This is a genomic window from Bradyrhizobium sp. Ken51, from assembly GCF_055807435.1.
Genome location: NZ_JBVVPB010000023.1, coordinates 1 through 113023 on the forward strand (window position 1 = coordinate 1; position 113023 = coordinate 113023).

General features: G+C 64.4%; 104 protein-coding genes, 1 tRNA gene, 3 pseudogenes and 1 riboswitch (1 of these 109 cut by a window edge). Of the genes and pseudogenes, 46 read left to right on the plus strand and 62 right to left on the minus strand.

The window, feature by feature from the left end; translation table 11 throughout:
• Positions 1–356, minus strand: a 356-nt coding sequence (locus AC0L27_RS29800) for a 2-dehydropantoate 2-reductase N-terminal domain-containing protein (RefSeq protein ID WP_473321353.1), incomplete at its 3' end; no start/stop codon positions are given.
• 193 nt (positions 357–549) lie between these two features.
• On the opposite strand from AC0L27_RS29800, the gene AC0L27_RS29805 reads away from it, so the two are divergent.
• From AC0L27_RS29805 to AC0L27_RS29815, 3 genes are all read left to right on the plus strand, one after another.
• Complete coding sequence (locus AC0L27_RS29805; RefSeq protein WP_354206240.1) at positions 550–1617, plus strand: acyltransferase family protein; 1068 nt, start codon at positions 550–552, stop codon at positions 1615–1617.
• A 206-nt stretch (positions 1618–1823) separates the two neighbouring features.
• Positions 1824–4874, plus strand: a complete 3051-nt coding sequence (polA, locus tag AC0L27_RS29810) for a DNA polymerase I (RefSeq protein ID WP_354064078.1) — start codon at positions 1824–1826, stop codon at positions 4872–4874.
• Positions 4875–5134: 260 nt separating this feature from the next.
• Positions 5135–5770 carry a LysE family translocator gene (locus tag AC0L27_RS29815; RefSeq protein WP_354206237.1) on the plus strand — a complete coding sequence of 212 codons (636 nt, stop codon included), beginning with the start codon at positions 5135–5137 and terminating at the stop codon, positions 5768–5770.
• A 115-nt stretch (positions 5771–5885) separates the two neighbouring features.
• Here the strand turns inward: AC0L27_RS29815 and AC0L27_RS29820 are convergent, their stop codons facing one another.
• Positions 5886–6512, minus strand: coding sequence for a glutathione S-transferase family protein (locus AC0L27_RS29820; protein ID WP_354206235.1), 627 nt, complete (start codon positions 6510–6512; stop codon positions 5886–5888).
• Positions 6513–6699: 187 nt separating this feature from the next.
• Between AC0L27_RS29820 and pyrE the strand changes: the two genes are divergently transcribed.
• Together pyrE and AC0L27_RS29830 are read left to right on the plus strand one after the other, a co-directional pair.
• On the plus strand, positions 6700–7263 hold the full coding sequence (gene pyrE / locus AC0L27_RS29825) for an orotate phosphoribosyltransferase (protein ID WP_018460046.1): 564 nt from the start codon (positions 6700–6702) through the stop codon (positions 7261–7263).
• Between the two features lie 179 nt (positions 7264–7442).
• A complete protein-coding gene (locus AC0L27_RS29830; protein ID WP_354206233.1) occupies positions 7443–8216 on the plus strand; it encodes a DUF2865 domain-containing protein in 774 nt (257 codons plus the stop codon).
• A 155-nt stretch (positions 8217–8371) separates the two neighbouring features.
• Here the strand turns inward: AC0L27_RS29830 and AC0L27_RS29835 are convergent, their stop codons facing one another.
• Positions 8372–8803, minus strand: a complete 432-nt coding sequence (locus AC0L27_RS29835) for a hypothetical protein (RefSeq protein WP_007605013.1) — start codon at positions 8801–8803, stop codon at positions 8372–8374.
• 210 nt (positions 8804–9013) lie between these two features.
• On the opposite strand from AC0L27_RS29835, the pseudogene AC0L27_RS29840 reads away from it, so the two are divergent.
• Positions 9014–9276: pseudogene (locus AC0L27_RS29840) on the plus strand (GIY-YIG nuclease family protein).
• A 64-nt stretch (positions 9277–9340) separates the two neighbouring features.
• Here the strand turns inward: AC0L27_RS29840 and AC0L27_RS29845 are convergent.
• Positions 9341–9598, minus strand: coding sequence for a hypothetical protein (locus tag AC0L27_RS29845; RefSeq protein ID WP_354206440.1), 258 nt, complete (start codon positions 9596–9598; stop codon positions 9341–9343).
• A gap of 217 nt (positions 9599–9815) precedes the next feature.
• On the opposite strand from AC0L27_RS29845, the gene AC0L27_RS29850 reads away from it, so the two are divergent.
• The gene (locus tag AC0L27_RS29850) at positions 9816–12332 is read left to right on the plus strand and encodes a glycogen/starch/alpha-glucan phosphorylase (RefSeq protein WP_473321403.1); all 2517 of its coding nucleotides are present in this window, start codon (positions 9816–9818) and stop codon (positions 12330–12332) included.
• Positions 12333–12426: 94 nt separating this feature from the next.
• On the plus strand, positions 12427–13242 hold the full coding sequence (locus AC0L27_RS29855) for an acyl-CoA thioesterase (RefSeq protein ID WP_354064065.1): 816 nt from the start codon (positions 12427–12429) through the stop codon (positions 13240–13242).
• A 165-nt stretch (positions 13243–13407) separates the two neighbouring features.
• Here the strand turns inward: AC0L27_RS29855 and AC0L27_RS29860 are convergent, their stop codons facing one another.
• The 3 genes from AC0L27_RS29860 to AC0L27_RS29870 all read right to left on the minus strand — a co-directional run bounded on the left by AC0L27_RS29860 (position 13408) and on the right by AC0L27_RS29870 (position 18738).
• Positions 13408–15024 (minus strand): phosphoenolpyruvate carboxykinase, encoded by a 1617-nt coding sequence (locus tag AC0L27_RS29860; RefSeq protein WP_354206230.1) that lies wholly within the window; start codon positions 15022–15024, stop codon positions 13408–13410.
• 278 nt (positions 15025–15302) lie between these two features.
• A complete protein-coding gene (locus AC0L27_RS29865) occupies positions 15303–17912 on the minus strand; it encodes a CHAT domain-containing protein (protein WP_354206228.1) in 2610 nt (869 codons plus the stop codon).
• Between the two features lie 76 nt (positions 17913–17988).
• Positions 17989–18738, minus strand: coding sequence for a HugZ family pyridoxamine 5'-phosphate oxidase (locus AC0L27_RS29870; RefSeq protein WP_354206226.1), 750 nt, complete (start codon positions 18736–18738; stop codon positions 17989–17991).
• A gap of 241 nt (positions 18739–18979) precedes the next feature.
• Between AC0L27_RS29870 and AC0L27_RS29875 the strand changes: the two genes are divergently transcribed.
• The 5 genes from AC0L27_RS29875 to AC0L27_RS29895 all read left to right on the plus strand — a co-directional run bounded on the left by AC0L27_RS29875 (position 18980) and on the right by AC0L27_RS29895 (position 22973).
• A complete protein-coding gene (locus AC0L27_RS29875) occupies positions 18980–19681 on the plus strand; it encodes a response regulator transcription factor (RefSeq protein WP_007597749.1) in 702 nt (233 codons plus the stop codon).
• A gap of 116 nt (positions 19682–19797) precedes the next feature.
• Positions 19798–21603 carry a sensor histidine kinase gene (locus AC0L27_RS29880; protein WP_275172899.1) on the plus strand — a complete coding sequence of 602 codons (1806 nt, stop codon included), beginning with the start codon at positions 19798–19800 and terminating at the stop codon, positions 21601–21603.
• Complete coding sequence (locus AC0L27_RS29885) at positions 21600–22124, plus strand: HPr kinase/phosphorylase (RefSeq protein WP_275172900.1); 525 nt, start codon at positions 21600–21602, stop codon at positions 22122–22124. Before AC0L27_RS29880 ends, AC0L27_RS29885 begins: the two co-directional genes overlap by 4 nt.
• 133 nt (positions 22125–22257) lie before the next feature.
• Positions 22258–22659: a PTS sugar transporter subunit IIA gene (locus AC0L27_RS29890; RefSeq protein ID WP_007597752.1), complete on the plus strand. Its 402-nt coding sequence runs from the start codon at positions 22258–22260 to the stop codon at positions 22657–22659.
• Positions 22656–22973 carry an HPr family phosphocarrier protein gene (locus AC0L27_RS29895; RefSeq protein WP_007604995.1) on the plus strand — a complete coding sequence of 106 codons (318 nt, stop codon included), beginning with the start codon at positions 22656–22658 and terminating at the stop codon, positions 22971–22973. Before AC0L27_RS29890 ends, AC0L27_RS29895 begins: the two co-directional genes overlap by 4 nt.
• A 15-nt stretch (positions 22974–22988) precedes the next feature.
• On the opposite strand, the gene AC0L27_RS29900 is transcribed toward AC0L27_RS29895, so the two are convergent.
• A complete protein-coding gene (locus AC0L27_RS29900) occupies positions 22989–24611 on the minus strand; it encodes a glycosyltransferase family 39 protein (protein WP_354206436.1) in 1623 nt (540 codons plus the stop codon).
• A 126-nt stretch (positions 24612–24737) separates the two neighbouring features.
• Here AC0L27_RS29900 and lepA point away from each other — a divergent pair, with 126 nt between their 5' ends.
• Positions 24738–26549 carry a translation elongation factor 4 gene (gene lepA / locus AC0L27_RS29905; RefSeq protein WP_354206223.1) on the plus strand — a complete coding sequence of 604 codons (1812 nt, stop codon included), beginning with the start codon at positions 24738–24740 and terminating at the stop codon, positions 26547–26549.
• Between the two features lie 461 nt (positions 26550–27010).
• Here the strand turns inward: lepA and AC0L27_RS29910 are convergent, their stop codons facing one another.
• Positions 27011–27745: an SDR family oxidoreductase gene (locus tag AC0L27_RS29910; protein WP_354206221.1), complete on the minus strand. Its 735-nt coding sequence runs from the start codon at positions 27743–27745 to the stop codon at positions 27011–27013.
• 109 nt (positions 27746–27854) lie between these two features.
• On the opposite strand from AC0L27_RS29910, the gene AC0L27_RS29915 reads away from it, so the two are divergent.
• Both AC0L27_RS29915 and AC0L27_RS29920 read left to right on the plus strand, forming a co-directional pair.
• Entirely contained in the window at positions 27855–28811 is a 957-nt protein-coding gene (locus tag AC0L27_RS29915) for a LysR substrate-binding domain-containing protein (RefSeq protein ID WP_275172945.1), read from the plus strand.
• Between the two features lie 77 nt (positions 28812–28888).
• Positions 28889–29038, plus strand: a pseudogene (locus tag AC0L27_RS29920) (TetR family transcriptional regulator); the annotation flags it as partial.
• 117 nt (positions 29039–29155) lie between these two features.
• Here the strand turns inward: AC0L27_RS29920 and AC0L27_RS29925 are convergent.
• The gene (locus AC0L27_RS29925; protein ID WP_354206219.1) at positions 29156–29929 is read right to left on the minus strand and encodes an SDR family NAD(P)-dependent oxidoreductase; all 774 of its coding nucleotides are present in this window, start codon (positions 29927–29929) and stop codon (positions 29156–29158) included.
• A 167-nt stretch (positions 29930–30096) separates the two neighbouring features.
• Between AC0L27_RS29925 and AC0L27_RS29930 the strand changes: the two genes are divergently transcribed.
• A complete protein-coding gene (locus tag AC0L27_RS29930; protein WP_275172904.1) occupies positions 30097–30435 on the plus strand; it encodes a response regulator in 339 nt (112 codons plus the stop codon).
• Between the two features lie 20 nt (positions 30436–30455).
• Here the strand turns inward: AC0L27_RS29930 and AC0L27_RS29935 are convergent, their stop codons facing one another.
• Positions 30456–30665: a hypothetical protein gene (locus tag AC0L27_RS29935; protein ID WP_027514367.1), complete on the minus strand. Its 210-nt coding sequence runs from the start codon at positions 30663–30665 to the stop codon at positions 30456–30458.
• Between the two features lie 14 nt (positions 30666–30679).
• Complete coding sequence (locus AC0L27_RS29940) at positions 30680–30853, minus strand: hypothetical protein (RefSeq protein WP_275172905.1); 174 nt, start codon at positions 30851–30853, stop codon at positions 30680–30682.
• 519 nt (positions 30854–31372) lie between these two features.
• Between AC0L27_RS29940 and AC0L27_RS29945 the strand changes: the two are divergent.
• Positions 31373–31832, plus strand: a pseudogene (locus AC0L27_RS29945) (GNAT family N-acetyltransferase).
• A 53-nt stretch (positions 31833–31885) separates the two neighbouring features.
• Here AC0L27_RS29945 and AC0L27_RS29950 read toward each other — a convergent pair.
• On the minus strand, positions 31886–33286 hold the full coding sequence (locus tag AC0L27_RS29950; RefSeq protein ID WP_354206215.1) for a TAXI family TRAP transporter solute-binding subunit: 1401 nt from the start codon (positions 33284–33286) through the stop codon (positions 31886–31888).
• A 233-nt stretch (positions 33287–33519) separates the two neighbouring features.
• On the opposite strand from AC0L27_RS29950, the gene AC0L27_RS29955 reads away from it, so the two are divergent.
• Entirely contained in the window at positions 33520–34674 is a 1155-nt protein-coding gene (locus AC0L27_RS29955; RefSeq protein ID WP_354064042.1) for an acyl-CoA dehydrogenase family protein, read from the plus strand.
• A gap of 205 nt (positions 34675–34879) precedes the next feature.
• Positions 34880–35632: a hypothetical protein gene (locus tag AC0L27_RS29960; protein ID WP_354206213.1), complete on the plus strand. Its 753-nt coding sequence runs from the start codon at positions 34880–34882 to the stop codon at positions 35630–35632.
• A 557-nt stretch (positions 35633–36189) separates the two neighbouring features.
• Here the strand turns inward: AC0L27_RS29960 and AC0L27_RS29965 are convergent.
• A complete protein-coding gene (locus AC0L27_RS29965) occupies positions 36190–38358 on the minus strand; it encodes a putative bifunctional diguanylate cyclase/phosphodiesterase (RefSeq protein ID WP_354064036.1) in 2169 nt (722 codons plus the stop codon).
• Between the two features lie 113 nt (positions 38359–38471).
• Between AC0L27_RS29965 and AC0L27_RS29970 the strand changes: the two genes are divergently transcribed.
• The 5 genes from AC0L27_RS29970 to modC all read left to right on the plus strand — a co-directional run bounded on the left by AC0L27_RS29970 (position 38472) and on the right by modC (position 42149).
• Positions 38472–38666, plus strand: a complete 195-nt coding sequence (locus AC0L27_RS29970; RefSeq protein ID WP_354064034.1) for a hypothetical protein — start codon at positions 38472–38474, stop codon at positions 38664–38666.
• Between the two features lie 161 nt (positions 38667–38827).
• Positions 38828–39772 carry a penicillin-insensitive murein endopeptidase gene (gene mepA / locus AC0L27_RS29975; protein WP_275172910.1) on the plus strand — a complete coding sequence of 315 codons (945 nt, stop codon included), beginning with the start codon at positions 38828–38830 and terminating at the stop codon, positions 39770–39772.
• Positions 39773–39994: 222 nt separating this feature from the next.
• Positions 39995–40777: a molybdate ABC transporter substrate-binding protein gene (modA, locus tag AC0L27_RS29980; protein ID WP_354206208.1), complete on the plus strand. Its 783-nt coding sequence runs from the start codon at positions 39995–39997 to the stop codon at positions 40775–40777.
• 11 nt (positions 40778–40788) lie between these two features.
• On the plus strand, positions 40789–41484 hold the full coding sequence (gene modB, locus AC0L27_RS29985; RefSeq protein WP_354064030.1) for a molybdate ABC transporter permease subunit: 696 nt from the start codon (positions 40789–40791) through the stop codon (positions 41482–41484).
• Between the two features lie 2 nt (positions 41485–41486).
• A complete protein-coding gene (gene modC, locus AC0L27_RS29990; RefSeq protein ID WP_354206205.1) occupies positions 41487–42149 on the plus strand; it encodes a molybdenum ABC transporter ATP-binding protein in 663 nt (220 codons plus the stop codon).
• Positions 42150–42297: 148 nt separating this feature from the next.
• Here modC and AC0L27_RS29995 read toward each other — a convergent pair whose 3' ends face one another.
• Positions 42298–44091, minus strand: a complete 1794-nt coding sequence (locus tag AC0L27_RS29995) for a potassium/proton antiporter (protein ID WP_354206203.1) — start codon at positions 44089–44091, stop codon at positions 42298–42300.
• Between the two features lie 210 nt (positions 44092–44301).
• On the opposite strand from AC0L27_RS29995, the gene AC0L27_RS30000 reads away from it, so the two are divergent.
• From AC0L27_RS30000 to radC, 3 genes are all read left to right on the plus strand, one after another.
• The gene (locus tag AC0L27_RS30000) at positions 44302–45618 is read left to right on the plus strand and encodes a mechanosensitive ion channel family protein (RefSeq protein ID WP_354206201.1); all 1317 of its coding nucleotides are present in this window, start codon (positions 44302–44304) and stop codon (positions 45616–45618) included.
• A gap of 128 nt (positions 45619–45746) precedes the next feature.
• The gene (map, locus tag AC0L27_RS30005) at positions 45747–46565 is read left to right on the plus strand and encodes a type I methionyl aminopeptidase (protein ID WP_354064025.1); all 819 of its coding nucleotides are present in this window, start codon (positions 45747–45749) and stop codon (positions 46563–46565) included.
• A gap of 99 nt (positions 46566–46664) precedes the next feature.
• The gene (radC, locus tag AC0L27_RS30010; RefSeq protein ID WP_354254371.1) at positions 46665–47378 is read left to right on the plus strand and encodes a RadC family protein; all 714 of its coding nucleotides are present in this window, start codon (positions 46665–46667) and stop codon (positions 47376–47378) included.
• Here the strand turns inward: radC and AC0L27_RS30015 are convergent.
• Positions 47375–47695, minus strand: a complete 321-nt coding sequence (locus tag AC0L27_RS30015; protein ID WP_354254372.1) for a glycine zipper domain-containing protein — start codon at positions 47693–47695, stop codon at positions 47375–47377. The genes radC and AC0L27_RS30015 overlap by 4 nt on opposite strands.
• A 164-nt stretch (positions 47696–47859) precedes the next feature.
• The gene (locus AC0L27_RS30020; RefSeq protein ID WP_354254374.1) at positions 47860–48234 is read right to left on the minus strand and encodes a hypothetical protein; all 375 of its coding nucleotides are present in this window, start codon (positions 48232–48234) and stop codon (positions 47860–47862) included.
• Between the two features lie 253 nt (positions 48235–48487).
• Between AC0L27_RS30020 and AC0L27_RS30025 the strand changes: the two genes are divergently transcribed.
• Positions 48488–49876 carry a peptidoglycan-binding protein gene (locus AC0L27_RS30025; protein WP_354254376.1) on the plus strand — a complete coding sequence of 463 codons (1389 nt, stop codon included), beginning with the start codon at positions 48488–48490 and terminating at the stop codon, positions 49874–49876.
• A gap of 59 nt (positions 49877–49935) precedes the next feature.
• Here AC0L27_RS30025 and AC0L27_RS30030 read toward each other — a convergent pair whose 3' ends face one another.
• The 5 genes from AC0L27_RS30030 to AC0L27_RS30050 are packed head-to-tail and all read right to left on the minus strand — an operon-like array spanning position 49936 to position 54280.
• On the minus strand, positions 49936–50628 hold the full coding sequence (locus tag AC0L27_RS30030; protein WP_354206197.1) for an AprI/Inh family metalloprotease inhibitor: 693 nt from the start codon (positions 50626–50628) through the stop codon (positions 49936–49938).
• A complete protein-coding gene (locus AC0L27_RS30035; protein WP_275172926.1) occupies positions 50628–51617 on the minus strand; it encodes a 2-hydroxyacid dehydrogenase in 990 nt (329 codons plus the stop codon). Before AC0L27_RS30035 ends, AC0L27_RS30030 begins: the two co-directional genes overlap by 1 nt.
• On the minus strand, positions 51617–52435 hold the full coding sequence (locus AC0L27_RS30040) for an ABC transporter permease (protein WP_354206194.1): 819 nt from the start codon (positions 52433–52435) through the stop codon (positions 51617–51619). The genes AC0L27_RS30035 and AC0L27_RS30040 overlap by 1 nt, the downstream gene beginning before the upstream one ends.
• Positions 52432–53247, minus strand: a complete 816-nt coding sequence (locus AC0L27_RS30045; RefSeq protein WP_275172929.1) for an ABC transporter ATP-binding protein — start codon at positions 53245–53247, stop codon at positions 52432–52434. Before AC0L27_RS30045 ends, AC0L27_RS30040 begins: the two co-directional genes overlap by 4 nt.
• A gap of 10 nt (positions 53248–53257) precedes the next feature.
• Entirely contained in the window at positions 53258–54280 is a 1023-nt protein-coding gene (locus AC0L27_RS30050) for an ABC transporter substrate-binding protein (RefSeq protein WP_473321371.1), read from the minus strand.
• 138 nt (positions 54281–54418) lie between these two features.
• Here AC0L27_RS30050 and AC0L27_RS30055 point away from each other — a divergent pair, with 138 nt between their 5' ends.
• The 3 genes from AC0L27_RS30055 to AC0L27_RS30065 all read left to right on the plus strand — a co-directional run bounded on the left by AC0L27_RS30055 (position 54419) and on the right by AC0L27_RS30065 (position 58006).
• The gene (locus AC0L27_RS30055; RefSeq protein WP_354206189.1) at positions 54419–55225 is read left to right on the plus strand and encodes a creatininase family protein; all 807 of its coding nucleotides are present in this window, start codon (positions 54419–54421) and stop codon (positions 55223–55225) included.
• 138 nt (positions 55226–55363) lie between these two features.
• Positions 55364–55627 (plus strand): hypothetical protein, encoded by a 264-nt coding sequence (locus AC0L27_RS30060; RefSeq protein ID WP_007597808.1) that lies wholly within the window; start codon positions 55364–55366, stop codon positions 55625–55627.
• A gap of 396 nt (positions 55628–56023) precedes the next feature.
• A complete protein-coding gene (locus AC0L27_RS30065; protein WP_354206186.1) occupies positions 56024–58006 on the plus strand; it encodes a carbohydrate porin in 1983 nt (660 codons plus the stop codon).
• A gap of 7 nt (positions 58007–58013) precedes the next feature.
• On the opposite strand, the gene AC0L27_RS30070 is transcribed toward AC0L27_RS30065, so the two are convergent.
• Positions 58014–58745, minus strand: coding sequence for a sulfite exporter TauE/SafE family protein (locus AC0L27_RS30070; protein WP_473321375.1), 732 nt, complete (start codon positions 58743–58745; stop codon positions 58014–58016).
• Positions 58746–58862: 117 nt separating this feature from the next.
• Positions 58863–60938, minus strand: coding sequence for a methyl-accepting chemotaxis protein (locus AC0L27_RS30075; RefSeq protein ID WP_473321379.1), 2076 nt, complete (start codon positions 60936–60938; stop codon positions 58863–58865).
• A gap of 242 nt (positions 60939–61180) precedes the next feature.
• On the opposite strand from AC0L27_RS30075, the gene AC0L27_RS30080 reads away from it, so the two are divergent.
• Complete coding sequence (locus AC0L27_RS30080) at positions 61181–62476, plus strand: hemolysin family protein (RefSeq protein ID WP_275168419.1); 1296 nt, start codon at positions 61181–61183, stop codon at positions 62474–62476.
• 221 nt (positions 62477–62697) lie between these two features.
• Here AC0L27_RS30080 and AC0L27_RS30085 read toward each other — a convergent pair whose 3' ends face one another.
• From AC0L27_RS30085 to AC0L27_RS30095, 3 genes are all read right to left on the minus strand, one after another.
• Positions 62698–62940, minus strand: a complete 243-nt coding sequence (locus AC0L27_RS30085) for a PilZ domain-containing protein (RefSeq protein ID WP_027565868.1) — start codon at positions 62938–62940, stop codon at positions 62698–62700.
• 100 nt (positions 62941–63040) lie between these two features.
• Positions 63041–64750 (minus strand): FMN-binding glutamate synthase family protein, encoded by a 1710-nt coding sequence (locus AC0L27_RS30090; RefSeq protein WP_354064007.1) that lies wholly within the window; start codon positions 64748–64750, stop codon positions 63041–63043.
• 222 nt (positions 64751–64972) lie between these two features.
• A complete protein-coding gene (locus AC0L27_RS30095) occupies positions 64973–65746 on the minus strand; it encodes a ferredoxin--NADP reductase (RefSeq protein WP_354064005.1) in 774 nt (257 codons plus the stop codon).
• Between the two features lie 400 nt (positions 65747–66146).
• On the opposite strand from AC0L27_RS30095, the gene AC0L27_RS30100 reads away from it, so the two are divergent.
• Entirely contained in the window at positions 66147–66950 is an 804-nt protein-coding gene (locus tag AC0L27_RS30100; protein ID WP_354206177.1) for an ATP-grasp domain-containing protein, read from the plus strand.
• Between the two features lie 21 nt (positions 66951–66971).
• Here AC0L27_RS30100 and AC0L27_RS30105 read toward each other — a convergent pair whose 3' ends face one another.
• From AC0L27_RS30105 to AC0L27_RS30140, 8 genes are all read right to left on the minus strand, one after another.
• Entirely contained in the window at positions 66972–67820 is an 849-nt protein-coding gene (locus AC0L27_RS30105) for an amidohydrolase family protein (protein ID WP_354206175.1), read from the minus strand.
• Positions 67821–67823: 3 nt separating this feature from the next.
• Entirely contained in the window at positions 67824–68801 is a 978-nt protein-coding gene (locus tag AC0L27_RS30110) for an aldo/keto reductase (RefSeq protein ID WP_354206173.1), read from the minus strand.
• Positions 68802–68905: 104 nt separating this feature from the next.
• Complete coding sequence (locus tag AC0L27_RS30115; protein ID WP_275168425.1) at positions 68906–69838, minus strand: sugar-binding protein; 933 nt, start codon at positions 69836–69838, stop codon at positions 68906–68908.
• Positions 69839–69932: 94 nt separating this feature from the next.
• Entirely contained in the window at positions 69933–71015 is a 1083-nt protein-coding gene (locus AC0L27_RS30120; protein ID WP_354206170.1) for an ABC transporter permease, read from the minus strand.
• Positions 71015–71773 carry an ATP-binding cassette domain-containing protein gene (locus tag AC0L27_RS30125; protein ID WP_007597833.1) on the minus strand — a complete coding sequence of 253 codons (759 nt, stop codon included), beginning with the start codon at positions 71771–71773 and terminating at the stop codon, positions 71015–71017. Before AC0L27_RS30125 ends, AC0L27_RS30120 begins: the two co-directional genes overlap by 1 nt.
• Before the next feature lie 12 nt (positions 71774–71785).
• Entirely contained in the window at positions 71786–73108 is a 1323-nt protein-coding gene (xylA, locus tag AC0L27_RS30130) for a xylose isomerase (protein ID WP_354206168.1), read from the minus strand.
• Positions 73109–74563: a xylulokinase gene (xylB, locus tag AC0L27_RS30135; RefSeq protein ID WP_354206166.1), complete on the minus strand. Its 1455-nt coding sequence runs from the start codon at positions 74561–74563 to the stop codon at positions 73109–73111. It lies immediately after the preceding gene.
• 81 nt (positions 74564–74644) lie between these two features.
• On the minus strand, positions 74645–75703 hold the full coding sequence (locus tag AC0L27_RS30140) for a LacI family DNA-binding transcriptional regulator (protein WP_354206164.1): 1059 nt from the start codon (positions 75701–75703) through the stop codon (positions 74645–74647).
• Between the two features lie 112 nt (positions 75704–75815).
• Here AC0L27_RS30140 and AC0L27_RS30145 point away from each other — a divergent pair, with 112 nt between their 5' ends.
• Positions 75816–76343, plus strand: a complete 528-nt coding sequence (locus AC0L27_RS30145) for a DUF1003 domain-containing protein (protein WP_354206162.1) — start codon at positions 75816–75818, stop codon at positions 76341–76343.
• 1 nt (position 76344) lies between these two features.
• Here the strand turns inward: AC0L27_RS30145 and AC0L27_RS30150 are convergent, their stop codons facing one another.
• Positions 76345–76812 (minus strand): GNAT family N-acetyltransferase, encoded by a 468-nt coding sequence (locus tag AC0L27_RS30150; protein ID WP_354206160.1) that lies wholly within the window; start codon positions 76810–76812, stop codon positions 76345–76347.
• 9 nt (positions 76813–76821) lie between these two features.
• On the minus strand, positions 76822–77403 hold the full coding sequence (locus AC0L27_RS30155) for a helix-turn-helix domain-containing protein (protein WP_275168432.1): 582 nt from the start codon (positions 77401–77403) through the stop codon (positions 76822–76824).
• Between the two features lie 190 nt (positions 77404–77593).
• On the opposite strand from AC0L27_RS30155, the gene AC0L27_RS30160 reads away from it, so the two are divergent.
• Positions 77594–78586, plus strand: a complete 993-nt coding sequence (locus AC0L27_RS30160) for an alpha/beta fold hydrolase (protein ID WP_354206157.1) — start codon at positions 77594–77596, stop codon at positions 78584–78586.
• Between the two features lie 4 nt (positions 78587–78590).
• On the opposite strand, the gene AC0L27_RS30165 is transcribed toward AC0L27_RS30160, so the two are convergent.
• Positions 78591–78664, minus strand: a tRNA-Gly gene (locus AC0L27_RS30165).
• Positions 78665–78837: 173 nt separating this feature from the next.
• Here AC0L27_RS30165 and AC0L27_RS30170 point away from each other — a divergent pair.
• From AC0L27_RS30170 to AC0L27_RS30190, 5 genes are all read left to right on the plus strand, one after another.
• A complete protein-coding gene (locus AC0L27_RS30170) occupies positions 78838–79416 on the plus strand; it encodes a methylated-DNA--[protein]-cysteine S-methyltransferase (protein WP_354254580.1) in 579 nt (192 codons plus the stop codon).
• A gap of 9 nt (positions 79417–79425) precedes the next feature.
• Positions 79426–80265, plus strand: coding sequence for a helix-turn-helix transcriptional regulator (locus tag AC0L27_RS30175; RefSeq protein WP_354206153.1), 840 nt, complete (start codon positions 79426–79428; stop codon positions 80263–80265).
• Between the two features lie 56 nt (positions 80266–80321).
• The gene (locus AC0L27_RS30180) at positions 80322–80681 is read left to right on the plus strand and encodes a VOC family protein (protein ID WP_354206151.1); all 360 of its coding nucleotides are present in this window, start codon (positions 80322–80324) and stop codon (positions 80679–80681) included.
• A gap of 188 nt (positions 80682–80869) precedes the next feature.
• Positions 80870–81271, plus strand: a complete 402-nt coding sequence (locus AC0L27_RS30185) for an SRPBCC family protein (RefSeq protein ID WP_354063975.1) — start codon at positions 80870–80872, stop codon at positions 81269–81271.
• 100 nt (positions 81272–81371) lie between these two features.
• Positions 81372–81848 (plus strand): hypothetical protein, encoded by a 477-nt coding sequence (locus AC0L27_RS30190; RefSeq protein ID WP_354063973.1) that lies wholly within the window; start codon positions 81372–81374, stop codon positions 81846–81848.
• On the opposite strand, the gene AC0L27_RS30195 is transcribed toward AC0L27_RS30190, so the two are convergent.
• From AC0L27_RS30195 to AC0L27_RS30210, 4 genes are all read right to left on the minus strand, one after another.
• Positions 81845–83290: an MATE family efflux transporter gene (locus AC0L27_RS30195; RefSeq protein WP_354063971.1), complete on the minus strand. Its 1446-nt coding sequence runs from the start codon at positions 83288–83290 to the stop codon at positions 81845–81847. The genes AC0L27_RS30190 and AC0L27_RS30195 overlap by 4 nt on opposite strands.
• 163 nt (positions 83291–83453) lie before the next feature.
• Positions 83454–84506, minus strand: coding sequence for a hypothetical protein (locus tag AC0L27_RS30200; RefSeq protein ID WP_354063969.1), 1053 nt, complete (start codon positions 84504–84506; stop codon positions 83454–83456).
• Between the two features lie 122 nt (positions 84507–84628).
• Positions 84629–85039: a PAS domain-containing protein gene (locus tag AC0L27_RS30205; RefSeq protein WP_275168440.1), complete on the minus strand. Its 411-nt coding sequence runs from the start codon at positions 85037–85039 to the stop codon at positions 84629–84631.
• 177 nt (positions 85040–85216) lie between these two features.
• Positions 85217–86323, minus strand: coding sequence for a 2'-deoxycytidine 5'-triphosphate deaminase (locus tag AC0L27_RS30210; protein ID WP_275168441.1), 1107 nt, complete (start codon positions 86321–86323; stop codon positions 85217–85219).
• Between the two features lie 110 nt (positions 86324–86433).
• A riboswitch (SAM riboswitch) is annotated at positions 86434–86513 on the plus strand.
• 70 nt (positions 86514–86583) lie between these two features.
• On the opposite strand from AC0L27_RS30210, the gene AC0L27_RS30215 reads away from it, so the two are divergent.
• Positions 86584–87780, plus strand: coding sequence for an O-succinylhomoserine sulfhydrylase (locus AC0L27_RS30215; RefSeq protein ID WP_275168442.1), 1197 nt, complete (start codon positions 86584–86586; stop codon positions 87778–87780).
• Between the two features lie 144 nt (positions 87781–87924).
• Here AC0L27_RS30215 and AC0L27_RS30220 read toward each other — a convergent pair whose 3' ends face one another.
• From AC0L27_RS30220 to AC0L27_RS30230, 3 genes are read right to left on the minus strand one after another with little or no spacing between them, the layout of a single operon-like run.
• The gene (locus tag AC0L27_RS30220; RefSeq protein ID WP_275168443.1) at positions 87925–88917 is read right to left on the minus strand and encodes an SGNH/GDSL hydrolase family protein; all 993 of its coding nucleotides are present in this window, start codon (positions 88915–88917) and stop codon (positions 87925–87927) included.
• A 12-nt stretch (positions 88918–88929) separates the two neighbouring features.
• Positions 88930–89709: an SGNH/GDSL hydrolase family protein gene (locus AC0L27_RS30225; RefSeq protein ID WP_275168444.1), complete on the minus strand. Its 780-nt coding sequence runs from the start codon at positions 89707–89709 to the stop codon at positions 88930–88932.
• A complete protein-coding gene (locus AC0L27_RS30230) occupies positions 89709–90974 on the minus strand; it encodes an OpgC domain-containing protein (RefSeq protein ID WP_354206145.1) in 1266 nt (421 codons plus the stop codon). Before AC0L27_RS30230 ends, AC0L27_RS30225 begins: the two co-directional genes overlap by 1 nt.
• A gap of 205 nt (positions 90975–91179) precedes the next feature.
• Here AC0L27_RS30230 and apaG point away from each other — a divergent pair, with 205 nt between their 5' ends.
• Complete coding sequence (gene apaG, locus AC0L27_RS30235) at positions 91180–91572, plus strand: Co2+/Mg2+ efflux protein ApaG (protein WP_027514422.1); 393 nt, start codon at positions 91180–91182, stop codon at positions 91570–91572.
• 140 nt (positions 91573–91712) lie between these two features.
• Here the strand turns inward: apaG and AC0L27_RS30240 are convergent, their stop codons facing one another.
• From AC0L27_RS30240 to AC0L27_RS30250, 3 genes are all read right to left on the minus strand, one after another.
• Complete coding sequence (locus tag AC0L27_RS30240) at positions 91713–92720, minus strand: Hsp33 family molecular chaperone (protein WP_354206141.1); 1008 nt, start codon at positions 92718–92720, stop codon at positions 91713–91715.
• Between the two features lie 148 nt (positions 92721–92868).
• The gene (argF, locus tag AC0L27_RS30245) at positions 92869–93816 is read right to left on the minus strand and encodes an ornithine carbamoyltransferase (protein ID WP_473321396.1); all 948 of its coding nucleotides are present in this window, start codon (positions 93814–93816) and stop codon (positions 92869–92871) included.
• A complete protein-coding gene (locus AC0L27_RS30250; RefSeq protein WP_275168448.1) occupies positions 93816–95018 on the minus strand; it encodes an aspartate aminotransferase family protein in 1203 nt (400 codons plus the stop codon). The genes argF and AC0L27_RS30250 overlap by 1 nt, the downstream gene beginning before the upstream one ends.
• A 453-nt stretch (positions 95019–95471) precedes the next feature.
• On the opposite strand from AC0L27_RS30250, the gene AC0L27_RS30255 reads away from it, so the two are divergent.
• Positions 95472–95984 carry a GcrA family cell cycle regulator gene (locus tag AC0L27_RS30255; protein ID WP_007597869.1) on the plus strand — a complete coding sequence of 171 codons (513 nt, stop codon included), beginning with the start codon at positions 95472–95474 and terminating at the stop codon, positions 95982–95984.
• A 235-nt stretch (positions 95985–96219) separates the two neighbouring features.
• Here the strand turns inward: AC0L27_RS30255 and phoB are convergent, their stop codons facing one another.
• From phoB to AC0L27_RS30315, 12 genes are all read right to left on the minus strand, one after another.
• Positions 96220–96927: a phosphate regulon transcriptional regulator PhoB gene (gene phoB / locus AC0L27_RS30260; RefSeq protein ID WP_007597871.1), complete on the minus strand. Its 708-nt coding sequence runs from the start codon at positions 96925–96927 to the stop codon at positions 96220–96222.
• A gap of 22 nt (positions 96928–96949) precedes the next feature.
• Complete coding sequence (phoU, locus tag AC0L27_RS30265; RefSeq protein WP_018456067.1) at positions 96950–97666, minus strand: phosphate signaling complex protein PhoU; 717 nt, start codon at positions 97664–97666, stop codon at positions 96950–96952.
• A gap of 10 nt (positions 97667–97676) precedes the next feature.
• Positions 97677–98498, minus strand: coding sequence for a phosphate ABC transporter ATP-binding protein PstB (pstB, locus tag AC0L27_RS30270; RefSeq protein WP_007597875.1), 822 nt, complete (start codon positions 98496–98498; stop codon positions 97677–97679).
• Entirely contained in the window at positions 98495–99340 is an 846-nt protein-coding gene (gene pstA / locus AC0L27_RS30275) for a phosphate ABC transporter permease PstA (RefSeq protein ID WP_275168449.1), read from the minus strand. Before pstA ends, pstB begins: the two co-directional genes overlap by 4 nt.
• A 4-nt stretch (positions 99341–99344) precedes the next feature.
• On the minus strand, positions 99345–100334 hold the full coding sequence (pstC, locus tag AC0L27_RS30280) for a phosphate ABC transporter permease subunit PstC (RefSeq protein WP_007615692.1): 990 nt from the start codon (positions 100332–100334) through the stop codon (positions 99345–99347).
• A 98-nt stretch (positions 100335–100432) separates the two neighbouring features.
• A complete protein-coding gene (gene pstS / locus AC0L27_RS30285) occupies positions 100433–101446 on the minus strand; it encodes a phosphate ABC transporter substrate-binding protein PstS (protein WP_354254593.1) in 1014 nt (337 codons plus the stop codon).
• A gap of 143 nt (positions 101447–101589) precedes the next feature.
• Positions 101590–102888 (minus strand): ATP-binding protein, encoded by a 1299-nt coding sequence (locus AC0L27_RS30290; RefSeq protein WP_275168451.1) that lies wholly within the window; start codon positions 102886–102888, stop codon positions 101590–101592.
• Positions 102889–102922: 34 nt separating this feature from the next.
• Complete coding sequence (locus AC0L27_RS30295) at positions 102923–103978, minus strand: lysylphosphatidylglycerol synthase domain-containing protein (protein ID WP_275168452.1); 1056 nt, start codon at positions 103976–103978, stop codon at positions 102923–102925.
• Positions 103979–104490: 512 nt separating this feature from the next.
• Positions 104491–105423: a haloalkane dehalogenase gene (locus tag AC0L27_RS30300; RefSeq protein ID WP_354206134.1), complete on the minus strand. Its 933-nt coding sequence runs from the start codon at positions 105421–105423 to the stop codon at positions 104491–104493.
• Positions 105420–106010 carry a TetR/AcrR family transcriptional regulator gene (locus AC0L27_RS30305; RefSeq protein WP_354063949.1) on the minus strand — a complete coding sequence of 197 codons (591 nt, stop codon included), beginning with the start codon at positions 106008–106010 and terminating at the stop codon, positions 105420–105422. Before AC0L27_RS30305 ends, AC0L27_RS30300 begins: the two co-directional genes overlap by 4 nt.
• A 97-nt stretch (positions 106011–106107) precedes the next feature.
• Positions 106108–106407, minus strand: coding sequence for a hypothetical protein (locus tag AC0L27_RS30310; protein WP_473321400.1), 300 nt, complete (start codon positions 106405–106407; stop codon positions 106108–106110).
• A 2-nt stretch (positions 106408–106409) separates the two neighbouring features.
• A complete protein-coding gene (locus AC0L27_RS30315; RefSeq protein ID WP_354254596.1) occupies positions 106410–107804 on the minus strand; it encodes an OmpA family protein in 1395 nt (464 codons plus the stop codon).
• A gap of 164 nt (positions 107805–107968) precedes the next feature.
• Here AC0L27_RS30315 and AC0L27_RS30320 point away from each other — a divergent pair, with 164 nt between their 5' ends.
• Both AC0L27_RS30320 and AC0L27_RS30325 read left to right on the plus strand, forming a co-directional pair.
• Positions 107969–109027: a polysaccharide deacetylase family protein gene (locus tag AC0L27_RS30320; RefSeq protein ID WP_354206129.1), complete on the plus strand. Its 1059-nt coding sequence runs from the start codon at positions 107969–107971 to the stop codon at positions 109025–109027.
• Between the two features lie 219 nt (positions 109028–109246).
• Entirely contained in the window at positions 109247–110056 is an 810-nt protein-coding gene (locus AC0L27_RS30325; protein WP_354063943.1) for an SDR family oxidoreductase, read from the plus strand.
• Positions 110057–110264: 208 nt separating this feature from the next.
• Here the strand turns inward: AC0L27_RS30325 and boxB are convergent, their stop codons facing one another.
• Together boxB and boxC are read right to left on the minus strand one after the other, a co-directional pair.
• On the minus strand, positions 110265–111716 hold the full coding sequence (gene boxB / locus AC0L27_RS30330; protein ID WP_354206126.1) for a benzoyl-CoA 2,3-epoxidase subunit BoxB: 1452 nt from the start codon (positions 111714–111716) through the stop codon (positions 110265–110267).
• 121 nt (positions 111717–111837) lie between these two features.
• Positions 111838–113023 carry the 3' portion of a 2,3-epoxybenzoyl-CoA dihydrolase gene (gene boxC, locus AC0L27_RS30335; RefSeq protein WP_354206124.1) on the minus strand. 503 nt of this gene lie beyond the right edge of the window, so only the last 1186 of its 1689 coding nucleotides appear in the window; its start codon lies beyond the right edge, outside the window; its stop codon occupies positions 111838–111840.

Consider the following 113023-nt stretch of genomic DNA (forward strand, 5'->3'; position numbering starts at 1 on the left):
GTCACGACGACGGTGAAGCCGGACAGCGACTGCGCGATCTCTTTCGCGGCCGCATAGACGTAGGACAGATCGGCGTGACCGTCGCCGCGGCGCGAGGGCGTGCCGACCGCGATGAAGACAGCATCGGCATCCGCGACCGGCTTGGACAAATCGGTGGTGAACTCCAGCCGCTTGGCCTTGACGTTGGTCGCGACCAGTTCGTCGAGCCCGGGCTCGTAGATCGGTATCTCGCCGCGATGAAGGGCCGCGATCTTCTTCTCGTCCTTGTCGACGCAGATGACGTCGTGACCGAAATCCGCAAAGCAGGCCCCGGACACCAGTCCCACATAGCCCGTGCCGATCATAGCAATGCGCATGAAAAACCCTGTTTGGCTTGGTTAACGAAACCGCAATTCTAGGGCGGTTTAGCATTTTCCCGGGGGGAGGGAACAGCCCGCGTGCAAAAAACGGCACGGCAATTGTACCGGTTAAGAAATCGTAAGTCGCAAGGCGCCAAACTGCTCCGCGTTTACACAGATCCCGTCGGAACACGCCTCGAAAAGAGACATCATGGCACTATCAGGCACAATCGCCGCGAGCGGGGGACTCAAGGCCCCTTCCGCTACGCGTGTCGATTGGGTCGACTACGCCAAGGGCATCTGCATCGTCATGGTCGTGATGATGCATTCGGTGCTGGGGGTCGAGCTTGCCGCCGGCGAGACCGGTTTCATGCATGTCTTGGTGGCCTTCGCAAAGCCGTTCCGGATGCCGGATTTCTTCCTGATTTCGGGTCTGTTCCTGCCACTGGTGATCGACCGGGACTGGCGAACCTATCTCGACCGCAAGGTGGTGCATTTCGCCTATTTCTATGTCGTCTGGGTGACAATCCAGTTCGGCTTCAAGGCCCCCGCATTTGCAGCGGAAACGAGCTGGCGCGACGCCGGCTTGCTCTATCTGGAATCCTTCGTCGAGCCGTTCGGCACGCTGTGGTTCATCTACCTCCTGCCGATCTTCTTCGTCGTCACAAAACTGACACGGCGAATCCCGCCGCCCGCGATCTGGCTCATCGCGGCCGCACTGGAGACGGCGCGTGTCGCAACCGGCTGGACCGCGATTGACGAGTTCTGCTCGCGCTTCGTCTATTTCTATTCGGGCTATCTGTTCGCGCCCTACGTGTTCGCGCTGTCGGACCGCGCGCGCAATCATCCCGCATGGGCGCTGACAGCGCTCGCGACATGGGCGTTGGTCAATGCCGGCCTCGTTGCGCTCGGGGCCGGCGAATGGAAAATCGTATCGCTCGTGCTCGGCTTCGCCGGCGCCTGCGCCATCATCACGATGGGCACGCTGCTCGCGCGCGCGCAATGGCTGAACGTCTTCCGTTTCTGCGGCGAGCATTCGATCGTGATCTATCTCGCCTTCTTCCTGCCGATGGCGGCGACACGGACGCTGCTATTGCGCACGGGCATCATTCCCGACATCGGTGCGGTGTCGCTGATCGTGACCATCGCCGGCGTGATCGGAGCGCTCGCAATCTGGCAGATCGCTCTGCGCCTTGGCGGCAGTTTTCTGTTCGATCGGCCCGATGCGTTCTGGATCGCGCCGAAGAAGACAAGCGCGGTGCTGCAGGCGGCGGAATAGCACGCTGTCGTCGCCTGGCTTGACCGGGCGACCCAGTACGCCGAGAGTCTGTGGTTCAGCCGATAAGCCGCAGTGTACTGGATTCCCCGCCTTCGCGGGGAATGACAGTGGGATGCGGGGAATGACAGTGGGGATAGCGGCATCCGCAAGCCAAAAATCCCCCTCCCAAGGCTGTCAAAGCCCGCAAAAATTCATACATTGCGGCCATGCCCAAGAGCTCCCCAAAGACCGCCGCCAAAGCTGAAACCAAACCCGCTGCAGCGACAGCTGCTGCCAAGCCCGTCGCTGCGAAGGCGGCCGGCAAGGGCGACCATGTCTTCCTGGTCGACGGTTCCGGCTACATCTTCCGCGCCTATCACGCGCTGCCGCCGATGAACCGCAAGTCCGACGGCTTGCAGGTGAATGCCGTGCTCGGCTTCTGCAACATGCTGTGGAAGCTGTTGCGCGAGATGCCCGAGGACAACCGGCCGACGCATCTGGCGATCATCTTCGACAAGTCGGAAATCACCTTCCGCAACAAGATCTATCCTGAGTACAAGGCGCACCGGGCGCCAGCCCCGGACGATCTGATCCCGCAATTTTCACTGATCCGCGAAGCGGTACGCGCCTTCGACCTGCCTTGCCTGGAGCAGGTCGGCTTCGAGGCCGACGATCTGATTGCGACCTATGTGCGGCAAGCCTGCGAGCGCGGCGCGAGCGCGACGATCGTGTCCTCCGACAAGGACCTGATGCAGCTCGTCACCGATTGCGTCACCATGTACGACACCATGAAGGACCGCCGCATCGGCATCCCCGAGGTGATCGAGAAGTTTGGCGTGCCGCCGGAGAAGGTGGTGGAAGTGCAGGCCCTGGCCGGCGATTCCACTGACAACGTGCCTGGCGTGCCCGGCATCGGCATCAAGACCGCGGCGCAGCTGATCGTCGAATATGGCGATCTCGAGCAACTGCTGTTCCGCGCCACCGAAATCAAACAGCCGAAGCGGCGCGAGGCGCTGATCGAGAACGCCGAGAAGGCGCGCATCTCGCGACAGCTCGTATTGCTCGACGACAAGGTCGACCTCGAAGTCCCGCTGGACGATCTCGCCGTCCACGAGCCCGATGCACGCAAGCTGATCGCGTTCCTGAAGGCGATGGAATTTTCCACGCTGACGCGCCGCGTCGCCGAGTTCTCGCAGATCGATCCGGCCAACGTCGATGCCGATCCGGGCTATTCCAGCGGCGCCAGCGTCTTCTCGCCGCTGCCGCCTTCGGACGTCGTGCCCGCCCCGGGAACCGGCGCGCCGGCGCAAGTTTCGGCGGGCCAGCGCAACGCATCGGCGAGCAAGGAGGACAAGGCCGCGAGTCCGAAGGGCGCGCCGATCTCTCTCGCCGCCGCGCGCGAAGAGGCTTTGCGCAAGCTTCCGGTCGACCGCAGCAAGTACCAGGCCGTCAAGACGCTCGCGGAATTGAACGCCTTCATCGCGCGCATCCATGATGCCGGCCATGTCGCGGTCGAGATCCGGGCAAACTCGATCGATCCGATGCAGGCCGATCTCTGCGGCATCGCGCTGGCGCTGGCGCCGAACGAGGCCTGTTACGTGCCGCTGGCGCACAAGCAGTCCGGCGGCGGCGCCGGCCTGTTCGACGCCGGCCTCGCGCCCGATCAGGTCAGGCATGCCGAGGCGATCGAGGCGCTGCGACCGGTGCTGGAATCACCGGGCATTCTCAAGATCGGCTTCGACGTCAAATTCACCGCGGTGATGCTGGCGCAGCACGGCATCACATTGCGCAACACCGATGATGCACAGCTGATCTCCTACGTGCTCGACGCCGGCCGCGGCTCGCATGCGTTGGAGCAGCTATCCGAGCGCTGGTTCGGCCACGCCATGCTCAAAGAGAACGAGCTGCTCGGCAGCGGCAAGGGCAAGATCACGTTCGACCAGGTGCCGATCGACAAGGCCGCGCCGCTGTCGGGGGAAGGCGCCGACATGACCTTGCGCGTCTGGCGCGTGCTGAAACCGCGCCTTGTCGCCGAGCACATGACCACAGTCTACGAGACGCTGGAACGACCCCTGGTATCGGTGCTCGCACGCATGGAGCGGCGCGGCATCTCGATCGACCGCCAGGTGTTGTCGCGTCTCTCCGGCGACTTCGCCCAGACCGCGGCGCGCGTCGAAGCCGAAATCCAGCAGATCGCGGGCGAGCCCGTCAATGTCGGCAGCCCGAAGCAGATCGGCGACATCCTGTTCGGCAAGATGGGGCTGTCCGGCGGCACCAAGACCAAGACCGGCGCGTGGTCCACCACCGCTCAGGTGCTCGACGAACTTGCCGAGCAGGGCCACGACCTCCCGAAGAAGATTCTGGAGTGGCGCCAGGTCTCGAAGCTGAAATCGACCTACACCGACGCGCTGCCGACCTACGTCAATCCGCAGACCCACCGCGTCCACACGACCTACGCGCTGGCCGCGACCACGACGGGCCGGCTGTCGTCGAACGAGCCGAATCTGCAGAACATTCCGGTGCGCACCGAGGACGGCAGAAAAATCCGCCGTGCCTTCATCGCAACGCCGGGGCACAAGCTCGTCTCCGCCGACTATTCGCAGATCGAGCTGCGGCTGCTCGCCGAGATCGCCGACATTCCCGTGCTGCAGCAGGCGTTCCGCGACGGTCTCGACATTCACGCCATGACGGCATCGGAAATGTTCGGGGTGCCGATCAAGGGCATGCCGAGCGAAATCCGGCGCCGCGCCAAGGCGATCAATTTCGGCATCATCTACGGCATTTCGGCGTTCGGCCTCGCCAACCAGCTCGGCATCGCGCGCGAAGAGGCCTCCGCTTACATCAAGAAGTACTTCGAGCGCTTCCCCGGCATCCGCGCCTATATGGACGAGACGCGCGATTTCTGCCGGAGCCACGGCTACGTCACCACGCTGTTCGGACGGAAGATGTACTATCCCGACATCAAGGCTTCGAACGCCTCGGTGCGCGCCTTCAACGAGCGCGCCGCGATCAACGCCCGGCTCCAGGGCACCGCCGCCGACATCATCCGCCGCGCCATGACGCGGATGGAGGATGCCCTGGTCCAGAAGAAGCTGTCTGCGCAGATGCTGCTGCAGGTGCATGACGAACTGATCTTCGAGGTGCCGGACGCGGAGGTCGAGGCCACGCTCCCCGTCGTGCAGCACGTGATGCAGGACGCACCGTTCCCGGCCGTGCTGCTCTCGGTGCCGCTGCATGTCGATGCACGCGCGGCGAACAATTGGGACGAGGCGCATTGAAGCTAGGTCTTCACTACGCTCCTTCCAAACTTACAGTGTCGTCCCGGCGAAGGCCGGGACCCATACGCCGAGGATCGAGTTGGGCGAAGATTGCCAACTACAATCTCACTTCAAACTTCTTCTTGGGGGTATGGGTCCCGGCCTTCGCCGGGACGACCTATAGAGAGAGACACGGATCGAATTGTCCTCCGTGCAATTGCGCGATGGCCCCACTGGGCCACGCATATTAGAACCATGCTGTCTCGCGCACCGGTTCAGCCATGCCCCACACCCCCGCCCTGCTCGGCTTCGCCCTCGTCTGCCTCGGCCTCGTGCTCACGCCCGGGCCGAACATGATCTACCTGATCTCGCGTTCGATCACGCAAGGGCCGGCGGCGGGCATCGTCTCGCTCGGCGGCGTGGCGCTCGGCTTCGTGTTCTACATGCTGTGCGCGGCGTTCGGCATCACGGCGCTGCTGCTCGCCGTTCCCTTCGCCTATGACGCGCTGCGCTTTGCCGGCGCGGGTTATCTGTTGTGGCTGGCCTGGCAGGCGGTGAAGCCGGGCGGTCGCTCGCCATTCCAGGTGAAGCAGCTTGCGATCGACAGCCCGCGCAAATTGTTCGCAATGGGGTTCGTCACCAATCTGCTCAACCCGAAGATCGCGATGCTTTATCTCGCGCTGCTGCCGCAGTTCATCGATCCCACCGCCGGCAGCGTGCTGACTCAGTCAGTCGTGCTCGGCGCGATCCAGATCGCGATCAGTGTCAGCGTGAATGCCATGATCGCGCTCGCGGCCGGATCGATCGCGCTGTTTCTCGCAAGCCGGCCAAGCTGGATGTTGGTCCAGCGCTGGCTGATGGGCACGGTGCTGGCCGGGCTTGCAGTGCGGATGGCAGTCGAGGCGCGGAAGGTGTGAGGCACACTTTCATGCCCCGCGCAGGCGCGGCATCCAGTACGCCGCGGCCTCTCGGTTAATCACCACCGCCTCTGGAATACTGGATCGCCCGCCTTCGCGGGCGATGACACCACCCTCAATCCAGCTTCGCCTCCATGCCCCGCTGCACCGCCGGGCGCGCCATCAGGGCCTCGTACCAGCGCTTCACGTGGGGGAAGTCGGCCAGGTCAACCTTATGGCGAGGGTGACGCCAGGCCCAGCCCAGGATGGCGAAATCGGCTACCGAGAGCTCGCCGGCGACGAAGTCGCGGTCCGCTAGCCGGCGGTCGAGGACGCCGTAGAGCCGTCGCGTCTCCGCCATGTAGCGCTTGAGGCCGTAGGCGCGGTCCTGCTCGTTCTCGAGCGCGATGAAATGGTGCACCTGGCCCGGCATCGGCCCGAAACCGCCCATCTGCCACATCAGCCATTCATAGACGGGGATGCGGCCCGAAAGCGATTTCGGCAGGAATTTGCCGGTCTTTTCACCGAGATAAAGCAGGATCGCACCCGACTCGAAGATGCTGACGGGCTTGCCGTCGGGGCCATCGGGATCGAGGATCGCGGGAATCTTGTTGTTGGGCGAGAGCTTCAGGAACTCCGGCGCCATCTGTTCGCCCTTGCTGATATTCACCGGGATCACCTTGTAGGGCAGCCCCATTTCCTCCAGCGCGACCGATATCTTGCGGCCGTTCGGCGTGTTCCAGGTGTGCAGCTCGATAGTCATCTGTCGCGTTTCCTTGCCCAGTCTTCTTGGCCCAGATATCCGGCATCCACCTACTCCAGAACGTTGCACCCCCACAACCGGCGGGCCGGGATGGCCGATCCCTGTTGACGGGGGAAGCCCCCTCTGGAATGTCGGGGCCGTCGCGGATAAATTCCGCCACCTCCAAAAACGCTCCCGAGGGCCCGCCGTGTCTAAATCAGCCTCCCGCGCCCGCCTGTTCGAGATCATCCGCCGGCGCTCCTTCGGCCGCGGCGAGGTGACGCTCGCGTCGGGCCGCAAGAGCGACTTCTACTTCAACCTCAAGCCGACCATGCTCGACCCGGAGGGCGCGACCCTGCTCGCCGAGCTGACCTATGAAGCGCTGAAGGACGACCAGCTCGATTTCATCGGCGGGCTCGAGATGGGCGCGGTGCCGCTGGCCGGGGCGCTGGCGCAGATCTCCTGGATCAAGGGCCATCCCATCGCGGCCTTCTTCGTGCGCAAGAAGCCGAAGGAGCATGGCGCCAAGCTCGCGATCGAGGGGCTGCCCAGGGGCGAGACGCTGGAGGGCAAGCGCGTCGTGATCGTCGAGGATGTCACCACCACCGGCGGCTCGGCGATGAAGGCGGTGGAAGCGGTGCGCGAGACCGGCGCTGAGGTGGTGCTGGTGCTGACCATGGTCGACCGCGAGGAAGGCGCCGACGACACCTTTGGCGCAGCCGGGCTGCCATTCCGCTCGCTGTACAAGGCGTCGGAGTTCTTGAAGGCTTGAGCGGCTAGACTTTCTCCGCCGTCGTGCCCGTCGGCGACACCGCTCCACCCTCAACCGCTCATTTACCATCCCGCCTTATGGTGAATCATGTGCTGAGACCTGATGGTCCCGGCCGGTTGGGTAGCGTCGGGTGGAGTAAGCGTTTGCGTACAATCATGTCCCATGCGCGGCGTCGCGCGATGCTCGTAGCCGCCACATTGGCAGCCCCGCTGCTTGCGGCTCCGGCCCCGGTTTCAGCCGAAGGCCTGTTCGACTTCTTCTTCGGCGGAATGCAGCAGCAGCGGCCACAGCGTGAGGTACCGCAGCAGGCGAGCTCCTACGCCGATCCCTTCACCGGCCAGCAGAACGCCGCATCCCCGCAATACGTGCCGCCGACACGTTCGGCCGCGGCCGGCGGCTCGGGACCGGCGTTCTGCGTGCGCAGCTGCGACGGCAAATATTTTCCGCTGATGCGCGGCCTCACCTCGCCCGCGCAGATGTGTCAGGCCTTCTGTCCTGCGAGCGCGACAAAAATCTATTTCGGCTCCTCGATCGACGGCGCCGCGTCGCAGACCGGCGAGCGCTATGCCGATAGCGAGAATGCGTTCGCCTATCGCAAGGCGCTACGCGCCGACTGCACCTGCAACGGCCGCGAGCCGGTCGGCCTTGCTCCGGTCGATCTGGCGCTGGACTCGTCGCTGAAACCCGGCGACGTGATCGCCACCAGCGACGGCCTCGTCGCCTATACCGGCATCCGCGTCGGCAACGACCAGGCCGCGGACTTCACCCCGGTCGCCTCCTATCCCGGTCTCACCGCGCAGGTCCGCGCGAGGCTCGGCGAGATGAAGGTGGCGCCGGTGCGCGCCGAGACGGTGGCGGCGGATGGCCCGGCCGCGGAGATCGTGCGCGAGACGCTACCCGACGTGACGGTGCCGAAGACGCAGAAGCCGGCGAAGCGGGCGGGGCTGGATTAGCTCGGGCTCGTCTGTAGCCAAGCCGTCATTGCGAGCGACTTGTCCGCCGAAGCTCGAAGAGCGAAGGCGGAAGCGAGGCAATCCAGTCTGCCTTCGTGGAGGCACTCTGGATTGCTTCGTCGCAAGAGCTCCTCGCAATGACAGAGGATGGTGGATTACCTCCCGATGATCACGCCGATCACATTCGGCGCCGCCAGATATTTCTCCTCGATCGCCGCGCGCGCGGCGGCGCGGTTGTCTGCCGTGAGCAGGCCGCGCTTCTCGGCCAGGATCATCCAGCAAAAACCCCACCAGTCGGTGAGCATGCCTTGATCGTCGACAAGGTCATAACCCTGCTCGGCGGCGAAGATGCGCGCATGGGCTTCGTCCAGCGTGTCGAGAAACAAATGGTCCTCGGACGAAAACAGATCGTCGCTGACGTCGTCGATGGTGTAGCCCCAGATCGACTGGCACACCGCGTTGAACTCGCGGTCGAACTGGTCGTCATCGACCGCGTAGCGCCGCGCCGCCTGATGCAGCCGCGACAGCGACCGCGCGAAATCGGCGATCCTGGTGAGGGCAAATTGATCGAAGGCAATGGTGGACATGTAGTCCTCGCGAAGTCTGGCGGACGCTAGATATTGTGTCGGCAACGCGCCGAATCACAATGATATATCAAATACTTGCTAAAGTGTTCTTAATTTGTTCTGATCTCCACATCGTCGTCCCGGCGAAGGCCGGGACCCATAGCCACCGCTATGAGACATGTCGGAAACGGGTGCCGCACAATGAATGCACCGGCCGCGTAATACGTCTACATTCTGGCCAGTCGACGATATGGCACGCTTTACATTGGCGTCTGCCGTGACCTCGTGAATCGACTTACATTGCATTGCTCCGGACGCGGTTCGAAGTTCGTCGCGAAGTACGGTGTAACGCGACTTGTCTACGTTGAGACGTACGCGACACCATCCGAAGCGATCGCACGTGAGAAAGCGCTGAAAGAATGGCAACGTGACTGGAAGATACGCCTGATCGAAAAGGAAATCCAGATTGGCGCGATCTATCGCAACTTCTCTGACATCAGTGGTTATGGGTCCCGGCCTTCGCCGGGACGACACCAACTTTTTAGCGAGCCACTCTCCTCAATTTGCCGCCGACATCAACTTATCCCCACACGCGCTCGCATAAAACTTGCCGCCGCATTGGCGCTTGATGGCGGCGCAGCGGGCGGCGGGCGTTGCGTTTTGCGGAAGAGTGACGGCACAGCTCAGGCCGTCGGCGCTGCGGCCGATCTTGCCGGCGGCGAAGGCGGCGCTGGACGCGGTGATGCAGACGACGAGGAAGGTGGCGGCGGCGATTTCGATCAGTCGTCGCATCACGGGTCTCATCAGAGAGTTCATCAGAGCTTTCATGGGCGTCTCCTCCACACTGATGGCTGAATTGGCCGCCATTCTAGCACCAAAGCCACGTTTCCCCGTATGCGTCCGGGTTCCCAAATCGGCCCGTTCCTTGCATAATTTTACGCCAGCGCAGTGCACGGTCGCACCAGCGACGGTTCCGGTGCACAGGCAAGATGCGTAGGGTCAGTAGTGTTCTCGCGACCAGGAAGTGACGACTTTGCAAGATTCATCGTTCCAGCCCAATTTTCCCGCTCCCAACCAGCCCATCGACGAGCTCGCGCTGGCTGAGATCAAGGGCGCGATCCTGGCGAAGCTGCGCCTTGCCATCGGCAAGGATGCGGGCATGGCCACCAAGCACGACTGGTACCAGGCCGCGGCGCTGGCGCTGCGCGACCGCATCGTGCATCGCTGGCTCACGGCCGAGAAGCACAGCTACGATGCAGGGCGCAAGCGCGTCTACTATCTCTCGCTCGAATTCCTGATCGGCCGCCTCTTCAGCGACGCGCTGAACAATATGGGGCTGCTGAAGATCTTTGAGGTCGCGCTCGGCGATCTCGGCGTCTCCTTGCCTGAGCTGCGCAAATGCGAACCGGACGCAGCGCTCGGCAATGGCGGGCTCGGACGACTTGCCGCCTGCTTCATGGAGAGCATGGCGACGCTGTCGATCCCCGCGATCGGCTACGGCATCCGTTATGATTACGGCCTGTTCCGCCAGATCATCAATCAGGGCTGGCAGCAGGAATATCCGGACGAATGGCTCGGCTTCGGCAACCCCTGGGAATTGCAGCGGCCCGAAGTGATCTACGACATTCGCTTCGGCGGCGGTGTCGAGCATGTCGACGACAAGGGCCGCGATCGCGCGATCTGGCATCCGTCCGAGACCGTGCAGGCGATGGCCTATGACACGCCGATCGTCGGCTGGCGCGGCCAGCACGTCAACGCGCTGCGGCTGTGGTCGGCCCGCTCGCCCGATCCGTTGAAGCTCGACGCCTTCAACACCGGCGACTATGTCAGCGCCAGCGCCGAGCAGTCGCGCGCGGAAGCGATCTGTAAATTCCTCTACCCGAACGACGAGAGCCCGGCGGGTCGCGAGCTGCGCCTGCGCCAGGAATATTTCTTCGTCTCGGCTTCGCTGCAGGACCTGATCAAGCGGCATCTTGCCTCCGACGGCCAGCTCCGCAGCCTGTCCAGCAAGGTCGCGGTGCAGCTCAACGACACCCATCCGAGCTTGGCCGTCACCGAGCTGATGCGGATCCTGATCGACGACCACAATTTCCGCTGGGACGAGGCCTGGAAGATCACGGTCGCCACGCTGTCCTACACCAACCACACCCTGCTGCCCGAGGCGCTGGAGACCTGGCCGGTCGAGCTGTTCGAACGGCTGTTGCCGCGGCATCTCGAGATCATCTACCGCATCAACGTGCAGCATCTCGCGCTCGCAGAGGCGCGCGCTCCCGGCGACATCGACTTCCGCGCCTCGGTCTCGCTGATCGACGAGAGGAGCGGGCGGCGCGTGCGCATGGGCCAACTCGCCTTCGTCGGCTCGCACCGTATCAACGGCGTCTCGGCGATGCATTCGGACCTGATGCGAGAGACCGTATTCCACGATCTCAACCATCTCTACCCCGGCCGCATCACTAACAAGACCAACGGCATCACCTTCCGCCGCTGGCTGATGCTGGCGAACCCGAAGCTGACCGATCTGTTGCGTGAGGCCTGCGGCGATGCCGTGCTCGACGACCCGACGCAGCTCAGCCTGATCGAAGCCCGCGCCAGCGACGTCGAATTCCAGAAGAAGTTCCGCGCAGTCAAGCTTCACAACAAGACCGCGCTGGCGCGCCTGATCGGCGAGCGGCTCGGTATCAAGGTCGATCCGACCGCGCTGTTCGACGTGCAGATCAAGCGCATCCACGAATACAAGCGCCAGCTTCTCAACGTCATCGAGACCGTCGCGCTGTACCAGGCGATCAAGGACGATCCCAACGGCAATTGGGTGCCACGGGTGAAGATCTTTGCGGGTAAGGCTGCGGCGAGCTACCGCTACGCCAAGCTGATCATCAAGCTGATCAACGACGTTGCGGAAGTCGTCAACAACGATCCCGCGATCGGTGGCAAGCTCAAGGTCATCTTCCTGCCCGACTACAATGTCAGCCTTGCCGAAGTCATCATTCCTGCGGCCGACCTCTCCGAGCAGATCTCGACGGCCGGCATGGAAGCCTCCGGCACCGGCAACATGAAGCTGTCGCTGAACGGCGCCCTCACCATCGGCACGCTCGACGGCGCCAACATCGAGATCCGCGACCATGTCGGCGCCGAGAACATCGCGATCTTCGGCATGGAAGCCGGCGACGTGATGATCCGGCGCAAGCAGGGGCTGGACGCCTCCGACGTGATCCGCAATTCGCCGAAGCTCCAGCGCGCCATCAATGCCATCGGCGTGGGCGAGTTTTCGCCCGGCGATCCCGGCCGCTTCGAATCCATCGCGCACGCGCTGCGTTATCTCGACCATTACATGGTCAGCGCCGATTTCGATTCCTATTACGAGGCGCAGCGCAGCGTCGATGCGCGCTGGCAGGTGGCGCCGGCCTGGACGCGCGCCTCGATCCTCAACGTGGCGCGCATGGCGTGGTTCTCCTCCGACCGCACCATCCGCGAATACGCCGAGGAGATCTGGAACGTGCCGGTCAACCCGACCACGCCGTTGCTGCCGACCTTGCGCGACGTCGCGGGCTGAATTTCCGCGGCGTGAAATCGGTTACCCACGAGGTAATTGCACAAGCCGGCGGCGGACGTGATATGACGTCCGTCATTGAACGCCGGATCAAACAATGCACGCCAAGCTCCCGCACCCCTTCGACGATGCCACTCGCGTCACCGCCGGTGACTCCAGCTGGCAGGGACACACCAGCGACGACTATTGGGCCTTTGTCGGCCCGTTCGGCGGCGTCACGGCTGCGACTGTCCTCCGTGCGCTGATCGAGCATCCGCAACGCGCCGGCGATCCGCTGGCGCTCACCGTCAATTACTGCGCACCGATCGCGAAGGGGCCGTTCGATCTGGACGTGCGGCTGGTGAAGGCCAACCGCTCCAGCCAGCACTGGAGCGTCGAACTGTCGCAAGGCGGCGGCGAGGTCGCAACGCTCGCCACCGCCGTTTTTGCTGAACGCCGGCCGTCCTGGGAGCACAGGGTGGCGCAATATCCTGATGCAAGGCCGTTCGAACAGACGATGCCGTTCCCGAAGATCGCGGCGTCCTGGGCCAACCAATATGAATTCCGCTTCGTCGAGGGCGAGATGCGGATCGGCCCGCCCAAGTCCGAGCTCGCCAGCACTTACTCAAAGCTTTGGATCAGTGATCGCGAGCCGCGCAAGCTCGACATGCCGGCGCTGATATCGATGTCGGACGCCTTCTTCGGCCGCATCTTCCACGCGCGGCGCGAGCTGGTGCCGTTCGGCACGGTGTCGCTGACGACGTATTTCCACACGGACAGCGAAGAGCTCGCCGCCGAGGACATCACCCGCGTGCTGGCGACGGCCGATTCGAAGATCATGCACAAGAGCTACGCCGACCAGAACGCCGAACTGTGGTCGCCGAACGGAAGATTGCTCGCGACCACGACGCAGATCGCCTATTTCAAGGCGTAGCTGCTTCCGCAAGTTCGTCATTGCGAGCGCAGCGAAGCAATCCAGACTGTTTCCGCGGAGGGATTCTGGATTGCTTCGCTACGCTCGCAATGACGAGTGGAGAGATATCGCACAAACAAAAAGGGCGGCCTCACGGCCGCCCTTTGCGATAAAGACAGAACAAACTTACTCCGCCGCGAGCTTCACGTCCGGCGCGGCGGCGCGGACCTCGGCGTCGACCTGGGCTTCGAACTTGGCAAAGTTCTTCTGGAACATGCCGACCAGCGCGCGGGCGGTCTTGTCGAACTCGTCCTTGTCCTTCCAGGTGTTGACCGGGTTGAGGATCTCGCTCGGCACGCCCGGCAGCGCGGTCGGGACCGCGAAACCGAAATATTTGTCGGTACGGAATTCGACGTTGCGAAGCGAGCCGTCGAGCGCCGCGGTCAGCAGCGCGCGCGTCACCTTGATCGGCATGCGCGATCCGGTGCCGTACTTGCCGCCGGTCCAGCCGGTGTTGACCAGCCAGCAGTCGACATTGTGCTGGGCGATCAGGTCGCGCAGCATGTTGCCGTAAACGCTGGGGTCGAGCGGCAGGAAGGGCGAACCGAAGCAGGTCGAGAATTCCGGCTGCGGCTCGTTGCCAAGACCGCGCTCGGTGCCCGCGACCTTCGCGGTGTAGCCCGAGAGGAAGTGATACATCGCCTGCGCCGGCGAGAGCTTGGCGATCGGCGGCAGCACGCCGAAGGCGTCGGCGGCGAGCATCACCACGTTCTTCGGCTGCGGCGCGCGGCCGGTGCGCGAGGCGTTCGGGATGAATTCGAGCGGATAGGCCGAGCGCGTGTTCTCGGTCTTGGAGCCGTCGTCGAAATCGACCACGCGAGTGTCTTCGTCGAGCACGCAGTTCTCGAGCACCGCGCCGAAGCGGGTCGAGGCGGCATAGATCTCGGGCTCGGCTTCCTGCGACAGCTTGATGCATTTGGCGTAGCAGCCGCCTTCGAAGTTGAAGACGCCGTTCGGGCCCCAGCCGTGCTCGTCATCGCCGATCAGCGTGCGGTTCGGATCGGCCGACAGCGTGGTCTTGCCGGTGCCGGACAGGCCGAAGAAGATCGCGGCATCGCCCTTGGCGCCGACATTGGCCGAGCAATGCATCGGCATCACGCCGCGCTCGGGGAGATAGTAGTTCAGCGTGGTGAAGACCGACTTCTTCATCTCGCCGGCATAATAAGACCCGCCGATCAGCACGATCTTGCGGGCGAAATCGATCGCGACGACGTTCTCCGACTTGCAGCCATGGCGCTTCGGATCGGCGCGGAAGCTCGGCATGTCGATGATGGTGAGCTCCGGCGTGAAGCTCGACAACTCGACGGCCTCGGGGCGGATCAGCAGCGTGCGAATGAACAGCGAGTGCCAGGCGAGCTCGGTGAAGACGCGGGTCTTGATGCGATAAGCCGGATCGGCGCCGCCATAGAGGTCCTGTGCGAACAGCGACTTGCCTTCAGCGTGCTTGAGGAAGTCCTGGTAGAGCGTCTCGAACTGCTCTGCGGTGATCGACTGGTTGCCGGCCCACCACATCTTCTTGTCGGTGGTGGCGTCACGCACCGTGAATTTGTCCTTGGGGCTGCGGCCGGTGAACTCGCCGGTATCGGCGCAGAGCGCGCCATCGGCCGACAGCACCGCCTCGCCCGCGGAGAGCGCGTATTGATAGAGTTGCGGCGCACCGAGGTTCCAGTGAACCTGCTTGAGATTCTTTAAGCCGAATTTGTCGGCGCCGAAGGCACCGTTGCGCACGCCCGTCTCTTGCACGAAAAATCCTCCTAGAACCCACTCAGCGCGATCATGCTTGGCGCCGCCGCGGTCACCGTGATTACAGGCCGTCCGGCCTCGGTTGGAACGACCTAATACTGATGAACGCTGGCGTTGCCAAGCTGATCCCTTAGGATTTGGTTTATTCAAAGACCGCGCCAAACGTCGCGCATGTCAGCTCTGAGCAGGTGCATCAAAAAATCAACAATGATCGCGCAACCAAATGCGCGTTTCGGCGTTCTACGAGGTTGCTGCGCCGCACAATCTTCCGCGCCATCCTATCGTACCGCGCCTTCGCCGATCAGCGCGAACGGGCCCCACATCGCGGGGTATGCGTTGCGCGGTGACGAGGTGTCGTCAACATAGGTTAACATTGCGCGGCGCAAAGCTTCGGCACGGCCGATCTTTGGTTCGTTTTTGAGCAGCTCGAAAGTCGATGTGGTCAAGCGGGTGGCAGCTTCCGAATCCACGGCCCAATGCGAGACCAGCAGCGCGCGCGCACCGGCGTAGAAGAACGAGCGCGCCAGTCCCGACAGGGCCTCGGCGCCGGGCTGGTCGCCTGCGATGGTGTTGCAGGCCGAGAGCACAACCCAATCCGCGTTGAGCTTGAGCTGGGCGACTTCACTCGCAGTGAGCAGACCGTCGTCGAGCTCCGTGGGCTGATCAGGAATCGAGAGCGCGAGCGAGGGCTCACCCAGTCCCTTGATGTCGCCGGCAACCAGGCCGTGGGTGGCAAAGTAGATGATGCCGTATTGAGCAAGCGCTGCACGCTTCAGCGTCGTTTCGCTGGCGTCGCGGCCGAGATGGATATCGGCCTCGGCAGCCCCGACATCCCTGGCCACCGCGTTCAACTCATCGGCGGTGTCGGGCAGCTGCGGCAGCGCCTGCGCAAGCCGCGCGCGATCGACGCCGGCACCGCGCCAGAAGTCGCTATAGGCAATGGTCGCGATGCTGCGCGCGACGACCTTGCCGCTCGCGGCGCGCCGCTCGGCGGGCGCTTCCAGCGCGGGATTGAACACGGGATCGCCAAAGCCGGTCATCGGCTTCACGCTTTGGTCCCGACGGGCGAAGGCCCGCAGCGATTTCAGGCTGACCACCGACGGCAGCACCGAGACGGCCTGGCGCCGCAGCAGCCAGGCGGCGCCGCGATAGCCTTCGAGCGTGTCGGGGATCGCAGCCTGCGGCTTCTCGGTGACGAGCAGATGAAACGGCAAGGCGGTCAGCGCAGCCGACGGCACCACCAGCAGGCTGCGCTTGTCCTTTGTCAACGCCTCGACCGGACCGAGCAGCGCGACATTGAGCTCGTTGGCGAGTGCGAGATCGAACAATCCGGATTTGCCGGAGGCATCGCGCGCTTTGCCGACGTCGAGTCCCTTGCGGAATGCCGTCACCTTCTGCGTCAGCGCATCCGCGCCGAGTGGAATCGCCCTCCAGCCGACGCCCTCGCGCGTGATCGCGATGACATAGCTTTGCTTGTCGACGACGGAGTAGAGCACCATCGCCTCGTCCGCCGACAGCAGCAGCTGAATGTCCTTTGCCGTCAACGGCAGGGGATTGGAGAGCGACGCATAGTCGGGAAACTCGACCGCGAGAGTCTTCTGCAAGCCCGCACGCTCGTTGGCAATCGTTGCAATCCGCACGCGGCTGCGCTGCTCGGCTGCGAGATCGCGCTGCGCAGATGGCTTCGACACCGCGGTGACGATCGCCTTGTCGAGTGCCTCGGACTCAGCCGCGAGGTCCTGGTCCCGGCGCACCAGCTCGGCGAGCCGGTCGCTGCCGGCAGCAAGCCGAACCGCGAGCTTGTTTACGGCGGATGCGGCGGAGGATTGCGTACCGCGCTGGATCGCGGCGAGGGCCTGGTCCAGCGCCTTGTCGCCGGGCAGCAGATCTTGCTGGCGTGCGGCGAACAGGACCGGCAACACGACGCGCAACTGCGCGCGATCGCCCCGAAGCGTCCTTTCCGCGAACGGCAATGCGTCCGCGGTGCGCCCGGCCACGTAGAGGAAATAAGCGAGATTGCTGGTCGAGGTCATGACGTCGGGATGATCGGGCCCGAGCGCACGTTCGCGAATAGCCAGCGCGCGGCGATAAAGCGGCTCGGCGCCGCCGTAGCGCTGCTGGTGCTCATAGAGGCCGGCGAGGTTGTTGAGGGAGCGGGCAACGTCGGGATGATCCGGTCCCAGCACCTTCTCGCGGATCGCGAGCGAGCGCTTGATCGGCGCTTCCGCGTCCGCATCGCGGTTGAGATCGCGATAGACCTGGCCGAGATTGTTCAGGACGGTGGCCACCGCCGGATGCTCGGGGCCGCCGGCCTTCTGGTAGATCGCGAGCGCCCGCTGAAACAGCGGCTCGGCATTCGCATAGTGCTGCTGCTTCACATGGAGCGTGGCGAGATTGTTGAGGGACTGGCCGACATCGGGATGCTCGCGCGACAGCCCCTTCTCGCGAACGGCGAGCGCGCGCCTGAACAGCGGTTCGGCCTCGGCATAGCGGCTCTGCCGCTGGTAGAGCGCGGCGAGATTGCTCAGTTCGGCTCCAAGCAGCGGGGTTTCGAGACCGAGCGACTTTTCCATCAACATGATGGCGCGCTTGTAGAGCGGTTCGGCCAGATCGTCGTGGCCCTGACCGGCATGAACCTGGCCGAGGTTGTTCAGCGCGGCGGAGAGTTCGCGACCGGTGTCGCTCTTCTCCAGGCTCGCGACCATGCCTTGCGCCAAAGGCAGTGCTTCCGAATATCTGCCGGCGCTCATCAATGCGTTGATGCGCGCGCTCTCCGCGGCGAGACCTTTCGGAGCAGAGCTTGTCTGGGCAACGCTAAGCGTGACAAGCGATGCGGTGATCGCGAGCGTCAAACCCGCTACCAGCGTCAGTCTCTTCCATTCTGTCATTGACGCTCTCGCCGCCGCCTTCCGACCGGTTACGGTACCGATTACGGAGTTGGGTCGCGGCGACGGGCGGCAGCGTTCAATGTGTTGCGCTCTGGTCCATCCTGGCGCGCGCTTCTCCGGCGAGGCGAACCAGCATCTTGCGCAGCGCCGTGCCATCAGCCACGCGCTCCGGGAAGTCCAGCCTCAAGGCGGTCTGGCCGTCCTGCATGTCGAGGCCCTCCGGATCGCAACCGGTGCAGCGCCAGTCGCCCGCGGCCGCGCCCAGCAGCTTTGTTGCATAGAGGCCCATGGCCTCGCGGTGGTCGGCATTCATGTGCTCCACCGCGCCCTCCTCCGCCGCCAGCAAGTCCTCGGCGCCCGTGAGGTCCGTGAGGAATTGCTCCGGCTTGAGGTCGACGATCCGGCCGAAGCCCGCGACCAGATGGGTTCTCGTGGGCCGGATCCGAAAGAAAGAGAAATCCTTAAAAGAAACAAAGGCTTCCGCTGAGGGATGGGCATTGAGATACCGTCGCTGGAGCAGATCCTGGTCGGCATCGGCCGACTCGGCATGACCGGACAGCATGATCCGGGCGCCTTCCAGCGGATCGCCCGCCGCCCGCTCGTCCAGCATCATGGACACCCGGCTGTCGGCCAGGATGTTCCTGGTGTGCACCGCCAATCCCGAGATCAGCAGGATCGGAGAGCCATCCGGATGGCTGGCCAGATTGACCAGGGAGCAATAGGGATCGCCGCTGCCGGCCATCAACGTCGCCAAGGCACCCTGCCGTGACCGCCGCAGCAGCGATTTGGCGAGCTTTCCGGGATCGAAATCGGGGGTCGGTTGCATCGGCTTTCTCGGGTCAGGTGGTTGCATGGAGGGCCTTTTTTCGGGTAAACCGGGGCCCGGTTATGGGTCGAGATGCGGCGAATCTGCCGTGTTTCGTGGAACTTGGTCACACTTCAGCCTAGCTTGCATTGCTCGGTGACAAGGTTCGACTGCCAACATCGGCACCCATGTATGCGGCGCATCAGTGGATTGCTCGCCGTTTCAAGCCACGACCCAAACGGAAAGCAGAAAGCAGAGGCTCATGCCCACAATCGCTTTGGTCGACGACGACCGCAACATTCTCACATCCGTCTCGATCGCGCTGGAGGCCGAAGGCTATCGCATCATGACCTATACTGACGGCGCCTCCGCGCTCGACGGTTTCCGTACCACCCAGCCCGATCTTGCCATCCTCGACATCAAGATGCCGCGCATGGACGGCATGGAGACGTTGCGCCGGCTGCGGCAGAAATCCGACCTGCCCGTGATCTTCCTGACCTCCAAGGACGAAGAGATCGACGAGTTGTTCGGCCTCAAGATGGGCGCCGACGACTTCATCCGCAAACCATTCTCGCAGCGCCTGCTGGTCGAGCGCGTCAAGGCGGTGCTGCGCCGTTCGGCGCCGAAGGACCCGACCGTCACGCCGAAGGAGAACGACGCCAAGGCGCTCGACCGCGGCCTGCTGCGCATGGATCCTGAACGGCACACCTGCACCTGGAAGAACGAGCCGGTGACGCTGACCGTCACCGAATTCCTGATCCTGCAGGCACTCGCGACCCGGCCCGGCGTGGTGAAGAGCCGCAACGCGCTGATGGACGCCGCCTATGACGACCAGGTCTATGTCGACGACCGCACCATCGACAGTCACATCAAGCGGCTGCGCAAGAAGTTCAAGGTGGTCGACAACGAGTTCGAGATGATCGAGACGCTCTACGGCGTCGGCTACCGCTTCAAGGAAGCCTGAGGCGCACGCGCCTCCACGAAAGACCGAGAGCATCGCCGGTTCTGATTCCATCGGGACCGGGATGGCTCTAGGATGCGGGGACCTTCGCACGAGCTGTCCTAACGCGGGCGTGAGCATTGCTTGACCGAACGCAGCCTGACGAGAACCAGAACGCCGAGGACGTCACCGCCCACGGCGCTTCGGATCAATTGGCCGAGGACAAGCCGGCCGTGCGGGGCTGGCGTCCGCTGAACTGGCTGAAGCGCGCCGGGCAGTTCTTCTTCGCGCTTTCCTTTTCGAGCCTGACCCGCCGCATCGTCTCGCTCAACCTCGCCGGCCTCGTCGCGCTGGTGGCGAGCATCCTCTACCTGTCGCAATTCCGCGCCGGCTTGATCGACGCCCGCGCGCAGAGCCTGCTGGTACAGGCGGAGATCATCGCCGGCGCCATCGCGGCCTCCGCGACGGTGCAGACCAATGCCATCACCATCGACCCCGACCGGTTGCTCGACCTCAAGCCGGGCGAGACCTATGGCGGCTCGGACGAGTATTCCCCGCTGGATTTTCCGATCAATCCGGAGCGCGTGGCGCCGGTGCTGCGCACGCTGATCTCGCCGACCAAGACGCGCGCCCGCATCTACGACCCGAACGGCAGCCTGCTGGTCGACAGCCGCAGCCTCGAGACCGTGGTGCGCTTCCCCCTGCCGTCAGTCTCCGCCGAGAAGCCGGGCATCGTCGAACGCGGCATGGTCGCGGCCCGCACCTGGCTCAATCGCGGCGACCTGCCGCTCTATCGCGAGCTCGGGCCCGAGAACGGCAACGGCTATGCGGAGGTCGGCGACGCGCTCCAGGGCCAGAAGCGCTCGATGGTGCGGGTCAATGCGCGCGGCGAGGTGATCGTCTCGGTCGCGGTCCCCGTGCTGCGCTCGCGCGCCATCCACGGCGCGCTGATGCTGTCGACGCAGGGCGACGACATCGACCAGATGGTCACCGCCGAGCGCCTCGCCATCCTCAAGGTGGGCGGCGTCGCCGCAGCGGTCATGATCATGCTGTCGCTGCTGCTGGCCAGCACGATCGCAGGTCCGGTCCGCCGGCTCGCCGACAGCGCCGAGCTGATCCGCCGCCGGATCAGGACCCGGGTCGAGATTCCCGACTTCACCCGCCGTCGCGACGAGATCGGCCATCTCTCCGGTGCGCTGCGCGACATGACCAGTGCACTCTACAGCCGCATCGAAGCGATCGAGATGTTCGCCGCCGACGTCGCGCACGAATTGAAGAACCCGCTGACCTCTTTGCGCTCCGCGGTCGAGACGTTGCCGCTGGCGCGCAACGAGAACAGCCGCGCGCGCCTGCTCGAGGTAATCGAGCATGACGTCAAGCGGCTCGACCGGCTGATCTCGGACATCTCCGATGCCAGCCGTCTCGATGCCGAACTGCAGCGCCAGGATGCGATCCCGGTCGACCTGCGCCGCCTGCTGACGACGCTCGTCTCCGTCGCCAATGAAACCAAGCTCGGCCATGACGTCGCGGTCGAAATGCGTTTCGAGGGCCGCGGCCCGACTGATAATTTCGCCGTGACGGGCCACGATTCTCGGCTCGGACAGATAGTCTCCAACCTGCTCTCGAATGCACAGTCCTTCTCCGAGCCCGGCAACAAGGTGCGCCTCACCTGCCGCCGCGTGCGCGGAGAGATCGAGATCGTGGTCGACGACGACGGCCCCGGAATCCGGGATGACGCGCTGGAGCGCATCTTCGAGCGCTTCTACACCGACCGCCCTCATCAGGGCTTTGGCCAGAACTCCGGCCTCGGCCTTTCGATCTCCAAGCAGATCGTCGACGCGCATGGCGGACGCATCTGGGCGGAGAACCGTCCCGGCCCGGCGGACGAGGACGGAGCGCCGAGTGTCGTCGGCGCGCGCTTCGTGGTGAGGCTGCCGGCGCTATGAGCGACGGCGGCCCCAGCATTCACGCCTCGGCGGTCAAGGTTGGAGATCTGGCGGTGCTGATCCGCGGGCCCTCGGGCTCCGGCAAGTCGCGCCTTGCCTTCGATTTGATCATGGCGGGACGTAGCGGCGTGCTCGAAAGGGCCGTTCTGGTCGGTGATGACCGTGTCCATCTGGCGACAGTCGGCCGGGAAATTGAGGTCCGCCCCGCTCCGGTCCTGGCCGGGCTGATCGAGATTCGGGGGCTGGGAATCCGCCGCTGCGACTTCGTGGAGCATGCGACCGTCGGTCTCGTGGTCGATCTGGACGCTGCGGATGCGGAGCGGCTGCCGCCGGACGAATCCCTAAAAACAGCCATTTTAGGTGTTGAAATACCGCGAATCCCGATCGGCCGCGACTATTCGCCCCTCCCACTGGTTGTCGCGGCCTTGACCACTACCAAGAGTTCATCTTCCGTTAACCCTTCAGGCGATTGTTTGAAGGGAAATGGTAACCATATGAACCCCACACTCGCGACCGAATAGACCGGCGCAGCTCCCCTTATCCATCCGTCTAGATTCAGGGAGATACGCAACATCCCCTCTTGCGCGGGGGCTCTGGATGGTCAAAGTGGCGCGTTCGTGCGGTGCACCAAAAGCGCCCGCGAGGAGTTTTCCGATGATTGGTCTAGTACTTGTGACCCACGGGCGCCTTGCCGACGAATTCAAGGCAGCGCTTGAACATGTCATGGGCCCACAAAAGCAAATCGAAGCGATCACGATCGGCGCCGAAGATGATTCCGATCTCTGTCGAAGCGACATCATCGAGGCGGTTAACCGCGTCGATTCCGGCGACGGCGTCGCGATCCTCACCGACATGTTCGGCGGCACGCCGTCGAACCTGGCAATATCCTGCATGAGCCGGCCGAAGGTCGAAGTGCTCGCGGGCATCAACCTTCCCATGCTGGTGAAGCTCGCCAAGGTGCGCGAGGAGCGTCCGCTCCCCGACGCGATCGCGATGGCCCAGGAAGCCGGCCGCAAATACGTCACCATCGCCAGCCGCGTCCTCGCCGGCAAATGAGCGACGAGGCGCCGCAAGCCGGGACGGGCGTGCCCGCGGGCGCGATCTCCAAGGACCTTCTGATCATCAACAAGCGCGGCCTGCATGCGCGGGCCTCCGCAAAGTTCGTCCAGGCCGTCGAGCGCTTCAGCGCGCAGGTCTGGGTAACGCGCGGCGGCGAAACCGTCGGCGGCACCTCGATCATGGGCCTGATGATGCTCGCCGCCGGTCCCGGCACCACCATCACGGTCGCCGCTGCCGGCGATGATGCCGAAGCCGCGCTCGCGGCGATCACCGAACTCGTTGAAAGCAAATTCAACGAGGAAGGGATTTAGGCGGCGTCGCCTCGATCACTTCGGCGGCGCGATGTAGATGTTCCAGCTCATCGACGGACCGGCTTTGCCGTGGGTGAAACGGCGCGTCGTCATCACGATGCGCTCGGCGTTCGGCGCAACCTCGGACACCCATTTCTCGAACGCTGGCAGGCGACCGTCGGCCGGATCGAACACGCCGATGAAGCCGTATCGCTTAACGTCATCGGGCGAAATCAACCCGGACCCCCAGGCTTCGAGCGGCGTGAACGCAGCAGGATGGTCCGGGCTGTAGAACACCATCGGCTGGATCGACTCCATGGTGCCGGCAACGACCGCCCAGCGCGAGGCGAAGCGCGCGTGCCAGGCCTGCGTCAGCTCGCGCGCGAGATCCGAGCGCGCGCCATAGGTCGCCGTGTTGCCGGCATTAGCCGCCATCTCGCGCGCGGCGATCCAGGGCGAGGCAATGAGCGTGGCGACGCTGAGCACGAGCCAGATCGCGACAATGTTGAATAGCGCAGCACTTTGCACCCGCAAGGCCGGGATCGCGACCAGCGCGAGCGGCACCAGAAAGAACAGCGAGATGCCCCAATCGGTCTTCATGTAGATACTGAAGGCCAGCGCGCCGAGCGCGGGGCCGACCGCGACGATGATCTGAATGAGCCAGACGTTGCGCGCCTGCGAAAGGTTCACGCTCGCATTCGCGCCGCGCGCCCAGGCCCGCGTGACGATGCGCAAGGGCGCATGCAGGAGCAGCCTGAACCAAGGCGGCACCAGCGCCATCGCCAGCGCGGCCAGCGCCACCGGCAATGCCAGCAGCGCGACATTGTGCAGGGCATAGCCGGCCACCAGCTGATGCACCTGGCCGCTGTCCTCGAGGCTGTAGGTGTCGCCGGCATAGGCCAGCGGCAAGAAATGCGCGTCCGCCAGCCAGACGATGTGCGGGATCATCGCCATCACCATCGTCGCGATCGCAACCCATGGCGCCGGTGACGACAGGAAACTCAATCGCTCCGGATGGATCAGCGCGGCAAGCCCGATGGCGCCGATCATGGTCAGCACCCAGTATTTGGTCATTAGCGCCAGCGCGCCGGCAAGCCCGAGCAAGACTCCGGATTGCCAGCTCCGCTTCTCGAACGCATTGAGATAAGCGAGCACGAGGAGCGGCAAGGTGACGAGCTGGAGCAGGTCGGGATTGTACTTGAAGCCCTTGAAATTGAAGATCGGGTAGAGCGCGACCATCACCACGACCAGGAACGCGCGCCGCGCATCCACGACGCGCAGCGCGATCAGCCAGCAGATCACCATGCCGGTGCTGACGGTCGCCATCGCCAGCGCATAGGTCGCCCAGTCCGTCGGCGGGAACATCGTGAACCAGAGGCCGGCGACCCAGCCCGACAGCGGCGGGTGCTTGCCATAGCCCCAGAGGAATTTCTGGCCCCAGCCCCAGGCTTCCGCGACGTCCATGTGAACGTCCTGCGCGGCCTTGAGATTGATCAGGATGAAGGTCCAGAGCACCGCATGCAGGATGGCGAGCTGGATCACCAGCCACAGGCGCGCCTCCGGCCGGGTCGCGCTGGCAACCAGCCAGGCCCGAAAGCGGGCATAGCTCACCCGGGTCTTCGCGCGCGCTCGGGCAGACGGGATCGAGGTCGTCGACATGGGCCTGGACATCAGGCGTTGCGTAGCGCGTTTCGGGCCTTCGTGGAATCAGCTTGGCGTGAACAAAGGCCCTGAAATTACAGCAATATGGTTGCCGCACGGGGATGTGAGTGGTATCCCGCGCCCATGACGACCGTCCCCATTTCCAACATCCGCAATTTCTCCATCGTCGCCCATATCGACCATGGCAAATCGACGCTGGCCGATCGCCTGATCCAGATGACCGGCGGTCTCACCGACCGGGAAATGGCGGGGAAGGAGCAGGTGCTCGATTCCATGGACATCGAGCGCGAGCGCGGCATCACCATCAAGGCGCAGACGGTGCGTCTTGCGTACAAAGCCAAGGACGGCAAGGATTACATCTTCAACCTGATGGACACGCCCGGCCATGTCGACTTCGCCTACGAAGTCTCGCGGTCGCTGGCGGCCTGCGAGGGTTCCCTGCTGGTGGTCGATGCCAGCCAGGGCGTGGAGGCACAGACGCTCGCCAACGTCTACCAGGCGCTCGACAACAATCACGAGATCGTCCCGGTGCTGAACAAGGTCGACCTTCCCGCCGCAGAGCCCGAGAAGGTCAAACAGCAGATCGAGGACGTCATCGGCATTGACGCGTCCGACGCGGTGATGATCTCGGCCAAGACCGGCCTCGGCGTGCCCGATGTGTTGGAGGCCATCGTCACGCGCCTGCCGCCGCCGAAGGGCGATCGCGATGCGACGCTGAAGGCGTTGCTGGTCGACAGCTGGTACGACGTCTATCTCGGCGTGGTCGTGCTGATCCGCGTCGTCGACGGCGTCATGAAGAAGGGCAGCCGCGTCCGCATGATGGGCACGGGCGCTGCCTATGACATCGAGCGCGTCGGCTTCTTCACGCCGAAGATGACGCAGGTCGACGAGCTCGGCCCCGGCGAGATCGGCTTCATCACCGCCGCGATCAAGGAAGTCGCCGACACCCGCGTCGGCGACACCATCACCGACGACAGGAAGCCTGTTACCGAAATGCTGCCGGGCTTCAAGCCGGCGATCCCGGTGGTGTTCTGCGGCCTGTTCCCGGTCGATGCCGACGACTTCGAAACACTGCGGGCCGCGATGGGCAAGCTGCGGCTCAACGACGCCAGCTTCTCGTTCGAAATGGAAACCTCGGCCGCACTCGGCTTCGGCTTCCGCTGCGGCTTCCTCGGTCTGTTGCATCTGGAGATCATTCAGGAGCGGCTGTCGCGCGAGTTCGATCTCAATCTGATCGCGACCGCGCCGAGCGTCATCTACAAGATGAAGCTCAACGACGGCACCGAGATCGAGATCCACAATCCCATCGACATGCCTGACGTGGTCAAGATCGCGGAGATCCAGGAGCCCTGGATCGAGGCCACGATCCTCACCCCCGACGAATATCTCGGCAGCGTGCTGAAGCTGTGCCAGGACCGCCGCGGCTCGCAGAAGGAGCTGACTTACGTCGGCTCCCGCGCCATGGTGAAATACGATCTGCCGCTCAACGAGGTCGTGTTCGACTTCTACGACCGCCTGAAGTCGGTCTCCAAGGGCTACGCCTCGTTCGACTATCATCTCACCGACTACAAGCCGGCCGATCTGGTCAAGATGCAGATCCTGGTCAACAACGAGCCGGTCGACGCACTCTCGATGCTGGTGCATCGCACCCGCGCCGAAGGCCGCGGCCGCGCCATGGTCGAGAAGATGAAGGATTTGATCCCGCCGCACATGTTCCAGATCCCGATCCAGGCGGCGATCGGCGGCAAGGTGATCGCGCGCGAAACGGTCCGCGCGCTGCGCAAGGACGTCACCGCAAAGTGCTACGGCGGCGACATCACGCGCAAACGGAAACTTCTGGAGAAGCAGAAGGAAGGCAAGAAGAAGATGCGGCAGTTCGGCAAGGTCGACATCCCGCAGGAAGCCTTCATCGCCGCGCTGAAGGTGGACAGCTGAGGCGAGCGCCTCGCCCGGCTCTAGCGAGATGAGACAGGACCGGTTCGGGACCTTTGGGCGGACAATAAAAAACGCGAAAACAACCCCATGCACAGTAGCCGGCACGTTGTTGGCATTGGTTTTTTTCGAGCTTCCGATTTTACGAAATCTATTTGACTCGTCGGGCAAAACAGGAGCATGATGCCATAATCGCAAGCCGTGGATTGGCGAGCTGTTGTGTGCAGGCCTGCGATGTCGAGCTTTCAATTCTGAGGCGTGTGCACTTGATCGTTCCAGCTTCTTGAAGCGTGCGCAAAGCTCGTCACGCTGGCCGCGACGACGTAGGATCTGAAACGAACAATGACGACCTCGCTCGTTCACGCCTGCGACGTCTATTTTGCCCCTCCTGACGCGCTGCAGCGTGCAACGCTGCTGCGCAAAGCCGGGATTCAGCAAGCATGTCGCAAGCCATAATCAAATAATCAGACGAGACGGGCACCGCCATCGATGTGAAGCGTCTCGCCATTCATGAAGCGGTTGCTCATCAGGAAGACCACAGCGTTTCCGGCTTCCTGCGCCGTGCCAAGGCGGTGCAGCGGCAGCTTGTCCTTGAGAGCCGCCACGTAATCATCGCGGCCGTCGCCAAGTGTGCGCGCGAGCAGAGGCGTATCGATCGTTCCAGGCGACAACGTGTTCACGCGGAGCGGGGCCAATTCCAGGGCGAGGCCCCGGGCGAAGGCTTCCATAGCAGCCGAGGCGGCGGCAAGCACGGCGGTGCCGTATGCGTTTGGTCGGTCGGCCAAGGCTCCGGAAATGAAAGTGACTGATCCGTCGGCGGCAATTCGGCTTCCGAGGCTGCGCAGGACATGAACAGCCGCCCAGATGCGCTCATCGAAAGCGCGGCGCAAATGATTGACGTCCGCCGCAAATATCTTGCCCGCGACGAAACTGCCGGCAAGCAGAACGAGATGATCGACGTGGGGGATATCAGCTAGTGCGGCGGCGATCGTTTCAGGTTTGGTCACATCGGCGGAGCGCCAACCGGCGAACCCATTCTCGGAGGCAACCCGCTCAGCTCCCGCGGCACCGAGCCCGATAACGATGACTTTGCCACCGGCTGCTTGGGCCTGTTGGGCCGCGGCAAGGCCAATTCCCGACGTACCACCGAAAATGACGACAGTTTGGTCCTTGAGAGAGCTGGAGGGCAAATCGGTCATGAAGGCGGTCCTTTCGAAGGGCAGCGCCCAACGCGCGGCCGATGGACTCAATCTAGACGCCTCGGTTTTGCTTGATAATCCGGCACATTGTCGGCTCTATTATGCCGCCATGGAACAAATCAGCCTCGACCGACTGACCGGACTTATCGCCTTCGCCCGCTCCGGATCGCTTGGCAGCTATACCGCCGCCGCTCGCGCTCTCGGCGTCTCGCCTTCGGCCGTCAGCAAAAGCGTTCAAAGACTGGAGCAGCGTCTTGGCCTCCGCCTGTTCAGCCGAACCACCCGCTCGCTGACCTTGACCTCGGAAGGCCGAGATCTGCACGAGCGGACACTGCGCCTTTTGCGGGAAGCGGATGCGATCGAACAGGCGGCATCTGCCGCGCGGTCCGAGCCCTCTGGCGTTTTGAGGATTGCAGCGCCTCTGCCGATCGGCACCCATATTCTCGCCGCGGCGTTGCCGCGCTTTCGCAGTCGCTATCCAAAACTTGCGATAGACCTGCGGCTCGGCGATCAGTTCGTCGATCTTATTGAAGAGGGCATCGATGTGGCGATCCGCGTCGGCGAGCTTGCCGATTCTCGGCTGATCTCACGGCAACTCGCGCCTCACCGCATCTGCGCATTCGCGTCACCGGAATATCTGGCTCGGCGCGGAACGCCGATGAGCCCGCACGAGCTGGTCAATCATGACTGCGTAAACTTTCGCTTCCAGAGTTCGGGGCAGATTTTTCGGTGGCCTTTGATCGTCGGGGACCGCTCGATCGAGCTCGTTCCCGATGCCGGGATCATCACCGACGTCAGCGATGCCGTCGCCGTGGCCATTGCGTCGGGTGGCGGTATCGGCATTACGCCCACCTACGTCGCAGCACCCTACGTGCGGCGAAAGGAGCTCTTGCCGGTGTTGCAGAATTTCGCCGTTCCGAGGACCAACATCACCGCACTTTGGCCGGAAAGTCGACGCGGCAATCCCAATGTGACGAGCTTCATCGCGTTCTTGTCCGAAGTCTTCACGTCGCGACCTTCATGGGACGACGTGGTCGCCAAAGCCGGTCAGGATGTCGAGAGATGAAGCTTGCAGTCTCGCCAACGCCCGCCGGGGACCGTTAACAGAGGCGACGGCTGCCTTCTAACGTCGCCTTCTGCCCGATCGCGTTGAAAACGCCAGGGGCGGCGCTTCATGGCCTCGTTGAACTCGAACGTTCAGGCCTCATCAGACCTGCCGCGCGCGACAAACGCATCGCCCTTGTCGTTCGGACAATTACAGTTTCCGGGCGCAGTTCGCCTGCTCGCGGCTGATACCGCTCAGTTGTCGGCCACCTCACACCCGTGCCTGTCTCCATATCCGATCATGTTGCGCCGAAGCGTCGCCAATCGGCAGAGACTGCTAGACCTGTGACGCAAGGCTAAATGCCTTTACGCCGGAGGCAACGTCACCCCCGTCAACTCGCCCAGTCTGTCGAGAAGTCTCTCCTGAAAATCGCGGTCCGTCGCTTCGTGCGCCGGCTCTTGGCGCCGGAGGTCATGCCAGTAATGACCGCTGACCAGGGCGGCGGGATCGTCGTTCACCGCCAGCCAGGTCTGCGTCCGTTGTCCGGTGGCCACGCCGACCGGCGCTCCGGCACCGCCCATTTTGGTGCGCGCCCAGCCGGGATCGACCGCGTTGCTCAGCACCTGCGGCCAACGCCGCGCCAAGGCAAAGGCCAGCGCGACCATGTGCAGCTTGCTCTCCGCGTACGCCTTGGCCGGATCCCAGGTTCGCCTTGTCCAGTCGAGATCGCTCAACGATCCCTCTCCGCCGCGATGTAGTCCGCTGCTGAGATAGACCAGGCGATCGGGGCGTTTCATCAGGGCGGTGAGCAAATAGGGCGCGAGCGTGTTGACCGCCAGGGTGGTGGCGTGGCCTTCGGGCGTCGGGCCGCGGCTGCGCTCGGTATAGACCCCGGCGTTGTGGATGACCGCGTCCATTCGCCCGATTGCGTTGACCTGATCTGCCACGTGCCTGGTCTGGGCGGCGCTCTTGAGGTCGCCGATCACGACCCGCGCGGAATGCGATTCAAGCCCGGCGATTGCCGCCGCACGTTCCGCTGATCGCGCGTGCAGGACCACCTGGTGGCCCTGTTCGAGGAGAGACTGGGCAGCTGCCCGGCCCAAACCGTCCGTACTGCCCGTGATGAAGACGATTGCCATTGCCGCTCCAGTTCGATTCCCCGCTTCGGTGCCTCCGTCGAAAGCTCAAGGAGAATGCAACATGTTCGACTGATCATGCCGTGGCGCAAAGAGCGCCGAACGAAGACACCAGAACCGAACAATCTTCCAGGACGCGCATTAACATTCGATAAGTTAGGAATGACCGCATGTCGAATTTCGTCATGCTGCTGGTCGAGGACGACTCGCTCCAGCGCGAAGTTCTATCCGACCTTCTCAAGGACGAAGGGTTCGAAGTCGTCGAATGTGCCACCGCAGAAGCGGCGGAGCTTATCGTGGCATCGACGGGCACGGAGCTACGGGCGCTCATCACCGATCACAACCTCGCGGGGAGAATGACCGGGCTCGAGCTCGCAGAGTACGCTCGCAGTGCCCATCCCGGACTCAACATCGTGCTGATGTCCGGGACGGTGATGGCGCCGCTGCCGCCCAACACGACCTTCTTGCACAAGCCGTTTGCGCCCGCCCATTTGCTGGCGGCCGTTTAGAATCGGAATATCCTCGGAGGTCATCCGCCCGAATTTTCTGCGCCGACGGCGTTCTCGCTCTCCGGCACCGTCAGCCGGACAGAGTGACCCTGCCGCATGGCGAGCGATGCCGCCGCAACAGCCGCCTCGAAAGCGGCTTCCTTGGTCTGGTAAGTATTCCGGATTTCGCCATCGTGGTCGACGTGCCAGGCGCCGTCCCTGCCAACAATATCATAGGCTGCGAGGCCCATAATCTATCCCTCCTTCATGCGTCCGGTGTTGCCTCGGACGCCTGGGTGCTGCTCACCGGGTCCGACGCCGGGAAACTGTCCTTCAAGCCCTTTTCCAACTCGTCGTCCTTGGCCTTGTCGCGTCGGATGCCACGCTTGAGATCTTCCGCGTTCTTGTCCGGCGGTGCCGGATCGAATTTCTCGGTCATGCAAGTGTCCTTTCGCTACCTCAAACGTCTGGAGCTGATGACCGTTCCTCCGAAGGAACCGACGCAGTCGCGGTTTGCTGTCGAATGGAGAAACCAGAAAGCGCGTGCAGCGCAGTGCTCTTTCATTCAGGTTGCGTCTCGCGCCATAACACATCTTGTGATAGTATCGCGCATCCCTCGGATCAGGAGAAGGCAATGAAAGCTTCGGTTTTTGCGTTAGGGAGCTTGATCATTCTGTCGATCACATCAGCGCACGCAGCTCCCAAAACCCCGGCCGCCCCGCCCACGGCGGCCAGCTCGGTCGCATGTTCCACCTCGGGTGGCGGCTTCGGGAGCTACCCGTCAGGCTGCCGAAACGGAGCAAACTTCAAGACCTACAATGAATGCAAGGAATCAGGCGTCAAGCGCGGCTGGAGACACGAAGACATGGCGTGGTACTGCAGCGGTCTGGGACTGCAATAGCGAGCGGTCATTGTGCTTTTCACGGCCGCGAACCCGGCGCGACGACTGGAGCGACCCATGGAATGCACAATCCGGCCCGCACTCGCAGATGATGCCGATGAGATCAGCGCGGTCATCTTGTGGGCACTGCGGGAAACGAACGCGAAGGACTATGCGGACGGGATCATCGAAAGGATCGCGCATGGCTTCAGTCCCGAAGCCGTACGGCGGCTGATCGGACTACGCACCGTCTTTGTCGCCACGATCCGCAGCCGCATCGTTGCGACCGCAGGTCTCGACGGAAATGTGGTCCGCACCGTCTTCGTGGCTCCCGATGTTCAGGCCCGGGGCATCGGCAAGCTGCTGATGGCCGAGATCGAGCGCACGGCGCGCACGAAACGTTGCTTCGCTGACCGTCCCTTCTTCCGTCACCGCCGAGACTTTCTACGCGCGGCTCGGGTTCAAGGCGGTGCACGACAGCTATCATGGTGACGAACGCACGATCATCATGGAGCGCCTGCTACAGGACCCGACCTAGATCCGTTTTGGACTGTTCTCCGGGATTCAGCGGGCAGCGGGCTTACTCTATCGCTACCGCCGCGCGGCGAGCACGTTCGAAGGAGGGGTTTGCAACGCTGCGCGCCTCTCGCTGAGGGCATGATCGAACAGTTCGAGCACCAGGCCGAAGGCTGCCAGCTCCTCCTCCTCGATGGCGCCATCATCGTAGCAGCCAAGCGTTTCCTCGATGATGGCATCGACCTCCTGCTGCATGGCCAGCAGTTCGTGGTCGAACTCCGCAGTGCGCACCTTGGAAACCAGCGCCAGAATTCTGTTGCGATGGCCAGTGTTCTCGTCGCGTTCATCCCGATTCAGATATTGACGCAGCCAGGCGCCGGCCGAGCCGATGCCGGAGAGAAGCAGGAGCGCAAACCAGAAGTAGTCGCCGTACCTATCGAGGAAGGTGCGCTCGGTCCCGTCGATCACGGCCGCCGCTCCCCGGTGAACCGGCAGCTCGGCTTCTTTCTCGGTGTCCGGCTTGGTGATTTGCGCAGCGCCAGGCACCTGCCTGGCGATCGCCTGGCGGAGGGCGAATTGCTGGCGGTAAAACGCCGCCACTGTCGTTTCGGACAAGGCATTCCGCGCGACGATCAAATGGCTGACACTGACGGTCTCCACCTTGTCGTCCGGCCGGGCTGGATTCGCATTGAAAATGCTTGGCGGAATTTCCTCCGATTCATAACGAGGATGCTTCAGGGCGATGGTTTCCGATGCGTCGATCGCGAGAAATTTCGGCTCGCCCCGCGTCCGGGCGGTCGCGGCAATCGCGTCGGCGGTTATCTTGCTATCGAGCGGACCGACCGCCATGAAGGCGTCGAGGCTCGGGTCACGCGCCAGCTCCTCGAGCTGGCCCGTGCCGAATTGAGCGACCGTGACCTTGTCCGGCTCCACACCGGCGGCGCTCAGGATGACTCTCAGCAACGCGGCGTTCGCCGGGGTCGCGCCGATCACCCCTACCCTGCGCCCTGCGAGATCGGCGATCTCCTTGATTTTCGGCGCCGGCTTTCGCTTGGAGCCCTTGCCCGCCGGTCCCGAAGAAGACCACAGCACGACGAAATTCTTGCGCAAGATGACGACTGTTTGCGCGTCGGCCGGCATTTCCAGATCGCCGCGACCGACCGCAAGGTCGGCCTTGCCGGCACCGAGCAGAGCGAGAGCTTCGGCCGCTCCGGCAGTCGCGATCGGAGACAACCTCACGGTCCTGCTTTCGCTAGCAAAGGCCTCGGTCATCGCCTCGATCACTTTGTGGTCGTTGCTTCCCGGCGGTCCGACGGCAATCCGAAGAGTTATCGGCCGCAGCGCGTAATACAATGTACCCGCAGCAGCTCCGAAAACGAGAAATCCGATAGCTAAAATCAGCAGCAAGGTCTTCGTCTGTCTCCGCCCTCGGCGGGCTGCATCACTGCGTTTCATCGGAGCATCAGACGAGGACATTTGCCGCTGCCGGTTGGAGGCCAAATCGCTGCCTGTTTCGGAAGAGTATCATGCTGTTCTGGAAAACGATAATGTCCGAGCAGTACCAATAGTTTCTTGGGGCCATCATCACTGATCCCGCACTTCAAGTTTGAGGATTGCCGGGATGACGCCGCACACCTTGATCCTCCTCTGCAAATAGATCACCATCGCGAGATCGACCGCTCACAGCAAGAATGGGCGAGGAAACGCGCATGAACGCAACTCCCGGATTTGGCCTCGTCGAACGCGCCCGCGCCCTCGCACCGCTCATTGCAAGCGAGGCTGACGAGATCGAGCGGTCGCGACGGCTGACGCCGCCCGTTGTCAACGCGCTGATCGAGAACGGGCTCTATCGCGCGCTGCTGCCGCAGAGTCTTGGCGGCGCCGAAGCGCCGCCGGAAGCCTTCATGCAGATGCTGGAGGAGATCGCGAAAGCGGATGCCTCCACCGCCTGGTGCCTCGGCCAATGCACGGTCTGCGCGATGATCGCGGCCTCGCTCGACCACGAGACCGCGCAGGAGATCTTCAACACGGCGCCGGGCGTCCTCGCCTGGGGCGCGATCGCGCATGAGGCGCGGGCGGTCGAGGGCGGCTATCGTGTCACGGCGCGCTGGGATTTTGCCTCGGGCTCGCGGCAGGCGAGCTGGCTCGGGGCGCATGTCCGCATCGTCGGCGCCGACGGCGCCCCGCGGAAAAATGCCGACGGCTCGGCGGAGGTGCGCACCATCCTGTTTCCGGTCGCGAGCGCCGTGCTGCACGACGTCTGGCAGGCGATCGGGCTCGCCGGCACCGGCACCGATTCCTACGAGGTCGCCGACCTGTTCGTCCCCGAGCGCTTCACCGCGTTTCGTGACGTGCCGTCCGCGCTCCGCGAGCAGGGTCCGCTCTACAGGATCGGCACCGGCTCGTCGTTCAGCCTCGGCTTTGCCGCGGTGTCGCTCGGGGTGGCGCGCGCCACGCTGGATGCCGCGATCGCACTGGCGCGCGGCAAGCATCAGTCGCTGGCGGCCAGCGCCATGCACGACAACGGGGCGGTCCAGGGCCTGATCGGCCGCACCGAGGGCGATCTTCGCGCTGCGCGCGCCTATCTCTACGCGACGGCCAATGCGATGTGGCGCGATCTCCGCGCGACCGGCGCGTTCAGCGCGGCGCATCGGAGCTCGGTTCGCCTCGCCGCGACCTGGACCATTCACCAATCGGCCAAGGTGGTCGACACCGCCTATCACATGGCCGGCGCGACCGCCGTATTCCGCAGCAATCCGTTCGAGCGCCGGTTTCGCGACATGCACGCCATCGCCCAGCAGATCCAGGCGCGCGACACGCATTACGAGGATGTCGGTAAGATGATCCTTTCAGGGGATCGCTGACGTCGACCAATTGCGAAAGTGCACGCACGCTGACCTATATTGAGTTCGCATCCAGCGTCCTCGCCGCTGAACCTTTGTGAATTTTCCCGGACCAATTTCTATAGCTACAGGAACGACGGCTTTTCCGCCGTGACCGCGCCGACCATATGGAAGCGATAATTCCGAATTGTCTTTAGCGCGCCGATTTGCGCAAGAGAGGTCCGTTATGGGCCGCACAGCTGGCAGGAAAGTCAGTTGCCATGCCATTCAGGGGCGTTCGCCGGGATGGCACCATGGTGGCATGCTCATTGTTGCCACCCTCTGCATCGCATGCACTCTCCTGTTTGCGAGCGAAGCCGTGGCTCAATGCTCGGCGCGAGACGTTCTGCGGAATAACCTGAAGCTCAAGCAAGCGCCCTCTGATCGGCCGCAGATCCCAATCAAATCCGCCGCCGATCACCCCGTGTGGAAGACGATCAAGATCGGGACGTTTGCAAACTTCTTCGCCCTCAGTAACGCGTTGGATGCCGCAGGTTGCGGCATCGGAAACTCGGCTGGCGAAATTCTCGCGCGACCAACGTTTACCGTTAGCGCCACGACAACGAGCGTCGAGCTTTTCACGGTGTCGGCAGCCGAACTGGGCTTTCGGACCGACACTGCGTTGCTGGCGGACATCTATGCCCGCGCCAAACGCTTGGGTTTCGGCCTGGCGGCTGCAGAAGTCGGACCACAACTGAGGCTTCAATATTTTGACCAGCCGATCGGTGAATTTCTCATCATCGGAATGGAGCCCATCAGGACCTGGCAGGGCGCCCCCGTCATCTTGAATGTAGCCAATGGCGGCGCGGGACTCATCCTCATCGGCCAGGATGGCAGCGCCGACGCACAGATCCCCGCGGCATCCCGCTTCGTATTCGTGCGGTCCCATGAAGCCGCTCCTGCCGAGGGGCAAGAGGCCGTAACACTTGTCGGCCGGTGAACTTTCGATCGTGCGCACGTCGAAAGTACGATGGAGGTAAAAAAATGAACTGCCTGCGCATTTTCGCTATGCCTGATGGCGAATCCCATTTTGGGAAATTGATATTCCCACGACACTAACGCGATCGTTTCCCAACGGAGCGCCTGCCGCCAACTACGAATCCTCGCGTTCCGCATTCTACGAAGCCTCGCGAGTTCGTTTTGTTCGTATTCCAGGAGGGGCCCGCGAAGCGGACTTTCATAACCCACCCGGCCGACTCCTTGCCATTTGGTTGGACGGCGAGGTCGAGTTTGAAACGAGCGACGGAGAGATGAGGCGTGTCTCCGCTGGAAAGGCGGTTCTGGTCGAGGATACGCATGGGAAAGGGCATATCTCGCGCCATCCACCGGAAGGGCAAAATGTTATACAGGTTTTACTGCCGCACGGCCTTGATGCGCCTTCTGCGTAGTCGGTGTCGGCCAATCGCATCACTTCGTGGCGTGGCAGTTCACTCCCTGTCGGATCGAAGCGTCATCGGCGAAGCAGCTCCCATCGAGCCGGGTTCATGAGTACGCGCGCTAGGCCACCAGCGCGGCGTCTTCCTCGCCGCCGTCGATGCCCCGTTGCGCGGCGAGCAGGCTGATGATCTCAATATTCGGCCGGGCCTTGCTGAACAGAAAGCCCTGGCCCTCGTCGCAACCTTCGGCGCGGAGGCAGCTCAGCTCGGCTTCGGTCTCGACGCCTTCGGCGGTGATGGTGACGCCGAGGCCTTTGCCGAGGCTGACGATGGAGCGGATGATCGCCTGGGCCTCGCGATTGGCGCCGAGATCGCGCACGAACGACTGGTCGATCTTGATCTTGTCGAACGGGAAGCTGCGCAGATAGCTCAGGCTGGAATAGCCGGTGCCGAAATCGTCCATCGAGATGCGCACGCCGAGCGCGCGCAGCGCATGCAACGTCGCCAGCACCTGGGCGCTCTTTTCCAGCAGCAGCGTCTCCGTGATCTCGAGCTCGAGCCGCCGCGGGGGCAGGCCGGAATGCTTCAGCGCATCCGTCACCACCGAAAGCAGATTGCCACTACGGAACTGGAGCGGCGACAGGTTGACGGCAACGCGGACGTCGTCCGGCCAGGTCGCGGCATCGTGACAGGCCCGGCGCAGCATCAGGCCGCCGAGCGGATTGATCAGCCCGGTCTCTTCCGCGACCGGAATGAACTCGGCCGGCGAGATCATGCCGCGCTCGGCATGCGGCCAGCGCACCAGCGCCTCGAAGCCGGTGATGCGGCCGCTCTGGAGGTCGATCAGCGGCTGGTAGTACGGCCGCAGCACGTCGTTCTGGATGGCGTCGCGCAGCTCGACCTCGATCTTGCGGCGGGTCTGCGCTTTCGCATCGAGCGCCGCCTCGAAGAACGCGAACGAGCCGCGCGCATCCAGCTTGGCGCGCGACAGCGCCATGTCGGCGCTCTTGAGCAGCTTTTCGGAATCGTCGCCGTCGCCCGGCGCCATCGCGATGCCGATGGAGGCACCGACCACCACGGAATGGCCGTCGAGCAGATAGGGATCGGCGATGGCTTCCAGCAGGCGCTTGGCCAGCAGCACCGCATCCTCGGGACGCGTCAGGCCGCTCTGCACGATTGCGAACTCGTCCGAGTTCAGCCGCGCGAGCGCGTCCTCCTCGCGCAAGGTCGAGCGCAGCCGCTTGGCGACGCCGCGCAGCAGCTTGTCGCCGACCGCGTGTCCCAGCGTGTCGTTGACCGCCTTGAAATTGTCGAGCCCCAGCATCAGCAGGGCGACCTTGTCGGTGCTGCGCCTCGTATGCAGCAGCATCTCGTCGACCTGCTGGCGCAGCAGATTGCGGTTTGGCAGACCGGTCAGCCCGTCATGCTGGGCCATGAAGGCGAGCCGCGCCTCGGCGCGCTTGCGCTCGGTGATGTCCATCAGCGCGAGCAGCACCGCGGGCCGCTCGGCATAGGTCAGTTCGCGCGAATAGATCGCAAGGTCGATCAGGGCGCCGTCGGCCTTGACGTGCTTCCAGGTGCGTCCGGCCTGCTCCTCGCCGGCCGAATCGGCGGTCCAGGGCGGCTCGCTGTCAAAAGCCTGAAGGGAACGGATCGTCAGCCGCTCGAACTCGGCGCGGCTGTAGCCGTAATGGGCGACCGCGGCATCGTTGACGCCGAGGATGCGCTCGTCGTCCAGTGCGCAGACGATCATGGGGACGGGATTGCCGTCGAACAGCAGGCGGAACGAGGCCTCGCGCTGCTTCAACTCGGTGATGTCGACGCGCAGGCCGACGACGCCGCCGTCCTCTGTCAGCCGCTCGTCGATCAGGATGACGCGGCCGTCCGCCAGCTTCTGCTCGTGGCGCGAGCCGGGCTGATAGAGCTTTTGCAGCCGCTCCGCGATCCATTCTTCCTCGTGGCCGGCCGCCTCGGGATAGTCGCCGCGGGCGACGCCGATGCGCAGCGTGTCCTCGAGGCGCGCGCCTTCCTCGAACAGATCGGCGGTCTTGCTGTAGATCTCCGCGTATTGCTTATTCCAGAGGACATAGCGGCCCTCGGCATCGAGAAACACGATGCCTTGCGGCAGGATCTCGATGGCCTGGCGCAGGCGCTCATGGGATTTGCGCGCTTCCGCGATCGCAGCCTCGGCCTCGGCGCGGCTGCGCAGAACTTCGTCGCGTTCGGACGGAGGATGAGGGGCGCGCGCAAAGCGCGGCTTGCGCGGGTGCAGGCCGGGCCTGCCAAGCACGCTTCCCTTTCGCTTTTTTGGTCTTCGAAACCCCAAACTCAACTTCACTCGTCCCAGTCGCACCCAGCGACCGCAACTCTTGGAGCAAGTGTCTGAAAAAAAAGTAATCTTGGGTGGCATGGCGATGCGACGCACGGTCTGGCAGCCTCGAAAAAACAGCCCGCATTGCCCGTTTGCAAGGCCCGGCGGCGCCGATGGGCGCTCCAAGCGCATCGCATCGTCGTCATCGGAGAACGAGATGGCGCAAAATTGCGCGCCGCCTTGATTCATTTCCGGGATCGCACGCGATTGTATGCAGAAGTGAGTGAGCAGACGTCCTGCGCACGAATTTTGGTCAATGCATGAGAGGGTTATCGCATCGTTAAAAATCGGCCGCCCGACGCCGCGGAACCGCGACTTTTGGACGAAATTTCAGCGGAGGGACTGTTTCTTAACCCTGACGCGGTGTTGGGGTTATAAGGATGTCAGCATGAGTCCCCGCCGCCTCGCCCCTCTCCTGCTCGTCATGACGCTCCTGGCCGCCGGCGACGCGCTGGCCCAGGACAAGGGCAGCGTCAACCCAAAGCCGCTGCCGCCGCTCGCCAATCTGAACGATCCCAATATCGGCGCCAAGGAGCTGTTCGCGCGAAAGCTGCTGCCGTCGAAGGGACCGGCGCACGTCATCGGCTCCTATGTGAAGGGCTGCATCGGCGGCGCCGAGCAGATGCCCCTCAACGGCGACAATTGGCAGGTGATGCGGTTGTCGCGCAATCGCAGCTACGGTCATCCCGCGATGATCGCGCTGATCAAGCGGCTTGCGGCCAGGGCGCACAAGGACGCGGGATGGCCGGGCATCCTGGTCGGCGACATCGCCCAGCCGCGCGGCGGGCCGGCGCTGTCCGGCCATGCCAGCCACCAGATCGGCCTCGATGCCGACATCTGGCTGACGCCGATGCCGGACCATCGGCTCTCGCGCGAGGAGCGCGAGGACATGTCGGCGGTGATGATGGTGCGTCCGGACCGGCTCGACATCGATCCAAAAGTGTTCACGCCGGGCCATGTGCTGGTGCTGCGCGACGCGGCGCAGGAGCCGGCGGTGCAGCGCATTTTCGTCAATGCCGCGATCAAGAAGGCGCTGTGCCGCGAGGCCAAGGGCGACCGTTCCTGGCTGTCGAAGATCCGGCCGTGGTGGGGCCACGACTATCACTTCCACATCCGCATGCACTGCCCGGCGGGCGCGAGCGACTGCGAGAGCCAGCCGTCGCAATCCGACGACGAAGGCTGCAAGCCCTCCGATCTCGCCTACTGGTTCAGCGACGGCGTGCTGCACCCCAAACCCCCGCCGGAGCCCCCGAAGCCGAAACCGCCGATGACGCTGGCGCAGATGCCGGGGGCGTGCAAAGCCGTGCTGCACGCGGGCAATGCGAAACCGTAAAGCCTTCGCGGTCGTCCCGGCCATTCCAGGTTGGCGCCATGCGGACCGCCGCCTTTGACCTGTTCCGCCACCCTGTTATGATGACCCAGCGATCGCTTGCCGGACCGTAAGTCCGTCGGGCTTGCCGGAACAGCGCTTCCGCCGGTCGCAAGCCTCATTCAACCAACGCCGTCTTGCGCGCGCCGCCTTGCGTGCCCTGAGCGCGCGCATGGAGCGCTTCCGATGTCCCGCCTTTCCGTGCTTTTTTCGGCTTTGCTCCTTCTGGCCGCGGGCCTTTCGCCTGTCGCCGCCGAGGACAAGACCATCACCGTGTTCGCGGCAGCCTCGATGAAGAACGCGCTCGACGAGGTCGACGCCGCCTACACCGCCAGGACCGGCGTCAAGTTCAGCGTCAGCTATGCCGCAAGCTCCGTGCTCGCCAGGCAGATCGAGCAGGGCGCGCCGGCCGATGTGTTCGTCTCCGCCGACACCGACTGGATGGACTACGCGATCTCCAGGAAGACCATCAACGAGCCGACCCGGGTCAATCTGCTCGGCAACAGCATCGTGCTGATCGCGCCGAAGGATTCCAGGCTCGACAACGTGCCCATCGTGCAGGGGTTCGACCTCGCAAAACTCGCCGGCGACGGCAGGATCGCGACCGGCGACGTCAAGTCCGTACCGGTTGGGAAATATGCCAAGGCGGCGCTGACGAGCCTCGGCGCCTGGCAGGCGGCAGAGCCGAAATTCGCCATGGCCGAGAGCGTGCGTGCCGCGCTGACGCTGGTCGCGCGCGGCGAGGCCAACCTCGGCATCGTCTATTCCACCGATGCCAAGGTCGAGCCCGGCGTGAAGATCGTCGGCACCTTCCCGGCGGATTCGCATCCCGCGATCATCTATCCCGTCGCTGCGACCACAACAGCAAAGGGTGAGACCAGCGACTATCTCGCCTTCCTGCGCTCGACCGCCGCCAAGACCATTCTGGAAAAATACGGTTTCAAGTTCCTGATCAGCCCCTCTACATAATTTGCGATTTGATGCTCGACATCTCTCCCGCCGAATGGACGGCGATCCTGCTCTCGCTCAGGGTGGCCGTCATCGCTACGCTGGTGGCAACGCCGTTCGGCATTGCGCTGGCGTGGCTGCTCGCGCGGCGTGATTTCTGGGGTAAGTCGGTGCTCGATGCGCTGGTGCATCTGCCGCTGGTGCTGCCACCCGTCGTCACCGGCTATCTGCTGCTGCTGACCTTCGGCCGCCGCGGCCTCGTCGGCGCTTTCCTCGCGGACCATCTCGGCATCGTCTTCGCCTTCCGCTGGACCGGTGCTGCGCTTGCCTGCGGCCTGATGGCGTTTCCGCTGCTGGTGCGTCCGATGCGGTTGTCGATCGAGGCGATCGACCGCCGGCTCGAGCAGGCCGCCGAGACGCTCGGCGCCACTCCTTTCAAAGTGTTCTTCACGGTGACGCTGCCCTTAGCGCTGCCCGGCGTGCTCGCCGGCATGGTGCTTGGCTTTGCGAAAGCGATCGGCGAATTCGGCGCGACCATCACCTTCGTCTCCAACATTCCCGGAGAGACCCAGACGATTTCGTCCGCGATCTATTCGCTGATCCAGACGCCGGACGGCGATGCCGCCGCGGGACGGCTCGTGATCGTCTCGATCGTGCTGGCGCTCGGCGCGCTGATCGCGGCCGAATGGTTCGCCCGCCGCGCCACCGCGCGCCTGCACGGGAATTGACCATGCTGCGCGTCGACGTCGAAAAACAGCTCGGCGAGTTCTCGCTGTCCGCCGCCTTCGCGAGCGAGGGCCGCGTCATCGGCCTGTTCGGAGCGTCGGGCGCCGGCAAGACCTCGCTGGTCAACATGATCGCGGGGCTGCTGCGGCCCGACCGCGGCACCATCGTGATCGACGGCGAGACCGTCGACGACAGCGCGGCCGGCATTCATGTCCCGACCTGGCGCCGTCGCATCGGCTATGTGTTCCAGGATGCGCGGCTGTTTCCGCATCTCAACGTCGCGCAAAATCTCGACTATGGCAGGCGGATGAACGGCCTCGCGCCCGATCCGGCGCAGCACAAGCGAATCATCGAGCTGCTCGACATCGGCGCGCTGCAGGGTCGCCGCCCCGGAAAGCTCTCCGGCGGCGAGCGCCAGCGCGTCGCGCTCGGTCGCGCGCTGCTGTCGCGGCCGCGCCTGCTGCTGCTCGACGAGCCGCTCGGCGCGCTCGACGAGGGCCGCAAGCTGGAGATCCTGCCCTATCTGGTGCGGCTGCGCGACGAGGCCAACGTCCCCATGGTCTATGTCAGCCACGACGTCGCCGAGCTGCGCCAGCTCGCGACGCAGATCGTGAGGCTGAAGCAGGGCCGGATGACGTCGTTCGGCGGGGTGAAGGTGCTGACGTGAGGGCCTGTTGCCCATCCCCGTCATTGCGAGCGCAGCGAAGCAATCCAGAGTCCCTCCGCGGCGGCGGTCTGGATTGCTTCGCTACGCTCGCAATGACGAAAGTGTGTGGTTGATTTGGTTGCCAAGCTCGACGCGGACTGCGTGGGAGCTAAACCCCCGCCACCGATGTCCACAAATCCGCCAGCTTGCGCCGCAGGACCTGTCTGCGGGTCAGCGGCGCGGGCGCTTCTTCGTCTTCCGGCAGGCGCAGGCCGACGACGTTGACCCGGCCACCGGAGATCGAGCGCGCGACGAGCACGATCGGATCCAGCGCAAGCTCGGCGCCCTCTTTCGGTGCGCGGTCGAGATGGACGTCGAAATAATCGGCCAAAGTCAACTTGCTCTCGTCCTCGCCGGCCTTCACGCCGTAGATCTCCGCGAGCTCGGCGAGCGTGTGCTCGCCGGAGACCATGAAGTCGCCCAGCAGATGCGGGTCCGGCACCGAGCTCGGCTGCATGTCGACGAAGAAGCGGTCGAGCGATTCGGCCTTTTCCGGCGGCGCCAGCAGATAGATGTAATCGCCGGGCGCGATCGGCTCGGCTTCCGTTGGCGTCAAAATGTTCTCGTTGCGGATCACCAGCGTCGGCTTCGACCAGGACGGGATCAGGCCGCGGCGAAAATACAGGCTCTTGGACCGCACTGGATAGCCGACGAGCTGCTGCTCAAGCTGGCCGGGCAGGTCCAATTCGACACGGCGCGGGCCGCGTTCGGCGCGCGGCAGCGCCACGTGCAGCTTGCGCGCGGCCGGCGCCAGGGTCCAGCCTTGCAGCAGCAGCGAGATGATGACGACGACGAAGGCGACGTCGAAATAGAGATAAGCCTTCGATAGCCCGACCAGCATCGGGATCGAGGCCAGGAAGATCGCGACCGCGCCGCGCAGGCCGGTCCAGGCGATGAAGATCTTTTCGCGCCAGTTGAAGCGGAACGGCGCCAGGCACACGAACACCGCGATCGGCCGCGCCACCAGCATCAGGACGAATGCGATCCCGACCGCCGGCAGCACGCTGCCGCCAAGCCGGCTTGGCGAGACCAGCAGGCCGAGCAGCACGAACATCACGATCTGGGCCAGCCAGGTCGCGGCATCCAGGAAGGCCACCACCGAATTATGCGCGCGCGTCGGGCGGTTGCCGATGATGATGCCGGCGAGATAGACCGCGAGGAAGCCTGAGGCGTGCATGATCTGCGAGCCGCCGAAGATGACGAGCGCGGCGGTGGTGACGAACGGCGCATGGAGGCCCTGCGGCAGCGCGACCTTGTTGAGCGCGATGACGACCAGACGCCCGCCGATCACTCCGACGACGGCGCCCAGCACGGCCTCCTGGGCGAACTCCATCAGCACATGCGCGGCCGTGCCCGTTCCCAGCGAGATGTATTCGACCAGCATCAGGGTCAGGAAGATCGCGAAGGGATCGTTGGTGCCGGATTCGACCTCAAGCGTCGCGCCGACGCGCGGGCGCAGGCGCAGGCCCTGGGTATGCACCAGCAGGAACACTGCCGCCGCGTCAGTCGAGGCCACTACCGCGCCGACCAGCAGCGACTCCGTCCAGTTGAGGTCGAGCGCATATTTCGCGAACGGCGCCGTGATCAGCGCGGTCAGCAGCACGCCGACGGTCGCGAGCACCATGGAAGGCGCGAGCACGGTGCGGATGCTGGCAAAGCGGGTGCGCAAGCCGCCGTCGAACAGGATCAGTGCAAGCGCGACCGAGCCGACCAGATAGGTGGTTCGGACGTCGTCGAACTGCAGCTGTCCGGGACCGGAATCGCCCGCGAGCATGCCGATCGCGAGGAAGACGAGCAGAAGGGGCGCGCCGAAGCGCAGCGCAAGCAGGCTTGACAGGATCCCGGCCAACACCAGGACGGCGCCGAGCAATATGGCGAGGCTGACGGAGTCGAGGGAGGCCATCCACCTTCCGGGTACGAAATCGCTGGAATTGCATCCTTATCGTCGGCGGACTCCCACGCAACCCATTTTCTCCCGCTCGCGGCAATCTGCCTGCATTTTGCGGCCTTAACGCACTTCACTTAGCGGTGTATCGGTGGTCCGGCCGGGCCCTTTGTGGGATTCTCCGGCGCGCTCGAATCAACACTTCCCGCCCGCTTCCCGACGAGACCGATGGACATGGACCTCAAAGACTTCATGGAGTTCGTGCAGACCACCGCGCGCAGCGTCGGGGCCGAAATCTCCTCGCCCTGGTTCTACCTGCAATTCGGGCTCATTCTGGCCGCGGCCGGCATCGCCTATGCCGCCGAAGCCGCCGTTCGCAGCCGGGTCGACATGACCTCGCTGGCGATGCGCTGGCCGCTGCCGCTCCGGCACTTCGCCCGGGTGATGGTCTCCAGCGCCTCGACGGCGGCGTTCACCCTGCTCGTGATCGTCTCGCGCGTGGTCATGTACCATGCGACCTGGCCGAGCCGCAGCTATCTCCTGATGGTCGCCGCCAAGCTGGGGCTGGCCTGGCTCGCGATCCGGCTGCTGACCTCGGTGCTGCGCAACGCCTTCATCGTCAAGCTGGTGTCGATCACGGCCTGGTTCGTCGCGGCGCTCTCGATCGTCGGCCAGCTCGATGCGACGGTCGACCTGCTCGACTCCTTCGCCATCGTGCTCGGCGGCCTGCGGCTGACGCCGCTGCTCGTGATCAAGGCCGGCGCGCTGCTGCTCATCGCGCTCTGGCTCACCAACATCGCCAGCAATTTCGCCGAGAGCCGGATCAACTCGACCACCGATCTGACGCCGTCGGTGCAGGTGCTGCTGGTCAAGATCATCCGCATTGGCCTGCTTGCGGTCGCGATCGTGATCGCGCTCGGCGCGGTCGGCATCGATCTCTCGGCGCTCGCGGTGTTCTCCGGCGCGGTCGGCGTCGGCATCGGTATCGGCCTGCAGAAGATCGTCGCCAATTTCATCTCGGGGATCATCCTGCTCGCCGACAAATCGGTGAAGCCCGGCGATCTCGTCACCATCGGCGACAACACCGGGCGGATCAGCGCGATGAAGACGCGCTATATTTCCGTCGCCGCCGGCGATGGCCGCGAATTCCTGGTGCCGAACGAGGATCTGGTGACGCAGAAGGTCGTCAACTGGACCTACACCGACAAGAACACGCTGGTGAAGATCGCCTTCGGCACCAATTACGACGCCGACCCGCGGCTGGTCTGCAAGCTCGCCGCCGAGACCGCGGCCGCGCATCCGCGCGCGCAGAAGGGCAAGCCGCCGAATTCCATCCTGACCGAGTTCGCCGAAGCCGGGATGAAGTTCTCGCTGACCTTCTGGATCGCCGACCCCGACGGCATGGACAACGTCAAGAGCGACGTGATGCTGGCGCTGTGGGATTCCTTCAAGCGCGAGGGCATCCGGGTTCCCTACCCCGTCCGCGAAATCCGCATCCGAGGCGGCGCCCTGCCGGTGGAAACCACCGTAGAAGTCCCGAATTGAGCCGGCTTTCGGACGCATGCCCGCCAAGCTTGGCTTGCATGAAGGCTCGCGATCATTAAATTGGGGCCTTAAATCAGTCCGTTGCGCCCACCTCGATACCGGCCCCGTGCCGAGAAGACCGCATCCGCATGAGCTACGTCGAAGCTACCGATACCTCGCTCCGCAAGACCGGACAGATCAAGCTGCATGGGCCAAGCGCCTTTGCCGGCATGCGCAAGGCGGGAGCGCTGGTGGCGAAGTGCCTCGACGAGCTCACCGACATCGTCGGGCCCGGCGTTCCGACCGAGCGCATCGACCAGTTCGTCCGCGACTTCGCCTTCAGCAACAATGCCTATCCGGCGACGCTGATGTATCGCGGCTACCGCTATTCGACCTGCACCTCGCTCAACCACGTGGTGTGCCACGGCATGCCCGGCGACCGTCCCCTGAAAGAGGGCGACATCGTCAACATCGACGTCACCTTCATCGTCGACGGCTGGTACGGCGATTCCAGCCGGATGTATGCGGTCGGCCCGATCGCGCGCAAGGCCGAGCGGCTGATCGAGGTGACCTATGAAGCGATGATGCGCGGCATCGCCGCGGTGAAGCCCGGCGCCACCACCGGCGACATCGGCCACGCGATCCAGAGTTTCGTCGAGCCGCAGGCCATGAGCGTGGTGCGCGATTTCTGCGGCCATGGCCTCGGGCGCATGTTCCACGACGAGCCGAACATCATCCATGTCGGCCGACCCGGCGAGGGCGTGCAGCTCAAGCCCGGCATGTTCTTCACCATCGAGCCGATGATCAATCTCGGCAAGCCGCATGTGAAGATCCTGTCCGACGGCTGGACCGCCGTGACCCGCGACCGCTCGCTGTCGGCGCAGTTCGAGCACTCCGTCGGCGTCACCGCCACCGGCGTCGAAATCTTCACGCTGTCGGAGCGGCACGGCGAGAAGCAGATCGGGTGAGGGCGCGGCCGACCTTCGGGTCGCCGGCTGACGTGAACCGGATTTGCCGGCGCAATTGACGGTTGCAAAAACGGTTATCCGCGGCAATGCTGGCGGCCGATGCCCGCCAAGACCGACCACGACAAGAGCAAGCCCGAACAAGCGCCACACTATCTCGGCCATCGCGAACGGCTGCGCGAGCGCTTCTACAGCGCGGGTGCGGACGCGCTCAGCGACTACGAGCTGCTGGAGATGGCGCTGTTTCCGGCGCTGCCGCGGCGTGACACCAAGCCGCTGGCGAAGACACTGATCAAGACCTTTGGCTCGTTTGCCGAGGTCGTGCATGCGCCGGTGGCGCGCCTGCGCGAGGTGGACGGCATGGGCGAATCCGCGATCCACCAGCTCAAGCTGATCGCGGCGGCGGCGCATCGCGTCGCCAAGGGCGGGGTCAACAGCCGCAACGCGCTGTCGTCCTGGAACGAGGTGATCGACTATTGCCGCACCAGCATGGCGTTCGCCGACAAGGAGCAGTTTCGCCTGCTGTTCCTCGACAAGCGCAACCAGCTCATCGCCGACGAGGTGCAGCAGACCGGCACCGTCGATCACACCCCGGTCTATCCGCGCGAGGTGATCAAGCGCGCGCTGGAATTGTCCGCGACCGCGCTGATCCTGGTGCACAACCACCCCTCAGGCGATCCCTCGCCGTCACAGGCCGACATCCAGATGACCAAGGCGATCATCGACATCGCAAAGCCGCTCGGCATTTCGGTGCACGACCACATCATCGTCGGCAAGAGCGGACATGCGAGCTTGCGCGGGATGCGGTTGATCTAGTAGCAATATCGCGGATCGACCGGGACATAGGAGCCGTCCCGGCGCTGCATGTAGCAGCCGCGCTGATAGGCGTAATAGCCGGAGCGGCGGCGTTCACCCTCGGAGGCGATCGCAGCGCCCGTGCCGGCACCGACGACGGCGCCGATGGCGGCTCCGCGGCCTCCGCCGATGGCGCCACCCACGATCGCTCCACCTACGCCGCCGAGAATGGCACCTCCAATTGCGTCTTGCGCTGCCGCCTCATGAACAGGCATCGCCATCACGACTGTTAGACATGCCGCGATGGCGAAACTTCCAATGCGAAGACCTCGAAGCATGCTCGCCCTCCCCTGTGATCAGACGAGTCATAGCGCCGCAGCCGGATTCGGACCAGAAGAATCACCACGCCGGGACCCGGCGCTTCTCGCGATGGCGTCGCAGGCTCGGCTCGAAGGCGGCTCAGGCCATGTCGCGTGCGCACCGCGGGCCATCCCCATTCATCTCAAGCATCGACCCAACGCTGCACCGCCTCGGCGGTGTCGGCCGGCGTGGTGTTGAAGCAGATCGCGGCGTCGGGCGCCAGGCGGTGGACGAGGTTGAGCACCTTCTCGAACAGCAGCAGGCGCTCCCTGGGCTCGCGCAGGCCCGCGCCAATCACGATGCAGTCGAAATTCTCCTCGCGCAACGCTGCCGTCACAGCGGCTTCCGCCGCGGCATCGAGATCGATCAGGCAACTCGTGACTTCGTAACCGAGATCGCGCAGGCGCAGCAACTGCGCATCGATATAGTCGCGCACGAGCTCCGGCGTGAGCTGCGGGAATGCGCTGTAATCCGCGTTGCCGGGTTCGATGCCGATCGCGAGGACGCGCGTGGTCATGCAGGGCTCCTTGCCGGACTGCCTCGCGTCGCTAACGGAGAGCGGCCCCTCCCGGTTCCCTCGCGGGGCGGCCGCCCTGATCCCGGTCCTGCCGCTCATTTTCCCGGCGAGGTTGTAACCCACTTCACACGCGGTGGCCCTGCGGCCTGCCAGACTTGCGGGAGATCACGCTGGCCTCACGCCCTGATCACGGCACCTGGTTCATTTCGACTAACGCGCAGTTGCGAAAATTCATTCATTGCGGGAGCGGAAAATGATTTCATTCGAGAGTCTGAAAAGCGAATACGAGGGTAATTGGGCCAATCTCGAGATCCGGCCTGCACGCCTCTCCGACGCGAACGCGGTCGCGCGCAAGGCCATCAACGGCAAGGCGACCTATCAGCAGATCGAACGGTTGACCGGCGTCCCCTGGTATTTCGCTGCCCTCTGCCACTACCGCGAGTCCAATTTCGATTTCGACACCTATCTCGGCAACGGCGAAACGCTTCATCGCGCGACGACCATCGTTCCGAAAGGACGCGGCCCGTTTGCCACGTTCGTGGACGGCGCCGTGGACGCCTTCAGAATCCAGAATTTCATCGGCGCTCACGATTGGGGGATCGGGCGGATTCTGTTCCGGCTCGAAGCCTTCAACGGCTTCGGCTATCACGCCAAGGGCTGCAATTCGCCCTACCTCTATGGCGGTTCGACGCTGTATGGCCCGCCCGAGGCAAGGGCCGGCAAATTCGTCCGCGATCATGTGTTCGATTCGAACCACGTTGATTCCCAGCTCGGCACCGCGGTGATCCTGCATGCAATGATGTCGCTGGATTCCTCGATCACCCTCGACGGCAGCCCGCAATTCGCCAGCCGCGCGGAACCGGAGGACGACGCGGCATCGACGATCGTTCTCATGCAGCAGGCGCTCAACAAGCTCGGCGCCAATCCGCCGCTCGCCGAGGACGGCATCAGCGGACCGAAGACCAGGGCTGCGGTCTCGCAGTTTCAGCAGCAGAACGGTCTGAGAGACACCGGACTTCTCGACGGCGCCACGGTCGCCGCCCTCACGCGCGCGGCGCAGTCGGGCCCCACGGGATCGACCGGCGATATGTCCCGGATCATGAAGCGACTGGAGGACGTCGCGCAATTGCTGCGGCCGCCAGCCGGGGCTGTGACGCCGGCAACGACGACATCGGGCAACACGCTGCCCGCCACCACGGATCCGATCAGCCTGTTCGAACGGCTCTTTTCCCTCGTCAACAAGACAGCCCCCATGCCAGGACCAGTCACCCCGACCAGTTCCGCCCCCGTCGATCAGTTGAAGCAGGTCGTCGATCTGCTCGGCACCTTGCTCAACAGGGACGGCAAACCCGTCCTCGGCCAGGTCAATGGCGCGCTCGGCGATACCATCGGCAAGATGCTCGACGGCAAGAAGACTGCGCTCGGCATCGGCGGCTCACTGATCACGGCGTTGCTGACTTCGGTGACGGCGAGCCCCAACGCAGGCGGTATTGCCGGACTGCTCGGGACGCTCGTGTCGGCCGTGCCGGGCCTCGGCCAGTTCGCGATGCCGATCTCCCTGGCGCTCACGGCCTGGGGCGTGCTCGGCAAGATGGAGAAGTGGGCCCAAGGCACCGCGCCGCCGCCCAGGCCAACGACGTAGCCTGCGGCCGTCCTTCCAGACGCCCGCCTATGGCGGGATGAGGTCGCGTTTCGCGGCGCCTACTGGCGCAGCATGATCAGGGGATCGGCGGTATCGGGGACGCGCCGCCATTGCGCGTTGTCGTCGGCCTCGAACTGCCAGGCCTCGCCGGCCTTCGACAGCAGGATGATCTGGCCGCGCTCGAGCCGCCATTGCGTCGGGTTGAACTGCGCGATGGCCGCATCGCATTTCGGCTTGAGGAAGACCTGGAAATTGTCCGGCCCGGCTTCCGTGTTGGTCAGCGTCAGCCCGCAGACAGGCTGGCCGTTCCCCCGCACGATCGACCAGTCGCCGATCATCTGGTCCATCGACTTCGCCATCGAACGAGCGGCGGCGAGGTCCTGCAGGATGTAGACGCCCTCGCCTTGCCGCAGGCCCTCGAAGATGCCGGCCTCGACCTCGGTGAAGTCGATCACGGCTTCACCGCTCGCATCCTGCAAGCGGACGATGTCGAGACCCCTGACGCTCCAGGCGACGATGTCCTTGGTGAAGGGCAGCGCGGCCTTGCAGGCCGGCTCCAGCTCGAGCTTGAAGCCTTGAGCAGCAGTGTCGGCCTTGAGCGTGACGACGCAGGTCTTGCTGCGCTCGGTGGTCGAGAGCTCCCACTGCCCGGGCATTTCCTTCTTCAGGGTCGTCGTATCCTGCGCCAACGCGAGGCCGATCGCGGCCAAGTAGGCCGCGACGGCGAATGCAACGACCCGAAGAGCTCCCATCAGCGTCCCTTGAACGGTGTTTCCGCAACCGGCGTCAATGGCGCCTTGCCGGCGAACCAGGACTTGAGATTGTCGACCACGAGCTGGTCCATCGCGTTGCGCGTCACCACCGAGGCCGAGCCGATATGCGGCAGCAGCACGACGTTCTGCATGGTCTTGAGCTCGTCCGGCACGTTCGGCTCGGCCGCGAACACGTCGAGACCTGCGGCAAGGATGGTGCCTGATTTCAGCGCCTGGACCAGCGCCGGTTCGTCGATCACCGAGCCGCGCGCGACGTTGACCAGCACACCGCGCGGGCCGAGCGCCTTCAGCACCTCGGCATTGATCATCTTGTTCGTGCTGGCGCCACCGGGCACGATCACCATCAGCGTGTCGACCGCCTTCGCCATCTCGATCAGGTCGGGGTAGTGCTTGTAGGAGACGTCCTTGGACGGATTGCGGGTGTGATAGACCACCGGCACCAGCGAGGCATCAAGCCGGCGCGCGATCGCCTGGCCGATCCGGCCCATGCCGACGATGCCGACTTTGCGATCGCGCAGCGAGCCGACGCTGAGCGGATAGTTCTGGGTCTGCCAGAGACCGGAGCGCACATAACGGTCGGCCTTGATGAACTCACGCACCGTGGAAATCAGAAGCCCCATCGCGACGTCGGCGACCTCTTCGGTCAGCACGTCGGGCGTATTGGTGACGATGATGTTGTGCTCGGCGGCGTATTTGGCGTCGACGTGGTCATAGCCGACGCCGAAGCTCGCCACCATCTCGATCTTGGGCAATTGCGACAGCGACTGCTTGTCGGCACGCACGGTGTGATAGGTCACCGCCACGCCGCGGATCTTTTCGCGAACCGCCGGCGTCAGCCGCTCGAGATCGCCCCGCGTCTCCGCCTTGTGCACGACGAAATGATCGGAAAACCCGTTCTCGAGGATCGGCCGGACCGGCCCATAAATCAGAAGGTCGATCTTTTCGGACGAAATCGAACCGGTGGTCATCAGTTGTCCTTTCCAAGCGCGCTCTCGTGCCAGCGGCGTAAAACGAGGTGGGAAACTAGCGCCAGCACCCCATAGATGACAATCCCGGCCAGCGACAACAGCAGCAGCGCTGCGAACATGCGGGGTATGTTCAAGCGGTAGCCTGATTCTGCGATCCTGTAGGCGAGCCCGGACCCGGCGCCGGCCGTTCCCGCCGCGATCTCGGCCACAACCGCGCCGATCAGCGACAGACCGCCGGCAATGCGCAGGCCACCGAGAATGTAAGGCAGCGCCGCCGGCAGCTTGAGAAAGCGCAGGGTCTGCTGCGGCGAGGCGCCATAGAGCTGGAACAGGCCTGCGAGGTTGCGATTGACCGAATTGAGCCCGAGCGTGGTGTTCGACAGCACCGGGAAAAAGGCCACGATGAAGGCACAGACTACGACCGCGGTCTGCTGCTCCAGATAGATCAGCAGCAGCGGCGCGATCGCGATGACAGGCGTAACCTGAAGCACCACGGCATAGGGGAATAGCGATGCTTCCACCCATTTGGACTGATTGAACAGCAGTGCCAGCGCGATGCCGCCAATGCTGGCCGCGACAAAACCTTCAAGCGTGGTCAGCAGTGTCGCGGCGAGCGATTGCGACAGCACCGCCCAATCCTTGATCAGCGTCAGGAAAATGACCGAGGGCGCCGGCAGCACGTAAGGCGGGATGTCCTTGATGCGGACCACGAGCTCCCAGGCGAGAAGTCCCGCCGCGAACACGATGACCGGCAGCACGAAGCGCAACGCGCGTTGCACGCCGGACCGCTTCGCTATGACGGCAGCTTGCGCATTCATAGCGTCGACTGCCCTGAATAGGACGGCGCCAGCGCGGCCGACACGCTCCGGCAGTAATCCGAATAGGCGGCGGAGGTACGAAACTCCTCGCCGCGCGGCTCGACCGTCTCGATGCGGATGTCGGCCTGGATGCGGCCCGGCCGCGCCGTCATGACCACCACACGCTGCGACAGATAGACGGATTCGAACACCGAATGCGTGACGAAGATGACGGTCTTGCCGAGCCTGCGCCACAGCGCGAGCAAATCGTTGTTGAGGCGGAAGCGCGTGATTTCGTCGAGTGCCGCGAATGGCTCATCCATCAGGAGGATATCAGGGTCGGTGACGAGCGCGCGCGCCAGCGACACCCGCATCTTCATGCCGCCGGAGAGCTCGCGCGGGAAAGCCTCGGCGAAATCGGCAAGCCCGACGCTTGCCAGCGCCTCGTCGGCTCGCCCGCGCGATTCCGCCTTCGGAACGCCCGCCAGCTTCAGCGGCAATCGCACGTTCTCGCGCACGCTGGTCCAGGGCATCAGGGTCGGTTCCTGAAATACGAAGCCGATGCCGTGACCTGGGCGCGGTGTGCCCTCGCGACGCGCCAGCCTTACGATTCCTGACGACGGCGCGCTGAGCTCGGCGATCAGCCGCAGCGCGGTGGATTTGCCGCAACCTGACGGCCCCAGCAACGAAATGAACTCGCCTCTGCGCACCGCAAGGTCGAGCGGGCCGAGCGCCACCACGCCGTTGTCATAGGTCTTCGTCACGCCGCGCAGGCTGACAGCCAGGGCCGTCAGGCCGGTCTCGACCCCCGTCAACGTTTTGACTGATGACATCGCCCTTGCGCTACGGCTTGCTCGGGCGCAGCTCAGCGCCGACGCCCTTGTTGACGAAGCGCAGCGTATAGGATTTGCGAAAATCGAGGTCTGCCTTCACGACGCCTGCCTTCACCATCTTGTTGAAGAAGGAGGTGTAGCGCTCGTCGCTCATCGCGCCGATGCCGTTCTTCAGCGAATCGCCGGAATCGACGATGCCGTATTCCTTCATCTTAGCGACGGAATAGGCGAGCAGCTCGTCGGTCATCTCCGGATTGAGCTTCTTGATCATGGCGTTGCCCGCGGAATTGTCGCGGTAGATGTAATTATACCAGCCGACCATGGAGGCATCGACGAAACGCTGCACCAGGTCGGGCTTCTTCTCGACCACGTCACGTCGGCTCTCGATCAAGGTCGAATAGGTGTTGAAGCCGTAATCGGCGAGCAGCAACACGTTGGGCTTGAAGCCGGCGGCCTTCTCGACCGCGAAGGGCTCCGAAGTGACGTAACCCTGCATCGCGCTCTTGGGATTGGCGATGAAGGGCTGCGGATTGAAATTATAGGGGCGAACGTTCTTCTCGCTGAAACCGTACTCGGACTTCAGCCACTGGAAATAGCTGGTCATGCCCTCCTTGGAGACAAACAGCGTCAGCGGCTTGAGGTCCTCGATCTTGGTGACCTTGGCATCGGGCTGCGTCAGCATCACCTGCGGATCCTTCTGGAAGACCGCGGCGATCGTGACGACCGGGACGTTGATGGCGACCGCGTCGAACGACATCAGCGTGTTCGCGGCCATGAAGAAATCGATCTTGCCGGCGATCAGCAGCATCCGGTTGTTCTCGTTTGGGCCACCGGGAACGATGGTGACGTCGAGGCCGTATTTCTTGTAAGTGCCGTCGGCGACGGCCTGGAAAAAGCCGCCATGCTCGGCCTCGGCGACCCAATTGGTGCCGAACATGACCTTGTCCAGGGTTTCGGCGCGCGCCGGAACGACCGAGACCAAAGCGGCCATCAGGCCCGCCGTTAAGGCTCGCCGCAGATGAGAGGGGCTCATGATGGGACTCCGTCGATCGCTGCTGGCCGATGTCTAAGCAACGCGATAAAACCGCAAGACATTCGGGGACGCGAGCCGGCCTGGCCCGCGTCCCCTGATAACCTAAATTACGCGACAAATTCGGGCAAAGAAACCTTGATGACGCCTTCCCGCGACTGGACCGAGATCCGCTGGGCCGATGCCAGCCCCGCCGAGGTGTCGCGCTGGATCGCAGTGCTGCCGCTGGCGGCGACCGAGCAGCACGGCCCGCATCTGCCGCTCGAGACTGACGTGCTGATCGCCGACGCCTATCTCGCGCGGGTGCGCGAGCTCCTGCCCGAGAGCGCTCCGGCCACTTTCCTGCCCGTTGAACCGATCGGGATTTCCACCGAGCATATCGACTATCCGGGCACGCAGACGCTGCCGACCGACATCGCGTTGAAAAAATGGACCGCGATCGGCGAAGACATCGCGCGCCGCGGATTGAAGAAGCTCGTCATCATCACCAGCCATGGCGGCAACAGCGCGGCCATGATGCTGATCGCGCAGGATCTGCGCGCGCATCAGAAGCTGTTCGTGGTGACCACGTCGTGGTCGCGGCTGTCGGGCGCGGACCAGCTGTTCCCGGCCGACGAAGTACGGCACGGCATCCACGGCGGTGCAGTCGAGACCTCGATCATGCTGGCCCGCTATCCCGAGCAGGTGCGCGTTGATGCGATCGCGGATTTTCCCGCGAGCAGCGTTGCGATGGAGCAGCAGTATCGCTGGCTGTCGACACAGCGTCCCGCACCGTTCGCCTGGCAGGCGCAGGATCTCAACCCAAGCGGCGCTGTGGGCAATGCGACGCTGGCCGTCGCCGCGAAAGGCGAGCAGCTGATCGACCAGGGCGCCCGCGCCTTTTGCGAGCTGCTTGCCGAGGTTGATAACTTCGCCGTGAACAGGCTCGCCAAAGGCCCGCTCGGCTAGCGCCTACCTCCTGGAATCATTCGGGAAAGATCCAGACTCGACCTCCGCTTTCGCCGGTTTCGAACCGGACGCGCGGAGGCTCCGTCCAACTCGGTACGCGGGCCACAACGGACCGCCTCAACCCGGATGGAGTTTCAGATGTCGATCAAGACCAAGATTTTTGCAGTTGCCCTCACCGCGCTCACCCTGACCGGCAGCGTCGTGGCCACCACCTCGCAGGCGCAAGCCAAGCCGCTCGGCTGGGGCGTCGGCGTCGGCCTGGGGATCGCCACCGCGGCCGTCGTCGGCTCCGCGATCGCCGCCAGCAACGACCCCTATTACAACGGCTATCACCGCTGCGGCTGGGCCGCCCAGTACAACGCCTTTGGCCAGTACGTTGGCCGCGTTCGTACCTGCTTCTGATTTGAGTCCCTGAGGCCGATCTCACGTGGATCCTGCGTCCGACACGGGCGCCTCATCCACCCCGTGTCGTGCCCCCGACCCCGCCCGGATGTCCCCCCGGGCGGGGTCAACTGTTTTAGCCCCCAGGGAATTTGTTGCAGTCCCGTCACACCGAGGTGCGAACCATCCTCTGCGGCAATCCGCATCAGTTGCTATTGCGAATTAATCGCAATAAGGTTCACAACAAGCTCAGGGGCTTGGGAAGAAGTCGCGCCGGATCGAGATCATCTCGCCCGATCGCGGAGCACCTAAGCCTGATGACAGAGTCGCCGCGAATCGGCAGGGATAGTGCGGCGAGTGGACACATTCGCGTTGGGGGCGTGCGTTTTGACGTTGAGGGGTCACCGTTACAGGTATTTGCGGACGGCCGCGGCGATTGCCTCGGGCGTACTGGCTTTTCCCGCCACCATCCGCGCGGCCGATCTGCCGCTGAAGGCGCCTGCGCTCAAAGCGGTCTACGACTGGACCGGCCTCTATATCGGTGCGCATGCCGGCTACAGCCTCGGCTCGTCGCGCTTTGCGCTGAACGACGGCACCGGGATCAACGACAGCGGCGTCTTCAGCGGCATGATCGGCGGCGTGCAGGCCGGCTACAATTACCGGCTCAATTCCGGCTGGCTTGTCGGCGTCGAAGGCGATTTTTCGTTTCCGAACTACATCACCTCGAACTCGATCGTTTCCTTCCTGGCGACACCCGCCAACACCGTCACGCAGCAATGGGACTACACCGCGAGCCTGCGCGGCCGCGTCGGCTACACCAGCGGTCCCTGGCTGGTCTATGCCACCGGCGGCTTTGCGTGGATGGGCGAGCGCTATTTCGACACGCCGGCCTCCGGCGCCGAAGTCCCGAAGATCCTGAACACGCGCCCCGGCTGGACCGCGGGCGCCGGCGTCGAATACGGCTTCGCGCCGCATTGGAGCGCACGGATCGAATATCTCTACAGCCGCTTCGATGGCGCCAATGTCGCCTTCTCCACAGGCGCGCAATACAATTCTTCATCGCTCGACTTGCAGTCGATCCGGCTCGGCCTCAACCGCAAGGTCGATTGGCCGGGCATGCCGAGCTACAATCCCAAGAGTTCCGGGATCGGTTCGCTGATCGACACGGAATCGGATCGCTGGGAGATCCACGGCCAGAGCACGTATCTGCCGCAAGGCTACCCGTCGTTCCCCGCCCTCTACACCGGGCCGAATTCGCTCTCGCCATCAAGGCAGGCCAAGGCGACCTGGAGCAACAGCCTGTTCCTGAACGCGCGGCTCTGGGACGGCGGCGAGGTCTATTACAATCCCGAACTGCTGCAGGGATTTGGATTGAACGACACGGTCGGCGCGGCCGGTTTCCCCAACGGCGAAGCGCAGAAGTCGAACTTCCCCTATCCGCACTACAACACATCGCGCCTGTTCGTGCGCCAGACATTCGGCTTTGGCGGCGAGCAGGAAGAGCTTGCGAGCGGCCAGTTGCAGCTCGGACAGAAGGTCGACGTATCCAGGCTCACGGTGCAGGCCGGCAAATTCCCGGTGGTCGACGTGTTCGACGGCAACGCCTACGCCAAGGACACCCGCAAGGACTTCATGAACTGGTCGCTGTGGGCGCCAGGCGCCTTCGACTATTCCGCCGACAAGGTCGGCCTCACCTACGGCGTCACCGCCGAGCTGAACCAGAAGCAGTGGGCGTTGCGCGGCGGCTACTTCCTGATGGTCGCCGAGTCCAATTCGAATCATTTCGACACCAGGGTCGGCGAGCGCGGCCAGTACGTGCTCGAGCTCGAAACGCGCTTCTCACTGCTTGGCCAACCCGGCAAGCTCAGGACCATAGGCTGGCTCGACAGCGCCAACATGGGCAGCTTCCGCGAGACGCTGGACAATCCCGCGCTCAACCTCGACATCGCGCAGACCCGGCGCGGCCGTCTGAAGTATGGCTACGTGCTCAACCTCGAGCAGGCGATCACCGAGGATGTCGGTCTGTTCAGCCGTTGGAGCTGGAACGACGGCAAGACCGAGACGCTAGCCTTCACCGACATTCACCGCAGCCTGTCCGCGGGATTGTCGATCAAGGGCACGAAATGGGGCCGGCCGGATGACGTGATCGGCGTCGGTGGCGCCGTCAATGCCATCTCGCAGGATTATCGCGACTTCCTGGCTGCCGGTGGCCTCGGTGTTCTCATCGGCGACGGTGCGCTCAACTACCGCCGCGAGCGCATCCTCGAAACCTATTATGCCTACGCGCTGAACAAGAGTCTCACCCTCACCGCCGACTACCAACTCATCGTCAACCCCGCCTACAACGCCGACCGCGGCCCAGTCTCGGTATTCTCCGGCCGGCTGCACGGCGAGTTCTGATCGCGGTTCAGAACAACAGCGCAACGCCGGAGACGAACAGCAGCGCGAGCACGATCTTGCGGAACGTGGCCTCGTCGATGCGGCCGAACAGTTTCAGCCCGAGCCACGTTCCCGCAAGGAGAAACGGCAGGCCGAGCGCGAACAGCTTAGCGGTCTCGAGCGTGAGCGAACCTTTGGCGCCCAGCAGCAGCGCCGCAATGGCAAACACCACGACCGCGACGGGTTGGAACGTGGCGCGCTGAACATCCTTGGGCAGGCCGCGCAGATTGCACCAGATGGTGATGATGATGCCGGCGAGGCCGGTCAGGCCGCCGAGCAGGCCGTTGACGAAACCGATCGTCATGTCGGCGGCCGGCGGCACGGTTGTCGCGACCTTGAGCTGCGGCCTGAAGAATGCATAGAGGCTGTAGACGATCAGGATCGCCCCAACCGCGATGCGGACGCTGTTTGAATCGGCCGAGGTCAGCAGTGACACGCCGAACGGCACGCCCAGGAGGGCACCGATCACGAAGGGCCACAGCCGGCGCCAGTCGAGCGCGCTGCGCAGCTTCCAGACCGAGTAGCCCTGCACCAGGAGGCCGAAGCCGACGATCAGGCTGGCGCTTTGAAGCGGCGTCAGCACGTAAAGCCACAGCGATGCCGCGACGAGGCCGAAGGCAAAGCCGGAGAGGCCGGCGACGAACGCGCCGGCGAAGGTGGCCAACAGGAAAAGCGGTAGCTCGATCGTGATCCCGTCCATTGCTCGCTCCAAACATCAGCGAGCAGCGCTTGCGTGGGATCACCACTTCACGGGGAGGCTGCGACATCCCCGGTGGTGCAAGCCTAGGTGAAGCCGCTTACCTTCACAATGACCTTCTTAGGCGGCCCGGATCGCGTCCAGGAATTTCCCGACCTCGATCTTGAGACGGCTGCTCTCGCCGGACAGCGACTTCGCGGACGCGAGCACGGTGGAGGAGGCCGATCCGGTCTGGCTCGCGCCGCGCTGCACGTCGACGATGCTGGCGGAGACCTGTTGGGTGCCGCGTGCCGCCTGCTGCACGTTGCGGGAAATCTCCCGCGTCGCCGCGCCCTGCTCCTCGACCGCGGAGGCGATCGCCGATGCGATCTCCGACATGCGGGTGATCGTGTCGCCGATCGACTTGATGGCGCCGACCGAATCCTCGGTCGCGCTCTGGATACCCGTGATCTGCTGACTGATCTCGCCGGTCGCCTTGGCGGTCTGCTCGGCGAGCGCCTTGACCTCGGAGGCGACCACGGCGAAGCCGCGCCCGGCCTCGCCGGCGCGCGCCGCCTCGATCGTTGCATTGAGCGCCAGAAGGTTGGTCTGGCCCGCGATCTGGCTGATGAGCTCGACCACGTCGCCGATCCGGCCGGCAGCCTTGGCGAGCTCGCCGACATAGTCGTTGGTCCGCGCTGCCTGCTGCACCGCTTCGCTGGCCACGCGCGCGGAGTCCTGGACCTGCCGGCCGATCTCGTCGACCGAGGACGCCATTTCCTCCGCGGCCGCGGCAACGGTCTGCACGTTGCTGGAGGCCTGCTCGGAGGCGGCCGCGACGGTCGCGGTGACCTTTTCCGATTGATCGGCGGTGCTGGTCAGCGTTCCCGCCGACACTTCGAGCTCCGACGATGCGGACGAGACGGTGTTGATGACGTCGCCGATCAACGCTTCGAAATCGCGCGCGATCTGGTCCATGCGCTGGCTGCGCTGGAGCTTCGCCTCGGCTTCGACCGCGGCGGCCTCGTCGGCGGCCTTCTTGGCGGAGAGCGAGTCCTTGAAGTGCTGGAGCGAGCCCGCCACCTGGCTGATCTCGTCGTTGCGGCGGGTCACGGGAATCTCGACCTCGTGCTGTCCGGCGGCAAGCGTTGCGATCACGTCCGCGAGCCGGCCCAACGGCGTCACCACGCGCCGGCGCAGCATCATGGTTACGCCACCGAGCGTCCCCAGCAGCGCCAGCACCGCCACGCCCGCGAGCGCGAACATCGCCAGCGCGCCGTCGCGCGCGGCCGAGGCACGCTCGGCCGCTTCGGCCAGCGCGGCATCGCGCACGCCGTAGAACATCTGGATGGCGGGTACGATGACGCTCGCCAACTCTTCGGCGTTGATGCCGTACTTGCCGTCGCCACGTGCCGCAGGCATTTCCTTGTCCACGACGAGCGCTGCCTTTCCGAAATAGGAATCCGTCGCCGCCTTCAGCGCGCTGGCGATGCGGGGCGGGCTTCCGAGCTGGTCGATGCCGGCCTCGATGCGCTCGCGGTCGGCCTCGACGCGCCCCTGCATACGATCCATCAGCGAGAATTCGGTCGCCGTGAGCGGTCGGCGTGCGCTCAGCGCCGGCGACAGCGTGGCGGCGCGGCTGCCGGCCGAGACGCGCAGATCCTGCGCCGTTCGCGCCAGGCCCAACAGCGCCGCAAGCGAGGAATCGGCATTGATGACCTTCGCTTCGAGCCGGTTCATGATCGGCTCGATATTGCCGATGACCTCGGCAACGCCCGGAAGGAAGCCCTTGATCGCAGCGCTGTCCCGTGTCGCCAGCGGAACGCTCATCGCGCGATCTGCCGCCGTGGTGATATCCCTGAGCCGCCGCGCGGTACGGTCCAGTTTTTCGATCATCGCTCCGGAATCATCCAGCACCATGATGGCGCGCCTTGCCCCCTCGAATGCGGCATCGGCCGCTTTCGCGGCCTTCGCGGCGCCTTCGATCTGGGCCTGCGTCGCAGGGTTCTCCTGGAAAATCGGGGAGATGTAGGGGGCACGAAGGCTAGCAATCTGCTGACTGACCATCAGGGTCGCACCAAAGGCGTCGACCGTCTTGATCGCATCGGAGCGGTTCGCGAAGATGCGCGCCTGGGGTATGAGCACCTCGGCGCCAAGGATGACTGCAAACACCGTCACCGTCAGCATCGACACCGCAAAGAGCTTCCCGATCCGCATCTGATCCCCCGAATACATTCCTGCAAATGCCGAAAACCTAGCCGGTTGCCGCTAAGAGCCCGTTAAGCAACGGCATGCCCGTAGTTCCGCGGGGTATTGGGCTTCGAGCACCTTCCGGGACGGCGTCGCCGAGGTTCCCTCGCGGTCCCCGATGCGACAGAATCATCGGCATTTCTTCCTCGAATACCTATATCAATGCCTGTGCCGCCATCCGCGCCACACTCCCTTACCTCGGAACATCAATGCTCTCGGCCGAACTCGCTATCGTCGTCGTCCTGATCGTCATCAACGGCTTGCTGTCCATGTCCGAGCTGGCCGTGGTCTCGTCACGTCCGGCGCGGCTGTCGATGCTCGCCGCCAAGGGCGTCCGCGGCGCCGAGCGGGCGCTGACGCTCGCGGCCGATCCCGGCAAATTCCTCTCGACGGTGCAGATCGGGATCACGCTGGTCGGCGTCCTCTCCGGCGCGTTCTCGGGCGCGACGCTCGGACAGCGGCTGACGCAATGGCTGCTCGAACTCGGCCTGTCCGCAGGAATTGCCGACATCGTCGGCGTGGGCCTGGTTGTCACACTCATCACCTACGCCACCCTGATCGTCGGCGAGCTGGTGCCCAAGCAGGTGGCGCTGCGCGACCCCGAGAGCATCGCGGTCAGGGTTGCACCCGCGATGCACGTGCTTGCGAAGGTCTCGCTGCCGCTGGTCTTCCTGCTCGATCTCTCCGGCAAGCTGATCCTCACGTTGCTCGGCCATGGCGGCAAGTCCGAAGAGAAGGTGTCGGAAGACGAGATCCATCATCTCGTCAGCGAAGCCGAAAGCGCGGGCGTGCTCGAGTCAGGTGAGAAGGAGATGATCGCGGGCGTGATGCGGCTCGGCGACCGGCCGGTCGGCGCGATCATGACGCCGCGCACGGAGGTCAACGAGATCGACCTGAACGATACGCCGGAGAGCATTCAAGCGACCATCGCCAAGAGTCCGCATTCACGCTTTCCGGTGTCCGACGGCGACCGTGACAAGCCGATTGGCGTGCTCCAGGCCAAGGACCTGCTGGTCGCCTTCATGAACGAGCGCACGCCGGATTTGCGCGTGCTGGTTCGCGAGGCGCCTGGCATTCCCGCCTCAGCCGATGCCCGGGACGTGCTGGCGATCCTCAAGGCTGCGCCGGTGCATGTCGGCCTCGTCTACGACGAATACGGCGCCTTCGAAGGCATCGTGACGACGGCTGACATTCTGGAATCGATCGTCGGCGCCTTCCATTCCGAGGAAGGCCCGCCGGAACCGGCCTACGTCAAGCGCGCGGACGATTCGCTGCTGGTCTCGGGCTGGATGCCGGTCGACGAATTCGGCGAGCTGCTCGGCATCGAACTGCCGCCGCACCGCTACAACACGGTCGCCGGCCTGGTGCTGCAACAGTTCAACGTGCTGCCCGGTGTCGGCGACGCCTTCGACTTCGGCGGCTGGCACATCGAGGTGGTCGATCTCGACGGGCGGAGGATCGACAAGATTCTCGCGAGCCGGCGGAGCGAAGTAGAGACGGGGTGAGCGAGCGGCGACGTGAGGTGGTGCTGAACTCTCCACGTGTCGTCCCGGCCTAGTGCGCAATTGCGCACGGGGGCCGGGACCCATACCGCGTGATTTATCGATTGCTGAAGGTAGAAGTACAGAACGACCAATCTTCGCCGAACCGCTCGCTGTGGTTATGGGTCCCGGCCCGCGTGCGCAATTGCGCACCGGGACGACAGTTGAGATTGCCGACCCAGCCCTCACCCGAACCTCACCCCGATCCGCTTTTCCTTGCGCCAGATCACGGTGCAGGCGAGATGTTTTCCATCGGCTTGGACGAAAAGGCTGAAATGGTCGGGGATGCCGACGGGACTGCTGACGTCGAGCGCGGCGCCGGTATCGGACAGGTTGCGGATGGTGCAGTCGATCGCGCCGCCGCCGCCGAACTCGATCGTTCCGGCCTTCAGCACCCGATGCCTTGCCTTGTCGCGCCGCTCGTCCATGGGGACAATCTACACCCAAAGTTGAACCAGGCGTTAAACGCAGCCCACATCGCGATGCCTTTACGCGCGGGGCCTGCGGCTTTGCCAGTGGACCGGCGCCCTACAGCGCCGGCTGGAACGTCTCCGTCCGCGCCATACGCCAGGCATCGCGGAAGCGCGGGTCTTCGGTGCCTTCGAGCAGCTCGCCCGGACGCAGCGACGGATAGAGCTGCGCGAAAGATTTCACGTCCGTCGTCGAGGTGCGTTGGGAGAAGTGGATCGGGCGCAGCTGCTGCGGATGTTCGAGACCGGCCGCGGCGATCAGCTCGGTCAGCGAGTGCAGCGTGGCAAGGTGATAATTGTGCACGCGGTCGATCTTGAGCGGTACGTAAAGCGCGCGCGCCCGCGTCGGGTCCTGGGTCGCGACGCCGGTCGGGCAGCGGTCGGTGTGGCAGCTCAGCGACTGGATACAGCCGAGCGAGAACATGAAGCCGCGTGCCGAATTGCAGTAGTCCGCGCCGATCGACATGGCGCGTGCCATGTCGAACGCGGTCGCGATCTTGCCGGAGGCGCCGATCTTGATGCGATCGCGCGCGTTGATGCCGATCAGCGCGTTGTGGACGAAACTGACGCCCTCCCGCATCGGCATGCCCAGATGGTCCATGAACTCCAACGGCGCGGCGCCGGTGCCGCCCTCGTTGCCGTCGACGACGATGAAGTCGGGATAGATGCCGGTCTCGATCATCGCCTTGCAGATCGCCAAAAATTCCCAGGGATGGCCGATGCACAGCTTGAAGCCGGTCGGCTTGCCGCCGGAGAGCTTTCGCATCTCGCCGATGAACTGCATCATGCCAACAGGCGTCGAGAAGGCGCGATGCGAGGCCGGCGAGATGCAATCCTCGCCCATGGCGACCCCGCGGATCTTGGAAATCTCCTCCGAGACTTTTGCCGCCGGCAGCACGCCGCCATGACCGGGCTTGGCGCCCTGACTGATCTTGAGCTCGACCATCTTGATCTGGTCCTGGCTCGCGACGCGCGCGAAGGCTTCGGGATCGAAGGCGCCGTCGAGATGACGGCAGCCGAAATAGCCCGAGCCGATCTCCCAGATGATGTCGCCACCCATCTCCGCGTGATAGGGGCTGAAGCCGCCCTCGCCGGTGTCGTGCGCGAAGCCGCCCTTCTTGGCGCCGGCATTCAGCGCGCGCACGGCGTTCGGGCTGAGCGCGCCAAAACTCATCGCGGAAATGTTGAACACCGAAGCCGAATACGGCTTGGCGCAATCGGGGCCGCCGATGGTGACGCGGAATTTCTCCTCGGCGTGCGTCTTCGGCGAGACCGAGTGATGCATCCACTCATAACCCTGGCGGTAGACGTCCTCCTGGGTGCCGAACGGACGCTTGTCGAGCTGCATCTTGGCGCGCTGATAGACCACCGCACGGATGTCGCGCGAGAACGGCATGCCGTCCTTCTCGCTCTCGAAGAAGTACTGCCGCATCTCCGGGCGAATCTCTTCGAGCAAAAAACGGATATGCGCCGAGATCGGGTAGTTGCGCAGAACGGCGTGGCCCTTCTGCATGAGGTCGCGGACGCCCAGCAGCGTCAACGCGCCGAAGATCAGGATCGGGATCAGCAGGATGTCGAAGATCTTGCGGTCGGCGATGCCGATGCCGATCAGCAGCGCGGTGACAACCGCGCAGATCGTCAGGACGATGAACCGTGGGGAGAATGGCAGCAGCAGGGTTTCCATGATCCCCTCTTCCGCCAGCGGCAGTCGTTTGGGCGAAACGTTGGGCGATTCCTGCGTCTTATGCTCGTCGGCCACGATTCCCATCCTCTCGCCAGCATGAGGCGGTACGATACGCCCGCGCCTGTCATACGGATATGACGCGGCGGTTGTTTCACGCTAGCGAATTCGGCGGGGATAAATCAATCAGCCCGATGGGCGGGCTTTTGCAGTGCAGCAGAGGCTGGGCCGACGACCACACTCACCGCGGTCATCCCGGCCCCCGTGCGCAATTGCGCACTAGGCCGGAACGACCAGAGAACGCGGCGATTACCGCTCGACGAACGCCTTTTCGATCACGAAATGGCCGGGCTTGTTGCCGGAGCCCTCGACGAAGTCGCGGCCTTCGAACATCAGTTTCAGCTCTTCGAGCATCCCCGGGCTGCCGCACATCATGATGCGGTCGGTCGCGATGTCGAGTGGACCCTGGCCGATGTCGTTGAAGATCTGCTCGGAGCTGATGAGGTCGGTGATGCGGCCGCGGTTCTTGAACGGCTCGCGGGTCACGGTCGGGTAGTAGATGAGCTTGTCCGCGAGCAACTCCCCGAACAGTTCGTCCTCGCGAAGACCGGCGACGAGCTTCTCGCCATAGGCGAGCTCGGAGACCTGACGGCAGCCATGCACCAGCACGATGCTGTCGAACTGGTCGTAGACCTCGGGGTCCTTGATCAGGCTGGCGAAGGGCGCCAGGCCCGTGCCGGTCGAGAGCAGCATCAGCCGCTTGCCGGGAATGAGATTGTCGGTGATCAGCGTGCCGGTCGCCTTGCGGCCGACCAGGATGGTGTCGCCTTCCTTGATCTTCTGGAGACGCGACGTCAGCGGGCCGTCCTGAACCTTGATCGAGAAGAACTCGAGCTCTTCCTCGTGATTGGCGCTCGCCATGCTGTAGGCGCGGAGCAGCGGGCGGCCCTCAACCTCAAGGCCGATCATCGCGAACTGGCCGTTCTGGAAGCGGAAGCCGGAATCGCGGGTGGCGCGAAAGCTGAACAGGGTGTCGGTCCAGTGCTGGACGGAAAGAACCTTCTCTCGGTAAAACGCGCTCATGATTTTCGATATTCCGAATAATTGCGGTTTTAGGGCAAAAGCGTTGCCCGGCCCCTGGAAGCGGAGCGGACACCATTGCCATGGCGGAGGATTTCGCGTGTGTGATCTACGCCATTGAGACCAATAATCAACCTCGTTCCGGATGCAATTGATGCCGGTCAAACCGGCATTTGCGGCGGAAATGGTCACATCATTAATGGATCTGCTGTCCGGCGCATGCGGAGGGCAATTTCTTTTCCCTCGGGAGTTCGAATACAGCACTTAATTTCCGTGGCGCTCGCGAGAATTTCATTAAGAATAGCTCTGATTTCTCGCCGGTCTGGCGCCGTTTCCCGCATTTTTGCGGCTTTTGGCGCCAAGATCAACCGAAACTGGCGACTGCGACTGGCGACTTAGACACATGGCGAGCGGCGAGCGGATCTTCGTCCAGGCGATCAAGCGCTATTGCGCGAAGCATGGCATCGCGCTCGATGTCCGCGCCGATGGCTGGCTGCTCGCGATGCGCCGGGGCGAGCAGCGCCTCTTCGCGTTCGGCTACGACGTCGGCCTCAACAGCGCCATCGCGCACCGCCTGGCCAACGACAAATCGGCCACCGCCGAGGTGCTCGCCCTCGAGGGCGTGCCCTGCATTCCCCATCGCCTGTTCCTCAATCCCAAGTTGGGCGAGAAGGTTGTCGGCGTCGCCTGGCGAGAGGCAATGCTGGCGCTGCTTCACGACAATCCGCAAGGCGTGGTGGTGAAGCCGAACGAGGGGACGTCGGGACGATCCGTCTTCAGGGTAACGACGGAAACAGAGCTCGATCGTGCGGTTGGCGAAGCCTTTTCGATGAGCGCCGGACTCGTGATCTCGCCTTATGTCGTGATCGAGGACGAAGTTCGCGTGGTACTGCTCGATGACGTGCCACTCGTCGTCTACAGCAAGCAGCGTGGCTCGGATTGGCGGCACAATCTCGATGCGGGTGCAAAGCCCGTGCTGATACAGGACGGCGATCTTCGCACAGCCTGCGCAAAGCTCGCCATCGATGCCGCCAATGCCATCGGCATCACCTTCGCCTCGATCGACCTCGTGCACGTTGACGGCATCTGGCGCGTGCTCGAGATCAACTCCGGCGTGATGATGGAGACGCTGGCGAAGCTGCATCCGCAACTGGTGCAGACGACGTACGATGCGGCGCTGGATCGGGTGTTTGGCGACGAACACTGAGTGACACGCGCGCTGGCGGCTTCAACTCACCGCCAGCCGATACGCAGCCTTCGCATTCACGCCGAACGCCTTGTCCCGCACCTGCGGCCCGAGCTTCATCAGGCAGGCCTCAAGCGCATTCTTGATCTCCCCATAGCTCCCCGCGAGCAAACATACCGGCCAATCCGAGCCGAAGATCAGGCGATCCTCGCCAAAGCATGTCGCGGCGTGCGCGACGAACGGAAACAGCAGTTCCGCATCCCAGTCGCTCCACACCGCTTCCGTCGCCAGCCCCGAGACCTTGCACCAGACATTGCCGCACGCCGCGAGAGCCGCGATGCGCTCGGACCATTCGTCGCTTCCACCGTCGGCGATCGGCGGCTTGGCGGCGTGGTCAAGCACGAAGCGCGCCTGCGGGAAGGCTTGTGCTGTTGCGATCGCGGCCGGCAGCTCGCGGGCGCGGACCAGGAAATCGTAGGCGAGATCGTGCGCGAACACGGCCGTGAGGCCGCGCTGGACGTCCTCGCGCAACAACCACTCCGGGTCGGCCTCGTCATGGACCTGGTGGCGGATGCCGACCAGCTTGTCGCCGCCGGGCGAAGCACGCAACTGCTCCAGCGTTTCGCCAAGTGCAGCATCAGTCAGATCAACCCAGCCGACGACGCCGATCACCGAGGGCGTCGCATGCGCGATCCGCAAGAATTCCTCGGTCTCCGCGAGCTCCGAGCGGCACTGCACCAGGATGCTCGCATCGATGCCGTTCGCGCTCAAAAGCGGCGCGAGATCGGCCGGACCGAAGGCACGCCGGATCGGCGTGAGCTCGGGCGCGTCCATCCAGGGATAGTCGGCGCGCGCGGGATCCCAGAAATGCTGATGTCCGTCGATGATCATGCCTTACGCTCCGCCCGGTAATGGCGCGCGGGCGTCGACGAATTTTCGCGCACGCAGCTCCTGCCAGAACGCCGCGGGCACCGCCGTCTCCGACATCGCGATGTTATCGGCAACTTCCGCGGCGTTGCGCGCGCCCATCACCGCGACCGTGACTGCCGGATGGGCCATGCAGAACTGCAGCGCGGCGGCTTTCAGCTCGGTGCCGTGCTTGCGGCAGAGTTCGTCGAGCGCGAGCGCGCGGGCGACGAGTGCCGCATCGGCGTCCTGATAGTTGAACTTCGCGCCCGTGTGCGGATTGGCCAGGATGCCACTGTTGTAGATGCCGCCGAGCAGGATGCCGATGTTCTTGGAGGCGCAGAGAGGGAACAGCGCATCCAGCGCGCCCTGGTCGAGCAGCGTGTAGCGGCCGGCGAGCAGGAAGCAGTCGACCGGAACGGCCTCTGCAAACCGGACCAGCATTTCCGACTGGTTCATGCCGGCACCGACCGCCTGGACGGTGCCCTCAGTGCGCAGGCGCTGGAGCGCGTGGAAGGCGCCGGCGACGGCGTCGTCGTAATGATCGTCGGGATCATGCACGAGCAGGACATCGACGCGGTCGAGCCCAAGCCGCACCAGACTTTCCTCCACCGATCGCATCACGCCGTCATAACTGAAATCGAACACCGGCCGCTCGCGCGACGTACCCTTGTAATGCTCGTCCTCCACGGCAGTGCCATCGGGCGCGCGCAGCAGACGGCCGACCTTGGTCGAGATGGCATAGGAGTCACGGGGCTGTCGCCGCAGGAATGCGCCAAGGCGTCGCTCCGCGAGACCAAAGCCGTAGAGCGGCGCGGTGTCGAAGAAGCGGATTCCGAGCGACCAGGCGCGGGCGATGGTCGCTTCCGCATCGGCATCGCTGACGGGGGAGAACAAGCCGCCGAGCGGGGCGGAACCGAGGCCGAGTGAGGTGACATCGAGAGAGCCGAGCCGCGACCTTTTCATTCCCATTGCCTCAACAGTCTTCCCCAACAGCCAAAATCATCTCTCCCGCTTGCGAAAAGCGCAAGCGGGAGAGGCACGCGAGGAGCGCGGGGCTGGCGACGCTCCTACTTCAACATCTGCGCAACGTTGTCCTTGGTCACGAGATCGAGGCCGGTATAAACGATCTCCGGCACCTTCTCGCCTTTCTTGATGGCGAGCAGCGTGTCCATCGCCTTCTCGCCCATCTCGAACGGACGCTGGCCGACCAGCGCATTGGCGTAGCCGTCGCGCAACAGCTCGAGCTGCATTTTCAGCGTATCGGCGACGACAAGCGTGAACTTGCCGGAATCGATATCCTTCTTGTACCTGGACGCGAAGGCCTTGAAGCCTTCGGGGGCGAACATCGGCCAGCCGCCGATGGGAACGATCGCGGCGAGATCTGGCGTCGCGGTGCGCATGTCAGTCATCTGCTGAACCGCCAGCGCGGGATCGTCGTTGCAGAACGTCGGAGAGCCCGCGACCTCGGTCCATTTCGAACCCTTCAGCGCCTCGCGAACGCCGTCGACGCGTTCGGCGAGGTTCTTGGCGCCGGGACCACCCGAGACCATGGCGTATTTGCCGCCATCGGGCCGCAGCTTCAGGAGCTGCTTGCCGAGGGCGACGCCGAACTCCTTGTTGTTGGTTCCGATATAGGCGATGCGCTTGGCGCCCGGTGCATCGGCGTCGAAGGTGATGACGGGGATGCCGGCCGCGGTCGCCGCGTCGATCGACTTGGTCATCGCCGCGACGTCGGCAACCGAAATGGCGAGGCCGTCGACCTTCTGGGTGACGAAGTCCTGGATGATCTGGGCCTGCGTCGCCGGCTCGTGCTCGACCGGCCCCTTGTAGATGCACTCGATATTGCCGAGCTCCTTGGCACGCTTCAGGCAGCCGTCTCGCGCGAAGTCGAAGAACGGATTGTTCATCGCCTTGGGCACGATCACGAACCGGTAGTTTGCGGCAAACGCCGGCGTAGCCATCATCGCGACGGCGATTCCGGCAAGAACAAATTTCCTCATCGTCTCCTCCACCCTTCTTTAGCGCCTGTCCTCTTGAGATCGTCCGGGAAGCGGACAGGCGGCATTTTCGTTGCCGTCCCGGAACGACGTCGTTTCAGATCATCCGCGAGCGGATGCGGTCGACCAATACGGCCAGGATGATGATCACGCCCACCAGCGTCTGCTGCCAGTAGGAGCTGACCTGAGCGAGCACGAGACCGTTGCGGATCACCTCGAGCAGCACGCAGCCGACGATGGCGCCGAGCGGACCGCCGATGCCGCCGGCGAGATTGGCACCGCCGATGACGGCCGCAGCGATCACGTTGAGCTCGTAGGACGTCGCCATGTTGGCCGGCGCCGACCCAAGCCAGCCCGAGATGATGATGCCCTGGAGGCCTGCGGCGAGCGCGCAGATCACATAGACCTCGATCTTCACCCGCACGACCGGGATGCCGGTGAGTTCGGCCGCCTTCTCGTTGCCGCCGAGCGCGAACACGTGACGGCCGAACGAGCTGTGGTGCAGCACCACGGCCATCGCCAGCGCGAGGACGATCAGATAAATGAATGGCACGGGCACGCCGAGCACGTCGCCCGAGGTAAGCGCGTAGAAATAACCGGCATCCGGCCCGCCCGGAAAGCTGCCGCGTCCGTTGGAGACGACATAGCCCATCCCGCGCACGATCGAGAGCATGCCGAGCGTGGTGACGAACGGCGACAGGCCGAGCACCGCGATACAGAAGCCGTTGACGAGGCCGGCGAGCAGCGCGACGCCGAGGCCGGCGAGCAGCGAGACCAGCAGGATCAGGCCGGGGACATTGGCGAGCACGGTCTTGCCGTCGGCCGCCATGTGCACGAACAGGGAGCCCGCGGGCGAGCCGGGCGCCGACAGCTCGGTCATCACCATCGAGGTGACCATGGCGGAGAAGCACATCATCGAGCCGACCGACAGATCGATGCCGCCGGTGATGATCACGAAGGTGACGCCGAGGGTGGCAATGGCGATGAAGGAGAAATTCTTCGCCACATTCTGCATGTTGCCTTCTGTGAAGAAGTACGGGCTGGCGAAATGCATGACCACCAGCAGCACCGCCAGCGCGAGCAGGACATAGCCGGTCTGGGACGCAAAGATGCCGCGCTGCCACCATCTGATCTTGCCGACATTCGAGAAGGTGATCGGGGATTCCATGGGCATGGCCATCACGCCGCCTCCTTCGCGCCGGTGATCAGGGCGGTGACTTCCTCGGGGGAGGTCTGGTGGATGGGCTTGTCGGCCCGCTTTTCGCCGCGGCGCATGACGATGACGCGATCGCACACCGCGAACACGTCGGGCATGCGGTGCGAGATCAGCATCACGGCAACGCCCTGCTCCTTCAGCCGGTGGATCAGGCCGAGCACCTGCTCGACCTGGCGGACCGAGATCGCGGCCGTGGGTTCGTCCATCATGACCAGCTTGGCGTTGGAGAGTCGCGTCCGCGCGATCGCAACCGCCTGGCGCTGGCCGCCCGACATCTGCTTGACGAGATCGTCGGGGCGCGTCTCCGAGCGCAGCTCGCCGAACAGCTCCAGTGCACGCGCGGCCATCGCCTTGTGGTCGAGCAACGCGAACGGCCCGATTCTGCGCTTCAGCTCGCGGCCTAGAAAGACGTTGGCTGCTGCGGTGAGATTGTCGGCGAGCGCAAGGTCCTGATAGACCACCTCGATGCCGACGCCGCGGGCATCGACGGGCCGGTTGAAATGAACCGCGCTGCCGGCGAAGCGGATTTCGCCGTGGCTGGGGCGGAAATTGCCGGCGATGATCTTGACCAGCGTCGACTTGCCCGCACCGTTGTCGCCCATCAGGCCGACGACCTCGCCGGGGAGGACTTGCATGTCGACATCATGCAGCGCGCGGATCGCGCCGAACTCCTTGCCGATGCCGGTCAGCTCGAGGACCGGTGTCGCTTGTGCATTTGTCATCAGCGGCCTTCCTCAGACGTAGCGGTTGACGAGGGATTCCAGATATTCTTGCCGGCCCGAGCGCGGCTGCGGGTCAAAGCCTGGGCCATGCGCGCGGTCGGCAAGTTCGGCGAGCGAGCGCTGGCCGCCGAGAATGGCGCTGCCCTCGGGCCCCGCCCATCCCTCGTAGCGTTTCGCAAGCGGCACAGTGAGCGCGCCGGAATCGAGCATGTCTGCGGCGGCAAGCAACGCGCGCGCGCAGGCATCCATCGAGCCGACATGGGCGTGGATCAGATCGTCGGGATCGATCGACTGGCGGCGGATTTTGGCGTCGAAATTCAGCCCTCCGGAGGTGAAGCCGCCGCGGCTCAGGAGCTCGTGGAACACCAGGGCAAGCTCGGGCACGTTCATCGCGAACTGGTCGGTGTCCCAGCCAAGCAGATCATCGCCGCGGTTGATGTCGAGCGAGCCGAACACGCCCAACGCCTCCGCGAGCGCAACCTCGTGATGGAAGGAGTGGCCGGCGAGGATGGCATGGTTCTGCTCGATGTTGAGCTTGACGTCCTTCAGCAGGTCGTAGCGCGCGAGGAAGCCGTAGCAGGTGGCGACGTCGAAATCATATTGGTGCTTGGTCGGCTCCTTCGGCTTCGGCTCGATCAGGATCGGCCCCTTGAAGCCGATCTTGTGCTTGTGCTCGACGACGAGCGAGACGAAGCGGCCGAGCTGGTCGAGCTCGCGCTCGATATCGGTGTTGAGCAGCGTCTCGTAGCCCTCGCGCCCGCCCCACAGCACGTAGTTCTGACCGCCGAGACGGTGCGTCACTTCCAGCGCGGCGCGGACCTGGCCGGCGGCATAGGTGAATATCTCGGGGTCCGGATTGGTGGCCGCGCCCGCCATGTAGCGGCGATGCGTGAACAGATTGGCGGTGCCCCAGAGCAGGCGCACTTTGCTGGAGGCCATCTTCGCTTCGAACAGATCGGCGATGGCATTGAGGTTGGCGACGGATTCGCCAAGCGAGTTGCCTTCCGGCGCCGCATCGACGTCGTGGAAGGTGAAGAAGGGCACGTCGAGCAGGCGAAACAGCTCGAAGGCGACGTCGGCCTTGGCGCGCGCCTGCGCCATCGCATCGGCGCCGTGGTGCCAGGGCCTTAGGAACGTCTCGCCGCCAAAGGGATCGCCGCCGGGCCAGCACAACGAATGCCAATAGCAGACCGCAAAGCGCAGATGGTCCTCCATCCTGCGGCCATGAACGAGGCGGTCCTTGTCGTACCAGCGGAAGGCGGGCGCGTTGCCCGCATCCTTGCCGGCGAAGGCGACAGGTACGCTTGTATCGAAGAATTTCGCTGACGCATTCACTTAGGCACACTCCTTCAACGCAGGATAAAGCTCGCGCCAGCGGCGATAGGCCTCGTCATAGGCCGCGCTGACCGATGCGCGAGGCGTAAAGCTCGCGAGCCGCCGGGGACGGGTGCAAACCGCAGCCGCGTCTTCGCCGGTGGCGGCGAGCCGGCCGAGCCTGGCGGCGCCGAGTGCCGCCCCGACCTCGCCCTCCTCGACGCGGTGGACGGGAATGCCGAGCACATCGGCGCAGATCTGCGCCCACAGCGGCGAGCGCGAGCCGCCGCCGACGAGATCGACCTCGGCAAGCGGTCCGCTGGCCGCGCTCAGCGCCGCCAGATTGTCGCGCGCGGCGAATGCGACGCCTTCGAGCACGGCCTGAACGATCTGGGAGCGCCCGGTCGCACCGCGCAGGCCAACGAAGGCACCGCTGGCAGCGGCATCGTTGTGCGGCGTGCGCTCGCCGTCGAGATAAGGCAGGAACTTGACCGGGCTCGGTCCATCGACGCGCTCGCCGAGCGGCGCCAGCAGCGCTGCGGCCGGAACCTCCATCACGCCCGCGAGCCAGGCCAGCGACGCCGCAGCCGACAGCATCACGCCCATCTGGTGCCAGCGGCCGGGCAGTGCGTGACAGAACGTATGGACCGCCGAGGCCGGCGCTGGTGCGAACCGATCGGTGACGCGAAACACCACGCCGGATGTGCCAAGCGACAGGAAGGCATCGCCCGGCGCGATGGCGCCGAGCCCGATCGCGCTCGCGGCGTTATCGCCGGCGCCGCCGGCGACTACGACATTCTTTGCCATGCCCCAGCGTTGCGCGTAGTCCGGCGCGAGCGTCGCGCTGACCTCGCTGCCCTCGACAAGGCGTGGCATGTGATGGAGATCGAGCCCGGTGGCATGCAGCAGCAGGGCCGACCAGCGGCGCAGACCGACGTCGAGCCACAGCGTGCCGGCCGCGTCCGACATGTCCTCGATCATCTCGCCGGTCAGGCGATAGCGGACATAGGCCTTCGGCAGCAGCACCTTTGCGACGCGCGCGAAGATCTTTGGTTCGTGCCTGGCGACCCAGAGCAGCTTCGGCGCGGTGAAGCCGGGCATTGCCAGATTGCCGGCGATCGTGTGCAGCGATGGGCAGCGCCGCTCCAGCGCGACGCATTCGGCGTGCGAGCGGCCGTCGTTCCAGAGGATCGCGGGACGCAGCGTACGTCCATCCTCGTCCAGCAGCGTCGCGCCATGCATCTGGCCGGATAGTCCGATGCCCCGCACCCGCGCGACCTCGCGCGGATGGCGGGCGGCAAGATCGTCGACCGCGCCGACCGCCGCATCGACCCAGCCATCGGGATCCTGCTCGGACCACAGCGGCGCGGGATGCGACAGCGCAAGCTCGCGCGCCGCCGTCGCGACAACCGCGCCGGCTTCGCTCACGAGCACCGCTTTCACACCTGATGTGCCGATGTCGATACCGAGATACACGCCATCCTCCCTTTCGCCTGTTGCGGTGTGCGAACTCAAGTCGCCTTATCCGCACCGGGTCGTTTTGAATTCCACCTGCCGCTAAGGCAGATTGTCCCGCATCACGATGTCGATCCTGATCTTCTCCTGTTCGCGCAAGATCGGCTCGCCACGGGCGAGCGCGAGCAGCACGCGCACGGCGGCCCGCGCTTCGTGTCCGGGGTTCTGCGAGATCGCGGCATGCATCACGCCCTGCAGCAGCAGCCGGCGCGTCAGCGCGGTGACGTCGTGTCCGACGAACACCACCTGCCTGTCGCGGCCGTCATCGCTCAACGCCTTTTCATTCAACGCGTTGGCGACGCCTTGCGTGCCGGCACCGACATTATAAAGACCCACAATGTCGGCATGCCTGCCCAGCAGCCGCGCCAACAATTGTTCCGAACGCGCGTCCTCGTCCCGTCCTTCGAGCACCGGCAGCACGCTGAGGCCGGGGAATTCCGACGCCATCACCTGGTTGAAGCCAAAAATGCGCTCGGCATGGTCGCGCAGGCCCTGCGAGCCCGCGACGATCGCGACCTTGCCGGACTTTTGTCCGACCAGCCGCCCGACCAGCGCGCCTGCGGTGCGCCCCGCGGCAATGTTGTCGATGCCGACATAATGGTGCCGTCGCGACGACGGTACGTCCGAGACCAGCGTCACGACACTGGTGCCGGCATCGACGAGATCGTCGATCGCGGCGCGGACGCCGGGATGGTCCAGCGCCACCACGGCGACGCCGTCGTAATCGTCAGAGAGCCCTTCCAGGGAAGCCGCGAGCACGGACGGATCGAACACGTCGGTTGCGACGGTCTCGACGCCGAGGCGGCGGGACGACAGCCAGCCCGACATCTCGCCGAGATAATCCTGGATCTGCTGCATGAACGGGTTCGGCCCCGACGGCATCACGAAGGCGAAACGGCGGGCGCGGCCGCGGGCGAGCTCGGCGGCGGCCACATGCGGCTGGAACGAATTGCGCTCGATCGCCTCTTTGACGCGCCGGACCGTATCCGGCCGCACGCCCGGACGATTGTGCAGGACGCGGTCCACCGTCGCGAGGCTGACGCCGGCCTGGCGGGCGATGTCCTTCAGCGTCAGCGCGGTCGTGGTGAGCGTATCGGCCATGACTGAAGGCTAGCAGAGGTGTTTTGAGGTACGCAACTCATTTCGAGGGACGGCACGCATTTTCCCGCAGCCGAACCTAGGAACAGCCTCTTCCGTCCGCCGTTGCTGCCGCGTGCATAATGATATCACCCATGATCCCGGCGAGGGATTGAGCCCGACGCTCGAGCGCAACATCCAGGCCCTGGTCGAGCGCCGCCGCCGGGAGCAGCGCGCGTCCAGAGGTCAGGAAAAGGTTGCCGATGCGATCACGGCGTTCACCGGCAGCATGGCGTTCGTCTACCTCCATGTCGCGGTGTTCGGCTTCTGGATCATCGCCAATCTGCATTGGCTGGCGGGAATCCCGGCTTGGGACGAGAGCTTCGTGGTGCTGGCGATGATTGCTTCGGTCGAGGCGATCTTCCTGTCGACTTTCGTGCTGATCTCGCAGAACCGCATGAGCGCAGCAGCGGACAAGCGCGCCGATCTCGATCTCCAGATCAGCCTTCTCGCCGAGCACGAATTGACCAAGGTCGCCCGCCTCCTCACGCAAATCGCCGAGCGGCTCGACGTCCAGCCCGATTCGAAGCGCGATCTGGAGGAGGCAAGCCGGGACATCGCACCCGAGCGCGTGCTCGACAGGATCGAGGAGACGCGCTCCTGAGCTAACGGCTCGCCGACAGATCCAGGGTCAGGAACAGGCTGTTGGGATCCTCGACATAGCCCTGGAACGGGCCGCACAGGACAAAGCCATGCGCCTGGTAGAGCGCGAGCGCCGGCTTGAAATAGTCCCACGAGCCCGTCTCGAGGCTGAGCCGCACCATGCCGCGCGCGCGGGCTGCCGTGATGATGTGGCGGAGCATCTCGCCGCCAAAGCCGCGCCGCCGCGTGGTCTGGAGCGTATGCATCGACTTCACCTCGCCATGCTCAGCTGACAGCGACTTCAGCGCACCGACAGCCACCAGCGTCTCGCCGTCCCAGCCGGTCCAGAACGCGATGTCGGGCGCGCGCAGCCCGGAGAGATCGAGTGCATGGGCGCTGCCCGGCGCGGTCTGTGCTCGCGCCGCCGCAACGTGATGGTCGAGCAGCGCGATGACGCGGGGATCAAAGGTGTCGCCGGTGCGGATCTGCATCGTCAGGGCTCACATCTTGCCGTAGGACGCGCCGCGGCGCGTGATGATGACGTAGCGCGCGTCCTGTCTGGTCTCGTTCTCGAAGATCACCGCGCGCATTACGTCGAAGTCGAGGCAGTCGCCCTCGCGCAGGCGAACTGCCTTGGCGTCGATATGCACGGCGATCGCGCCCTCCAGCATCAGCAGTTGCTGCGTGAAGGCGTTGCGCCCCCAGGGGCTGTACGGCACCCGCGCACCGGCCGGCAAATCGACGACGATGATCTCGATGCCGCTCGCCGCGTCCGTCGGCGAGGCGTGCCGACGGCGATAGCCGCTGTCGGGATCGCGCCAGTGCGGCTGGTCGGCGAGCCGCACCAGCCGCTCCGGCGGCTTTTCGGCCAACGCGACGACGTCGCTGAGCGACACGTCGAGCGCGGCGCAAAGTTTTCCGAGCAGCGCAGCCGTCGCACTGCTCTGCGCCCGCTCCACTCGCCCGATCATGGCCCGGCTGACGCCGGACCGCGTGGCAAGCTCATTCAGCGTCATGCCGGCCTGCGTCCGCAGCGTCTTCAAGCGACGACCGATCGCGCGATCGAGCTTCTGCTGGTCCATTTTCTTTGCAGATCCTGGGCTCTGATCCGAACATTGCCCGACACGAGGACCGCACCCCATCAGGGCCGCGAGAAGCTTAAGCTGGGCGATGCGTGTGTGCCGGAAGCGAAGGGCTAATATATTAGAAATTTTGCGGAGCCTATAGGGCCGACTAGGATAGATCCAACGACGATGACCGGGAGGCGGCGACATGGGCGAACCGACGCAGCGGACGATCAAGGCCAACGGCATCAGCCTCAACGTCGCCGAGCAGGGCAAGGGGCCGATGGTGCTGCTCTGCCACGGCTTTCCGGAAGGTTGGTACTCCTGGCGTCACCAACTCGAGGCGCTGGCGGCGGCCGGTTTCCACGCTGTCGCCCCTGACATGCGCGGCTACGGCAAGAGCGACCGGCCCGAAGCGATCGACCAGTACACGATCCTCCACATGGTCGGCGACCTCGTCGGCGTGCTCGACGCTTTCGGGGCGAAGGACGCCGTCATCGTCGGGCACGACTGGGGCGCGACGATCGCCTGGCACACGGCGCGCCTGCGGCCCGATCGCTTCCACGCCGCCGCCATTCTCAGCGTGCCCTATCGACCGCGCGGTCCGGTGCCGCCGACGAGTGTGATGCCGCAGACGGCGGATGCGCAGTTCTATCAACTGTATTTCCAGGAGCCGGGTGTCGCCGAAGCAGAATTCGAAAGGGATCCGCGCGCAACGCTCGGCGCGATGCTCTATGGCGGTTCCGGCGAGGGCGCGGCGGTGATCCGCGCCAATGCCGGGCGTCAAGGGCGGAGCGCCGGTGTCGGCATGGTCTCTCGCAAGGACGGCTTGCTACCGAAAATGCAGGTGCCGCTGCCGCCGTGGCTGAGCAGCGCGGATCTCGACTATTACGGTGCCGAATTTGCCCGTAGCGGGTTTCGCGGACCGCTCAACTACTATCGCAACATCGATCGCAACTGGGAGCTGATGGGCGCCTTCGAGGGCGTGAAGGTGGTCGTGCCCTCGCTCTTCATCGCCGGCGACCACGACATGGTCATGGCCTTCCCTGGCGCCGCCGAGCACGTTGCCAACATGAAGCAATGGGTGCCGCAACTGCGCGAGATCAAGATGCTGCCTGGGTGCGGACACTGGACGCAGCAGGAACGGCCGGCGGAGGTGAACGCGGCGATCGTGGAATTTCTGCGGAGCCTGCCGAACTAAAGGATGGAGCGGGCGAAGGGAATCGAACCCTCGTATGCAGCTTGGGAAGCTGCCGTTCTACCATTGAACTACGCCCGCGGATGCGCAGCCTGCGCCCGCTCTGATTAGCCGAGACGGCGCATCTCGCCAAGCGCTTTGGCGCAGCCCGCCCGACCCTTCTTAAGTTTCCGGTAAGATTTTGGGTGCGCGCCGGATTGTGGCGGTGTTATGATCGCCTGTCTGGGGAGACGTGCACTGAGTGGGGCGTGTGCATGGTGGGGCGTGGCTACGCGATATTCGACACGACCATAGGGCGTTGCGGCATCATCTGGAGCAGCACCGGCATCGTCGCCGTGCAATTGCCGGAGGCGCGGGAGATTGATACCCGCCGCCGGATTTTCCAGGTCCATCCCGAGGCGCGCGAACAGCGGCCGTCCGCGAATGCCGCGTTTGCGATCGAGGGCATCGTGGGCTTGCTGAAAGGCAGCGATGCTGATTTTTCCGAGGTCAGCCTGGACGCAAGCGGGGTGCCCGGCTTCAACCGGCGGGTCTATGAAGCGGCCTGCGCCATCCCGCGCGGGGAGACGCGCACTTATCACGAGATCGGCAAGACGCTGGGCGCCTCCGGCGCCGCGCATTCGGTGGCCCAGGCGATCGCGAAAAATCCCTACATGCTGATCGTGCCCTGCCACCGGGTGCTGGAGGCCGGCAATTACACCGACCGGCTTTCGCCCTATGGCGGGGTGATCTCCAAGCGGCGGCTGCTGTCGCTGGAGGGCGCCCATCCGATCGCCAGCAAGACGCTGTTCGACGTGCTGCTGCCCGTTGCCCCACCGAGACCCTCCACCTAGATAGGTGGCATGGACGCGACCACGCTGCTGACCACCCCCTCGATGACCGTCTCCGAGTTTCGCTGCGACGCGGGACCGGACGACAGCCCGTTTGCGGAATGCCGCACCGGCCATTCCATCGCCTATGTCCGCGCGGGCAGCTTTGGCTGTCATTGCCGCGCCGGGTTCTTCGATCTGGTGGCGGGCTCGATGCTGGTCGGCGCGCCAGGCGAGGAATACACCTGCACGCATGAGCATGTCGCCGGTGACGTCTGCTTGTCCTTTTTCCTCAGCGAGGATCTGGTCGACGCGCTCGGCGGCCGGCGCGACGTCTGGCAGGTCGGCGCGACGCCGCCGCTGCCCGAGCTGATGGTGCTGGGCGAACTCGCCCAGACGGCGGCAGATGGCAACAGCGACCTCGGTCTCGACGAAGTCGGTCAGATCCTCGCCGGCCGTTTCGTCGATGTCGTCTCGGGCAAGGCGCGCAAGCCGACGACGCCGACCGCGCGCGACCGCCGCCGCGCCGTGGAAGCCGCGCTGTGGATCGACGCCAATTCGCATGCCGAGGTCGACCTCGAACAGGCCGCGCGGCAGGCAGGGCTCAGCCCGTTCCATTTCCTGCGGCTGTTCTCCGCCGTGCTCGGCGTCACCCCGCATCAATATTTGCTGCGCTCGCGGCTGCGGCACGCGGCGCGGCTGCTTACCGACGATGACATCGCCGTCACCGACATCGCCTATGACGTCGGGTTCGGCGATCTCTCCAACTTCGTCCGCACCTTCCACCGCGCCGCCGGCGTGTCGCCTACCAAGTTCCGTCAGGCCTCGAAGGGCGAGCGCAAGATTCTCCAAGAACAGCTTGCCCTCAACTGACTAGGTTCGTCTCCGGCGCGCGCCGATTGCGGCGCGCTTTGGAAATGGAGACGACCATGTACGACCATATCGGATTGCGCGTAGCCGACCTCGACGCCGCCACGCGCTTCTACACCGCGGTGCTGGCGCCGCTCGGTTATGTCCTGTGCTCGAGCGGTGACGGTTATGCCGGCTTCGGGCCGAAGGGCGAACCCGGGCTATGGCTGCACCTCAACAAGGGACGCAAGGCCGATGGCGCCCATATCGCCTTTCGCGCCGGGGATCATGATTCGGTGAAGGCGTTCCACAGCGAGGGCTTGAAGAGCGGCGGCCGCGACAATGGCGGCGCCGGCCCGCGCAAGGATTACAGCCCGACTTACTACGCGGCATTCTTGATCGATCCCGATGGCAACAATGTCGAGGCGGTCTGCACGTGAGTACGGCAGCCCTCACCACACACATTGTCATGCCCCGGCTTGACCGGGGCATCCAGTACGCCGCAGCTTCTCGATTTCATCACAGCGGCCACTGGAATACTGGATCGCCCGATCAAGTCGGGCGATGACAGCTGAGATGACGGCGCTATCGCTCGCTTCTCTACACAGGACTCAACCAGGATTCAACAATGGCCTCCATCCACAACGACATTCCCCTCTCCGCCCCGGCGCGCGACGTCTGGGATGCGGTGCGCGATTTCGGCGCGCTGCATCGGCGGCTGGCGCCGGGCTTCGTCACGGCCTGCACGCTCGACGGCGACGCGCGCGTCGTCACCTTCGCCAACGGATCGGTGGCGCGCGAGATGCTGGTCGATTGCGACGATGCGCGGCAGCGGCTGGTCTACGCGATCAACAACGAGCGTCTGAAGCACTACAGCGCCTCGGTGCAGGTGATCGCGGAGGGCGAGGCGAGATGCCGCCTGGTCTGGATCATCGACATGCTGCCGAACGAGCTCGCGCCCTATGTGCAGGGACAGACCAAGGACGCCGTCGCCGCGATACACCGAGCGTTCCCGGCAGCTGCTGCGTGATCTTTCTCACAGAGCCCAGCCCTCGTCCGCAATAACCATGGCGGCGTGCGCCCGGTTGGCTCCGCTCTCCCGGCGGCGCCACGCACGCGAGGAGCAGGCCATGAGAGGTGCGGACAAGGTGATCTGCCAGGCAGCCGCCGTGCTGCTGATGTTTTCGATTTCGAGCGCGCCGGCAAAGGCGCAGTTCCTCGGCGGCGGCGGTGCCGGCGGCGAGGACATGATGACGCAGATGGCACCGATGCTGGAGATGATGAAGGCCAAGATGGGCAAGCGCCGCTTCGGCATGATGATGCAGACCATGGGCCCGATGATGAGCCGCATGATGGAGAATGGCGGCGGCGGAATTGGTGGCCTCGGCGGCGGCAATCTCGGCGGCGGTTTCGGTGCACCCAATTACGGTGGCTACGCGCCGATGGGCGCAGGCGGATACATGCCGACCGGAATGGGCGGCATGGGTGGCGGCGATATCATGGGCATGCTCGGCGGCGCCGGTGGCGGCGACATGATGGCGATGATTCCGCAACTGATGCGGCTCACCAACGTCGGTGGCGGCCATCGCCGCCACCGGCACCGCTAGTCCGCAGCGGCCGACAGAGCCGGCCTGATCGCAGGTTTGGTTTGGCGCGGTCCCCAGCGTGTCAGCACCACGCTGGAGGACGAGAGCAGGCCGAGCACGACCATCGAGCTCGCCGCCAGCCAGAAGAAGTTTTGCGCGGTGGCATCATGCGTCGACAGCCACCAGCCGACCGCCGCGATGTAGATCAGCCGCGCGGTCTGCGCCAGCACCGGCCCGATCACCTTCGCAGCGCCCTGCGACGAGAAATACATCGTCGAGGCGAGGCCGATGAAGGCGTAGAACGGCGCCACCGTCGACAGATATTGATGGCTGGTCGCGCGCACGGTCGCGCTGTCGGTGAAGATGTTGACCCAGAGATCGGGGAAGATCGCAACCAGGCACGCCGGTGCACCGACGGCGACGAAGGCGCTCGCCGCCGCGATCCAGGCGATGCGCCGGGCGCGGGCGATGCGGCCGGCGCCGACCGCCATGCCGATCATCGGCACCGAGGCGATGCCGAACGAGAACGCGATCGAGGTCAGCAGGAATTCCAGCCGCGCACCGATGCCGTAGCCGGCGAGGATCGCGGTGCCGAATTTCGCAAGCATGTGGGTGAAGATCGAGATTGTCAGCACCGATTGCAGCGGCGAGAAGCAGGCAACGGCGCCCACTTTGAGGATGTCGAAAAACATCGCCCATTGGATGCGAAGTCCGCGCAGCTTCGGCGTCACGCGGGCGCGGCCGGAGAACAGGTACCAGCCCATCACGCCGATGTTCATGCAATAGGCAATCAGCGCGCCGGCGGCGACGCCGCGCATGCCGAATTGCGGCACCGGACCGAGCCCGAGGCCGAGCGTGCCGCCGAGCACGATCTGCCAGGCCGCAGAATTGAGGATCAACAGCGACGGCAGCTTCATGTTGCCGGTGCCACGCAGGACCCCGGCCATGGTGTTGAGCAGCCAAGGCAGCACGGCGCCGCCGAAAAACACCTGGGTGTACGCGATCGCATGCGTCAGCACCTCGCCGCGGCCGCCGAGCATCTCAAGCACCTTGGGTCCGAAGATCAGCATGCCCAGCATGAAGACGAGGCCGAAGCTGATGCCGATCAGCAGCGCGTGCGCGGCGAGCGTCCCAGCACGCTCGCGATCGCCGGCGCCGAGCGCCCGCGCGATGGCGGAGGCTACCGCGCCGCCCATCGCACCGCCCGACATGGTCATGGTCAGGATCACTGTCGGAAACACCAGCGCCATCGCGGCCAGCGCTTCCACACCAAGACGTCCGATATAGGAGGTCTCCGCAATCACTGTGCAGGTACCGGCGGAGAGCGCGACAACGTTGGGCCACGCCAGTCCGAGCAACGTGCGCAGGATCGGCCCGTCCGTCAGCGCGCTCCTCACGGGGCGCGGGGGCGGCGGCAGCGGACGCTCTTGTTCATCGACCGGGATTTCGGCGATGTCTGACATGTCCTCTCCGGGCGAAGCGCCATTTGCGGCGCAGCAATGCTTAGGTGTGCCAATGAATTGGTTCGCGCGCAGGGCGCAACGAGAGGCTTGTTAGCACGACGCGCAGCGATTCCTCCTGCGCCAGGTGCAGGCGTGCCCTGCGGCAGCGCATTTCGTGGAGGAATTAACCGATGCGCCAGAGCAACGGCGGACGGCCGCCCGGTGTCGGGGACAGGTGCACGCCGATGTGCCGCCCGCATCCGGCGGCAAGCCCCTCGAACAACCCCGCCAGCACCTCGGCGCAAGCTGGGTGGTGATCGGCGACGCCGTCCATCAACTTCCAGCTCTGCTGACGGATTTCAAACGTGCCTTCGGATTGTGTCGTCTCAGCCGCATCGTCCTGCGCGACCAACAGCGCGTTGAGGAACGTCGCGAATTCGCTCGCACCGCCGCGGCCCATCGACAGCGCCGCAGCGACCTCATCGAAATATTGCATCCCGATCAGCTTGCCGGTGAGGTGCAGGAGATAACCCGCATCCTCCGGACCGAACAGCTGCACCATTACGGGCGCGGCAGTGCGCACATATTCCATGGCGTAGTTGCGATAGGCTTTTTCCAGTCGCGGTCTCGGCCAGCTTGCGACCGGCAATGCCGGAGCCGCGGCGGCATCGAACAGCGGCGCTTCGAGATGCCGCGCGAACACGAGGCGCTGGTCGAGTTCGAGCGGCTGGTCATATTGATAATAGTAGCCTTCGAGCCCGTCCTGGCCGTCGACGCTCTGCTTGGTGCAGACGAACCCCAATCTGATATCGCCGAGCGCGACACCGTTGTTGGCGTGCCAACCGCGCAGCATTGCGCGTGAGACTTCGCCCGGCACTCCGCAGATCGCGGTGCCCTTCCAGATCCAGCGCGGCGGCGGATAGCGGATCCAGGCTTTGCGGTCGCTCTCATACATGTATTCGACGTGCACCCCGCCGATCCAGTTCGAGAGGTAGTGATATTGCGCGGCCGCCACAGCGGGCGGCAGATGGCTCAGCCCGAGCTTCTCCAGCCCCGGCAGGAAGCGCTCCTGCTGCTGGCGGCGAAACACGCGAAACACGAACTCCGCAGCATCTGCCGTGCCGCGCCGCGTGACCACGGTGAGGATCAGGCCGGTAAAATAGGCGTGATAGAGATCGGCAACCGCGCGCCAGCGTTTCCATTGAGCTTCCTGCGCGGGGTCTGATGCGGCGGCCATGTTCGCTCCCGATCGTTGTTTTGATCGAGTGTGTCACTGCATCCGGTGAGGGACAAGCTGAGCCGCACGCAGGGCGCCCTGCACGCCGGCTCGCCAATTCCGCATCACGAATTTTGCGAGGCTTAGTTTTGCGCAGCTTTGGCGGCACGCTCGCGCTCGACGCGCTCGGTCACGTCACGGGCCATCGCCACCGATCCCTGCACCACTCCAGCGGCGTCCCGCACCAGCGCGAAGGTCATCTCGATGTAGAGCTTGCGTCCGTCCTTGTGCAGCGCGCGGGTCAGTGTCGGCTTGCCCGCAAGCTTCATCGCGCCGCTGGCAAGCGCGGCCTCGAAGCCTTTCCAGTGCGCGGCGCGCAGATGTTCGGGAATGATCAGGTCGAGATTCTGGCCCAGCGCTTCGTCCGCGGAGAAGCCGAACAGTGCGGACGATGCGCGATTCCAGCGCATGATCGTGCCGGAGCGATCCGAATAGATCAGCGCGTCTGCAACGTCGTCGAGAATTTTTGCGTCCAGTTGGGATTGATCTGTCATTTCGCCACCTCGGACGTAGCCCGGATTTCGCTTCTCATCCTGACACAGATTCGGTGTCATCGCCCGACTCTATCGGGCGATCCAGTATTCCAGAAGCGGATGTCATCGAACCGATAGGTTGCGGCGTACTGGATGCCCCGGTCAAGCCGGGGCATGACAGCGGAGGTGAGGCTATCGCTACACCCGGAAATGCTTGCTCAGCTTCAGCCCCTGGGCCTGGTAATTCGAGCCGATACGCTGGCCGTACATGGCGTCGGGGCGAGCCAGCATCTTCTCGTAGACGAGGCGGCCGACGATCTGGCCGTGCTCGAGGATGAACGGCACCTCGCGCGAGCGCACTTCGAGCACGGCGCGCGAGCCCAGCCCGCCGGCACCGGCATAGCCGAAGCCGGGATCGAAGAATCCGGCATAATGCACGCGGAACTCGCCGACCAGCGGATCGAACGGCACCATCTCCGCGGCGTAATCGGGCGGCACCTGCACCGCCTCTTTCGACGCCAGGATATAGAACTCGCCGGGATCGAGGATCAGGCTGCCGTCGGGACGGGCCGAGATCGGCTCCCAGAACTCGTCGACGGAATAGCCGGCGCGACGATCGACGTCGATCACGCCGGTGTGGCGCTTGGCGCGATAGCCGACGAAGCCGCCGCTCTTCTCGCCGGAAAGGTCAACAGAGACGGCGACGCCGCCGGTGAGATCGGCATCGTCGATATCGACGAGACGCTCGGTCGCGTGCAACGCCTCAAGGTCGTCGATGTTGAGGATGGCGTCGCCGGTGCGGAAGCGCACCTGCGACAGGCGCGAGCCTTCGCTGACCAGCACCGGGAACGTCTTCGGGCTGATCTCGGCATAGAGCGGGCCGTGATAGCCGGCGCCGATCATGTCGAAGCGGCGGGTGCCATCGGCGATCACGCGGGTGAAGACGTCGAGCCGGCCGGTCGAGCTTTTCGGGTTGGCGGCCGCGACGATCTCCGGCGGCAGCGCGAGGCTTTCGAGCAGCGGCACGATGTAGACGCAGTTGGTCTCCAGCACTGCGCCGTCGGCGAGGCTGAACTCGTGCAGCTTCAACTCGTCGATGCGCTCGGCGACGGTGGCGCCGGGACCGGGCAGGAAGCTGGCGCGAACGCGATAGGCGATGTCGCCGAGGCGAAGGTCGAGGCTCGCCGGCTGGATCTGGCTCTCGACGAAATCGTATGCGGGCAGGATGAGACCGCCCTCCGCCATCGCCGCGATCATGCGGTCGGGCAGGATACCATTGGCGTCGGCGGCAACCGTGAACGTCAACCGGGGGTCCTCATAGGGGTCCAATTCATCCCGACACACGGGGAAATAATAGCGTTTTACGGCTATCCGATGGACGTCTTGACGGAAAGGGCATTGCGGAATATGAGCATGACTTATCCCGTGGTGATTTGAGCCGGCCGGCTTGCAGCCACGTTAAATAAGTCGCTAAACAGGCCGGGGACCTCTGTGATCCCGGCCCGTGGAGATATTCCAGGCCGGTTTTTTTGTGACCATTTCGATGGTCACGCAGAGGAGATCCTATGTCGAAGCCCCCGGCGCCCACCGCGCACTACCGTCCCGAAACCCGCCTGGTCCATTCCGGCACCCTGCGCTCGCAATATGGCGAGACCTCGGAGTCGCTGTTCCTGACCCAGGGCTACGTCTACAACAGCGCCGAGGAGTGCGAGGCGCGGTTCAAGGGCGAGGACCCCGGCTTCATCTATTCACGTTACTCCAATCCGACCATTGCGATGTTCGAGCGCCGCATGATCGAGCTCGAAGGTGCCGAAGCGGCACGTTCGGCCGCGACCGGCATGGCCGCGGTGACGACAGCGATCCTGGCGCCGCTCAAGGCCGGCGATCACGTCGTGGCCTCGCGCGCGCTGTTCGGCTCGTGTCTCTACGTCGTGCAGGATTTGCTGCCGCGCTACGGCATCGAGACCACGCTCGTCGACGGCCTCGATCTCGACCAGTGGCAGCGCGCCATGAAGCCGAACACCAAGACGTTCTTCCTGGAGAGCCCGACCAATCCGACGCTCGACGTGCTCGACATTCCCGGCATTGCCGAGATCGCACACAGCGGCGGCGCGCGGCTCGTCGTCGACAACGTGTTCGCCACCCCGATCTGGCAGAGCCCGCTCGCGCTCGGCGCCGACGTCGTGGTCTATTCGGCGACCAAGCACATTGACGGCCAGGGCCGCTGTCTCGGCGGCATCATCCTGTCCTCGGAAGCGTTCATCGCCGAGCACATCCATAATTTCATGCGCCAGACCGGCCCGTCCATCTCGCCATTCAACGCCTGGGTCCTGCTCAAGGGCCTGGAGACGCTCGCCGTGCGCGTGCGCGCGCAGACCGAGACGGCGGCGCGCATCGCGGACGTGCTGGCGAGCCATCCGAAGATTTCGCGGCTGGTGTTTCCCGGCCGCGCCGATCATCCGCAGGCTGCATTGGTGAAGAAGCAGATGCGCGGCGGCTCGACGCTGGTCGGTCTCGAGGTCAAGGGCGGCAAGCAGGCGGCGTTCCGCGTGCTCAACGAGCTCAAGCTGGCCAAGATCTCGAACAATCTCGGCGACGCCAAGAGCCTCGTCACGCATCCCGCGACCACGACGCATCAACGTTTGAAGCCAGAGGACCGTGCCGCGCTCGGCATCAGCGAGGGCTTCATCCGCTTCTCGGCGGGGCTGGAGCACGCGGATGATCTGATCGAGGATCTGACCGCCGCACTGGAGAAGGCGTGAATTATTGTCGTCCCGGCGAAGGTCGGGACCCATAACCACAGGAAGCAGTTTGGCGAAGACCCAGAGTTAAGGGGCGCGGCACGAACACCGCGCACCATTGATGGATCACGCGGTATGGGTCCCGGCCTTCGCCGGGACGACAAGTCACATCGGCCGGTACGTCCGCACGTCCCCGGGCACGTTGACGCCGAGCTTGATCTGGCCGACGGAGCGGATGATGTCGTCGCCGAGGAGCTGGGCGAAGCAGGCATAACCCCAATCGTTCATGTGCAGGCCATCGGCGATCACGAAGCTCTCGACCGGAATCGATTGCTTCTCGTGCCAGTCGCGCATCACCTCGAAGCGCGGGAAGATGCCGACGTGACGGAGCTCGGCGACCTTGCCGAGCAGCTTCACCATCTTGCCGGCGCTGTCCGCGCGCTGGTTGACGGCGGGCGAATATTGCGGATCGACGAGCACGACGTCAGTACCGCCGGCAGCCTGGATGCTGGCGATGCCGTCCTCCACGAGCTTGGCCGTCTCGCCGGGATCGAGATTGCGCAGCACGGCATTGGTGCCGACCTGCCAGATCACCAGATCCGGATGCACATCGATCACCTCTTTCTGGAGGCGCTTCATCATCTCGGGCGCGTCCTCGCCGCCGACGCCGGCATTGACGACGGTGATGTCCGCGGTCGGATAGTGCCGGTGCAGCTGTGCGGCAAGGCGATTGGGATAGTTGAACTCAGGCGAGCTCGCGCCGAATCCCGCGGTCGACGACGAGCCGAATGCGACGATGACGACGGGCTGGCCGGCGACGAGCTTGCCCGCGACGTGCGGCAGCGAGCCCATTGCCTTCGAGCCGCCCTTCGGCGACAGGCAGGGGACGCGGCTGAAAATGTCGCCGGCGGATTTCGCGACCTGCTTCACCTTGTCGATGGCGCGCGCCGTAATGCCACGCTGGTCGGGGGACGTCGCTGCGACGGTGGTCTGGGACGGCGAAGCGGGAGCCGGATTAGCCGACTGCTGCGGGGCCGGCGTTGCTTGCGCGGCCTGCGTCTGCGCGTGCGACTGCGAGGCCGGACTCAGCACCAGCAGCAGCGCTGCTGCGGGCACAGCCAGCCATGCCGTCAGGCAAAAAGGGCGGAGAGAACTCATTAACGCTAGACCTCAATTTTGCTGCTGGGCCGGCTCCAGATGGGCAGCGTCGATCACGAACTGTGCCAACGCCCGGCCAAGGCAATCATGGACCTGTTTCGCCAGCTCAGGCCCGCGCGACGGGCTGAACAGGTCGAACTGCCCCTGATCATTCCACTGCCGCATGATCGCGAAACGATCGAACAGCGGAATATCGTGCTCCTGCGCCACCACCCGCATATTGTCGAGGTATGGCGGCGCCGAGATCATGGTTTCGGTACGCGGACTGTACTGCAAATTCATCAAGACGACGTCAGCCCCTGCCTTTTGCAACGCAACAACCCCTTCGGTCACCGCGCCACGAAAATCGTCGGGATCAATGGCTCGGATAGCATCCACGGTCCCGGTCTGCCAGATGACCAAAGTAGGCGCTTTTGCTTCCATCAGCTTAACGAAGCTGGCGGCCGCCTCCTCCGCCGTTTTCTTGCTCTGTATTTCTACGGAGACGTGCACCGCCTCGGACGGCGGCAGCTTGTCCTTCAGAATGGCTTGCATCCGCGCGGGATAAGAGGCGTCCTCGGAAGCCGGAATCGTGGTCGAACGGCTGCCGATGACCAGGATTTCGAGCGGCTTGCCGGCCTTGATGGCATCGGCGACCTTGGGAAGCTGGCTTTCGCTGCTGAGCAGATAGGATGGCAATTCACAGGCTGCAGGCGCGGCTGAAGCAGCAGACGCAGCATCGCCCGCGCGCGCCGGAGGCGCGGCGAGACCACCGCACAGCAGGATCAGGCTCAGGAAAACCTTCGCCTTCATCAGCCCCCTCCCGCCATATCGGCGCTGCCGACGGCGCTTTTGGTTTTCGAACCGCTCTTATCAGCCACCCGCTTGTACCACGAAATCAGCCAGGCCATGGCCCACATGATCAGGATTCCGGAGAGACTAATTAGCGCATGCATGACCGGGCCGCCCGAGACCTCGGCCAGGATGAAATGGCCCGCAAAGGCGAGGAAGACGCCGAGACAGAATATCTCCAGGGAATGCGAGCCGCACAGGATCAGCGGCCGCAGCCAGGGCGATTTCAGGCCCGGCCAGTCCCGCGGCAGGACGCGCACGGTGAGCGCGGCCAGCGCCAGGAAATGCGTGAAGCGCAGCACGTCGAGGTCGGCCTTGTCGATCGGATACATCCACTGCTCGAGCCGCTTCGGCATGAAGTGGGAGAGCTGCGGCACATACCAGGTCAGCGTCACGTAGAATGCCGCGACCAGATAGGCGATCGCGATCCACATCGTCACCCGCGAAGCCAGAATGCGCGACATCCGGCGCGCCCCCCCGAGCGCGCACCATGCCCCGAACACGAACAGCAATTGCCAGGCGAAGGGATTGAAGGCCCAGAAGCCGTTCGGATAGGCCGACAGATAGAGGTCGTATTCCCAGGTCACCGCGTAGAGCGCGACCGAGAGACCGAGCGTCACATCGGGGCGCCATTTCATCAGCCACAGGATCAAGGGCAGCGCCAGCATCAGCACGATATAGAGCGGCAGCACGTCCATGTTGACGGGACGGAAGCGCAGCAGCAGCGCCTGCACGATCGTGACGTCGGGCTGCTTGAGGAAATCCATGATGCCCATCTCTTCGGTGTAGAGCGGGTTCTCGAACCTGGTCGCGACGTAGGAGATTTCGGCAAGGAAGATCGTGAACAGGAAGACGTGGGCGACATAGATCTGCCAGACGCGCCGCAGGATGCGCGCGGTGGCGACGACGATGCCGGACTCCAGCATCGCCCGACCGTAGACGAAGGCGGCGGTATAGCCGGAGATGAAGATGAAGATCTCGGTGGCGTCGCTGAAGCCGTAATTGCGGATCGTGAACCAGGTGAGAAGGCTCGGCGGCAAATGGTCGATGAAGATCAGCCACAGCGCGAGGCCGCGGAACAGGTCGAGCCGGAGCTCGCGCTCGCCGATGGCGGGCAGCGAAATGGCCGGCGCGGCCGCGCGCCGCTTCGTCCCCGCGGACTTGGCCTCCACAGGCTTAGCAGTTCCCGCGATCGTCGATCCCGTCACTTGGTCGGCAATGGTCATCGGGGGCCTAAAAACCCTTCCGCAAATCGCGACGTGGCAAGGAGTGTACCGGTCCGGCCGTCATCTCGCAAAGCGACCGGATCACATGCAAATACATTTGCAAGTACATTTGGACGTGTACTTCCCTGCGAATTCTGGCGGGACGATGTCGCTAAAGCCGCCTCCGGCGTTTGGTTCCCGGGCGGATTTCGGTATGATGGCAATCATGTACCGCGCCGTGACCCGCCAGATCGAAGTGACCGTCGAGCCGAACTTTGTTCCGGAGCAGTCGTCGGCCGACCGCTCCCGTTATTTCTGGGCCTACACCATCGTCATCACCAATTCCGGCGACGAGACCGTGCAGCTCAAGACGCGGCACTGGATCATCACCGACGCCACCGGGCGGCAGCAGGAGGTGAAGGGCGAGGGCGTGGTCGGCGAGCAGCCGACGCTCGCCCCCGGCGAACGCTTCGAATACACCTCCGGCGTACCGCTCACGACCGCCTCGGGCTTCATGACCGGCCGCTACCAGATGGTCAGCGCAACCGGCGAGCGCTTCGAGATCGACGTGCCGACGTTCTCGCTGGACAGCCCGGACAACAAGCGGGTGTTGAATTAGCGCGGTGTCGTACGGTGTACGAGCGCCTGGCACGCGGCTTCCCCGAACCTCGTCATTGCGAACGCAGCGAAGCAATCCAGAGTCTTTCCTCGGAGAGATCCTGGATTGCTTCGCTCCGCTCGCAATGACGGAGGGGCAGCCTACGCGTCTTCCACGCCCGCCTCATCCGGTGTGAACTCGTACACCGACGAGCAGAACTCGCAGGTGACGACGACCTTGTCGTCCTTGACCATCGCGGCGCGGTCGTCGGGCGAAAAGCTCTTCAACATCGATGCGACCGCATCGCGCGAGCAGGAGCATTGCGCCTTCAAGGCCAGCGGATTGAACACGCGCACGCCGCGCTCATGAAAGAGACGGTAGAGCAGCCGCTCGCCGGACAGCTCGGGATCGATCAGCTCGACGTCTTCGACGGTTTCGATCAGCGAGCGCGCCTCGACCCAGGCATCGTCTTCAGCGACGGCATGCACTTCGACGCCTTCGGGCGCATCGCCGGGATGCAGATCGGCCTGCCGCGCGCGCTCGGGCGCCTTCGGCAGGAACTGCATCAGCATGCCGCCGGCACGCCAGCGATGCTTGCCGCCGTCGTTCGAACGCCACTCCTCGCCCACCGCGAGACGCACGCGGGTCGGGATCTGCTCGGAGCGCAGGAAATATTCGTGAGCGGCGTCTTCGAGGCTGCCGCCGTCGAGCGCGACCAGGCCCTGGTAGCGGCTCATGTCGGGGCCCTGGTCGATCGTCATGGCGAGATGACCGTGGCCCAGCAGCGCGCCGGAATCTTTTGCATCCCCGAGGCGCGCGGCGTCGTAGCGGGCATAGGCGCGCAGGCGATCCGGCGCCTGGTAGTCCACGACCAGGAACGACACCGGACCGTCGGTCTGGGCCTGGAGGATGAAGCGGCCCTCGAATTTCAGCGAGGAGCCGAGCAGCGTAGTCAGCACGATGGCCTCGCCGAGCAGCTTGCCGACCGGCGCGGGATAATCGTGCCTGGTCAGGATCTCGTCGAGCGCCGAACCAAGCCGCACCAGGCGACCGCGCACGTCGAGCGCGTCGACCTCGTAGGGCAGCACGGCGTCATCGATCGGAACTGCGGATGGCGCGCGAACCGGGCCTTCGGGCCCGGTTTTCATGTCTGGGGATTGGGAAACCATGGCGCTTTATCTGGGGTCGGAAGGCGGAATTGGAAGGGGGGCGGGCTGAGTGTTCCAGGCAACGATTGGATCGCAAACAAGCGCGGCACACTCAGTGTCGTCCTGGCTTTCGCCAGGACGACGATCCAAACCTGCTTCATCGGCCGCGTTACTTCACCGCGTCGAAGCACCAGGCCAGAATGCCCTTCTGTGCGTGCAGGCGGTTTTCGGCCTCGTCGAACACGACGGATTGCGGACCGTCGATCACCTCGTCGGTGACTTCCTCGCCGCGATGGGCGGGCAGGCAGTGCATGAACAGCGCATCGGGCTTGGCCAGCGACATCAGCTGGGCATTGACCTGATATGGCTTGAGCACGTTATGGCGGTGCTCGCCTTCCTTGTCGCCCATCGACACCCAGGTGTCGGTTACGACACAATCGGCGCCGCGCACGGCCGCTTCGGCATCCGTACCGAGCATGATCGGCGCGCCGGTCGCCTTGATGAAGTCGCGCATCGCCTTTTTCGGCGCGAGCTCCGGCGGCGTCGCGACATTGAGCTGGAACTTGAAGCGCTCGGCGGCGTGCGCCCAGGACGCCAGCACGTTGTTGTCGTCGCCGGTCCAGGCCACGGTCCTGCCCTCGATCGGGCCGCGATGTTCCTCATACGTCATGAGGTCGGCCATCACCTGGCAGGGATGCGAGCGCCGCGTCAGGCCGTTGATGACGGGTACGGTGGCGTTCGCCGCAAGCTCCAGCAGGGCATCGTGATTAAGGATGCGGATCATGATGGCATCGACATAGCGCGACAGCACGCGCGCGGTGTCGGCGATGGTCTCGCCGCGGCCGAGCTGCATCTCGGCGCCGGTGAGCATGATGGGCTCGCCGCCGAGCTGGCGCATGGCGACGTCGAAAGACACCCGCGTCCGTGTCGAGGGGCGCTCGAAGATCATCGCCAGCGTCTTGCCTTCGAGCGGCCTGACCGGCTGATGCGCCTTCTGCTTCGCCTTCATCGCGGTGGACGCGGCCAGCATGCGCTTGAGCTCCAACAGCGGCAGCTCGTTGATATCGAGGAAGTGCTTCGGTGTTTTCTTGGGTGTTTTGTCGGGCGACTTGTTCATCAGCTTGCCGCCCGCTTGTTGCCGGACAACGCCGTGCAGGCGCGCTCGAGCCGCCCGACGCTGTCCTCGATCTCGGCTTCGGTGACGATCAAAGGAGGCAGGAAACGCACGACATTGTCGCCGGCGCCGACGGTGAGCAGCTTTTCAGCGCGCAAGGCGGCAACGAGATCGCCTGAAGGCACCACGGCCTTGATGCCGATCAGGAGGCCCTCGCCGCGCACTTCGCTGACGACATCGCCATGACGGTCGATCACGGAGGCGAGCTTCTGCTTGAGCAGCAGCGACATCCTCTGCACGTGGTCGAAGAAGCCGGGCTTGAGCATGACGTCGAGCACGGCGTTTGCCGCCGCGATCGCGAGCGGGTTGCCGCCGAAGGTCGAGCCGTGGGAGCCGGGCCCCATGCCGGCAGCCGCGTCTGCAGTCGCGAGCACCGCGCCGATCGGGAAGCCGCCGCCGAGCGCCTTAGCCAGCGACATCACGTCGGGGGTGACGCCGGTGCGACGATGCGCGAACAGATCGCCGGTGCGGCCCATGCCGGTCTGCACCTCGTCGAAGGCGAGCAGCAGGCCCTTGTCGTCGCAGAGCTGGCGCAACGCCCTGAGGAAGGCGGGCGTTGCCGAACGCACGCCGCCCTCGCCCTGGATCGGCTCGATCAGGATGCCGGCGGTGTGCGGACCGATCGCCTTTTTCACGGCCTCGATATCGCCATGCGCAACCTGGTCGAAGCCCTCCATCGGAGGGCCGAAACCTTCGAGATATTTTGCCGAACCCGTCGCAGCCAGCGTCGCCAGCGTGCGGCCGTGGAAGGCGCCTTCGAACGTGATGATGCGATAGCGCTCCGGATGCCCGTTGGAGAAGTGATGATGGCGGACCAGCTTGATCACACCTTCCAGCGCCTCGGCGCCGGAATTACAGAAGAACACGAAGTCCGCGAAACTTTCATTGCACAGGCGCGCGGCGAGCTTTTCGCCGTCCGGGCTCTGGAACAGGTTCGACATGTGCCAGAGCTTAGCGGCCTGCTCCTGCAACGCCGCGACCAGCGCCGGATGGGCATGACCGAGCGCATTCACCGCCACCCCGGAGGTGAAATCGAGATAGCGCTCGCCATTGGTCGCGATCAGCCAGCAGCCTTCGCCACGCTCGAAACCGAGGTCGGACCTGGCGAAAACGGGGAGCAAATGCGGCGCTACGCTGTTAGTCATGACGATCACTTGAATGTTGCGGACGGTGTGCGTGCATTGCGCAACGCACCATCGACCGGCCCGGAAAACGAAACGTGCCGCCTCTTGAGGGCGGCACGCACGACTATCTTAGGCCCGGTGAAACCGGTGTCAATGCCGCCCGGAAAGCCTCGCGAAACGCTGGATCCGTAGTCTTGCGGTGCCGATTTTGCGGGATTTCACCACGGAACATGTGGAAGCGAGTCGGCGGACTCTTGCGCGGGAGTCACGCCATATTGTAGCGTTTGGATTGTCAGATACGACATCTCGTGCAGTGGTTCTGATCTCTAAGTCCTTATGTACCGGCGTAAACGTTCGGGCGTTCTAGTCACGCCCGGCGAGCCTTAAGGGATTCTGGCGGCACGGGTTTTTGAAGGCTTAGGCATTCGCTGCGAGGCCCCAGGATGGCTGGCGCGCAGCGAGGGAAAGGGTGCAATGACGGTTTTGACCTGGTCCGATGATCGCGTCGAGCAGCTGAAAAAGCTCTGGGAGGCCGGACTTTCGGCCAGCCAGATCGCGGCGGAGCTCGGCAATGTGACCCGCAATGCCGTGATCGGCAAAGTGCACAGGCTCGGCCTTTCGGGCCGCGCCAAGAGCCCGTCATCGGCAGCGCCCCGGCCGCGCAAGGCGCGCCCCGCGCAGCACATGATGCGGGTGAGCCGCCCGATCTCGCGCGGCAACACCGCGCTGGCGCAGGCCTTCGAGGTCGAGGCTGAGCCGGATCCGGTCACCTACGACAACGTGGTGCCGATGAGCCAGAGGCTGTCGCTGCTGGAATTGAACGAGGCGACCTGCCACTGGCCGGTCGGCGATCCCTCGAGCCCGGACTTCTTCTTCTGCGGTGGCCGGGCGCTGTCCGGCCTGCCCTATTGCGCCCAGCACTCGCGCGTTGCCTACCAGCCGGCGTCCGATCGGCGCCGCGCACCGGTGAAGCCGGGTCCGCGGTAAGTCAGTTTCGATTTCAGGATCGAGCCGTGACGCGATGACGGCTCAAAAATAATGAATGTCGTCCCGGCGAAGGCCGGGACCCATACTCCGAGCACGTAGTTGTTGTGCGAAAGGGTAACTCCGAGTCTTCGCCAAACCGCGCCCTGTGGTTATGGATCCCGGCCTTCGCCGGGACGACATCGGAGATTGTGGCGGCAGCGCTAGATCACCTGCCAACATCACACCGCAAAATCTCCTACACCTGCTCCGCCTTGGCAAACCGATCATCCAGCGCGTAGCCGGCGCCGCGGACGGTGCGGATCGGGTCCTGCTCGCGGCCGAGGTTGAGCAGCTTGCGCAGGCGGCCGATATGTACGTCGACGGTCCGCTCGTCGATATAGATGTCGCGGCCCCAGACGCTGTCGAGCAATTGCTCGCGCGAGAACACCCGGCCCGGATGCTCCAGGAAGAACTCCAGCAGGCGATATTCGGTCGGACCGAGATCGATCGGCCGACCCGAGCGCGCCACGCGGCGCTTGTCGCGGTCGAGCTCAATGTCGCCAAAAGCAAGTACGGTGGCGAGCCGCTCGGGGCTCGCGCGCCGCAGCAGGCCTTTCACGCGCGCCAGCAGCTCCGGCACCGAGAACGGCTTGACGATGTAATCGTCGGCGCCGGTCGCAAGACCCCGCACCCGCTCGCTCTCCTCGCCGCGCGCGGTGAGCATGATGATCGGGAGCTGCTTGGTCTCGGGACGGGTGCGAAGCCGCCGGCACAATTCGATGCCTGACAGGCCCGGCAGCATCCAGTCGAGCACGATCAGATCGGGGATGTGCTCCTTGAGGCGGGTGTCGGCGTCGTCGCCGCGCATCACCGTCTCGACGTCATAGCCATCGCCTTCGAGGTTGTAGCGGAGAAGCTCGGTCAGAGCTTCCTCGTCCTCAACCACCATAATGCGTGCGCCCATCGGGTCGTCGCTCCTTAAGTCTTCAGGTGTTCGGTACCGTGTTGGCGAAGGTCGTCATGTCGCCCTTCGGCCGCTTGTCGGTGATCGCCTGGCCCTCGATCATGTAGAACACGGTCTCGGCGATGTTGGTGGCGTGGTCGCCGATCCGCTCGATGTTCTTGGCGCAGAACATCAGGTGAATACAGAACGAGATATTGCGCGGATCCTCCATCATGTAGGTGAGGAGCTCGCGGAACAGCGAGGTGCAGATGGCGTCGACCTCCTCGTCGCCCTTCCACACCGCCATCGCCGCCGGGAGATCATGCGCGGCATAGGCGTCCAGCACCGACTTGACCTGCTGCTGCACGAGGTCGGTCATGTGCTCGAGGCCGCGGAACAGCTTGAGCGGATGGAAGTCCGTCTCCAGCGCGGCGACGCGCTTGCCCATGTTCTTGGCGAGGTCGCCGATGCGCTCGAGATCGGTCGCGACGCGCATGGCGCCGACGATCTCGCGCAAATCGACCGCCATCGGCTGACGGCGGGCGATGGTGAGCACCGCACGCTCCTCGATGCGCTTCTGCAGCGCGTCCAGCTCGGTGTCGATGGCGACGACACGCTGGCCGAGCGGGACGTCGCGGCGGATCAGCGCGTCGACGGACTCGACGATCATGCGCTCGGCGATGCCACCCATCTCGGCGACCAGGCGGGTGAGTTCCTGGAGGTCGGTATCGAAGGCCTTTGCGGTATGTTCAGAACCCATGTCGCGTCTCCTAGCCGAACCGGCCGGTGATGTAATCCTGCGTGCGCCGGTCGGTCGGCGACGTGAAGATCTTGCTGGTGTCGTCGAACTCGATCAGCTCGCCGAGATACATGAAGGCGGTCTTGTCGGAGACGCGCGCCGCCTGCTGCATGTTGTGAGTGACGATCGCGATCGTGTAATCCTCGGATAGCTCCTGGATCAGCTCCTCGACCTTGGCGGTCGAGATCGGGTCGAGCGCCGAGCAGGGTTCGTCGAACAAGATCACCTCGGGCCTCACCGCGACGGTGCGGGCGATGCAGAGGCGCTGCTGCTGGCCGCCGGAGAGCGACAGGCCGGAGGCGTTGAGCTTGTCCTTGACCTCGTTCCACAGCGCGCCGCCGCGCAGCGCCTTTTCGACGCGGCCGTCCATCTCGGACTTCGAGATCTTCTCATAGAGACGGATGCCGAACGCGATGTTCTCGTAGATCGTCATCGGGAACGGCGTCGGCTTCTGGAACACCATACCGACGCGGGCGCGCAGCAAATTGAGGTCCAGCTTGCCGTCCAGGATGTTGGTCTGATCGAGCATGAGCTGACCGGTGGCGCGCTGGCCGGGATAGAGGTCGTACATCCGGTTGAAGATGCGCAGCAGGGTCGACTTGCCGCAGCCCGACGGACCGATGAACGCCGTGACGCGGTTGGCGCCGAGCGTCAGGTTGATGTTCTTCAGCGCGTGGTGCTCGCCGTAATAGAAATTCAGGTTGCGTACGGTCACCTTGGGCGGCGCCTCCGGCAGCACCGGCGCGTGGGGCAGCCCACCGGCCGCGCTCATCGATACGGAAAGATCACTCATTTTGCGGTCCTCTCGGCGCCAAGGATGCGCGCGCCAATATTAAGGGCAAGAACGGTCAGGGTGATGAGCAGCGCCCCGCTCCAGGCCAACTGCTTCCAGTAGACATAGGGGCTCTGCACGAAGTTGTTGATGGTGACCGGCAGGTTCGCCATCGTCTTGTTCAGGCCGAGGCTGAAGAACTGGTTCGACAGCGCGGTGAACAGCAGCGGCGCGGTCTCACCGGCGACGCGGGCGGTCGCGAGCAGCACGCCCGTGATGAGACCCGATCGGGCAGCACGATAAGCGATCCGTTTGATCACCAGCGAACGCGGTAGGCCGAGCGCCGAGGCCGCCTCACGCAACGCGTTCGGCACCAGCAGCAGCATGTCCTCGGTCGTGCGCAGCACCACCGGGATCACGATGACCGCGAGCGCGAGCGAGCCTGCGATCGCCGAGAAGCCGCGCATGGGCACCACCACCGCGCCGTAGATGAACAGGCCGATGATGATCGAGGGCGCCGAGAGCAGGATGTCGTTGATGAAGCGGATCACCGAGGTCAGCCGGTCATTGCGGCCGTATTCGGCAAGATAAGTGCCGGCGAACATGCCAAGCGGCGCGCCGATGCCGACGCCGATCACGGTCATGATCAGCGAGCCGACGATGGCGTTGAGCAGACCGCCCTCGTTCGATCCCGGTGGCGGCGTGTTCTCGGTGAACAGCTGGACATTGAGTCCCGCCACTCCGTTGTAGAGCAGCGTGATCAGGATCAGCGCGAGCCAGGTGACGCCGAAGGCGGTTGCGGCGATGCAGAGCCCGCGGACGACGATGTCCTTGCGACGGCGACTTGAATAGATCGGGTTCATGGCGCTAGTTCCCCGCCTTCTTTTCCAGCCGCATCAGCATCAGCCGCGCCGCTGCGAGCACGAAGAACGTCAGTACGAACAGCAGCAGGCCGAGCAGGATCAGGCCGGACTGGTGCAGGCCGTCGCTCTCCGCGAACTCGGATGCGATCGCCGCCGATATCGTGGTGCCGGGGGCGAAGATCGACGACGAGATCCGGAACGAGTTGCCGATGATGAAGGTCACCGCCATGGTCTCGCCGAGCGCGCGGCCCAGCGCCAGCATGACGCCGCCGATGACGCCGACGCGGGTGTAGGGGATCACCACGCTGCGGACGACTTCCCAGGTGGTGCAGCCGACGCCGTAGGCGGCTTCCTTCAGGACCGGCGGCACCGTCTTGAACACGTCGACCGAGATCGAGGTGATGAAGGGCAGCACCATGATGGCGAGGATCAGCGCGGCATTGAACAGGCTGAGATAGGACGGCGGTCCCGCGAAGATCGCGCCCAGCACGGGCACGCCGTCGAAGATCTTGATCATGAAGGGCTGGAACGTATTGGCCAGGAATGGGCCCAGCACGAAGAAGCCCCACATGCCGTAGATGATCGAAGGGATGCCGGCGAGCAGCTCGATCGCCATGCCGATCGGGCGGCGCAGCCATTGCGGGCAGAGCTCGGTAAGGAAGATGGCAATGCCGAGACCCACGGGAATGGCGATCAGCATCGCGATGAAGGAGGTGACGAGCGTGCCGTACATCGGCCCGAGCGCGCCGAGCACCGGCGGATCGGCGGATGGCGCCCAGCGCTGCGTCCACAGGAACGAGACCCCGAATTCCTTCATCGCCGGGAAGGCGCCGACGATCAGCGAAATGATGATGCCGCCGAGGATCAGAAGCACCGAGATCGCGGAGAGCCGCGTGATCCAGTAGAAGGTGACGTCGCCGAGCTTGAACGCGCTCAAGGCCTTGGCGCGATCATACGGTCCGGCGTCGTCGATTACATCGCTCTGAACGGCCATCTCTGCCACGCCGATCCCCTGTTCCAAATAGTATACGTTTTTTGTTGGTCCGTGCCCCGGATGCGGCGCAGCGCATCCGGGGCACGAGCGTCGCGAGACTAGCTCTTGATTTCGGCAGCCCAGGTCTTCTCGATCAGCTGAACCACCGGGTCCGGCATCGGGATGTAGTCGAGCTCTTCAGCCGCCTTGCTGCCGCTCTTGAAAGCCCAGCGGAAGAACTTGATCGCTTCCTGCGAGGCCGCCTTGTCGGTGGCGTCCTTGTGCATGAGGATGAAGGTCGCCGCCGTGATCGGCCAGGACTTCTCGCCGGGCTGGTCGGTCAGGATGACGTAGTAGCCGGGAGCCTTGGCCCAGTCGGCGTTGGAGGCGGCCGCCTGGAAGGCTTCGACGGTGGGCTGCACCGGCTTGCCGGCCTTGTTGACGAGACCGGTGTAGGTCAGCTTGTTCTGCTTGGCATAGGCGTACTCGACGTAGCCGATCGAGTTCTTGGTCTGGCTGATGTTGCCGGACACGCCTTCGTTACCCTTGGCGCCGACGCCGACCGGCCATTCGACGGCGGTACCTTCACCGACCTTGCTCTTCCAGTCCGCGCTGGCCTTGGCGAGGTAGTTGGTGAAGTTGAAGGTGGTGCCCGAACCGTCCGACCGGCGGACCACGGTGATGGCCTCCGAGGGCAGCTTCACGTTCGGGTTCAGCTTCTTGATCGCGGCGTCGTCCCATTTGGTGATCTTGCCGAGATAGATGCTAGCCAGGGTCTCGCCGTCGAACACCATCTCACCGGGCTTCACGCCCTCGATGTTGACGACGGGAACGATGGCGCCCATCACCATCGGCCACTGGACGAGGCCGTCCTTCTCGAGCTGCTCGGCCTTGAGCGGCGCGTCGCTGGCGCCGAAGGTCACGGTCTTGGCCTGGATCTGCTTGATGCCGCCGCCGGAGCCGATCGACTGGTAATTCAGACCGTTGCCGGTCTCCTTCTTGTAGGCGTCGGCCCATTTGGAATAGATCGGGAACGGGAACGTCGCGCCGGCTCCGGTGATATCGGCAGCAAAGGCCGCCGTCGTCGATGCGGCGACCATGCCAGCAGCGACGAGTGTTTTGAGGAAATTCATGCTGGTCTCCATACAGGGGAGCGAAGCGCCATCCGCGCCCGATCGCGCTCCCCGTGCCGCCCCTTTAGGAGCGGACAGCTGAGCTTTTACGAAGGTTTGGTGACAGTCGGATGACAGCGTTAAGCAGCTGAAATTGCTGGAATTTAGCTCAGAGCCGCGGGCTTGCCCTGGGGGAAACAGGCGGTGAAAATGGCGCCCTGTTTGGGCACGCTTTCGATCAAAAGCCGGCCGCGATGGCGGTTAAGAATATGTTTCACCAGCGATAATCCGAGGCCCGTGCCGCCCTGCGAGCGGCTGTCGCCGACATCGACCCGGTAGAAGCGCTCGGTCAGCCGCGGCAGGTGCTCCGGCGCGATGCCGGGGCCGAAATCCCGGACCAGGACCCGGATTTCCTGAGTTCCATCAGGGGCGGCGCCTGATATCAGCGACACGATGACGCGACCACCCGAGGCGCCGTATTTGAGCGCGTTCTCGATCAAATTCTCGAACAGGCGGAGCAGCTCCTCGCGGTCCCCCGCGATCAGCACCGGGCTCTCAGGGAGCTGGGTCTCGACCTCGACCTGGCGCTCCCGCGCCAGCGGCTCGAGCCCATCGGCGACCTGCAAGATGATCGGCAGCAGGTCGACCAGGGTGTCGGGCCGCACATGGGCCGACAGCTCCACCCGCGACAGCGACAGCAGATCGTCGATCAGGCGTGCCATGCGGGTCGCCTGGTTGTGCATGATGCCGAGGAAGCGCTCGCGCGCCTTGGGATCGTCCTTGGCTTGGCCCTGGAGCGTGTCGATGAAGCCGGACAGCGCGGCCAGCGGCGTGCGCAGCTCGTGGCTGGCATTGGCGACGAAGTCGGCTCGCATCTCCTCGACCCGGCGCAGCGGCGTCTGGTCGTGGAAGGTCATCAGCATGCATTTGTCGGCGCCGCCGAAGGTGGTGGGCACCGGCACCGGCGTGATGGTCAGCTCCATCCACCGATCGACCGGGACATGGTCGAGATAGGTCGCGCGCCGCGGCTCGGTGGTCGCGATCGACTCGCGGAGCGCCGTGATGATCTCGGGCGAACGCAGCGCGAACTGGGCGAGCTCATTCCGGCGTAGCGCCGGCGCGAGCTGGGCGGCCGCGGCGTTGAGATGGATGACGCGGCCGGCGCGGTCGAGCAGCACCGCGGGATCGGGCATGCCAGCGACCACCGCGGCCACCGCCGCGCTCTCGACCGGGTTGACGCGGCGGGTCTCTTCGCGGGAGGCGGCGGTATCGTGCAGGCGCCACGGGATCAGCGCCGCGGCCGCGATGCAGAGGAACACCGCAATGGCATGCAGCGCCAGCAATTCGCCCAGCGAGACCACCACCGACAGCGCCAGCGCCGCGGCGATCAGGATGACGGTCGAGTGCCGCAGCCGGTCGGACCAGGGCTGGGAGGAGGGAGAAGATGGGGCGTCGATCGCCATCGGGGCGGGCTTCTCCAAAAGGATCTTGCGCCGGTCAGGCGCCGCTGTCGCTGCGCTTTCTCACGTAAGCGGCTTCAGGCGCGGGGCCGGGGTCAAGCTTGAGCGCGGCCTGTTGCAGGCGTTTCGATCGTGCGCCGATGATAACTTCGCGAAACGTCAGCAAGATTACAGATATGACGAAAGGGGACAGATAATAGAGGACGCGGAACAGCAGCATCCCGCCCAGCAGCTCCTCGCGGTCCATCTGCCAGAGACCGACCAGCATGGCCGCGTCGAACACGCCAAGGCCCCCGGGCGAATGACTGGCAAAGCCGAGCAGCGTGGCCGAGACGAAGATCACCGCGACCACCACGAAGCCGAGATTGGGCTCGTCCGGGACCAGCACGTACATCGCGAGCGCGCAGAAGCCGAGATCGATAATGCCGATCGCGATCTGGAGCAGCGTCAGCGGACCGCCCGGCAGCATCACAGTCCAGGGCCCGCGGCCGACCATTCGCGGCTGGGTCCAGACCCACACCACGTAAGCCACCAGGCCGACGATAATCATCATCGCCAGCGTCCGGTTCAGCCAGGCCGGAAGCTGGTCTATCGAGGCCGCAGCCTCCGGATGATAGGAGATGCCGAGGCCCAGCACCGCGGCATTGCCGAGCCAGAAGGTCAGGCCGGCGAGGAAGCAAATTTTTGCGACGTCGATCGCGTTCAGGCCGTAGGCAGAATAGATGCGGTAGCGCACCGCGCCGCCGGTGAAGACGCTGGCGCCGACATTGTGGCCAATCGAATAGCTGGTGAAGGCGGCGAGCGCGTTGATCCGATAGGGCACGTGGGCGTGGCCGATCGCGCGCACGGCGAACAGGTCGTAGAAGGTCAGCGTGAAATAGCCCGCGGCGACGAACAGCGCCGCCATCGCAATCTGGCTCGGCTCGGTGCTCTTGATCGCTTCGAGGACTTCGTTGACATCGATGCCGCGCAGCATGTGGTAGAGCACATAGCAAGCGATGCCGATGACCGCGACGCTGATCACAACTCCAAGCTTATGCAGGATTTGCTTCTGGCGCAGAAACGACATCGCCCTGCGTATGGCTTCCAGCATCTAAACCTCGAACAACGCTTCAGCGGCCAGGGTGGCCGGCGAACAGGCGAACGACACGCAGGCACCCGACGAACCCTCGCTGCGGGTCCCGGCATGGCGCATACCTACTATCCCTCCACTAGCGCGTTTCCGGGCGGAGTGGAATTCGGCAATTCGAACAAAAACTCGTGCCTTCAATATTTTAGGCAGGGTTGCGGGCTCCTGATGCACGGTTTGGCGCTTTCGGCGGCAAGACTGACGCGAATCTCCATGGCAATCCTGCGCAGTGGCCATGAAGTTTTGATGATTTCGACCGCACAATGTTCCGTCACGACTTAAGCCGACGTCAATCTATGGGCCGGATTCCCCTGTTGAAAGAGGGGGTGGCGCGGCGCGAGGCCGCTGCGGCCCGCGCGATTACGTGGCCGACGGCTCGCGCCCGATCCATCCGGTTGCACTGCGACATCACAGACGTCATCGCGGCCGCCCGCCAGCGGCCGCGATGAGCATGTCGTTCGGAGGTAGCGATCTGCTCAGGCCGCAAGCTGCGGGCGCACCGCCTCGATCCCCGCGATCCAGCCGGCCACGGAGCGCCCGATCGCCTCGGGGTGATCCTCCTGGAGGAAATGCAGGCCGGCGCCGAGACGAACCAGCGCGCAGTGCTTCAGGGAGGCTGCAAACCGTTCGGCAAATTCCGGCGCGACCAGAGCTCCAGGCTCGGCCGTGAACAAGAGTTTTGGATAGGACGACGCGGCCAGCGCCGCATGCGCGGATTGGAGCGCGCCATAGACGTCAGCAGGCTCGCCTGCGATCGGCAGTTCGCGCGGAAGCGCAAGAACGGGCCGGCGGCTCTCCGGTGTCGGGAACGGCGCGCGATAGGGCGCCATCTCGTCGTCGCTGAGCTTGCGGACGATGCCGCCGGGGAGCACGCGCTCGACGAAAGCATTCGCCTTGAGGATCATCGCCTCGCCCTCGCCCGGCGTCCTGAATTTGCGGAAGGCCGCCCGTGCCGCCTCGGCATGCTCCTGCTCTGCGGCAACCTCGGTGTAGTGGAAGTCCTGCCAGGTCGGCATCGGACGGATGAACTCCATGAAGGCGACGCCGCGCACGAAATCCGGTCGGCGCGCCGCAAGATGAAATGCGAGCGCCGTGCCCCAATCCTGCGCGATGAGATAGGCCGACGTGATACCGCGCTGTTCGATGAAGGCATCGAGATAGCGGACGTGGTCAAAGAAGCGGTAGGCGATGTCGGGCTTGTCGGACTGACCGAAGCCGACGTTGTCGGGCGCGAGGCAATGCGCGACCGGTGACACCAAGGGCATGATGTTGCGCCAGATGTGCGAGGAAGTCGGATTGCCGTGCAGGAAGAGCGCGACCGGCGCGTTCTGCGCGCCCGTCTCACGATAAGCCATGCTGCTTCCGAGGACGGACGCTTTGCGAATCTTGATCTCGATCTGCTTGGTCATGTCAGCTCCTTGAACACGGTTTGGAATGCGATAGTCTTGAAACGTTCGAGCGCTTTCGGATTGCGGTCGACCTTCATGCGCAGGATCGCGCCCTGCCAGGACGCGAGCAGGAAGTCGGCGAGCTCCTCAGGCTCGAAATCGGATGCGATCTCGCCGCGGGTCTGCGCCTCGGCGATGCAGGCGGCGAACGGCACGCGCCATTCGGCAAAGATGTCGGCGAGGCGCACGCGCAGCATCTCGCTGCTGCCGGTCGCTTCCAGACTGAGATCGCCGATCAGGCAGCCGCGACCAAAGCCGTCGGCTTCCAGCCTGCCCGTGATGATGTCGAGGTAGCGCTTGAGCCGCGCGCGGGGGCTCAGCGAAACATCCTGCAATGCCTCCGCGACCAAGCCCCTGGTGATGTCGAAATAGCGGTCGAGCACCTCGGAGGCGAACGCCTCCTTGGAGCGGAAATGGTTGGTGAAGGACCCCTGCGGCGCGCCGGCGGCGGTGGTTACATCGCGCACGCTGGTGCCGTGATAGCCGGTGCGGAACATGACATTGAGGCCGGCGTCGATGATGGCGTCTTTGAGCGATGGCTTTGGCATGACTTCATAATACGTACGTACGTATTAATGTCAAGCACCACTCGACTCCCTGGCAATCTGATGGTGGCGCAAGTGATGAGCGCGTTTGCCCCTCAGCTCAGCCGCTCAGGCCGGCGCTGCGCGCAACCACCCGGTCGCGCAGCCAGGCGCCGATGGCGCCGCCGACGAGATAGCAGGCGAACATGATCAGGCCGAGGTCGAGCCAGTAGCCGAAGCGGCCGGGGACCACATGCGCGAACGAGGCCGCGACCAGGCCGGCAGCAAGCACGGCGAGCCAGCGCGCGGTCACCTTCGAGGTGCCGTTGCCGCGTTGGACCACCGAGATCCAGCCCATGCAGAAGCCGAGCAGCAGCGAGCCTATCAGCCAGCCCAGATGGAACGAGACGAGATAGGGCATCGTCACCTCACCAGAAATTCGATGCGGCGGTTCTGCGCCTTGGCGTCTTCGCTGTCATTGGTGGCGACCGGCTGCGTGCTGCCGTAGCCGACAGCGGTGAAGCGACCGGCAGGCAGGCCGGCCTTGACCAGATAGTCGATCACCGCCTGCGCGCGCTTCTCCGAGAGTGCCTGGTTGAAGGAATCCTCGCCGTCGGCATCGGTATGCCCGGCGACCTCGATATTGGTGGTGGGGCATCGCAGTGCCGTCTCGATCAGATGATCGAGAATGCCGGCGGAATCCGGATCGATGTCGGCGCGCTTCGCCGCGAAACGAATCTTGGCCTTGGCCAAGAGCTCCGAGAACAATTGCTGGCACACGGTGCCGTCGACCGGGCCGGCCGCGGGTTTCACCGTGATTTCCGGCTTGTACTGCCAGTTCTTCGGGAAATCCTTGCCGAGGCCTGCGCGGATGTCGTTGGCGGCACCTTCATACAGCGCATCGCCCGACAGCTTCACCTCGCGGTCGGACACGACCAGCGTGCCGGTCGACAGGCGCGACAGCGCGCCGAGCGCTGCGACCACGGCGGGGCTGAAGGAGCCGGGCGCGCCGACGCTGGCCTTGAGATTGTCGACGACCTTTTCGTTGAAGAATTTCCGGGACGCGCTAGTGGCGATGGCCGCGTGGACGTTGTTGTCGGGAACATAGCCGGTCAGCGTCACCGTCGCGGCCACCGGATCCTTGTAGGCCTGGAAGACGTAAGGCGGCGCCTTGACGTCGTTGGCGGCGATCGAAAAGCCCTCGGGCAGGTTTTTCAGCGCAGCTACGACCGCTTCGCGGCCGCCGAGATCGCGCGCCATCCCCGACAGAGTGACCTTGGTGTCTGTGATCGTGATCTTGCCGTCCTTGAGCTTGCCGATCTGGTCGAGCAGCAGCATCGCAGCCGCCTCGAACCGCGGCGGTGCGCCGCGCGCCAGCCCCATCTGATCGGCCACCTCTGTACCGGCGACCTCCTTGCGGGCCGCCTCGGTCAGCCGGCCCTTCATCGATGGCAGGGGCGCGGAGCCCGACAGCGTCACCCGCACCACGTCCCGTTCGGCGTTCCAGACGAAGGGCTTTGCCTCGGGAACGAGGCGGGTCCGGTCGTCGACCAGGCGCACGCCGGGCACGGTCTCGACAGCCACCACAGCGTCGCGGCGACCCTCCTCGGAAAACGCGTCCGCAGCCAGGCTGACGTCGCGGCCGTCCACTGCGATCCGGGTCTTGTCCAGAACGGTATCCTTTAGCGCCGCCGAGCTGCGGGCGGAAAGGTCCGCCTCGACCGGCGAAGTATTATTCCAGGCCGCAAATCCCCACATGACGGCCAGGGGAATCAGCCCTGGCCACCATTTGCTGGCCCACCTGAAAAGCTTCTGCATTCGACGACCCGAACTCTGGAACCGGAGACAAAACAAACCCTTGGCGGGCTGTCAAACCGGAAATGACGCCCTTCCGAAGGCCGGGCGTGGACAATTGGAATAACTTTTTCTTCAAGGGTTCTTCCGTAAGTTGAAGACGGAATGCCAAAGTCCGCCAGCGGGTCATGAAACAACTTCGTAACAACGTCATCCGCGCCGGGCTGGAAGCACTCTATTTCAGCGGCGCCCACCACCTGTTGCGCCCGCTTTTGTCGGGCGTCGGCGCCATTTTCATGCTGCATCACGTGCGGCCGGCCCGCGACGCGGCGTTCCAGCCGAACAGGCATCTCGAAGTCACCCCCGAATTTCTGCGCGCGACACTGTGCCATCTGCGCTCGCGCGAGATCGACATCGTCAGCATGGACGAGCTGCATGAGCGGCTGGTGCGGCGCCGGTTCGACCGGCGCTTCGCCGCCTTCACGCTCGACGATGGCTATCGCGACAATCTCGATTTTGCGCTGCCGGTTCTGCGCGAATTTGACGCGCCTCTGGCGGTCTATGTCGCCAGCGATTTCGCGGAGGGCACGGGTCGGCTGTGGTGGGAGGCGCTGGAGGCCGTGATCGCCAAGGCCGAGCAGATCGAGGTGACAATCGGTAATGCCGCGCTGCGGCTCGATGCCACGACGCCAGCCGCCAAGCAGGTGGCGTTCGACCGCCTGCACGACTGGTTGCGCGCACTGCCCGGCGAGCACGATCTCAAGCGCGAGATCGAGGCGCTCTGCACGAAGTACGGCGTCGATATGGCCGCGCTGTGCCGCAGCCTCTGCCTGTCCTGGGACGAGGTGAAGACATTTGCCGCCGATCCCCTTGTCACGATCGGCGCGCATTCCATCAGCCATTGCAATCTCGCCAAGCAAAGCGAAGAGATCGCCACGCAGGAGATGGCCGTAAGCCGCGCGCGAATCGAGCAGGCGCTCGGCCGCAACGTTCAACATCTTGCCTATCCCTATGGCGATCGCGAGGCGGCGGGAGAGCGTGAATTCGTGCTCGCTGCGTCCGCCGGCTTCAAGACTGCGGTGACGACGCGGCCCGGAATGCTGTTCGCCGAAAACGCCGGCCACATGACCGCGCTGCCACGGGTCTCGCTCAACGGCAATTACCAGGACACGCGGATTCTGCCGGTGCTGACCTCGGGCGCCGCGACCGCGATGTGGAACGGCTTCCGCAGGATCGCGGCGGCTTAAATCTCTCCGTCTTCGCTGCCCGAACTCGGACGTCGTCCTGGCGAAAGCCAGGACCCATTACCACCGCTGTCCATTTTGCGACGCGCTCGGGCCGCAGCTCATTCAAACAACTCTTTCTTGGGGTAATGGGTCCTGGCTTTCGCCAGGACGACGATGCAGCGCCTTCCTTGACTCCTCTCCCCGCCCGCGCTCAAAACGTCGCCAACAAAGGGAGGCACCATGTTCGACGATCTGTTCTCGCTCAAAGGCCGTGTCGCGCTGGTGACCGGCGGTTCGCGCGGCATCGGCAAGATGATCGCGGCGGGATTTCTCAGCGCAGGGGCTGCGAAGGTCTACATCACCGCGCGCAAGGCCGGGCCTTGCGAAGCGACCGCGAACGAGCTCTCCGCGCAGTATGACGGCGAATGCATCGCGTTGCCGATCGACATCTCGACGCTGGCCGGCGCCGAGCTGCTTGCGAGCGAATTCGGAAAGCGCGAGCCAAAACTCGACATCCTCGTCAACAATGCGGGCGCGGCCTGGGGCGCGGAGTTCGACGAGTTTCCGGAGAGCGGCTGGGACAAGGTGATGAACCTCAATGTCAAGGCGCCGTTCTTCCTGACCAAGGCGCTGGCGCCCACGCTGCGCGCGGCGGCATCAGCAGAGCGGCCGGCGAAAGTGATCAACATCGCCTCGATCGACGGCATCTTCGTCAATCCGGGCGAGACCTATTCTTACGCGGCAAGCAAGGCGGGGCTGATCCATTTGACGCGGCGCATGGCCGTGAAGCTGATCGGCGACCACGTCGTGGTCACCGCGATCGCGCCGGGCCCGTTCAAATCCGACATGAACCGCGCCGCACGCGATCATGCCGACGAAGTCTCGACCCGCGTGCCTGCGGGCCGCATCGGCACCGACGAGGACATGGCGGGCGCTGCGATCTATCTCGCCTCGCGCGCGGGGGACTATGTGGTTGGCGCGACCATCGCGGTGGATGGTGGCATTGTTTATGCGAACCCGGGGATCAAGGGGAGCGGGTGGGATAGTTGAGGCAACGGCCCGCGCCTCAAATTCCGGCGTCGTCCCGGCGCAGGCCGGGACCCATACCGCGTGATCTATCGGTTGCGGTTGGTAGGAGTACCGAACAACTAGCCCGCCGCCAAACTTCTCCCTGTGGTTATGGGTCCCGGCTTTCGCCGGGACGACATGGGAGGCTTTGCGCCTCCCTCGCGTGTATCAGCCGGCAGAGAACCAGCTCCTACGACTCGATCCTCACATACTCGAAATCGCCGGGCTTGTTGTCGATGCCGACTTTCGGCGGCGAGATCCAGGAGGCGAACTGGCCGGTCTCGGTGACGGGCTGCATCAGCGAGGTGATGAAGTCGCCGTCCGCGGTGGAGGGCAGCCATTCGTCCTTGCGCCGGGCCCAATTTGCGTCATCGATCAACAGACCATCCGGCGTCGCGTGGATGCCCTTGAACTCGCCGATATGGCGATGGAAGGCGACGTTGGGCAGCTTGAGCTCAAACTGGTAGCCCGCGGTCGAGATCACCTTGTTCCAGCGCAGCATGCCCTTGACGCAATCCTGGCTGTAATCGTCGCGCAGACGCATGTTGAGCGCGGTCAACGCCGGCTCGTCCACCAGTTTGATCTCGCCGTCGATGAACTTCAGCACCGGATAGGTGGCGTTCTTGAGCTGATGATCGTCGTCGATCTGGGTCTCGTGATAGCGACCCTTGATGCCGGTGTTGAAGGCGTTCGCCGCGTTGGTCGAGACTTCCGAGCCAAACAGATCGAGCGACAGCGTATAATGCAGGTTCAGCTTCTTCTGGATCGTCGGCAGGTCGATCACACCGAGCGCGCGGACCTTCGCGATCTCGGTGGGATCGGTGATGCCGGCTTCCCGCATCGCATCGCAGGTGCGCTGCACGACGCGGGTGATGCCGGTCTCGCCGACGAACATGTGGTGCGCTTCCTCCGTCAGCATGAAGCGGCAGGTGCGCGACAGGGGATCGAAGCCCGACTGCGCCAGCGAGTGCAGCTGCATCTTGCCGTCGCGGTCGGTGAAATAGGTGAACATGAAGAAGGACAGCCAGTCCGGCGTCGCCTCGTTGAAGGCGCCCAGCATGCGTGGCGAGTCGGCGTCACCCGAGCGGCGGCGCAACAAATCGTCAGCCTCTTCACGTCCGTCGCGACCGAAGTACTTTTGCAGCAGGTACACCATCGCCCAGAGGTGACGGCCCTCCTCGACATTGACCTGAAACAGATTGCGCATGTCGTAGAGCGAGGGCGCGGTCTTGCCGAGGTGGCGCTGCTGCTCGACCGAGGCAGGCTCGGTGTCGCCCTGGATCACGATCAGACGGCGCAGCATGGCGCGATATTCACCCGGGACTTCCTGCCAGGCCGGCTCGCCAAAATGCTCGCCGAACGGCACGACGCGGTTCTCTTCCTGGGGAGCAAGGAGAATGCCCCAGCGATACTCGGGCATGCGCACGTAATCGAACTTGGCCCAGCCGCGCGGATCGACCGAATAGGCGGTGCGCAAGTACACCAGCGATTCCTGGAAGCCTTCCGGCCCCATGTCTTTCCACCAGTCCATGTAGCCGGGATGCCAGCCTTCCAGCGCCTTCAGCACCTGGCGGTCTTCGGCGAGATTGACGTTGTTCGGAATCTTGGTCGAGTAGTCGACGTTCATGATGTTCATGTTCATGGCCGTGCTCCTTGGATTTCTTTCGTCATGCCCGGCCTTGTGCCGGGCATCCACGTTCTGGCTTGCTCAGCCAAGGACGTGGATGGCCGGGACGAGCCCGGCCATGACGCAGCAAATGTCATCACACCCGCGTCATATCGAATTTCGGCTTCTGGCCGCTGCCGTAGCGGCGCAGCGCGCCTTCCTCGCCGACCGCGTTCGGGCGCTGGAAGATCCAGTTCTGCCACGCGGTGAGGCGGGAGAAGATTTTCGATTCCATCGTCTCGGGGCCGACGAAGCGCAGGCTCGCTTCCATGCCGGTGAGGCTGTCGGGCGAGAAGCTGGCGCGCTCCTCGAGGAACACGCGGACCTCGTCGTCCCAGTCGATGTCGTCGAGCGCGAAGGTGACGAGACCGAGCTCTTCGGCCTGCTCGGCGTCCAGCGCCGTGCCCATCGTGGCTTCTGCGCGTTCCACATCGGACGGATCGGCCTGGAAGCGCGACTGAAGCCGCGTCAGGCCGTGGCTCATCGGATACGGGCCAAAATTCATCGCTGACAGTTCGATCGACGGCGGCGGGCGGTTGTCGCCCTGGCGCGTGCCGATCAGCATGTAGGAGCGGTCGGCGGCGAATACGAGCTCGGCGAGCGTGCCGGCGAAGCAGGAGCCGGGCTCGACCAGCGTCACCAGCGTCCGCGAGGTGACGTCGATGCGCTTCAAGACGCGCTTCCAGTAGTGCCTGATTTCGTTGACCAGCCAGTGCGTCTTGTTGGCTTCGAGGAAGGCGTCGCAGGCGAGCACATGCGCGCGGTCGCCATGGCTCTTGAACACCAGCATGGCGATCTCGAGCTCGTTGATGCGCAGATGCAGGATCGCGTCGTCGAGTTCGCGCGCGACCTGGAGCGGCCAGAACGCGACACCCTGCGCCATCATGCTGTCGATGTCGGCGGGCGGCGCGGCTTCAGGCGCCTTGATCGAGATCGTGGCGATGCGCGCGGCGCGATCGATGTCGACGGTGACAAAGCCGTAGCGGATGCTGGTCTCATCGATGATGCGCTTGAGCGGCGTCAGCGCGATGCCCTTGCCGCTGCCCGCGCGCTTCGAGGCCTGGGCGAATTCCCTGGCGCGCTCGGCAACCTTGCCTTCGAGTTTGCTGTTCGGCGCGATCTCGTCGACCAGGCGCCATTGCACGGCGCGCTTGCCCTTCACGCCTTCCTCGATGGTGCAGAAGAAATCGGCGCGATCGCGGCGCACCTTGCGCTTGTCGACCACACGCGTGAGGCCGCCGGTGCCCGGCAGCACCGCGAGCAGCGGCACTTCCGGCAAGGCG

Coding starts and splice junctions, on each gene's coding strand:
- AC0L27_RS29835 (WP_007605013.1), bottom strand. CDS start 8,803: ATGTCCACCATTGCCTTCGATCAATTTGCCCTCACCAGGATCGCCGAT.
- AC0L27_RS30310 (WP_473321400.1), bottom strand. CDS start 106,407: ATGCCCTATCTCGTCTCGTTCCATCTGGGCTGGCTGATAGGCTCGCTG.
- AC0L27_RS30255 (WP_007597869.1), top strand. CDS start 95,472: ATGACGGTTTTGACCTGGTCCGATGATCGCGTCGAGCAGCTGAAAAAG.
- AC0L27_RS30045 (WP_275172929.1), bottom strand. CDS start 53,247: ATGTCATCAGTCAAAACGTTGACGGGGGTCGAGACCGGCCTGACGGCC.
- boxB (WP_354206126.1), bottom strand. CDS start 111,716: ATGAACATGAACATCATGAACGTCGACTACTCGACCAAGATTCCGAAC.
- AC0L27_RS30190 (WP_354063973.1), top strand. CDS start 81,372: ATGAGAGGTGCGGACAAGGTGATCTGCCAGGCAGCCGCCGTGCTGCTG.
- AC0L27_RS30035 (WP_275172926.1), bottom strand. CDS start 51,617: ATGACCACCGGTTCGATTTCGTCCGAAAAGATCGACCTTCTGATTTAT.
- AC0L27_RS30155 (WP_275168432.1), bottom strand. CDS start 77,403: ATGGACCAGCAGAAGCTCGATCGCGCGATCGGTCGTCGCTTGAAGACG.
- AC0L27_RS30050 (WP_473321371.1), bottom strand. CDS start 54,280: ATGAGCCCCTCTCATCTGCGGCGAGCCTTAACGGCGGGCCTGATGGCC.
- AC0L27_RS29900 (WP_354206436.1), bottom strand. CDS start 24,611: ATGTCGACGACCTCGATCCCGTCTGCCCGAGCGCGCGCGAAGACCCGG.
- AC0L27_RS30150 (WP_354206160.1), bottom strand. CDS start 76,812: ATGCAGATCCGCACCGGCGACACCTTTGATCCCCGCGTCATCGCGCTG.
- AC0L27_RS29870 (WP_354206226.1), bottom strand. CDS start 18,738: ATGCAACCGACCCCCGATTTCGATCCCGGAAAGCTCGCCAAATCGCTG.
- AC0L27_RS29865 (WP_354206228.1), bottom strand. CDS start 17,912: ATGACAGAATGGAAGAGACTGACGCTGGTAGCGGGTTTGACGCTCGCG.
- AC0L27_RS29885 (WP_275172900.1), top strand. CDS start 21,600: ATGAGCGACGGCGGCCCCAGCATTCACGCCTCGGCGGTCAAGGTTGGA.
- AC0L27_RS30105 (WP_354206175.1), bottom strand. CDS start 67,820: ATGATCATCGACGGACATCAGCATTTCTGGGATCCCGCGCGCGCCGAC.
- AC0L27_RS30040 (WP_354206194.1), bottom strand. CDS start 52,435: ATGAATGCGCAAGCTGCCGTCATAGCGAAGCGGTCCGGCGTGCAACGC.
- AC0L27_RS30295 (WP_275168452.1), bottom strand. CDS start 103,978: ATGCTGGAAGCCATACGCAGGGCGATGTCGTTTCTGCGCCAGAAGCAA.
- AC0L27_RS30240 (WP_354206141.1), bottom strand. CDS start 92,720: ATGGTTTCCCAATCCCCAGACATGAAAACCGGGCCCGAAGGCCCGGTT.
- modB (WP_354064030.1), top strand. CDS start 40,789: ATGCTCGACATCTCTCCCGCCGAATGGACGGCGATCCTGCTCTCGCTC.
- AC0L27_RS29930 (WP_275172904.1), top strand. CDS start 30,097: ATGTCGAATTTCGTCATGCTGCTGGTCGAGGACGACTCGCTCCAGCGC.
- AC0L27_RS30300 (WP_354206134.1), bottom strand. CDS start 105,423: ATGACCAAGCAGATCGAGATCAAGATTCGCAAAGCGTCCGTCCTCGGA.
- AC0L27_RS30215 (WP_275168442.1), top strand. CDS start 86,584: ATGTCGAAGCCCCCGGCGCCCACCGCGCACTACCGTCCCGAAACCCGC.
- apaG (WP_027514422.1), top strand. CDS start 91,180: ATGTACCGCGCCGTGACCCGCCAGATCGAAGTGACCGTCGAGCCGAAC.
- AC0L27_RS29925 (WP_354206219.1), bottom strand. CDS start 29,929: ATGGCAATCGTCTTCATCACGGGCAGTACGGACGGTTTGGGCCGGGCA.
- pstA (WP_275168449.1), bottom strand. CDS start 99,340: ATGAACCCGATCTATTCAAGTCGCCGTCGCAAGGACATCGTCGTCCGC.
- AC0L27_RS30205 (WP_275168440.1), bottom strand. CDS start 85,039: ATGACAGATCAATCCCAACTGGACGCAAAAATTCTCGACGACGTTGCA.
- AC0L27_RS30315 (WP_354254596.1), bottom strand. CDS start 107,804: ATGCAGAAGCTTTTCAGGTGGGCCAGCAAATGGTGGCCAGGGCTGATT.
- AC0L27_RS30020 (WP_354254374.1), bottom strand. CDS start 48,234: ATGACCACGCGCGTCCTCGCGATCGGCATCGAACCCGGCAACGCGGAT.
- modC (WP_354206205.1), top strand. CDS start 41,487: ATGCTGCGCGTCGACGTCGAAAAACAGCTCGGCGAGTTCTCGCTGTCC.
- mepA (WP_275172910.1), top strand. CDS start 38,828: ATGAGTCCCCGCCGCCTCGCCCCTCTCCTGCTCGTCATGACGCTCCTG.
- AC0L27_RS30175 (WP_354206153.1), top strand. CDS start 79,426: ATGGACGCGACCACGCTGCTGACCACCCCCTCGATGACCGTCTCCGAG.
- lepA (WP_354206223.1), top strand. CDS start 24,738: ATGACGACCGTCCCCATTTCCAACATCCGCAATTTCTCCATCGTCGCC.
- AC0L27_RS30090 (WP_354064007.1), bottom strand. CDS start 64,750: ATGGGAATCGTGGCCGACGAGCATAAGACGCAGGAATCGCCCAACGTT.
- AC0L27_RS30060 (WP_007597808.1), top strand. CDS start 55,364: ATGTCGATCAAGACCAAGATTTTTGCAGTTGCCCTCACCGCGCTCACC.
- AC0L27_RS30095 (WP_354064005.1), bottom strand. CDS start 65,746: ATGAGCGCGTTTTACCGAGAGAAGGTTCTTTCCGTCCAGCACTGGACC.
- AC0L27_RS30160 (WP_354206157.1), top strand. CDS start 77,594: ATGGGCGAACCGACGCAGCGGACGATCAAGGCCAACGGCATCAGCCTC.
- AC0L27_RS30305 (WP_354063949.1), bottom strand. CDS start 106,010: ATGCCAAAGCCATCGCTCAAAGACGCCATCATCGACGCCGGCCTCAAT.
- AC0L27_RS29915 (WP_275172945.1), top strand. CDS start 27,855: ATGGAACAAATCAGCCTCGACCGACTGACCGGACTTATCGCCTTCGCC.
- pstC (WP_007615692.1), bottom strand. CDS start 100,334: ATGGCCGTTCAGAGCGATGTAATCGACGACGCCGGACCGTATGATCGC.
- AC0L27_RS29935 (WP_027514367.1), bottom strand. CDS start 30,665: ATGGGCCTCGCAGCCTATGATATTGTTGGCAGGGACGGCGCCTGGCAC.
- AC0L27_RS29910 (WP_354206221.1), bottom strand. CDS start 27,745: ATGACCGATTTGCCCTCCAGCTCTCTCAAGGACCAAACTGTCGTCATT.
- AC0L27_RS30110 (WP_354206173.1), bottom strand. CDS start 68,801: ATGAAAAGGTCGCGGCTCGGCTCTCTCGATGTCACCTCACTCGGCCTC.
- AC0L27_RS29815 (WP_354206237.1), top strand. CDS start 5,135: ATGCCCCACACCCCCGCCCTGCTCGGCTTCGCCCTCGTCTGCCTCGGC.
- AC0L27_RS29940 (WP_275172905.1), bottom strand. CDS start 30,853: ATGACCGAGAAATTCGATCCGGCACCGCCGGACAAGAACGCGGAAGAT.
- phoB (WP_007597871.1), bottom strand. CDS start 96,927: ATGGGCGCACGCATTATGGTGGTTGAGGACGAGGAAGCTCTGACCGAG.
- AC0L27_RS29950 (WP_354206215.1), bottom strand. CDS start 33,286: ATGTCCTCGTCTGATGCTCCGATGAAACGCAGTGATGCAGCCCGCCGA.
- AC0L27_RS29855 (WP_354064065.1), top strand. CDS start 12,427: ATGCACGCCAAGCTCCCGCACCCCTTCGACGATGCCACTCGCGTCACC.
- argF (WP_473321396.1), bottom strand. CDS start 93,816: ATGAACAAGTCGCCCGACAAAACACCCAAGAAAACACCGAAGCACTTC.
- AC0L27_RS30200 (WP_354063969.1), bottom strand. CDS start 84,506: ATGGCCGCCGCATCAGACCCCGCGCAGGAAGCTCAATGGAAACGCTGG.
- AC0L27_RS30055 (WP_354206189.1), top strand. CDS start 54,419: ATGACGCCTTCCCGCGACTGGACCGAGATCCGCTGGGCCGATGCCAGC.
- AC0L27_RS30250 (WP_275168448.1), bottom strand. CDS start 95,018: ATGACTAACAGCGTAGCGCCGCATTTGCTCCCCGTTTTCGCCAGGTCC.
- AC0L27_RS30170 (WP_354254580.1), top strand. CDS start 78,838: ATGGTGGGGCGTGGCTACGCGATATTCGACACGACCATAGGGCGTTGC.
- AC0L27_RS30220 (WP_275168443.1), bottom strand. CDS start 88,917: ATGAGTTCTCTCCGCCCTTTTTGCCTGACGGCATGGCTGGCTGTGCCC.
- AC0L27_RS30120 (WP_354206170.1), bottom strand. CDS start 71,015: ATGGCCATGCCCATGGAATCCCCGATCACCTTCTCGAATGTCGGCAAG.
- radC (WP_354254371.1), top strand. CDS start 46,665: ATGCCCGCCAAGACCGACCACGACAAGAGCAAGCCCGAACAAGCGCCA.
- AC0L27_RS29830 (WP_354206233.1), top strand. CDS start 7,443: ATGCTCGTAGCCGCCACATTGGCAGCCCCGCTGCTTGCGGCTCCGGCC.
- AC0L27_RS30025 (WP_354254376.1), top strand. CDS start 48,488: ATGATTTCATTCGAGAGTCTGAAAAGCGAATACGAGGGTAATTGGGCC.
- AC0L27_RS30085 (WP_027565868.1), bottom strand. CDS start 62,940: ATGGACGAGCGGCGCGACAAGGCAAGGCATCGGGTGCTGAAGGCCGGA.
- phoU (WP_018456067.1), bottom strand. CDS start 97,666: ATGGGTTCTGAACATACCGCAAAGGCCTTCGATACCGACCTCCAGGAA.
- AC0L27_RS30290 (WP_275168451.1), bottom strand. CDS start 102,888: ATGGCGATCGACGCCCCATCTTCTCCCTCCTCCCAGCCCTGGTCCGAC.
- AC0L27_RS30325 (WP_354063943.1), top strand. CDS start 109,247: ATGTTCGACGATCTGTTCTCGCTCAAAGGCCGTGTCGCGCTGGTGACC.
- AC0L27_RS30000 (WP_354206201.1), top strand. CDS start 44,302: ATGGACATGGACCTCAAAGACTTCATGGAGTTCGTGCAGACCACCGCG.
- AC0L27_RS30140 (WP_354206164.1), bottom strand. CDS start 75,703: ATGGCCGATACGCTCACCACGACCGCGCTGACGCTGAAGGACATCGCC.
- pstS (WP_354254593.1), bottom strand. CDS start 101,446: ATGAATTTCCTCAAAACACTCGTCGCTGCTGGCATGGTCGCCGCATCG.
- AC0L27_RS29955 (WP_354064042.1), top strand. CDS start 33,520: ATGAACGCAACTCCCGGATTTGGCCTCGTCGAACGCGCCCGCGCCCTC.
- AC0L27_RS30225 (WP_275168444.1), bottom strand. CDS start 89,709: ATGAAGGCGAAGGTTTTCCTGAGCCTGATCCTGCTGTGCGGTGGTCTC.
- AC0L27_RS30030 (WP_354206197.1), bottom strand. CDS start 50,628: ATGGGAGCTCTTCGGGTCGTTGCATTCGCCGTCGCGGCCTACTTGGCC.
- AC0L27_RS30070 (WP_473321375.1), bottom strand. CDS start 58,745: ATGGACGGGATCACGATCGAGCTACCGCTTTTCCTGTTGGCCACCTTC.
- AC0L27_RS30115 (WP_275168425.1), bottom strand. CDS start 69,838: ATGAGGAAATTTGTTCTTGCCGGAATCGCCGTCGCGATGATGGCTACG.
- AC0L27_RS30230 (WP_354206145.1), bottom strand. CDS start 90,974: ATGACCATTGCCGACCAAGTGACGGGATCGACGATCGCGGGAACTGCT.
- AC0L27_RS30125 (WP_007597833.1), bottom strand. CDS start 71,773: ATGACAAATGCACAAGCGACACCGGTCCTCGAGCTGACCGGCATCGGC.
- AC0L27_RS29805 (WP_354206240.1), top strand. CDS start 550: ATGGCACTATCAGGCACAATCGCCGCGAGCGGGGGACTCAAGGCCCCT.
- map (WP_354064025.1), top strand. CDS start 45,747: ATGAGCTACGTCGAAGCTACCGATACCTCGCTCCGCAAGACCGGACAG.
- AC0L27_RS30185 (WP_354063975.1), top strand. CDS start 80,870: ATGGCCTCCATCCACAACGACATTCCCCTCTCCGCCCCGGCGCGCGAC.
- modA (WP_354206208.1), top strand. CDS start 39,995: ATGTCCCGCCTTTCCGTGCTTTTTTCGGCTTTGCTCCTTCTGGCCGCG.
- AC0L27_RS30080 (WP_275168419.1), top strand. CDS start 61,181: ATGCTCTCGGCCGAACTCGCTATCGTCGTCGTCCTGATCGTCATCAAC.
- AC0L27_RS29820 (WP_354206235.1), bottom strand. CDS start 6,512: ATGACTATCGAGCTGCACACCTGGAACACGCCGAACGGCCGCAAGATA.
- AC0L27_RS29895 (WP_007604995.1), top strand. CDS start 22,656: ATGAGCGACGAGGCGCCGCAAGCCGGGACGGGCGTGCCCGCGGGCGCG.
- AC0L27_RS29995 (WP_354206203.1), bottom strand. CDS start 44,091: ATGGCCTCCCTCGACTCCGTCAGCCTCGCCATATTGCTCGGCGCCGTC.
- AC0L27_RS30015 (WP_354254372.1), bottom strand. CDS start 47,695: ATGCTTCGAGGTCTTCGCATTGGAAGTTTCGCCATCGCGGCATGTCTA.
- AC0L27_RS30195 (WP_354063971.1), bottom strand. CDS start 83,290: ATGTCAGACATCGCCGAAATCCCGGTCGATGAACAAGAGCGTCCGCTG.
- AC0L27_RS29890 (WP_007597752.1), top strand. CDS start 22,258: ATGATTGGTCTAGTACTTGTGACCCACGGGCGCCTTGCCGACGAATTC.
- AC0L27_RS29875 (WP_007597749.1), top strand. CDS start 18,980: ATGCCCACAATCGCTTTGGTCGACGACGACCGCAACATTCTCACATCC.
- AC0L27_RS29960 (WP_354206213.1), top strand. CDS start 34,880: ATGGGCCGCACAGCTGGCAGGAAAGTCAGTTGCCATGCCATTCAGGGG.
- AC0L27_RS30075 (WP_473321379.1), bottom strand. CDS start 60,938: ATGCGGATCGGGAAGCTCTTTGCGGTGTCGATGCTGACGGTGACGGTG.
- pstB (WP_007597875.1), bottom strand. CDS start 98,498: ATGAGTGATCTTTCCGTATCGATGAGCGCGGCCGGTGGGCTGCCCCAC.
- AC0L27_RS30180 (WP_354206151.1), top strand. CDS start 80,322: ATGTACGACCATATCGGATTGCGCGTAGCCGACCTCGACGCCGCCACG.
- polA (WP_354064078.1), top strand. CDS start 1,824: ATGCCCAAGAGCTCCCCAAAGACCGCCGCCAAAGCTGAAACCAAACCC.
- AC0L27_RS30100 (WP_354206177.1), top strand. CDS start 66,147: ATGGCGAGCGGCGAGCGGATCTTCGTCCAGGCGATCAAGCGCTATTGC.
- AC0L27_RS30320 (WP_354206129.1), top strand. CDS start 107,969: ATGAAACAACTTCGTAACAACGTCATCCGCGCCGGGCTGGAAGCACTC.
- AC0L27_RS29845 (WP_354206440.1), bottom strand. CDS start 9,598: ATGAACTCTCTGATGAGACCCGTGATGCGACGACTGATCGAAATCGCC.